A 99,790-nucleotide genomic window follows, 5' to 3' on the forward strand; every position below is an offset into this window, starting at 1 on the left:
CTCTAAACCATGAGAATGAATAGATTGAATTTTTCGACAGTATTTATGCAACACTAGTGATAAATTATGACTATATTATTATAGATTTCAGCAAGCAGATTATTACTATTCGCTTTCGAGTCACGCCGGTCAGTCGTCTTTTCTTATTTGGATATCATCTGTGATTTTATCATCGTGCTCGTTTTTCAAAGAAAGCACGGCGGCCTTTCCGTCACTCGGAGAACCATCAGAAAAATACATCGGAAACAAGGAAAAAAACAGAACATAAAACGAAAAGTATATAAATTGGTTCCACAAAACCGAATCCTCTAAACGACCAGAATAAATGAGCCAATTAACGATTACTATACTTGTAAAATTAAAAATTGAGCCGCCAAGATATATAATCATATTCGTTAGACGATTATCATATCTTAACGATTTAAATTCACATGCTCCATTCCAGAAATAATATTTCCTTACTTCAATTCTCCAAAACGAAAACAAGTGTTTTCCGCAGCCGATGACGAGTTTCTTTTCAGTCCCTCCAAAAATAGACACAAAAAAAATATGGCCACTCAAATGGATAAACGTTACAACCGGGAGAATTAAGAAAAACGAAACGAGAAATTTCAGGACCTCAAACATACTAAGCATGAAGAAACTCCCCCTTTAAACGCATGTAGATGTATTGGTAGTCGTGCTTCATTAAAGGACGCTATTTTGATACCCGGGATGAAGCTATAATAACTAGCAATATTTCTCAAGCCGCCATATCGATTTATTCGAAAATTTCGATGATTAGCAATAAGCCTTATTGGTTGAAGCGTATATTTCATTAGTGTTAAGGTTGTCTTGTTGCTTTTAATCCCAAGCTTACAGATTTGTCTGCTAGTTCCCCGCAATGAATCCATGTGCTTAGTTGTTCACAGTTGAACAAGGCTGCTAATTAAACATATTTAGATATAGAAGAAAGCCTTCTCTTAGGAATAAAAAATTCCACTATAACCAATCATTTAATAAATAACCCAGGTTAATTTTTAATCGATATATGAATACCGGGTAACTAGAAACGGAGGATATGAATGAAACCTAACGTAGAAGTAAGGGATGTTTCGAAGATTTTTGGGAAATCCCCAAAGGCTGCGATCGACCTTTTAAAGAAGGGGCTTTCTAAAAAGGAAATTTTACAAAAGACCGGTCAAACTGTCGGGGTAAACAAGGCTAACTTTGAGATTTATCCCGGTGAAATTTTTGTGATTATGGGATTGTCTGGTAGTGGGAAGTCCACATTAATCAGGATGTTTAACCGGCTGATCACGCCGACTTCCGGTGAAATTCTGATTGACGGCGAGGACATTCTGAAAATGAACGCCGAGAGATTAAGGGAGACAAGACGAGAGAAGATCAGTATGGTCTTTCAAAATTTTGCTCTTTTTCCTCACAAGACGATTCTCGAAAATGCCGAATACGGGCTGGAAATTCAAAAAGTACCAGCGGCAGAACGAGCGGAAAAAGCATTAAAATCTCTGGAAGTTGTCGGATTAAAAGGCTATGAGCATCAGTATCCCGCACAGCTTAGCGGCGGAATGCAACAGCGCGTTGGATTAGCAAGGGCTCTTGCCAATGATCCGGAGATCCTGCTCATGGACGAAGCCTTCAGTGCCCTTGACCCGTTAATTCGCCGTGATATGCAGGACGAGCTTTTAGAACTGCAGGAGAATCTGAATAAAACGATTATATTTATTACTCATGATTTAGACGAAGCGTTAAGAATCGGTGATCGAATTGCCTTAATGAAAGACGGAAGTATTATTCAACTGGGTACTCCGGAAGAGATTATGATGAATCCGGCCAATGAATATGTAGAACGATTTGTAGAAGATGTTGATTTATCGAATGTTCTGACTGCTTCACATGTAATGAAAAGAGCGGAAAGAATTTCAGTCGACAGAGGCCCCCGGGTTGCTCTGCAAATTATGAAGGAGCAAGGCTACTCAAGTATTTTCGTCGTTGATAGAAAGAAAAAATTGTTGGGGGCTATTACAGCTGAACAAGCTACACAGGCCATTAAAGAAAGCCTAACCATTCAGGATGTCATGACTAAGGATATCCCTTCAGTAGATGAAAATGTTATTATCTCTACAATATTGGATGAGATCGCAACCTCAAGTTCACCACTTGCGGTTGTAGACAACGAAAACAAATTAAAGGGAATCATCATTCGTGGCAGTGTCATTGGTGCGCTTGCCGGTAATAGAGATTTCTTAAATGATATAGGAAGTGATTAAATGAATATACCACGAATTCCTTTGGGATCATGGACTGATCGGCTTGTTGATTGGATAACAGCTACCTTCGGCGGGTTGTTTGACTTTTTAACAGCTCTCATTGAAGGGACACTGGCTATATTCGTTAATGTGCTGAACGCCGGTCCCTCAATTGTCTTAATACTAATTCTGACTTTATTGGCATTATACACAAGCAGATGGACACTTGGAGTTTTTACTTTGATCAGTCTGCTGCTCATTCAGAATCTCGGTTATTGGGACGCTACAGTTGATACTCTAGCACTTGTTCTTTCATCGGGACTCATAACGATTTTGATTGGGATACCAATTGGGATTTGGGTATCACAAAGTGATACAGCAAAACAGATCGTAACACCAATATTGGATTTTATGCAGACAATGCCAGCCTTCGTCTATTTGATTCCATCCATTTTGTTTTTTGGAATTGGCGTTGTGCCAGGTATTATAGCTTCGGTTATCTTTGCAGTTGCTCCCACGATCCGATTGACGAATTTAGGCATTCGTGAAGTTCCTCGGGACTTGATTGAAGCCACGGAAGCATTTGGTTCAACAACTAGCCAAAGACTGTTGAAAGTCCAGCTTCCATTGGCTGCACCAACAATTCTTGCCGGTGTAAACCAGAGTATTATGCTCTCCCTTTCAATGGTTGTAATCGCTTCTCTAGTTGGCGCACCAGGGCTCGGTGCAGAAGTATATCGGGCAGTGACTCAGATTAAAGTGGGTCAGGGTTTCGAAGCCGGATTATCGATCGTTATTATCGCGATTATTTTGGACCGCATTTCACAAAACCTTAGAAAACCCGCCTATTCCCACATCATAAACCCGAAGATCGTATTCGGAATCATCGGTGCTGCTTTTATAATCATGTTTGCTTACTTTGGATTTTTAGAAGGAAATCGTGATGAACAAGCCGCTAATGACCATGTCGGCGCTCAGGTCGATTATCAAATCACCGGCATTGATCCCGGATCCGGATTAATGAAAGCTACGGAAAAAGCCATGGAAGATTATGATTTAGAAGATTGGACGCTTCGGGAAGGTTCGTCTGCAGCAATGACGGCTGAGTTAAAGAAAGCGTATGAAAAGGAAGAACCGATTATCATCACAGGTTGGACGCCGCACTGGATGTATCAGAAGTATGATTTGAAGTATCTGGACGATCCGAAAGGCTCCTACGGTGAAGGTGAATCGATCCATACGGTTGTAAGAAAAGGACTTGAAGAAGAGGCACCTGGGGCTTACCAAATACTTGACCAGTTTTATTGGGAACCTAGTGATATGGAAGAAGTTATGGTGGAGATTCAAGAAGGTGCTGATCCTGAAACAACAGCTCAAAACTGGATTAATTCCCATAGCGAAGTAGTCCAAACATGGATAGAAGGCGCTCAGCAAGGCAATGGCCAAGAAATCGTTATTGTTTATGTTGCCTGGGAATCAGAAATTGCAAGTACCAATGTTATCAGTGAAGTTTTAGAACAGCAGGGATATAACGTCAACATGAAACAGGTTGAAGCAGGCCCAATGTTTGCCGGAATTGCCGATGGAAGTGCTGACGCAATGGTTGCAGCATGGTTGCCAACCACCCACGCTGATTATTTTACACGTTATGAAGATGCTTTGGTTGATCTCGGAGCGAACCTGGAAGGAACCAGGCTGGGGTTAACCGTTCCAGAATACATGGAAATAGATTCAATCGACGATTTAAAGTAATGATAGAGAAGGTATCCTTTTAAAGGATGCCTTTTTTATTTAAGTCCTCGCCTCGCATTAAATCTAGCACTGGATAAACCAAAAAGAATCGTTTTCTCCCCTCCATTTCCAAAAGAATGATTTAGAGCAATTTCACATCATTCCACTAGAATTACAAGTTATAACCTACACTAATGAGTTTAGTACTTTAGGTACTACAACTAACGGGATATCCCGCTAATACTTTATGTGTAAATTTCACTTTCGACAAAAAATCCCCTGGATTTGTATATAGTATTTGAAATATTATGATAAATATAAAAGTGAATGCGTGTTCATTCATTTTCGGTACAAAACCATACTTGGAGGTATTATGGATGAATGTTTTCAACTTACTTTCTGTTGAGTTTGCAAAGCTAGCAGCAAACAAGGCGCTTCTTTTTTCCATTATTGCCGCTTTACTTGTACCTGTTGCCTATGGAGGGATTCTCCTCTCTGCTGACTGGGGCCCTTATGACAATCTGTCAAACTTGCCGGTTGCCGTCGTCAATAATGATAAAGGAGCGATGTCGGAAGATGAACCGATCAACGTAGGAAGAGAATTGGTGGCGAATTTGAAAAAAGGAAAGCAGTTAGGCTGGAAATTCGTCGATTCGGCAAAAGCGATGAAAGGACTACAGAATAATGACTTCTATATCGTCATTGTGATACCCGAAGATTTTTCCCAGCGCGTGACAACCGTCCTTGATCCAAATCCCAAAAAGCTTGAACTAGAATACATCCAAAATGAAGGACTTAACTTCCTCGCCTCACAAGTTACCAGAACCGCTACTGAAAGAATTCGCGAGCAACTGGCAAATACAATCACCGAACAATACGTTACATCCGTCATGGGTGAGGTTGCCGATGGATTTGAGAAAGCAGCCGACGGATCGGCCCAGCTTGCTGACGGAACAACACAGCTTCATGACGGAACAACTGAATTACAGCAGTCCGTCACTGAAAAATCGCCAGACATCGCGAGGCTGGCCGATGGCGCGAATCAGCTTAAAGGAGGAACAGGACAGCTCGTAAATTCCCTTTCTTCCAAGCAAGCAGATATTACAAAGCTGGCAAATGGCACGAAAGAATTAAAAAATGGTACTTCCCGTCTGTTAAAAGGATTACACGATAAATCCGGTGATATTTCGCGGCTCGCTAATGGAGCAAAGGAGCTGCATAATGGTATGGTAAGCCTGAAAGGCGGAACCTCGCAAATATTAGCTGGATTGCAGCGGGCCGAGGCTGGCAGTACGAAGCTTAGAGCCGGCATCGAGGGCCGTTTAGTACCCGGCAGTGCGAAGGTAACAGATGGTGCTGTTAGGCTCGCAGATGGGGCCGTCCAATTGGAGGCAGGAATTAAGGAATATCAAAACTTTAATGTTACGACAAAACTGGATCCTAACTATCAAAAAATAGTAGAAGGGGCCGAAAAAATATTAGCAGGGGCAATTTCTGTAAGGGATGGCTCAACGCAAATCTCTAACGGACTCGCTTCTACGGCAGCTCCTGGAGCAGTAGATCTGAACGAAGGAATTAAAAAGCTGTTAGCCGGTCAAATACAGGTTGATGATGGAGCAGCGAAGCTGGAAGCAGGAGCAAAACAAATTGCTGACGGGAATGCCGCAGTTAACAATGGGTGGTCGGAACTGACAAATGGTGTGACTGCCCTGGACAAAGGGGCGGGCCAAATCTCCGATGGGAATGCTAAAGTAGACGAAGGTTGGAAAGCGCTTACAACTGGGGCGTCTAAAATCAATAACGGAATGGGCCAAGTAAGCAATGGTACCACCAGTGTGAATGAAGGCTGGGGAAAATTGGCTGATGGCACTACCAAGCTAAACGATGGAGCCGGAAAAGTGAATGATGGAACCCAGCAACTCGCTTCAGGGCTGAAGGATGGAGCAGAAAAAACGGGCAGACTGAAAACTGGAGAAGAAAATGCCGGCATGTTCGCCGCCCCGGTTGAACTGGTCAGCGATAAAATTAACGGATATGAATATTACCGTGATTCGACTGCTCCATATATACTGACACTTGGTTTGTTCTCCGGCATCTTGATCATGTCGATGTTTATTGATTTTAAAAGGCCGCCATTCGTATCTAGCGTCCGCTGGTTCGCAGTTAAATTTATGCACTTGGGCTCATTGGCCATCGTTCAAGCCATTTTACTTCTCAGTGTTGTTCTTTTAGGCCTGAAATTGCATGTGACCAACCCGATTGGATTGATTGTATTTGCGCTCATAGCCAGCGTGACGTTTTCAGCAATTGTGCTCTTCCTTGCCGCATTCGGAGGAAACATTGGCCGCTTTATCGCTTTAGTGTTCATTATCTTGCAGCTCTCCATTACCGGCGCAAACCTGCCGATCGATATGCTGCCTGAAACGTATAGAAATGTAAGCGCATACCTTCCGTTTACCTATTCAATTGCCGGGTTTAAATCAGTGATCTCTTTAAATAGTTTCGGCTCGGCACTTGTAAACGCCGGAATGCTGCTTATATTCCTTGTCATTTTTGGTTTGTTGTCATGGGTCGCAATTTTTATAAAAAAGAAATATCAACAACAAGATTCTGACATGGCAGCAGAAACGGTAGTCTAAAAATAGGGACGGACGCCAGACATGATGGCGCCGTCCCGTATATTTTTATAAATGGGCAAAACTTAAATATCAATTAATTTTGTTATTTCACATATAAACTACAGTGAGTGATGGAGGTTATCAAAAAATAATGTATTTGCAATGAATGCATTTACCAGGTTTTTTCAAAGGGATCCTGATAGAGCTTCAGTTTTTTCAATGTTCGGTGTACACTTTTAAAACTTTCTCGAGATCTTCCATGTGGGCGACTTGCAAGAGCTGGCGTTGCCGGTTCGTTTCAATCACCAAAATGCCGTCTTCTGACAGATTCATATTTTTCACGCGGTCATAATCAGAATAAAAATTTCCATAAAAATATCCCTGTTCTTTAAATCTTGCTTTTGGCGTTCGAAGCAATACGAAATAAAGAATAATCGCTGCATAACCTGCCAACAAATACGTAACCATATCATTGCCGCCGCTCACGATGTTGGAGACAACCAGAATGACCAGCAATATTGCAAAAATAAGCTGATCCGCCAAATTGCGTTTTTTTAAAGGAACAGTAAGAATCGTCTTTCCTTTTAACATCGGAATGACGAGGGAGTCATATACAATATACGCAAGCGATAGTGCAATCAAAGCCAATAATATTCCTTCTGTGATAGACATTAGGCCTTACCTCCTCACTTCACATTTTAACATATAGAACGAGAATCGCAGCGATGCCGATTCTCGTTCGTTACCGTTGCCAGCCATGATGGCGTGGCATTTTTGTCCATTCTATTTAGCCAGGAATCCGCCCCAGTATCCAACAATACCAAGTGCGAAAATACCGAGTATGATCCACAATGGATTGACTTTTTTCTTCAGTAGCCACATACATACAAAAGTTAAAAGCAACGGCAAAAGACCAGGCATTAACTGATCCAAAATACTTTGAATTGTTGTTGTTGTTACTTCACCCGTTTCAGGATTCTCAATCTCGGAAACAACTAATGGTATTTTCATGGATGTCCATTTGTTAACCAGCGCTCCCATAACGAATAGACCGAGAATCGATGCACCTTCTGTCAGCTTTTGAAGCAGGTTGCCTCCCATGTCGGAAACGACGTTGGAGCCTTTGTGGTAGCCGTAAGAGACACCCCACCATCTAACACCAAGACGAACAGCATTGAACAACACAAAGAACAAAAGCGGACCTAAAATATTGCCGGACATGGCAATCGATGCACCAAGCGCGGCAAATATCGGACGCACCGTACCCCAAAAGATCGGGTCGCCAACACCAGCAAGTGGCCCCATCAAACCTACTTTAATACCGTTGATGGCTGCATCTTCGATTTCTGCGCCATTTGCCCGCTGTTCCTCCATCGCAAGGGTCACGCCTAAAATCGGGGCTGATGCAAATGGCTGGGTATTAAAGAATTCATTATGCCTCTTCATTGCTTGCTTCCGTTCTTCGCTGCCTTCAGGATACAGGCGGCGGATCGCAGGCGCCATGGCGAAAGCGTATCCTAAAGCTTGCATCCGTTCAAAGTTCCAGGATCCTTGAAGTAAGTTGGAGCGAATGAAAACCGCACGCAAATCACGCTTTGTCAGTTTCTTTTCACCTGTATCAGGTGCCATCACATTCGTTTCAGTACTCATTTTGCGTTCCTTCCCTTCTTAGTCTAACTCATCGTCAAGATCGTCGTCATACCCTGAAGCTGCTCTGTCACTTGACGCGAATGCGACTTTATTGTATTTCGGGCTTAATTGAATATACACGATCGCCATGACTAAACCGAGTACGCCCAGGGCAACCAAGTTAAATTCGGTGTAAGCGGCAATAACAAATCCAACGAAGAAGAATGGCATCAAGTATGGTGCTTGCATCATATTGATTACCATCGCATAACCGACAACAACAATGATACCTCCGGCAACATTCAATCCGCCTGTTACAACATCCGGAATCGCATCCAACATGTTCCTGACAGCAGAAGTTCCGACCGTTACGACAACAAGGAGAGCAGGAATCGCAATACGCATCGCTTGCAAGAGCAACGCACTTATATGAAGCAAATCCATCCCTCGCAAATCTCCTTTTTCTGACATTCTATCAGCTCCATGCTGGAACCCAACAGTAATGGTACGGACCAGGATCGTCAGTACCTGACCAGCTGCAGCAAGTGGAATCGCCAGAGCGATACCTGCACCGATATCTTGCCCCCCTGCAATAACAAGGATAGTAGAAATAATCGATGCTAAAGCAGCGTCAGGCGCAACGGCTGCTCCAATGTTCATCCATCCGAGAGCAATCATTTCGAGAGTACCGCCAATGATAACGCCGGTTGTTACATCCCCTAATACCAGACCAATTAACGTACATGCAATCAGCGGACGGTGGGTCTGAAATTCATCAAGGATTGACCCCATCCCTGAAATACAAGATACGATGAAGACTAGGATAATTTGTATTACAGAAACATCCACGATTTTTCCCTCCTTAGAGTAAATAATGTGAAAAGAAGTGCAGATTTTTAACCATTCTTTAAGCAGTTGACTTATCTAATAGGCAGGTAAAACGGTTACAATATTTCAGTCGCTCGATATGCCGGCAACCACCTCCTTAATGAGTCTCAAGGTCATAAACCAAAGTACTCCAGAAGTCTATCGACTAACACCGTACTGGAAGCTCGTCTGTTGTCGCAAGGTAATCAGGAAACCATCAGTCACTTTGTCATCCGTATTAGCTTCATACCCGTACATGTATGCGTCCGCCCCAGGTTCTTATTTGCCAGCTTGCAGCTTGTCTAAAAGCTGAATAATTGCCACTTTATTGTCCGCGGCCACTTTGCGAATTTCCAATTCAATGTTGCGGGCGGCCAGTTCGCGAAATGCTTGAATGTCTTTTTCATCAACCGATACGGCATTGGTAATCATCGTTTTGCCTTCTTTGTAAGCAATCCCGCCGATGTTTACAGATTTAATGGGGACACCTGCATCAACCAGGCGCAGTACGTCGGCCGGGTTTGTGAACAGGAACATAACTCGGTCATTTTCATATTTCGGGTTGTTGTACACGCGAATTGCTTTGTCAATGTCCACGACACTGGCTTTTATCCCAGGAGGTGCCACTTGAGTGAGCAAGGTCTTACGGACCGTATCATTTGCCACCTCGTCACTGACTACAATAATCCGGCTAACGCGGGCCTCTTTCGTCCAAACAGTTGCCACTTGTCCGTGAATCAAACGGTCGTCAACACGTGCTAATGCGATAATCATTTTATAATTCCTCCTCTGATTCTTCAGTTATAACTAAGCTTTTTCTTAAGGACTTAACACCCATGCTACCTGCATTTAAAGCCGTGTCCACCAGCTCATCAAATCCCAGCGACGATCGCATCGCCAACGTTTCCAGAAGCATCGGAATGTTTACCCCTGCGATTACATCATAATCAGGTTTCGGCAAAGCAATTTGGCTTGCAGCATTATACGGGCTGCCACCGAATAAATCGACCATAAACAGGACGCCTTCAGCGGTATCAAGATTAGACAATTGTTCATTGAATTTTTTAATCAATGTATCTGTATTTTCACCAGGAACAAAATCGATAAAGGTAACATTTTCTTGCGGGCCGATGATCATTTCGGATGATCTTAATAATTGTTCTGCTGATGCTCCGTGTGTCCCAATGATAATGGCAGTTGTCATCGTTCGACCTCCTTTTTCATCTTTCAACAATAATACTTGCAAGTTTCATGCCAACTTTCTGTATCAAATTAATACTCCTATCATTCAAGCATTCTCTTTTTATTTTGAAAATATATTGATACACTATTAATAAATCTTTAATACTCAAAAAGTGTTTTTGATGTCAACAAAAGAACACTGTCTTAAATAAGATTGATCTGGTTGATTCATTTTAATTATTGCGCTCTATTCTTTTCTTTGAATAAGCTAAAACGCCGCCCTGATTTAACCACGATTGTTTGATGATTTATGTATATGCTTAAAGTTTATTCAAAAAGCCCCTGCTCCCATTAAAATCGCCATCATTATGTATATACACAAAATAAGACTGCCAAAAAGGTCGAAACAACCTTCTGGCAGCCTTACGCTGGATATATCAAATTGCCCGTTGTCCTTCGATTTGTTTATCTACTATATCAACCAGGTAATACAGTTCATCATCTGTCAACGAAAGATTAATCTTGTCCTTAAATACTTGTGCCACCGCTTTAAAAGCTTCTTTTTTTGTTTCCTGCTCATCTGTAACGTCCGAAGTATAACTGAGGCTGTCGTGTATTACCGCACGCTCAAGTGCACATCCAATATGCAGGCTCAGATTAATTTTTGTCGCGTTACTAAAGGAAAAAGCGATGAGTTTTTCTATATTTTCTACAAATTCGAGGATCGTCCCGATCACTTTTTTTGGATTCAAATATGTTAAAAACTCATTTAAGCTTTCTTTACTCATTTCACGTACCATCACTTCCGGCCGCGGATTTGAGGGAATTAAATGGCGATTTTGGATCAAGTTCATGAATTGCGCTTCCCCGTCGCCTACAAATAGTGATTCAATCGGAATAAACGGCACATGAATTTTCGGGTCCACAATTCCGACGGTCAAAAGCACATCATAACTTTCCAAGTAGTGATCAATGCTGTGTTCAACTTCATTTATTGGCAGAGGTATGACCTTAATTTCACTTTTACCAATGTTGCGAAGCAATTGCTCTATAAATTGTTTCAGTTTCTCCGCAGTTCCTTCCCCGGTCGAGCAGACAGATAATATAGCGAGCGGCTTGTTCAGCATCAGGGTTTCCGCCTGTTCTACCTGGTAAATTCCGTAACCTTTAAAATCTTTCAGAGAGTCATAAATCTCATCCAAATCCATGGCCATGATCGTTGCTTTCCGAACAGCTTCAATCACAAGCGGCGTCGAAACCATATCCAGTGTTCGAGTCTGAATACCTGTATCGTTCGTGATGACTTGGCCGAACCCTGTCAGCGAGCCCATATCGACTAGTAGCAAAACACCTTTCCCCATATCTATTTCTCTTACCCGCTCGCGCATTTCGTCCAGAATTTCTTTTGGACTAAGATCCAGCGGCATATCAATAAAGTCTATATTCGTTTCTCCAAGCAATTTTTTGACGACTGTGACCATGCTGCTTGCTGTACTGCTGCCATGCGCTGCGACAAGAATTGCTACATGCTCAGCCTTTTGATCCTTTAACAGCGAAGTAAGGATAATCGTCAAATACATAGCCTCCATCCCGGGGACAACGATATGGAATCGTTCCTCAATCAGGCTACAGATTTCCAGAGACAACTGATACTCCTTCGGCCTGTCATTGATGACATTTTCGATATTTGTATAACCCGCTAATTTTTGCGTTTTCGACCTTTTTAAAAACGAGGTGAGATGCAGACTGAAAGCAAGCAGGAAGCGCTCCGTTACCTTTTGTTTTAATCGCTTTTCAACCAGATCCTGTACTTCCTCGCTGAAAGTCAAAATGTTTTCGTCAACAATCTTTAAAATTTTCTCTCGATTGAGCGCATTGCTGGAAAATTTGTTGTAAAACTTGTTCAAGTGGATATCAATATCCAGCTTCAAAAATCGGTTGATGTCATCATCCGATACCGCTTGCTCCATCATAAATGCAACTTTATCTTCAATAATACTGTATAAATTAAAGTCCGGTTCATAAGGGTCTTCTTCAAACAGAGCTTTATTATTCCCTTCCGGATATATCATCAAATTCGGCTCCAGCATCTGGGACAACTCCTGCATTTCCTGCCGGCGCCTGCTCAGATAAAAAAGGCCATTTTTGATTTCCGGAGGCAGCCGTTTAAATTCGATTGTGATGACTTCTTCATTTAAACAACGAAGAAAGCCATTGGCGCAGACAAGCTGAATATTTGATTTCAGCTGTCCAACGTTTCCAAAAGTAGTGTTGCCAATCAATGCTTTCATAACTTCAGCATCAATTTTAATCGATTTTTGGACGCGGTTTGCCTCATTGGCCAATAAAAATTTTAAAATATCAATCTTGTCTATTGGCAGGCGTTCTTCAAAGGACGGGATGCTGATCAATATCGGGATGCGGCGGACAAAGGTTTTAAGCAAGGAAGATTCCGGGTCTTCGGTTGTCGCACCAATGATCATGACATTGGCTTTATGCTTCCGCTCCGTTTCTCCCAGGCTGCTGTATGTCCCGGTGTCCATAAAATAAAAAATCATTTCCTGGCCCTCAGGGGGAAGGCGGTGGATTTCATCGAGAAACAGGATACCTCCATCGGCCTTGGCGACCAGTCCTTCTTTATGGCTATCCGCTCCCGTGAATGCCCCTTTCACATGGCCGAACACATGGGACAGCAAAAGCTGAGGGTTATTATAATAATCTGCGCAGTTGAATACGACGAACGGGGTATCTTCCGTGTATGGGCCGGCATGTTTTGCATAGTTGAACATCATATTGGCAAATAGCGTTTTCCCAACCCCGGTCTGGCCGACAATCAATGTATGCAGGCCGTGAGGCGGATACAAAACGGCTGCTTTCGCTCTCTCCACCTGAATGCGCAAGCTCGTTTTTGCCCCGATCAAATCGTCAAATGGGCTCGGTTCCTCCTCTGTATCGATTTGCGATAATTTCGGTTCCCCAGGCCGAAAAGCTAAGATGTTTTCCATGCTTTCATACTCGTAAATATCATTCGGCAACTGAGACTGTATCAACTTTTCAATACAGTCCTTCACGAGGTAACGGACCGGGCGGCCTTTAATCTTGATAATCATGTTTTGGCGCAATAGTTTGTTTAATTCCGCGCTCACATTGTTTCTGAGAATATCTAAATGATCCGCGATATCTGAAGCAGTGAACCCCTCCATACGGATAAAATCATCGAGCTTTTTACCATCAGACTGTTCGACTAAATAAGCATAAATTTTATCGATACGCTTCATAGGAAATCCCCCCTTTTTTCGAATACACTACATAAATAGTATCATGAATGTATTCGCTATCAATATTAATTTCATGTCAAGCTTGCGAACTCTTCTCAGAAAATCCAAGGAAAGTGCGCAATTGGTCATCGAGTTATTTCGGCAAAATTCCCCGTAAAAACCGCTCACATCATATACATACACCAAGATATGGATAAATTATTAAATAAAGGGGCAAGTTAATGATAAATCTGGGAAAGTCCATTAAATTCAGGAGGGTTCTTAATATGATGGAGCTTCACGAAAACATGGAATTCGAAATGAAAAGCGGCTTTATGCCAAACCTCAGCAACTCAGACAGATTAAAGATTTTAGAAGTGACACAAGGAAGCATAGTAATAAAAATGGATAATTCGAATTACCGAGGAGTTTTTCCGAGGGATAGCTTTCAATACTGGATTAAAAAAGGTTCGTTAGTACATGTAGGTGACAATAAGAGACAAAGTTCGTAGGTTGATGGCGCTGGTTAATACCAGTGTTTTTTTCTATAAGATCATTTAGTACGTTCATCTCACAAAAGAACCAGCCCGCTCCGGTGTCTCTTTCACTCATAGAAAAGAGGATCCGGGTCAATGGAGTAGCTCCAGGACCAATTTGGATCCCATTAATTCCTTCCTCATTTTCAGCAGAAGACGTCAAAACGTTCGGCACCTGCACGCCAAAAGTGCCTATAAACTGGGCTGGCCAGCAGCCATGGCAGCTGGTTTAATTTTTATTTCCAGAATTACTCTACAACCTCAAGCGTGACATCGATATTCCCTCTCGTTGCTTTTGAGTATGGGCAGAAATCATGAGCTTTATGAACAAGCTCTTCTAATTTTGCCTTATCTATATCCGTTCCTTTTACCTGCAACGTTACCGCAAGTTTGAATCCGTCATCAGCTTCGTCTTTTAACAGGCTGACATTTGCCGTCACCTCGGATTCAAAGCTGACACGTTCCTTCTTGGCCATAAATTGTAACGCTCCGTCAAAGCAGGCAGCGTACCCAGCCGCAAAAAGCTGCTCCGGATTTGATGCATCAGGTAATTGCTTCGCTCTTGGAGTCCCTGGCATGGCAAGATCTTTTTTAATATTACCATCAGACGACTCAACTCTTCCTTCCCTTCCTCCAACAGCAGTTGCCGATGATGTAAACAATGGTTCAGACATGAAATTCCCTCTCCTTCACCAGAAATTTTTTTACAGAGCCTATATAAGTGTTCTCTCAAAGCCCGGGTGTTATTTACATTCTTTACTAAAGCATTAAATCCTTTGTAAATATATTCCCGCAGAAAAAAAGCGCAAACCACATCAACCAGTTTACACCTTGATTATGATTGGATTTAACAAGTCAAAAAAAAATATCGATCCAGATCTTAAATGCGGTTGCTGCTATTAGCACAGCTAAAATTACTTGCAGGATTTTCGTATTAATTTTTTTTCCGGCCATTGCTCCGAGTGGTGCCGCGATGATACTAGCGACAACCATAATGAACGCGGGATAAAAAGCCACTTGCCCGGTTATGATTTTTCCGGCCGTTGCCCCGATCGATGAAATAAACGTAATCGCCAACGAAGAAGCAATCGTCATTCGTGTTGGAATTTTCAAGACCACTAGCATAATGGGCACTAACAGGAACGCCCCTGCTGCACCGACAATACCTGATGCGATACCTACTATTAATGCCAAAACGGCTGCGAGTCCCTTGTTAAAATTGACGTGGTCAAGCGGAATACTATCAAGATCTTTTTTCGGTATAAACATCATAATGGCAGCTATTAGCGCCAGAATACCATAGACGATATTTATCCCGTCTTCCGGCATCATCCTGGATCCATAACCACCGACTAAACTTCCGATTAAAATGCTGGCACCCATATGCCCAATTAACGATTTATTTAAATATCCGCCTTTGCGATATGCCCAGACCCCGCCGATCGTGGCGAAAAATACTTGAATAGCACTAATTCCCGACACTTCATGAGCGCTAAATCCCGCCAGACCAAATAAAGGCGGAATGTATAAAAGCATTGGATATTTAATAATCGAACCGCCAATGCCAAGCATTCCGGAAATATAAGAACCAATGAAACCAATAAGAAAAATCGTCACTATAAAGGCAATTTCCACTCCTGATACCCCCTTCAAGAAAAGGGAACCAGCTCCTGGTTCCCTCTTTGCATTAACTCTTTTTAATCCAAAACTTGAACACTCCATTATCTTCTCTGGCCTCTAAAAGCTGATGCCCTCCTGCATTCGACCATGCAGTCAGGTCACTCTTTGCCCCTTTATCGGTCGCATGGATTTCCAATACCTGGCCAGCCGCCAACCCATCAAGAGCCTTTTTCGTTTTTACAATCGGCATTGGACAAGCCAATCCTGTTGCATCTAGAACTTTATCTGATTTCATAAGCGATCTCTCCTTAAAACTCATATCCGCGGAAAAGTGGGATTTATCCGCGGAAAAGTGGAATTTATCCGCGGAAACGTACGGTTTAACGTATCGCACAGCGGTTTGGGCCAATTTCCATTTCACGCTGCTTTTCTTCGTCCGGATGGATTTTCCCCATGTTCGTTTGGCGAATTTCTTGATAAGCATTTGGCTGAGGGGGCAGGTTTTCGGTAACGATTTTTCGAAACTCCGCTTCATCCTCAATGCTTAACCCGTGGTTTTTAGCAAACAATACTCCTAATTTTTCAGAAACACTTCCATCGGCATTCAATTCTTCGTTAACCATAAAGTGAGCTGGCAGGACAATTAATTCAGTAGATAATTCCTTATAACGCTTATAAAGTGATTCCCGTAGATCTTGCACCCAATCATCGGCCATTCCGGCGAGGTCCGGTCTCCCAATCGAATCAACGAACAAAATATCACCTGACAGCAAGAACTTTTCATCGACAATAAACGATGTCGAGCCAATGGTATGGCCTGGGGAGTACAATGCATGTATATTGATGGCCGAGTTTCCGATATTCACATGGTTGTCGCCTTCCAAAGGCTGGTATTCAAATGTGACTTCAGCTGCATCCTTTGGCGGTAACCAGTAGGTGGCATTCGTTGTTTCAGCAATGATTCTTCCGCCTGAAATATGATCCGCATGAAGATGCGTGTCAAATACATGCGTGATATGAACGCCGAGGTTTCGGGTAAAGTCTAAATACACATCTGTCATTCGGGTAGCATCAACAACGGCTGCTTCTCCGTTTGAAACAATCATATATGACAAACATCCCTTCCCGATTCGAACAAACTGATAGATCTCTCCTCCACCATTTAAATCGCCGACCTTAACGGGTTCTAAATGTTCACTCCATGCCTTCATACCACCCTTAAGGTAAAAAACTTCACGTCCAGCTTCTGATAGCATTTCAGCGATCATGATGGACGAACCTTCTTTGGAGCACACTACTAATACCTCTATGCCTGCAGGCAGCTGGTCAATTATTTCTTCAACCCCGTCGAGTAGTTCAAAGTAAGGAATATTTAGGTATGCAAAATTCTCACCTTCTATTTTCCAGTCTTTAAAATCGGTTTGATTTCGAACGTCCAGTATAAATAACTTTTCTTTCTTGATCACTTTTTGTGCCACTTCTTGCGCGGTCATAATATTTACAGTCATTTCACATACTCCCACCCGTATAATTTTTGTTAAGGACTTCAGAAATTTATGCTCTTTGTGTTGCCCGTCCATTTGCTCATGCCCGGTACAACATTGACAACTTTTTTAAAACCTTTTTCTGTTAGTTTTTGTGCGGCAAAATCGCTGCGGCTTCCTGTCCGGCATACAACATAAATTTCATCATCTTTGTTTAGCTCATCTAAACGACTTTCCAAGTCCCCTAAAGGAATGGAAATAGCCTCTGGAATATGATTAAAAGCATATTCAGCCGTTTCTCTCACATCAACTACGACAATCACCGCGTCTGCCTGCAGTTTTTTCATAAGTTCTTCATTATGGGCGACAATGGGATGTTTTGCTTCGTGTGACGTCTCTTCACCTGATGATTTTCGTAAGTAGTGCTTTAACATTTCTCCTTCTTCAATCGTCCCTAAATACTGATGGCCAGCGCTCTCTGCCCATGCTCTAAGATCCGCCTTCGAGCCTTTGTCAGTTGCTTGCACTTCGAGGACTAGACCGGCTTCAAGCTGATTGATAGCTTTTTTTGTTTTTACAATAGGCATTGGACAAGCCAGCCCTTTTGCATCTAACATCATATCGGCTTTAATCATTGTTACCTCCTGCATCGTTATACCCACCGCGGTATTTAATATCATAAAATTTTTTAACTCCGTTTTTGGGGTTATGTTTTCCATCAATTCGTCCACCTTGTGCGATAATTATAAACAGCGTATTCCACCTATTACATTTGTTGTCTTCTTAAATAAACAAGTTGACATTACCTTTCTCAGCATCTCCCAAGTATGCGGCTACACCTGCATATTCGATATCATCCAACAGTTCTTCTTGTTGAAGCCCCAATAAATCCATCGTCATTGTACAAGCAACTAATTTAACATCTTGTTCTTGCGCCATTTCAATTAATTGTGGCAGCGTAAGGGCATTATGCTTATTGATTACATCCTTAATCATTTTCGGTCCAAAACCGGCAAAATTCATTTTTGAAAGTCCCATCTTATCTGCGCCTCTCGGCATCATTTTTGCAAACATTTTTTCTATAAAACCTTTATTCACCTGAATATCTTCATCTTTACGTAAAGCATTCAATCCCCAAAACGTATGGAAAATCGTGACCTCATGGTCATATGCAGCAGCACCGTTTGCAATAATGTAAGCAGCCATTGTTTTATCGTAATCGCCACTGAACAGTACAATGGTTGTCTTTTTCTTTTCAGTCATTTTTATTCCTCCCGCAAATTCTGTTTTACCCCTATGGGTATGTTATGATCGAAAAAAATTTTTCGCTTTCAATGATATAATAATACCCCAGTGGGTATTATATTATTAAAAATAAAAGAGGGTGTCAACCCTTTTTATTCTATCTGCTCCTCACAAGTAAATTTACTGCTTCCTTCACTAATGCCTCAGTGTTTTCTCCGTTTTCATTAGCTTCCCGTACACATTCTACTAGATTGGAGCTAACTATTACACCTATTGTTCGGTCAATTGCCGATCTGGTAGCAGATAATTGCGTTATGACATCTTTACAATCTTTATTTTCTTCCATCATTTTTAAAATACCCCTTAACTGTCCTTCAATCCGCTTTACCCTATTTTTAGTCTGGTTATCAAACTCCATATTTTAACCTCCTATTTGCGTGTTATTGTTACAGCCACATTCTGCTAGCGCATACCCGATTACCTTGAATCCCTTTTTGCGCAAAATTCGCACTCCAATATTCTTCTCCAGCTTATCGGAAGCGAGCACATGGACTTCCCTACGGGGTACTTCCTGAAAAAATCTATTTAAATACGCAACGGGAATATTGAGAGCACCATTCACGGGATCTTTTGCAGCAACATTGTAGTCCCTTAAATCTAATATTACCTCCACCTTGTTACCGTGCTCAACCTTAATATCTTTGCAAGGTACGCCGAATACCGGAAAATAGCTTCTATAAATAAACAGAAATAGAATTGAAAGTAACACTATTAATACGTAAAGCATCATATCCACCTCTTGTTATGGAACAAACAGAATCACATTCCTCATATTATACCCCAACAGGTATATTGTCAAAATTAGTGCTTGCAAAAAAACAATTGTTTTCAAAAAAATTTTTCAATGTTCATTCAGAATATATCCCTTAACTGTCCCATTCAGAACGACTTAAGCCATATCGATTCCCAACTTACAGATTTCTATTGACAACGATGATAGCAATTGCCCTATTAGGACATAATTTTAAAAAGACTCTTAACAAATGAGGTGATCATTGAACCGAAAAGTCATCATTACCCTTAGTGTTATTTTCATAATATTTATGGCTTCATTATTCACTTTTTTCTCATAAAAGGAGATTCCTCCCGCTGGCAGGTAGCGCTCGGAGAGTTGTGGCGAGTGCATTGCCGCTTCTGCCTCTGTTGATGAAAAATAATCCTTTGAATATTCCGCTCATCGCGGGCTAAACGAAAAGTCTAATAAACGAGGTGTAATAATGAATCGAAAAATCGTCATGCTGCTTAGTTTACTCTATGTCCTGTTTATGGCTTCTTTATCTGTTTATTATTATAGTACCGGTGAGTCATATAAATCGATAGTCGCGATTGGCGGTATTATCTGCGGCGCCATCCCGCTCTTACTCAGCCTTTTTACCAAACTTCATTTCAATCTGCCGATTATCATTTCCTATTTACTCTTTCTCGTTGGCTCTCAATATTTAGGTTCGATTTTAGGATGGTACGAACTGGGCTGGTGGGACACATTTTTACATTTTATCAGTGGAGTTATTCTCGCTTTTACGGGTATTGCATTATATGAAAGGCTGGTACACAGAAGTGCCGGTAAGCATATCTCACCCTGGTTTATATTCCTGTTCACCCTGTCTTTTTCCGTATTCGGAGGTGTCGTCTGGGAAATTTATGAATTTAGCGGCGATCAATTGTTCGGAATGACGTTACAAGGCGGGGGCAATAAAGATACGATGATGGATTTAGTTTCTGATACCGCTGGAGGACTTCTTATTGCAGCATTGGCAGGTATTCGTACAAAAGTAAAAATCAATAAGGGGAAATAGATTGTATTAACAAACCGGGACACGGATTCGTCGATACCCTGCTTTTTAGTCATGTCCCCTCGGGTGGCCATCGAAAAAGGAGATCAGTAATGGAATCTATTTATACGACTTCGATGCGAACGCTATTAGGTTTTGCCGTTTTACTTTTTCTAACGCGGATTCTTGGAAAGAAACAATTAAGTCAAATGACTTTTTTTACATACATTACTGGAATAGCCCTTGGCAATATTGCAGGGGATATGGTTGTCCACAGGGATATTAAAGTCATCGATGGGGTAACCGGACTCGTTGTCTGGGCACTCTTAACCATTATAGTCGAGTACATAAGCTTAAAATCTTCCATAGCGAGAGTCATTTTGGACGGTGAACCGTCCATTATCATAAAAAAAGGGAAAATATTAGAAAAGGCGATGGCGTCAAATAAACTAAATATGGATGATTTAACTATGCTGCTTCGGGTTAAAAATATTTTTTCGACAAGCGAAGTGGACTATGCAATCCTGGAACCAAATGGCCAGCTAAGTGTTTTGAAAAAAGCAGAACACGAACCGGTGACCCGACAAGACTCAAAAATCATGATAAAACCACGGCTGTATTTGCCCACAGAATTAATTGTCGATGGACGCATCGTTAAGCGAAATCTAACAGAGTTAAATTTGACGGAGGAATGGCTGCGAAATCAATTAATCGCTAGTGGAATACAATCGGTTCAACAAGTTTTCTTTGCGGAATTACAGTCTGACGGAAGTATTTTTATTGATAAAAAGTTGTAAACGAAAACTGCAGGGTCGATGGCACTAGTTCATAACCAGCGGTTTGTGATGTTCCGTTCTCATCATGGCTGCTGTGCCCATCATAAGTATAACGGCATCATACTGAGGAAACATAAAGAAAAAAGGCTGGGAACAACATGGATCAAATTAATCAATTCATAAGTGACTTAGCACATAATTATATTCTGATTGTGGCAGCTGCCATTTTGTTTTTTGCGGGTAAAGCAGTTATCGGTTACTTCACTTACAAACATTATGACCGCAAATTTAGGGATATTGAAAACAAACTTGATCAATTAATGCGAGACAAGTGAGTTACTGAGTATTTTTGATCATTATCACAAGCATAAAAGAGCAACCAAAAGGCTGCTCTTATTTAACGCAGGAAGTTTTCACGGTTGACTGCCACTAGATCATGGGCCAAACCTACATGGTTTAAAAACTCATGCGCATCCATTCCCATTTGGAAACGGTCTAATTCCTCGTTGTTCAATGTTAAATCTCTCTCGAAGGATCTGCCCTCAATGGGTCTTAGTACACCATTTTCACCCGGCATGGTTTCTCACCTCCTAACTATAATGTGCGGAGTAAATCAGATAAAATCACAGGGAGAATTAGGGAATGACATCACTGTTACGTCGCATACCACATGTTAGCTGAACCACTAACGCTGTTCAAATGATGGCTCATAAATAATCCGCCTTATACAAAAACAGCTTTACGAAAAGTTTTTCTTGACTGTATGCATTAACAACTCGGTGACTACAAACTATAAACAGGGGCTTACGCACAGAAAGGAGGGAGACGGATGGCAAAGGACCTCGGGATTCATGAAACCCTTGAATTACATGAGTTGTTAGTATTTAAAAATACATGTTTGACCAAATCAGCAACACTTAGTGGTATGGCTCAAGATAACGAGCTAAAGCAAATTTTAGCGGCGGATGTAACTGCATCAAAATCAGAAATTCAGCAGTTGCAAGGCTTTCTATCTTAGAGAAGGAGGGAAAAGGTATGAGTGGACAAACGAACAAACCGACAGATCTTGCCGTCGCAACAGAATTTTTGGTTACTGCAAAATCTGGCATTAAAGCATATGCGCAGGCGATCACAGAAACTGCTACGCCTGAGGTAAAAAATGCGCTTCGCGACCAGCTGATGAGAGCAATCCAAACCCATGAACAAATCAGCAGTTACATGATATCTCATGGATACTATCATCCACATGATGTTCAGGAACAGATAAGACTCGATATAAGTGCATCACAAGCAGCGATCAACATGACACAATCGTAGTCAACCAGATGTTTTATTACGACCAGGAAACAATAATAATGGCGCATTCCGCAAAAGGAGTAGATTTCTTTGACCACATATATGGGAGTTCATGAAAGCTTGGAGCTTCATGAGTTATTGATGTTTAAAAATATATGTTTAACCAAATCGTCAACGATGTCTGGTTTAGTTCAGGACGAAAAGCTTAAAAACCTATTATCGAAGGATGTTTCAAAATCAAAAGAGCAGATCCAGCGCTTACAGGAATTTATAACAAATAGGAGTGAAAAGTCTTGAACGAATTCATGAAAAATATGACCGGGATGGAAGCGATGAATGAGCAAGTCATTGCAACAGATTTGTTGTTCGCAACCAAATCGGAAATCAAAATGATGGCAAGAGCAATTACGGAGTCCGCCACCCCGGAAGTAAGGGAAACGTTAACGCAATATTTAAATGACTCCATTGATAAACACCAGGGAATTACAGACTATATGGTTTCAAAAGGTTATTACCATCCTAATGATATGTCGAAGCAACTTAGCATCGATTTACAAGCTGCTCAAAAAGCTACCAACAATGCTCAATCAAACAAATAAAAGTTCTTTTGGATGTGAAAGCCCACGCAATATGCGTGGGTCATTCACTAATACTTTGGCTAGCTCTCTCTGCTTAAAGCTATTGACGAAAATCTTCCATGCAATGCGTAATACACTCCAATACCTAAGCTCACAAGAATTGAGCAATAGAAATATAAACGGCCTAGTTCCATTTTTGTAGCGATGAGCCCTACAAGGAAGGAACCAACACCAAAGCCCAGGTCAAATATCGACAAAAATGTCGCCGTGGCAAGGCCTCTATTTTTAACAGGTGCATTTTGAATCGCAATGGTTTGCAGGCTTGGGAAGACGGTTCCCCAGCCAAGGCCAATGAGCCCCGCTGACAATAGAAACATAAAGGCTGTCGTCGAAATACTTAATAAATACGTCCCAATCGCAAAGCATAATATCCCCGGATAGATAATCTTATTTCCCCCATATAAATCAAACCACTTTCCGGTAAAAGGTCTTGATAGTAGCAGAACAACCGCATAGACAACGAAGAAATAGCTTGATGCTTCAACTAAACCAATTTCCTTCGCATAAACAGAGACAAACGCAATAATGGTTGCATACACTAGCGCAAAAAAGGCTGAAACAAGCGCAATTGGCACCGCCGAAATCTCAAATAAACTCTTGAAGCCCTTGTTCTTGTTGCGCTCTATCAGTTGATCTGTTGCTGACCTCTCAGGAAGTTTTACGAATAACCCCGCAATAAGCGCGAACAGGGAGCCAAGCAAATTAATGGTGAACATCACATTTGCCCCTGCGTATTGCATGACAGTTAAACCGAGAAAGGGACCAATCACCATGGCGAGGTTTAGCGTTAGACCATAATACCCCATGCCTTCCCCCTTTCGGGAATCGGGGATGATGTCGGCAACAATTGCTCCCGCGGCTGTTGTTGCCATTCCAAAACCAATGCCATGCACAAAACGAAGCACCAGTAATGCTGTCATCGAGTGCGGAATAAAATACAACGCTGAAGACCCAAATAGAATGATTAGTGAACTTAAAAAGACAATCCTCTTCCCAGCTTTCCCAATCCATTTTCCAGCAAACGGGCGAGTAACAATCGCAGCGATCAGAAATATCGCAATAAGAAGACCAACTGCCGTTTCCTTACCATGTAAGTCTTGTAAAGCGTATAAAGGCAAAGTAACTAGTAAATAATAAAATGTTGCAAATGTGAAAAAATTAGCAGCTGCAACACTGATAAAACTTTTCGTCCATAAACGTTGATTCACAAACTGTTCCCCCATTTTATCCAAAGTATAAGAATCCTTCCGCGAAGTTTCTCCCGTGGTCATCATGTCTAAGATCCATACTTTTTTCCAACCTAAGTATCATAGCATAACTATAATTAGACGAGTATTTGCTTGCTCATTGCGCACGGAGAAATATCACGAGCAACGAAAAAATAACATCGTACAACACCCCATAAGCCAGCAGCCTCGCCATATGTACAAAGAGTTTGGTGTCATATTATTGTTGGACAATAGCCTCTACTAAATAAACTTATTTTGTTACTCCGTTTAATATTTCACATGCAGAATATGCTTATCATCTAGTCAATTATTTAACCAATCCCCCCTAAATATTAAACATTTACAAACTTTATTAAGTGTTTGTTGCTGTATGTAAAAATTGAGGAAAGCACATTGAATGCTGTCTTTTATACTTTTAGAATTGAGTTGAAATAATTTTTAATTGGAGGTAATAATCTATGAAAAAATGGCTGGTGTGTTTTATCCTTACTGTTATTATGATCCCTATTTCAGTAATTCCTGCCGCTGCTGAGGAGAATAACAGGCAGTCGCAAAAACCAGAGAGTGTTTTACCTCTTGCAAGAGCTCACGCTCATAACGATTACGAGCATACCCGTCCGCTATCTGATGCACTGCAGCATGGTTTTACCAGCGTTGAAGCTGACGTCTGGCTTGTTGACGGGGAACTTCTTGTTGCACATGATAAGGAAGGAATTCGTGCCGGTCGCACATTAAAATCACTTTATCTTGATCCATTGAAGGCGATAGTCAAGCAGAATAATGGAGCGGTTTATAAGGAATATAAGCATGAGTTTATTCTATGGATCGATATTAAATCAGAGGGTGAAGCAACTTATCGTGCTATCGACGAGCAGCTCCGCGCCTATAAAAGTATGCTTACGAAATTTGTCCCTTCAGAAGTAAAACCAGACGCCATCACTGTTTATATTTCTGGAAATCGTCCACGAGCTTTGATGGAAAACCAGAAAGTCCGCTATGCTGCATATGATGGTCGAATGAGCGACCTTGGTTCAGATACTTCAAGTGAATTTATTCCAGTGATCAGCGATAACTGGACAAAGCATTTTACTTGGCAGGGTGTTGGGGAGATGCCAAACGATGAACGCGAAAAATTATATTCGATCGTTTCAACAGCACACGCGAACGGGCAGAAAGTTCGCTTTTGGGCTACGCCAGATCTCTCAACACCTGCACGTGAGGCTGTTTGGAAGGAGCTATTAAAATCTCAGGTCGATTTCCTTAATACTGATGATTTGGCGGGTCTTGAGGAGTTCCTTAAGAAACATGATCCACAACCGTCTGAACCTCACATCACCTTTGAAAACAACAGTGATAAAGAAGAGCATGGAGACGATTAACGCCATAGGGTCTCTATTAAAAACAAGGCTTCCGGTATTCTAACTGGAAGCCTTTGTGTATTTCACCTATTCACTACGAAAGAATTATCTAACCTTAGATGAGAATAGAGGCGTAATCACGGAAAATGAAAAATGATGCTTGCAAAAACTAATAACGTTAGTTATTATAAAACTAATGATGTTAGTTTTTGTTGAAAATATCCATAGGAGAGGGTATATGATGCGGATGACTCGCGAAAAAACTGTTTTCCAATTGACGTTTCTGCCGGTTTTTTTTCCCGTTAATTGTTTTTTGGTAGAGGAAGATGAAGGTTTGACTTTAATTGATGCTGCACTGCCATACAGTGGGAAGGGAATTCTGAAGGCAGCCGATAAAATTGGAAAACCGATTATTCGAATTTTGCTTACACATGCACATGAAGACCATGTTGGTGCACTTGATGCTCTCAAAATAGAGCTTCCCGATGTGCCCGTGCATATTTCCAGCCGGGATGCCCGCTTGATGGCCGGAGACCGGACGATTGACCCGAACGAACCGAATGCCCCAATCCGTGGCGGAGTCCCAAAAAAACTAAGGACCCGGGCGGATATATTGCTCCATGATGGTGAACAGATCGGTTCGTTGCTTGCCGTAGCCGTGCCGGGACATACCCCGGGTTCAATGGCGTTCCTCGACACTCGAAATCATGCCTTAATTGCAGGAGATGCCTTTCAAACAAGGGGCGGTATTGCGGTATCGGGGCAGCTGCGGCCATTGTTCCCATTCCCTGCAATGGCAACATGGAATAAGCACGCAGCGCTGGAAAGTGCGCGCAAGCTGCAGGGCTACCGGCCGTCCTTATTAGCCGTAGGGCACGGACAGATGCTGTTGCAACCGGGAGCCGAAATCGACCGTGCAATTGCTGCAACCGAACAGAGTCTTGATTACCATCAACAGAAAAGGAGCAAATGACATGTCCCCAAGAATCGGACTCGATTTACAAATCATTTTACAAGCGGCAACACAGATAGCTGATACAGAGGGAATCGAAGCAGTAACACTGGCTTCCCTGGCAAAAAAACTAAAGATTCGCCCACCCTCATTGTACAACCATGTGGATGGATTGCACGGATTGAGGAAAAAACTTGCCATCTACGGTTTGGAGCAGCTTTACAACCGGCTGGTGCAGGAGGCAATCGGGAGGTCAGGAGATGACGCGGTGCGGGTGCTTGGCAAAGAATATGTAGCTTTTGCCCGCAGTCATCCCGGATTGTATGAAGCAACTCTTCTTGCCCCTGACCCGCGGGATCCGGAGGTTCAGCAGGCAGGAAGCAAAATTGTTGATCTAGCTGTTCGTTTAATGAATGCGTACGGTCTGGAAGATGAAGCGGCAATTCATGCCGTCCGCGGACTGAGGAGTATTTTACACGGATTCGCTTCCCTTGAGCAAAGAGGCGGATTTGGAATTCCGCTTGACCTGGATGTTAGCCTCAGTTTATTAATTGATACCTTTATTTCTGGTATTCATTCAATGAAACAGAATGGGAAACTTCATTAATCATTAGAGTGGGAGAGGACCAACATGAATTTTTTGGTGTTTTTAATTCTTTTTACCGCAGGCTGTGGCTGGTTGGATGCAAGGATTCGTTCTGCTAAAAGAAAGGGGATCAATTAAATGTTTGCAGGTCATTTTGGAGTTGCCGTTGCTGTTAAAGCGAAGTCGCCGGAGGTGCCGCTTTGGGCACTTATGCTCAGTACCCAATTACTTGATGTGATTTTTGTGCCCCTTTTCCTGTTCGGGGAAGAAACAATTGTCCCCGTAGCTGGAAATGGATACGGCGGAAGTATGATTCAGGCTGAATACTCCCATTCATTAATAGGATCATTGGTGATATCCTTATTTTCAGGCCTTTTGGCCGCTCGTTTTTTGGGAAGGCGCGGGGGCCTTGTGATTGGATCTGTCGTGTTTAGCCATTGGCTCCTTGATTTATTGGTACATCGCCCGGACTTGCCGATTTTTCCCGGGAATGTTGGAAATCTCCCATTGTTAGGTTTTGGATTATGGAATTTCCCTATCTTCAGTATCATTGCCGAATCGATCCTGATCTCATTGGGAATTATTTTCTATTTTCGATCCATCGTATCGGGTACGAAAGGAAAAAATAGGGTTTGGGCCATTTCGGCTGGAGCGATATTAAGTGTATTGCTGGTCCTGTCGCTTGTTACAGATGTGCTTGGTGCGGCATGAACATAAGAAAAAAATAGTGAAAAGGAATTATCAACAATCCAACCTTCCAGAACGAGATCGGCAAAAACAAGCCTTTACAGAAAGGCTGCAAACCTTAGGAAAAGTGAACACTAATCGCATCTGGCCTCAATGAGTCTCTCAGGGCTTATAAGCAGGTTATTAACTGTGATAGAACTGAATCTTTCCTCAAAATGACGGATCCTCTTCAAATGTATTTGAGGATATGGGTACTTTTATATTTTACGTGGGTAAAAGGATACAGACCGAGGGAAACTTAATACATGCTGTTGAAGAACTTTAAATAATACAGAAACCCAAGCTCAATCAAAGGTTTGAATTATTTATCTATACACTAATTGACCTGCAAAACAAAGGCATAAAAGGCATCACCATGAGATAAGTGCGCTTCTTTCTCATCCATCCACCAAACACTATAAGCATAATAATAGATTCCTTTTTCTGCAGGCGCAGGGAACCGACTATTTTTAACAATGACTTCGGTCTCCTCGTTCTCATGTATCTGTGTGACATGGACTTGCGTTGGCTGCGGTTTATAATTCATTACAAATTTCACTTCTTCACCAGCAGTTACATTTATAGGTTGTTTTCCTTTCAACAGTTCAATTGGCCCTGCTGTATCAACGCATATGCTTTTACCTTTTCCGTTCCAGCAATAACTCCCCAACGCCGTCTCATAAGTTTCCGTCCCAATTTCAATCATCGCTTTTGGCGGTTTGTCCCCGACCATTCCATCGTTTGAACAACCTGCCAAAGTAATTAAAGTAAAAAAGAATGACACTATCCATTTATTCATTTAAAGCACCTCCTTTTTATAAATAAGACGTTCTAAATTTATTTAAGTTGCTAAAACATTTTCGTTCTTGCCTGAGCAAGTGTATTAGGAATATTTTATCATTTTTTAGAAAAATAAGGTTTTTTTGCAGTTATCAGGTTTCTAAGTTGCTCGTAGTGGATATTTATATATGTCTGAATATTTTTATAATGGAGGTAATGTATGAAACAGATTCGTTTCCTTGCTATTTGTGTTCTTCTAACCGGATTAATCTTCTCGTCTTTATTTTCACAGCCAAAGGCATCACTCTCATTGACTGAAATTGACCCCACTCTTCAGGAACTTCTTGAGAATCCTAAAAGCTCTGCACCCATTGAAGCTATCATCACTTATAAAAAAATGCCAGCCTTAACTGACCTCCAGCTTTTACAAACACTGGGCTTTCAAACAAAGGTTTTTGACAATTTACCTATGGTCGCTGTGAAAGGGAATGCAAGTCTAGTCAACAAGCTAATTAACACAGCGGAAAACAGTATACTATCAATCTATGCAAATAAAACATTGCAATACTTATTACGCGACAGCCGGGCACTGATCGGTGCTGAAGCTGTTTGGAACGACTTGGGTTACACTGGAAAAGGGGTAACCGTAGCTGTCATTGATAGTGGAATCGACGCTACCCACCAAGACTTAAAGTTCGGCGACAAAGTTATCCAGAATGTAAAATTCGCCGTTGGTGACCTGTTTGGAAATAAACCGGTTTATAATGAGAATCTCAGCAATACAGATACTTCTTCCGGGCATGGAACTCACGTAGCTGGCACCATTGCCGGAAGCGGAACTGCCAGCGACGGTCTTTACAAAGGAGTCGCACCTGACGCGAAGCTGGTCGGCCTCGGAGTCGGTGACGTCCTCAATATCCTCTGGTCGTTGGAAGCATTTGATTACGCCATTGAAAACCAAGAAAAGTACGGCATCGACGTCATCAGCAACAGTTGGGGCACTACCGGTGAATACAGTGCAAATGATCCAATTAACGTCGCGACAAAAAAAGCGCATGACGCCGGGATGACTGTTGTTTTCGCCGCTGGTAATGAAGGCCCGGATGACAACACCCTTAATCCATATTCAGCAGCACCATGGGTTATCAGTGTCGCCGCCGGCACAAAAGACAAACAATTGGCTGACTTTTCTTCAAGAGGAATAGCCGGTGATCAAGTAATTCATCCAGATATCACTGCTCCTGGAGTCGACATTGTCGCCACCCGGACAAAGACAGGCATTGTCATGAATGCGTTAGGCACCGTGACAGATATCAATTATATAGATCAGCAGCATTTGCCATATTACACGACATCAAGCGGAACAAGTATGGCGACTCCTCATATTTCAGGAGTGATCGCATTGATGGAGGAAGCGCAGCCATCATTGACTCCAGACATGGCCCTCGACCTGTTGACGCAAACGGCTGATCCAATGCCGGGCTATCAGCTGCATGAGGTTGGTGCCGGTTATGTAAATGCCTATAAGGCGGTTGAAAAGGCTGCAGCTGCACGATAATCGTCCATGCCACAAGCGAAACCCCTCGGAAACCTTTGTGAATCCGGGGGGTTGTTCTATATTGAGACACTATTTCGCCGAATAGAAACTCACTTACTCGGTCAAAATACTTGTTGAATAAATCTTAGGAAGCGAGGAGAACCAATGAAGGAAGTTTTACAACAAGTTAGAGACGATCTGGAGAACACATTTGCCCATCCTGGCTCAGCAAGCTTAGACGATTCTATCAGGCAGCTCGAAGAAGCTAGACAGCAATATGGCGACAGAGGCACGATGATTGAAGATGTGATCCGCTCAGTCACCCATGCAAGGAACGCCAGGGAACAGCTGGAACACGCCGGAGACATCTCTTCAACTGCAGCTTTCGGAGAAGCATTTGTGGCGCTGGACCAGGCCATTGAGTCCTACACGAACCCGGACAACGACCCGGTGTAACCACAAAAAACATCAGTCGTCTGGCCTCTTTTAGCTAAAACTGTGAAATGATTTATAATAACAGGGAATCCCAATCGGATTCCCTGTTTTATCTTCCTCGAGTATCTGCACCGCCGAGACCTGCGGGGTCCATTGCTTTTGTATCGCGGTATTAGTTGCGTCCCGATCCCGTCTCGCATTAGGAGTTTTACTGTATTCGACATCTCTATCCATGTTCCTCGCGTTTTTTAAGAGCTCATCATTGCCATTGCTCATCGTGTTCACCTCCACTCCTATTGTGTCCGGTTAATCGCATCTTATTTGTCTGGATTTTGGTGAATAGAAAATGGAATGGTCCTCCCTCTCATGTTGAAAGATTCTAAAACCGGACCGGCGGTTTTCTACTAACTCGATGAAAGCCTCCGTATAAAGGATTCCGTCTTGTCAGTTAGGTTATCGATGTGAGTATCGCCGCGCTGGCTTTGAGGAGGTTTTTTTAAATAGGATATATTCCATATAGTGGTATCGCTTAAATGAAACTGATTTTCGCGCAATTATTAATTTTTTCGCTTAAATCATGCCACTTTTCGCTTAATTCCTCTGAGTTTTCGCTTAAATACTCTGCATAGACCTGCTGATCAGTATAATTATGTATATATATGGATTAAAATGTAAATTTTCAGAGTTTTATAACAGCTATACGCCATAACTGATTATATTTCGCTTCCAAATTGATCAAAAAAGTGAGGTTTTTGAACAAAAATACAAAATTTTCGTGGATCTTGCGTATTTAAGAGGGTTTTTAGCTATCTTTTGATGAATGAGCTTATTTATTTTTTGCCCACTTTATGTTTATACCCCCATAATCACGGGTATAGAATAAATGTACGCTCATTCTAAACCAAAGGAGATGGTTTTCTTGAAAAAGAAACGTAACCAATGGAATCAAGAGAATGATGCAACCATCAATAGTCCGGGTGACGAGGTTGAGAGAAATCCCGAGATAAGTTTAACAGGAACAGTTATTAATCCAACATAAGCAATGAAAAAGTTTTTCCAATAGACAATCCCCTATTCCAGCTAGAGCAATAGGGGATTTCTTCGTATTCAGTCAACTTGGGGAAAATAATACGATGATAAAAGCGAAAAGAACTCTTGCATTTTATTGGAGGTTATATTATTAGTTATATCACCCGTCGTGTTAAGGACTACTTATTTCGGTTCTAATATAGGAAGTACGTTATTTTTAGTCTATATCTGCTTGGAGAGTTATGGAAGAACACTGAGAAAAAGACTATTCAGACTAGCAACATAACAACAAAAAGGGCAGTCTCTTCAACACCGAGACTGCCTTTTTATTACTTTATGCAAACAGGTTTGTTAACACAGGAACAACTTGTTTCTTGCGTGAGACAACTCCTTTTAAAAGAGCCGTATTGCTTTCTAATGTTACGTCAAAAGCTTCTTCCACTTTTGCAGCTGCAGAACCCAATGCGATTGCTGTTGAATCACTTTTTAAAATGTCTGTAACCACTAATAGGAATAAATCCAAGCCTTTTTCTTCAATGGTTTTAGACATTAGTTCTTCAATTTCAGTTTTCCGGGCAAGAACATCATCCACATCAATTGCATTTACCTGCGCAATTTCGACTTTGCTTTCACCCATATTAAATACTTTGGCATCAAGAGAGATGAGTTGGCTCGCTGTTTTATCACTTAAATCTGCTCCAGCCTTCAACATTGCCAAACCATACTCTTCAATATTAACACCAGCAATCTCTGCTAGTTCACGAGCTGCAGAAACGTCCTGATCGGTGCATGTTGGAGATTTGAATAGCAATGAATCAGAGATAATAGCGGACAACATAAGGCCGGCAATGTTCGCTTCTACTTCTACTCCGTTTTCTTTGTAAAGCTTATTTAAAATAGTGGTTGTGCAGCCGACTGGCTCAGCGCGATAGTACAAAGGATCTGCTGTTTCAAAATTAGCAATGCGGTGATGATCAATTACTTCTAATACGCGCACTTGATCAATATCGTCTGCACTTTGTTGGCGCTCGTTGTGGTCGACTAAAATAACTTCTTTTGCTTCACTGGACACGTTATCAACCAGGCGTGGTGATTCAGCGTTAAATTTTTCAAGAGCAAAGTTGGTTTCGCCACTAATATCACCTAAGCGAACAGCTTCAGCATTTACACCAAGCTTATTTTTTAAATGGGCATATGCAATCGCAGAACAAATTGTGTCTGTATCCGGATTTTTATGACCAAAGATTAGAATCTTTTCCATGATAAAATTCTCCTTTACTTTTCGATTTCCTAAATAGAATTGTAAATTATCCTGATTGAAAATCATAGTGAAAACCAAAGAACGGATATTAAATATTGCATTATTTGAGTTTAGCGTTCCAATATTCGTATATCCGTGAATGACTGGTTAAATAACTCACTTCTAAGCAAGAGGTTTCCCAACACATCTCTCTCATCCTCAGCTGTTATGATTACTTCAAGGACAGTCGCATTTCTATCCTTTACAACCACTTTATATTCGTTCATAATACCCACCACCTAATCGTCAATAATTGTATTATAATCCATTCTTGGTCTAAATGAATCAACACAACTTATAACATATGAACCACAATGATCGCGTTGCAAAAGAAAAAGATTAACCTCACCAAATGTTCTGTAAAAATGAAACTACCCACATGATTGCAAAAACGATACTCCCTATGAAGTATCGTCACTCGTTATTAATAAGCACTTATTTCTTTGAAGAAAACGCAGCCGGGTTTGGCACAAAGATGGGTAATACGTACATTATGGTCTCGGTCATGCAGTACAGTCATAGCTTACAGTTGCGTGAAGAAATTTATTTACTCAGAAGTAATTCTTAGGAAATAACCATCAGGATCTGCTATTTTAAATCCTCTCATGTCCCAAGGGTATTTTTCGATTTCCTCCTCAATCTGATAATTTTGTTCGCGACAACGTCTAAATACTTCTTCCAAACTATCTACGACAATAATTAACTCAAAATCATTCCCTTTTACAACACTTTTCGCCCGGTTATTAAAATAGTGATTTTCTCCTAACACAGCATCAGTGGTAAGCAATAAAGAGAAACAATCGTAATTAAAACGCCCACTTCTTTCACTTCTGCCGTAAAGCTCTAACCCGATTAAGTTTTGATAGAAATCCAATGATTTTTCAATATCTTTTACATATAACTCCACTCTAAAGAGAATGTTCATTATAATCACCTCCCCTTTTTATGTGGTTAAATTCGATTTAATTTCCGATATCCCTTCTCAATTATTTTATGATTATAGATTTGTCTTAATGATTTTTTTAGCCCAATGCGGAGTGTTCAATTGTTAGCTTTTCAATTATTTTGAATAAACAATTTTTTTGATCGTTTCTATTGAAAGGAAATATTCCTCGGCTAATTGATCAATCGACCGGCCATTTTTAAACGAATTTTTAATAGAGGCATTTCTCTCATCAATCAACTTTCTTCCTCCAGAACGTGTACCCCATCTTTGTAATTACTTTCTTCTACAGCCGACTGTATGGAGGATAACTCGAATTTTATAGTAAATTATTTTGACGCCCTAAGTCTGACTAGGCGTCTTTATTTGTTTGGCTTTGAAGTATATGTTGTTTCCCCTATTCTAAAGTATTAACACCTCCAATTGAACATCGTTTTTTCCCATAGCTACATTTATATATAATGCAATGTAAAAATGATACTCATGTACAGGCACCAACCGTTACGTTTTTGGATAAGCTGAATACAATGTGTTATAAAAAGGAGGTGGAAATCTTATGGCACAACAAATTATTGTCGCGCCTGGCCAGTCGATACAAGCAGCCATCAATGCGGCGAACCCCTTTGACACCATTCGTGTATTGCCAGGTACGTACACCGAAACTATTAATATTAATAAAACGATTCAATTATTGGGTGCCCAAGCTGGTGTTGATGCCAGAACACGCACGGGTGCACCGGGAACAGAGTCAATTATCACTGGTTCAACCGCTTCGGGCGGAACGGTTCAGTTGACTGCTGACAATGCTGTTTTTGATGGTTTTACAGTACAGGGCAATACCCTGACAGCCGGTGTGGCTACATCCAGTGCTGCATCAGGTTATTGGGTACTGAATAATATCAGTCAGGATAATGTTATTGGCATGTTTATTGGTTCCAATGGAGCAACAGAAACACAAATAAGGCAAAATGTAATCTTTAATAATAATCGCCCAGGAGCTTCCACGGGGACCGGTATCTATTCTGATACTGGAGCCTCAAATGTTTTGATAGAAAGCAATCGCTTTGCCGGTCCCCATCAAACTTCTTCTATCACTTTTATAAACGCCTCAGATTTAGTAATAACGCGAAATGAACTGCTTACTGATAACTCATTAAGTTTATTTGGAACGACGAATGTGGAAGTAGCGTGTAATACAATCACCAACTCTACTGAATCCGGGATTTTCTTTGGGGGTGGAACGAACCTGACCGATGTTTACAACAATATCGTCCAGAATAGCGGCTCGAGCGGGATAAACGTTTTCGATGTAGGATTTGGTACCAACACGAATATTCGCGCAAAAAATAATAATATACAGAATAATGCGGGCGCAGGTCTGAATATTCAACCGGGCGCGTACGACGATGTATCGGGCAGAAGGCTGGATGCAACGAATAACTGGTGGGGTAGTCCGACCGGGCCTACAAGTCCCGCCAATCCTGGAGGAACAGGAGATGAGGTAAATGATCCGGACAATGTAGCTGAAATTACACCTTTCTTACAAGCGCCACCCAACCCATGCTCTGCAGATTTAGCTTGCCTGCAGCAACTTGCGGCTACACAGCAGGCTTTGACTGCTACTCAACAAGCGTTTGCTGCTTTACAGCAGGCATTTATTTCTTTACAGCAGACACTCGCGCTTGTCAGACAACAACTGGCCGTTTGCATGGGCCAATTCAGGAACAAACCTGACTGTCCTAAGCGCAAAAAAAATAGCTGTAAGAGCTGCCAGCACTAAAGCACTAATGCAAATTGCATTTCTATATGTAGCTGCGAATATATCCAATATTACTTTTCCTCTTTAAATTGCCCAATTGATGATAGTACAGCGCCAGTTGCTTGTATCCAACTACCACTGACTTTTAATAATTGACCGTTCTCATGTTCTTTAAGATGTTTATACATCTTATTTTTCTGTTCCAGGTCTTTTATGCCTCCTAAAGCCTGCATTGAGTTTCCTATAGATTGCAGCAAGTTACCGATAATGTTATATGATTGACCTGGAGCGATATTATCTTCGAGCTCGTCTGAAAGCGCGACTGCTCCTCCCAGCGCTTGTATCCAGTTCCCTGTAATGATTAATTTTTGTTCTGTCACTTTTTCAAAATCAATAGCCATACCAGCAATAACGATAACATTCCCAATTGCCTGAATTTCATTTCCTACCTTTTCAAAGGATATTTCTTCTTGCCCGTCAGCTTGTAAGGCAGTTCCCACTGCCTGCAAGACATTGCCGATTAAATCTAAATCGTTTTGCAAATCACTTTTTATAAAGTTCGATGGTGTACTTGCTATCGCGGAAATAATTGTTCCCACGGCTGCTATCACTGAACCAAAAATTTCTTTCGTTTGATTATCCATATTATTCTACCCACCAATAAGTGCTTATGAAATTATATTCATGTTGGTGTTCTAACGTCATTGACATATGGCTTCGATCAAACGAACATGTGAAAGCATTGTTCGCAAGGAAAGACCCGGTTCTATAACACCTAATGTGGAGGGAAAGTAGAAATTTTGCAACAGAGAAATTAAAATTCGGCTTAATGGCAATTCAGTTTAGCCAAGTAAAAAAGACTTTATTGCATAAGACAATAAAGTCACTTAAACAACGCTGTCACTCATGAATAAACAATCTAAATATGATGACCTTTTGATATAACAAAGGTCTGCTTTCATGCATTATTCACCAAAATCGACATTGTGGTACACTTGTTGAACATCTTCTAAATCTTCTAATGCATCAATCATTTTTTCAAACTTTTCCTGTGCATCTTCTGGAAGTGTTAAATCATTTTGTGCGAGCATTGTCAATTCCGCCACTGTAAAGTCAGTTATACCAACATTCTTGAATGCTTCTTGCACTGCATGGAACTGGTCCGGATCAGCATAAACGATAACCGCTTCGTCTTCCTCCAAAATGTCACGCACATCTACATCTGCTTCCATTAATAACTCAAGCACTTCATCGGCTGTTTTATCTTCGACGCCGATGACAGCCGTTGCATCAAACATATAAGCCACAGACCCACTGACTCCCATGTTACCACCGTTCTTGCCAAATGCAGCACGCACATCTGATGCGGTACGGTTCACGTTATTTGTCAAAGCATCAACAATGACCATGGATCCATTTGGCCCGAAGCCTTCATAACGAAGTTCGTCATAGCTTTCTTCTGAGCCGCCTTTCGCTTTTTCAATCGCGCGGTCAATTATCGTTTTTGGCACACTGTACGTTTTTGCACGCTCAAGTACAATTTTTAATGCCTGATTTGATTCCGGATCAGGCTCACCTTGCTTTGCTGCTACATATATTTCGCGCCCAAACTTTGCATATACACGACTCGTATTTGCATCTTTTGACGCTTTTTTTTCCTTAATATTGTTCCACTTACGGCCCATACCGAACACTCGCTTTCAACTTTGAATCTTCACAATAATATAAGCTTCTTCCATGCAACTCTTCGAATAACTATAAGATGATATGTCACTGAAAAATAAAAACTGTATACCACTGCATTGCAACTATATTATACCTTAACTACATGTTTTTTTTCGAGCATAAAATACAATAACACAATCAGGCTTCATGTTGAGTAGCAAGGAATAAAGCTGTTTCACTTTACAACATTTTCACTGGTTTCGTCAGCTACAACAAAAGCAATCCTGCTTAATGGGAGCTATAATAATCAACAAAATGTTGCTAGCTAATCGAGAATCCAAATCATCCCCAGTTTCTTCCTCTATCCAGTCCTTATTGAACTTCCCTGTATCGGTCACCAGTCAAGCAGCTTAATAACGCATCTGTAGTTAAACAATGTCAATGATTAATATGCTTTAGCCCAACCACTTATCAACTATAGGTCCCGTTAGCTTAGTAAAATCAGTATTAATAACCAGTCGCCATTTCAAGTGGAATAACACTAATTTGACTAGGAAATATAGCAAAATCACTCCAAAGAATTAACGTATTGGGCAAAGAAGGCTTTGATAATAGGTATCATTACGTTTTATTTTTTATGTATATAGAATATTGTAGAGTTTATAATGGTAGAGTTTGCAATAGTCCTGCCAACCTCTTGACAGTTTACAGTTTGAAATTTTGTTGCATCAACTGATTCATACAATAATTGATGTATACCATCTACTGAACGAATCGCCACTAGGGCATCTGGATTTGTATCATATACTCTTTTTAGAACCTTCTCTTTATTTGGAACGAGACTAGCAATCCAAACAAGATCATGGTGATCATAATCATATGAGGCTCCATCCCTTAAAATATAGCTTGACTCCCTACCAGGATATAAATTTTGTACGATCCCCTTTCCTAATTTATATGCTTGTCTGTCAATATCTATACAAGTCATTTCTGCGTCCAACTCTTTTTCTAATAGTATCGGACTTAAAGGTAGAGGACCAGTTCCTACGAATGCGAACGAGTTAAACTCGGTTTTGATCTTTTTTAACTGTCTTATTTCAGTTTTAATGAGTTCTACATAGTTACTCCAATAAATGAATGAACTAAAATCAAGGACAGATTCTACCTTTCCACTAAATCTATTAGCATAATAATTTTCCATTAAGGTTTCAGCAATCATCAATTTTTCCAGCATTTGATTTCTAATGGATTTAATATCATCATGATTAAGGATTTCTTCTGCTACAAATTGTTGTAAAGGTTGAGAAACAGTAGCGACTAATTCACATAAGGTCCGGTTAATTGTTTTATTATAGGGTGATAAATCTTGTTCCGTTATTAAAATACTAAATGCCTCTTTATACTGACTAATTATCTTTTCCTGTAGCTTAGCTAATTCTAATGTTTTCAACCTATGCACTCCTTTTTGAAAAAATTGTTTGATTTAGCTTTGGAATATACATTGCTAAACATAATGAACGGGCTAGACTGAATAATATAAAGGCGAACCATAAACCATGATTTAAAAGACTGGGTACCAGAACATATAAACTCAACAAAAAAACAATTAGTGAGTAAATCATTGAATTTCGAATTGGTGCTGCATTTGCTGCCCCAGTAAAGACACCATAAAGAATTAAACCAAGACCCGCGGTAAGTGGAAATAACATAACCCATAATTCATAGGATTTAGTTACCTCGAGGACGCTATCAATTTGAGTAAATAAGGGAAAAATGTAACCCTTCAATAACCAATACGTCCCCGAAATTAATATTGAAGAGATCGCGGCCCACTGGCAAGAAAGTGAAAATGCTTTCTTATACAAAGACTCATTTTTTGAACCTACTGCTTGTCCTACAAAGATACTTGACGCATTTGCGAAGCCATCAAAGACATAAGCCAAAATATAATGCACTTGAATAAGAATTGCATTTGCTGCTAGCACCTCTGTTCCAAATGAAGCACTCTTAGCTGTAAATACATTAAAGACAATAAGCAGGCATACGGTTCGTATGAGCAAATCTCTATTCATCAACAGCATTTTCCTTAAAGGCACAGGGTCAATGATATCTTTTAGGGATGGAAAGGATATCTTATAAGGTGATGCTCTTAAAACAAGCAATATACCCAGACTAAAAGTTGATATTTCAGCAATCAATGTGGCTACGGCTACTCCAGATACCCCCCAATGAAAAACTTTTACAAAAACCACATCAAGCACTATATTTACCAGATTTAAAAAAATTTGAAGGTACAAAGACACTTTTATTCGGGACAAGCCCATTAACCATCCTAAAATAACAAAATTCATTAAAGTAAAAGGGGCACCCCAGATTCTGATCGAAAAGTAATCGGATGCAAAGCTTCTTACATCTGCTGAAGGATTAATAAATGATAATGCCAATAACTCAATTGGCTGCTGTAATAACACAAACATTATTCCAACAATTAAAGCGACTACAACTGGCCTTGTTAAAACGAGTACACCTTCTCTTACATTATTCGCCCCAAATGCTTGAGCAGCGAATGCTGAAGTGCTTACGCGTAAAAAACCAAATAACCAATACATTGTATTAAATATGATTGTCCCTACAGCGACTCCACCTATATAAGCAGGATCTGGTAACTGTCCAACAACAGCCATGTCCACCAAACCCAATATCGGTGTCGTAATAGTCGAAATGACTAGCGGAATGGCTAATGCTAGATAAGAACGGTGATTCACTAAACTTCCTCCTTATGAATCAAAGATGTTAAGTAATTCTTTCGTATAGAAATGTCTTTCATTTAAAAACAATTCCTCCCTCCGGCATTGATCGATAATGTTTCCTTGTTTCATTACCATAATATGTTGGCTCATAAAATTAACAGCAGCAAGATCGTGGGAAATGAACAAATAAGAAAGACCTAGTTTTTTTTGTAAATCTTTTAATAAATTTAAAATGTGTGCTTGTATTGATACATCTAAACTAGCTGTTGGCTCATCTAAAATAATAAGGGAAGGTTCTATACTTATAGCCCTTGCGATAATAACCCTCTGTTTTTGGCCTCCGCTTAACTCATGTGGGTAGTAAGATAAGTAATTGGATGGAATATTAACCATGTTCAAGAGGTACTCCGCAACTTTCCTTCTGTTATTACGTATTCCTGTTAAAAAAGAAGGTTGAACTTCTCTTTGAAAATCCAAAGGTTCCATCAATGAGTCGATAATCTTTAATTTGGGATTTAAAGAGGCGGTAGGATTTTGAAAAACTGCCTGCATGTCTTTTCTAACTATTCTCATATGTTCTTTTTTTAATAGATGTAATGGTTTATCATTAAACCAAATCTCACCTTGATCTATATTTTCCAGAATTAGCAGGCACCTAGCTAATGTACTTTTGCCGCTTCCGCTTTCCCCCACCAACCCGATGCATTCCCCTCTGTTTATCTGTAAAGACACCTTATTCACTGCAGTAATACCACTTGCAAATTGTTTAGTAATGTTTCGAGCTTTCAAAACCGTTTTCCCAGCTAAACCCATAACACCACCGCCCATTAATAAGTTGCCTCCTGTTTCACAGTATTAGGTAAAAGACGGACTGGCGTTTCCCTTAATTTAGGTACAGCGGAAAAAAGCTGTTTTGTATACAAATGTTGCGGTTGTTTTATAATTGTCTTTTTATCTCCAAATTCAACAATTTCTCCTCGGAGGATAATCGCCAGATTACTGGCATATTTACGTACATGCCGTAGATCATGTGTTATAAACAAAACAGCACTTTTTGTTTGTTTTGTTAATTCAGCAATGAGTTCAAGTACCTTTGCTGCAGTCAAACTATCCAGAGCAGTGGTTGGTTCATCTGCAATCAATAATTTTGGTTTTAATATAGTTGCCATCGCAATGGCTGCTCGTTGGAGCTGTCCCCCACTTAGTTGAAAAGGATAGCTTTTGTATACCCGTTTTTCGGAAAGATGTACGTTCTTAAGTGATAATAAGGCACATTCTTTTCTTTCATTCTTTGACATACCGGTGTGTGTCTTCAGCATTTCGTCAAATTGTTTGCCAATTGTCATAAAAGGTGTAAAAGCCCCTTGATAATCCTGAAAGATGTACGCAATCTCCTTCCCCCGTATCTTTTGAAATTCTTTCTCTGAAAATCTGGTTATCTCTTGATCATCCAAAAAAATCTTTCCCGATAAAACCATTAATTCAGATGGTAAAAGACCGCCAATGGCGGACGCCATTACACTTTTCCCGCTTCCGCTCTCTCCCACTAAGGCCAGCCACTCTCCCTCTTGAACCGTAAGATTAACTTGGTCTAAAATCGTGCTATCCCGATGTTTTACCGTTAGGTCTTTTATCGTCAAGATATTCATGAAACCTCTCCTTTTTGATATTTAACATCAAAATGGTCTCTTATATAATCTCCGATCAAATTTGCAATTAGGACTACAAACATAATGAACAGTCCCGGGATGATCATTAGATGAGGCGCATTATAAAAAAATGCTTTCCCTTCGTTCAGCATAGCCCCCCATTCAGGAGTCGGTGGTTGTGCGCCTAGACCAATATAAGAAAGCGATGCAATCATAAGAATGATTTTACCAATGTCCAGGGTGGCCAAAACCATCACATTTCCTATTATGTGTGGAATCATGTGTCTTCGAAAGATGTCAATAGAGCCGAGTCCATTAATTTTTCCCATCGTAATATAATCTCTATGTTTTAGGGACAGGACTGTACTTCTAGCTAATCTAGCATAACCAACCCATTTTACAACTATAATTGCGAATACTAGATTTAACGTTCCCGGTCCTAACAACCCACTTAATACTATAGCTGCAATATAGTCCGGAAAGGCCATAAAAGCATCCACCATTTTCATAAAGAACCGGTCAATTTTCCCACCAACATAACCAGACAGAATCCCAATCGGTACTCCAATAGATAATGAGATTGAACAAACAAACAAACTTGTTCCCACAGTTGTATGTACCCCTACTAAAATGCGAGAAAAGACATCTCTCCCCAGATGGTCCGTCCCTAATATATGTTCTGAACTAATTGGCTTCAATCTCTCGCCCATATCGACATTTATCGGGTCGTAGGGGGCAAAAAACGGTGCCAGAAGTAAGAACGTTATAAACAGAGTCAATAATATAATTCCAAATTTAAATTTAGGAAGGATAAAGGTTGTTATTTGTTTCAACTGTGGTCTGCCTCCTTAAATCTAATTTCCGGATTAAGATATCGATAAGAAAGATCTACTATTATGTTAATTATGACAACAAACATACCCATAAACAGAATGTAGCCCTGTATAATGGGATAATCTCTTCGAACAATGGCCTCCACTACTAACTCTCCAATTCCCGGGTAAGCGAACAAAACTTCAATAATTACTGTTCCTCCCAGCAAACTTCCCAGACTTACACCAAAAATCGTGATTACTGGAGTAAGACTGTGACGAAGTGCATGAAAAAAAAGTATCCTTTTTCTGCTAAGCCCCCGAGCTTTCGCTGATCGTATGAAGTCTTGTCCTAGAGTCTCCAATAAACTTGAGCGTAATAATCTAACATACACCGCAGACATCCCAAGTCCTAATGTTAGGGAAGGAAGAATCAAGTGACTAAATGTCTCTTTCCCCATTGATGGGAAAATCCCGAACTTAACAGAAAATAGTTGGATAAAGAGCAGTCCTAACCAAAAGCTGGGTAGGGAAGCACCTAATAAAGCCAGTAATCTGCTGAAATGATCTATCCATTTATTTTTGTGTAGTGCTGCTAAAATCCCTATCGGACCAGCGATTAGTACCATTACTATAAGAGAAGTGAAGGTGAGAATTAGAGTTGCTGGAAATCTTTCCGCCAGTTCAACTAATACAGGCTGATTGGTCATATAGGAATAACCTAGATCGAATGCAAAGAAATTCTGCAGCCACCTCCAATATTGTATATATATTGGGTCATTAAATCCGAATTCATTTCGCAGTTCCTCTATTTGTTCTTCCGATATTGCAATATCATCTATGTTAAGTACGTACCTGACAGGATCACCCGGGGCCATTTTCATAAAAACGAAGCTTATGAAAGAAAGCAACAATAGGAACAAGACGAGTTCAAACAGCCGTTTGGCTAAATGTTTCACTTTTCCCTCACGCCTAGTTCGTTAGTCAAGGCATAATATTCACTTTTACTTGTTATCCAGCCGTCCACATAATCTTTGTATGCTACAAAATTATTAGGATGAACGAGAAATGAATGGAGTGTTTCCTTATCAATAGTGATAATCGCTTGCTTGGCTATTTCGTTTCTTTTCTCTTCTTCCACTGCAAGATTTAATTCACTTATAACGTTGATAAGCTTATCATTCTGAATTTGACCGGGATTAATGGCACCACCGGGCATATACGTCGAATTAAGGAAGAAACTTGCATCCCCTCTAGGAGAAGTAATCATACTGTAGGTAGCCAGATCCCAATGTTCGTTTTTCGCTAAATATTCATCAATGTTATCTACTTGTTGAATATTGATGGTGATACCAAGTTTCTTTGCATTAGATTGCAGGAGTTGCGCTATTAAAGGAAGTTCTGGTCGGTATGAGTAAGTTAGTAAGTTAAGCGAAAGAGGTTTACCATCCTTGTTTGCCTTTCCATTTTCAATTTCGTATCCTGCCGCTTCTAGATGCTTTTTTGCGATATGTAAGCCAAATGGCTCTTCTTCAGAGGCAGGGGCAAAAGGAAAATCTGACAAGAATGGTCCTGATGCGATTGTCGCTTGACCTGCCATTATGCTTTCCACCACTTCTTTTCGATCAATCAAAGCGTCGAAAGCTTTTCTTACATTCTGATCAGCTAATGATTCTTTGGAAGTGTTGTACATTAGGAGATGAGTTCGTAAGCTAGGAACCACATTCGTAACGATTGTTTTATCGCTTTTTAAAGATTCAATGCTTTCAATGGCTGGACGATAAACAATATCTGCATCCCCTGATTGCAGAGCCAATGTGCGGGCATTTGCATCTTCGTTAAAAGTTAAAATTGCACGATCAAGCCTTGCTCGCCCATCCCAATATGCGTCATATCTCTCTAATTCCAATTTGCTATTTGCATCAAATGAAACAACCTGAAACGGCCCCGTTCCAATCGGTCTTTGATCAAAATTAGATTCACTTACGTCAATGATAGCTGTATTGGGATGGACCAGTTCAGAAGGCAAATGTGGCAAAGGCTGTTCGGTTTTTATAGTTAAGATTTGTCCCTCGGCAGTTAACGATTGGATTTTCAGAGAATTCTTAATAGCTTCGCTAACTTTTATATTTCTCTCTAACGAGGATTTAACAGCTTTTGCATTAACCTTTTTTCCATTTTGAAATGTCACATTGTCTCTAATTCTAAACACCCATGACTGTCCGTTATCCTCAGTTTTCCATTCTTCTGCAAGCCAAGGTTCCAATTCTAATTCCTCGTTTATCTTAACAAGGGTTTCTGCTACCCCTGCCCTCACTGGAGTGTAATTTAAATGCGGATCCAATGTTTCACTCGGGAAGTTGGAGAGAAACGTTAACTCTTGCTTGTTTTTGTTAACTTTCCTTCCTTCCATCACACTTGCAGATGAACATGCAGATAGAACTAGGAGAAAAATAGTGACCAATAATGTCATTCGTATTTTCTTTTTTGACATAGTGCGCTCCTCCGTAATCGAAATTATTACGATTTAAATTGTATAACACGAGAATGATAATAAACATGTGTTTGATAATTGGATATAATAAAAAATTGTTTTAAGGCAGTCCCTTCTAGTTCAACTCCTTCCATTACTTTTTATAAATCGTTATAATTACGATTTATAACTATCACTTAAACAATGGTAAATCATTATAATTTAAATTTAAATGGGAAAAAAATATCATTTTTGATCGGTTCACTACTCCTCTTTCATTTTTATCATTTGTTTTGATAATGTAATTAAGGAGAATTTTAATTTGAAGGTGTCATAAATAATTTATTTTTACGAACAACATCATTATAGGTAGACGAAATCAAAAAAATTTTGCCGCTATTTTTTAAATCATTTACTTATTGGTTACATTACCCTTAGGAGGTGAAAAAAGTGGATCAAGAAAAAGATGACGTCCAGGAAAAAATAAATGTTGAATTGGGTAACATGGGCTTGTACGGAACTACTTCCAATACAGAAATTGCCGGCTACGAAGCTTCGGGTGATATTGAAAATGCCGGGAGGCTGGATAAAGGTTTCAGAAAAGAAGAAGGACATAGGGGTGCAACAGCTTCACTTAAAGGAAAACATCAGCGAGATTGATCAATAAGCATATACTTGACATCGTATTGAATCAATTTGAATTATTACTGGATCGAAAGGTTTGGATGGCCAACGTTATATCGGGAAACGCGCAACTCACCTGATCCAGTTATGGACAGGTGTTTTTTTATTCATAAAAACTTACCAATAAGAGGAGCCATCCCATAGATAGCGGGAGATTAACTCTTGATTGATGTTGACACCTATGCCAATTCCGCTCGGGATTTGAACGATCCCATTGCTGGGTTGTATATTGATCAGTTCGGAAAATGCATTTTCCATGACATCCCACTCTACTGGTTCAATGTCTGTTTCATCCATTTTACTCGACGGAGACAAGCATGATTGGCTGAATATCGTGTACAACCTTGATAAGGCTCCATCATACGCATGCGGCGACACCCTTGTTCCAAAATGACGCGCGAGCTGTAAAGTATCCCGGAAATCATCGATTCCATTTGCATGCATTAGATCCGGTTGAATAATGTCTAAAGCATTTTCACATAAAAACGGCACAAATTGCTTCGCACCCTTCATATTTTCTCCACCGCCAATCGGCACCGAAAGGACTGTGCGCAGCAGTTTCAGCTCCTCCATGTTATCCAAAGGCAGTGGCTCTTCAAACCAAAGCACATTTGACCATTTGGAAAAATGACGCTCCCACTTACGCGCAGTTGCCACATCATAACTTTGGTTTGCATCCATGATGATCGGCAATTTTCCCTCAATCATGTCCTGCAGTGAATGAATATGAGATTCGTCTTCTTGCAGCGTCCTTCCGCCTATTTTTACTTTTATTTTATTAAAACCTTGTGTAATTGTTTGTTCAATAGATTTCAGTGAGTGATGCATCCAATCCTTCCTGTCGGCATACGATTGGAAAGAGGCATAAACTGGTACACTGTCTCGATAGCTTCCTCCCCACAGCTCACACACAGATAGGTTTGCGCTTTTAGCTGCTATTTCCGTTAAAGCCATACTCACTGCTGTAGCTGCCCTTTGATGCCACTTCTTTATCGTATTGACTAGCTGCAAACGATGATAAACAGACTTTCCGATTAAATAAGGAGTGATCCGCTCTTTAAATCCGAGATGCAATGCAGGCAACCAATCAATGCATTCTCCCCAACCATCTACACCGGAGTCTGTAATGATATGGATCAAATAGCAGGTTCTGTAATTCTTATATCCGTTTGCATCACCATAAGGTTGCGAAATTTTGTAAAGCAACGGAAAAGTTTCGATTTTTTTAATTTGCATTGATGATCCACCTGCTTTGATTTTATTACATCTTTTTAGATGATAACATTATGCCTTGTTGGCATATTCACGGTTTCAGATGTTTCCTTAATTTCGTACTAACTTTCTTAATATTTGTCGCCCATACCGGTTTCATTCTTTCAAAAAAACAAAATCCCAAAGTTATATCATTCAGGCCATACATGGTTTTACTAATTATAATCAGTCCATACCTTTGTATACAAACAACTTTAAAGAAAAAGAGGGTGCTCCAACAGCCAGGTTTTGGGATACCCTCTTTTGATATAATTGTCGACCAATTAATTAAAAAACAAGCTCTAAAAATGGTGGAGTTAGTCCCGCATTTAAATAAGAACCGGCTGATAAATACCAGTCAGTTTTCACTCAATCTCTTAAGTCGCAGAAACATCAAGGGAAGAATGCTTTTTCTTAATAGTCTTTGTTGAAAAGTACAATATAATAAAACTAACAACGACCGCCGCTGTTACAGCAGAAATTACAAGGGCGCTCACTTGGGTCCATACTCCGATTAAAGACAAAAATGCCGGAATAGTGGCAGTTAACCATGATTGAATCATAGTCACCCATCCTGTAAACCGACCAATGTCTTTATTCAAAGCAAGCAATCGGAAAAATAAAAACCAAAGGAATGACCACATTAGCCAGATGATTCCAAACTTGTAGTCATTAAAATGGATGAAGGTTACTATTGAATATCCGACAGCCATGATTGAAACCCATAGCGAGTACCACCCGAAACCCGTTGCATCTAAATCGCATAAATTGTTAATACCGACGTATAGATATGTGAAGCCAAATAAAAAAGTTCCAGACGCTTGCAAGATTGTCCATGAATCGTGAGGATTGGAAATAATGACATAGATCGGAGTAATCACCTGCAACGAGCCCACAAATAAGTTGAACACACCTGCACTTTTTCCTTCGACTTTCCCAAGCAACATCAAGCCATTAACAAAAAGTACCGCGCCGACATACAGCAAGCCAACATTGGACATACTTCACACCTCTTTTTTATATATGAAAGAAAAAAAGAGCGGAGCGACATAAAATTAATCGTGCGTCTGCATTTTGTCGAGATAATATGCACTGCCTGTTACATAAATTTTTTTCATTTGCATCGCTCCACCGCTATTTTACCTCAGTTGTATCTTTAGCTAGTTAAACCCTTCATCAGCCATGTTTTTCTATTGTGAGCTGATCTGCTGATTTTCTAACAATAAATTCAACGTCATTTTCTCCTAACGTTAGTGAATGCAACTCCCTCGCTAATTGAATTTCTACTTGTTTTCTAAAGACACGTTTTAATTCTCTAGCTCCATATTGGCGGCTAAATCCTTTTTTGATTAACCAATCCTTGGCTCCTTCCTCTAATCCAACCCGACATCGGTGTTTTTGAAGCCGCTTATTTAAATCACTTATTAGCAGATCAATCATTTTATCCAATGCGTCCTCATCTAACCATTGGTAAACAACAGTTTCATCAATTCTGTTCAAGAATTCCGGGGCAAAATGTTTTTCCAATTGACGATTGACAACTTCCTTTAATGAATTGGTCCCGTACTTCATCGAATAAAATAATCGCGTGACCTTAGCTTTAAAATTAGGTTCCCCAAATTCAAAAACAGTCCTTGAACCAATATTGCTAGTCATGAAAATGATCGAATTGCGAAAATTAATTTCGGCCTCACCCGATGTTAAACGTAAAATCCCGTTGTCAAAAACGTTTAACAAGGCTTGAACAACTGCCTGGTCAGCTTTTTCCACTTCATCAAATAAAACTATCCCGGGCTTTCCAAAAGTCCCCTCAACCTTACCTTTATTAAAGATTGTGGATCCCTCTTTACTGCCGGCATAGCCAGGTGGAGCGCCTGAAAATGCAGCGGCGTAATGTTCTTGCGCCAAAGTATTCATATCAATCCTGTTGTATTGGTCTTTGTCGCCGTGCATAACTTCAGCCAATAGTTCAACAATTGCTGTTTTACCAACACCTGTAGGGCCAACCAACAACGAAATAAAACGAGGGCGGTTTTGTTCAGAAATGTCGGACCAAGTAATACGCAATATATTTTCCACAAGAGCTAGGGCCTCATCTTGCCCGAATATTCTTTCCCGCAAGGCACTTACAATCTCATCTACATCAAAACGAAATCTGGTTTGAAGTTTTCGCTCGGGTGATACGGACAGATTATGAAGGGAATCTTCTTTCTTACTGCCCTCGGCACCGTTTAAAGATTGCAATCGATCAGTAATGTAAGGCATTCGTTGCACCTCCTAAGATCACTTTCAGTAGAGCCAGATAGGAAAAGTCCCATCTGACTCGGTAGTAAAGTGGATGCCCTTTAACGAATGCCTGCTTCCTTTTCCTTTCCTTCATGCGGGATTCCCTCGATTGGGCATTGGGCTGTCCCAATTGTTTTCCTTGTCATTTGTTCGACGTTTTCCTGTGCTTTCTTTGCATCCAAAACCCATGTACGGTAGAAGTCAAATGGGCAATCAGCAATACCTTTGTCGCCTTCACCTGATTGCAGGATTCCGGTATATCCTCTGTGGAGCAACTTAAACAGATGGTTTTGTGATTGCCAGTTGGCTCTTGCATCACGAATTTGTGAGACGGACAGTTCCGCATATTGAATCCCATTTTCTTCAGTTCCACAGGCTCCCAGAGTGCCACCGTCAAACCCAATAATCGAAGAGTGGCCAAAGTAGGAGTACACACCATCAAAACCGGTAGCATTTGCAACAGCTACATAAGATGTATTCATCCAAGCCATCGTTTTCGCTACCATCACTTGTTGTTCCTTCGATGGATACATATAGCCTTGACAACGAACAATCAATTCGGCACCCTTCATCGCACAGTCTCGCCAAATTTCAGGGTAATTGCCGTCATCACAAATAATTAAACTGATTTTTAATCCTTTAGGACCTTCTACAACATGTGTTGAATTACCGGGGTACCATGGTTCGATTGGATTCCAAGGTAGAATTTTACGGTACTTTTGAACGATTTCACCTTTGTTATTCATAAGTATTAATGTGTTATATGGAGTTTTATTTGGATGGTCTTCATGTTGTTCACCTGTTAAGGAAAAAACGCCCCATACGTTAGACTTTCGACACGCTTGAGCAAAAATCTCTGTTTCTTCTCCGGGGATAGTAGTTGCTGTTGCATACATTTCTTCCTGATCATACATGATGCCCATGGTACTGTACTCAGGAAAAACCACTAGATCCATACCCGGAAGCCCCTTTTTCATTCCGGCAATCATATCGGCAATGTTGTGGCAGTTTTCCAAAACCTCCGCCTTCGTGTGCAGCCGAGGCATTTTGTAGTTCACAACAGCCACACCTGCAGTATCATTCGTACTTGTAATATCACCGTGTCTCATAAAAGATTCCCCTCTTCATCATTTTTTTGTGTATATTCACTACACAATAATGTTTATTGCAAGTTCCATGCCAACTTCATATCCCCTTAAAATCGGCTTTTTTCAGACAGATTTGAAAGACTTGTTTGAATTTGTTACAATGTATTCAGAAAATTCGGAGATTTATACAATCCATAACGAGTCTAAACGTCGTTTGAGTTTACTTGTTTCAATTTAAAACAGTGAGTCATTTTGAAACAAAACGGGGGAGGTAAATCGGTGATTGTACAAATTGGATTATTATTTTCTTTAACTGGCACCACTTCCATAACGGAAAAAGGCCAATACCAGATAGCAAAATTTGCTTTAGAAGGATTTGAAAAGGAGTGTGACAGCCAGGTTGAATTTAAGTTTATAACGAAAGACATCAAGTCCGATCCAAATGTTGCTGTCTATCAAATTAAGAAGTTGATTGCCACTGGTATCCGTATATTTGCAGGATGTTATTCATCTGCCTGCCGGAAAGCGATTCTGCCCTTGTTAAAACAACATGATTGTTTGTTAATGTACCCTGCACTTTATGAAGGAAAGGAAATCGATAAAAATGTACTTTATACCGGCGAAGTTCCGAATCAGCAAATCGAAACGATGCTGGACTATATTACCCGTCACTTTGGAAAAAATATTTTTTTAATTGGAAGCGATTATATTTATCCTCACTATACAAATCAGCAGGTTCATTATCTTCTAGGCAATAAGAATGGTTCCGTCGTCGGAGAGCATCACCTTCCATTGGGTCATACAAATTTTTCATCCATTATCGATGAACTGAAGATAACCGCACCCGATGTAGTGTTATCCACGGTAGTCGGTGAAAGTCAGATTCCTTTTTATCGAGCATTATATGAGGCAGGCTTTTCAGCTGAAAAAATACCGGTTTTCAGTCCTATTACAAAAGAATCAGAAATCGAAGCAATTGGAGCTACCTATATGGCAGGCCATTATGCTTGTGGCGGTTACTTTCAATCCATCGATTCAGAGGATAACATTCGATTTGTTAAAGAGTTCAACAAATTTATTGGGTGCGACACTGTCATTTCCTCTGTTATGCTCAACACGTACATCGGCGTAAGGCTTTTGCTAGAATCGATCACCGAAACGCAAAGCACATATTATCAAACACTTCTTGATTATTTATCAGGAAAAACTTATGAAACACCGGAGGGTACCATCTCTATAGATAACAATCATCATTTAAGCAGAAAAATCCGAATTGGCCGGGTTTGTCTAAATGGACAGTTTACAATTGTGTGGGACTCGAAAGACACGATCAAAGCCAGTCCATTTTTTTTAGAGGAAACAAACGGATTGCACAAACAACCAACAAAAGTCGATTGGCAAGCAATGATTCTGGAGTGGGGGAAAATTTCAGACGAGCCGGTTCTGCTTATATCAAATATTGGACAAATAGTCTATGCTAACCAAAAAGCTTGTGACATTCTTGAGATCACAGCTGGACAAGTGATAAGTAATAATAGATTAAACGAACTGAGGCATACTTTCACAATCATTAGGGAATTTATTGAGTCGTTTTTTGAATTGATTGTACTTCGAAAAAAAATATACAATGAGCGTCACGTTCAAGGTGCAAAAGTGATATTCTCGCCCATTGTGACGAAAAATGCAGCGTTTCAAAAACAATTAAAGATAGCAGAGGTGGCCACACGTTCTAATGCAAATGTGCTTATTCTTGGTGAAACAGGTGTCGGAAAGGAAGTCCTGGCCTGTGCGATACACGAGCAAAGTTTGCGTGCCCAAAAACCGTTTATTGCTGTAAACACAGCGGCGTTACCGGAAAATCTGATTGCAAGCGAATTGTTTGGCTATGTAGATGGAGCTTTTACAGGGGCAAGAAAAGGGGGGAAAATTGGAAAGTTTGAAATGGCACAAGGGGGCACGTTATTCCTGGATGAGATTGGTGATATGCCAATTGAACAACAGGCTGCTTTGCTGCGGACGATTGAACAGCGTAAGATTACCAGAATCGGGGATACGAAAGAGCGCGCAATTGATGTCCGGATCATCGCTGCTACCAACAAAAGCTTGAAAGAAGAAATTGCTTTTAACGGATCGTTCCGTTCTGACTTATATTTTCGGCTGAATGTACTATCCATTCATATACCAGCACTCCGTGACAGAAGGGAGGACATTTTGGAATTAGTGCAAAAATTTCTTGCTCAATTTCAGAAGGAATATCAGGACGGGCCAAATCGGATCAGCAATAAAGCCTTGGAAATCCTTTTGTCCTATCCGTGGCCGGGAAATGTCCGGGAGATTCGTAACATTTTGGAGCGTAGCTTTTTATTAGCTATTCCTGAAGATATGATTCAACCGTACCATCTCCCAGACGATCTGTTCGTGAAAAATAATTCTCATACCTCCTTAACAGAGTTATCACTTAATGAGTCGACGAAACAGTCGATTATCACAGCTGTTAACCAGACAGCTACCTTAACAGAAGCCTCCAAAATTCTCGGAATTTCAAGAAGCACACTCTACCGAAAACTGAAAGAGTTTGATATTAAAATTAAATCTTCATGATTAACTTGCAAATCAGCATTGATAAAAGCAGAGCCATATCTTAAAGCTGATTTCAAAACCAAAGTAACGCTAAGTTCGTTCCAACTTTTTCCCCCTGCTATTAATGGATTCAAATGAAACTGTTGTAAAATTATTGATCTTCAGCTTTCTAAGTGTAAGAGTGCACCTAAAAAACATTTATCATTTTAACAACTAAAAAGTAAGGCTGCTCTTCTGTTTTTTCTAGGGGTTATTGCAGTTTATACAATTTTAATTTCAATCCATCTCACCGCTATTGGAGATAAGGTGTATGATTTCACCGGCGTAATTTCTGTCTTAACTGAGAGATAAGTAGATTCTAGCAATAGCTATGATTCAATCAGAGGCTTAGCTAAAAAAAACAATTTAGCTCGGTGAACTTGTGTTTTGTAAATCCCATCCCTCTTCCCACTTGTATAAAAGATCTTTCTTAGACTCTCCATTATCACAAAATTCGTCATCTCTGTCTCTATACGGCTCTTCTCCGTCTGTCGTTAAAAAATCAACCCATCTTAATCTCATATTGCCGCTCAAATGTTTTATAATGATTGCGATGTTATTCGATTCTTCACTTGGTTTCCTGTGTAATTGTACTTCTGATAGCTGACTAAATGCCTTTTCCGCTCGCTCCTTAAAATGTTTAAATTGGTTTATTGTTATCGAGAGATATTCTTGTTCGAAATTATTCACAAACCTTCCCCCTTTTTCCTGCCTATTCCGGCCTGGCAGTGCAACATGATTAAATAAATTTTTCCGGGTTTCTTACTCTAAGAAATAAGACAAAACCACAATTCACACAAAAATGAGCATCTACTGGCGAGTGTGTTATTACGGTGTTTTTCTTAAACAGGGCCCCATAACCTTTAAAATCGCCAGTTTTGGTTTTGGTCGATCCGCATTCTGGACAAATACTATCTTTTTTCAAAAAGACCCTCCTCCATATTTACATGAGGAATTTCCATAATGTAATAAGCTAAACCGAACAACGAATTAAATTGTCTTAATAAACCAGAAGGATTCAGTACATTGTTCGTTTTTCAGTTAAAGAAATGCTTTATGAAATTTATTTATATATCATTTACATGTGTTTGGTATGCCCTATACGCACGAAATATAGAAGCAAACAATGTACATAGAAGTATCGTGAAGAAACCAATCAACATCAGAGCCCCAGGGAGAAACACGGAAAATAACATAAGAGTACCTCCGACAAACAAAGGAAAAGAAAATGGGCGTACTACAACATTCCATACGTGGCTAGTTGATTTTGTTAATGGTGAGGAATTTCCATCTAATTCAAGTTGGAATCTAGGAAGTGTGTTGGCAGTGGTGATGAGTACAATTCCCACGCTTATAGGAATTAGTAGAAGCAAGTTAACTTCTGTTCCTGTTGAGACAAGAAGCAAGCCAGAATGAAGCATAAATAGGATCATTGACAGTGACAAAAAAATGTTTTCAAGGCCATTTATAAAACGAGAGTATGACCCTTGTTGTTTAATCAATTTTGGAAGGATAAAGAGGTTGCTGTTTACCATAACCATCGTGAACGGAATAACATATAATATGACTTCACTTGGACCATACCTTGCTTCATCAAAGGTAAAATTCGCGGCATAGAAATATATACTTACAATGAAAGATAAAATGGTTAAAACACATATGCTAATTTTTTTAATCATGATTTTCCTCCTTAGAGTTTGAATTAAATTGGATAATCCATTTCATAACATCCTGGAAAACAGTTGAATTTAAAGAATAATAAACATACTGTCCTTTTTTTACGGCATACACTAAATCAGCATTTTTTAGAACCGACAAATGTTGTGATATTCCAGGCTTACTCATATCAAAATGTTTCGCAATATCTCCAGCAGTCATATCTCCTTTTCGCAGTAGGTCTAATATTTTCCTTCTATTTTCATCAGATAAAGCTCTAAATAACTCATTTATGGACAATCAATACTTACCTCCCTCTTAAATATTTAAGTAATTACTTAACTACTTAAATTATAGTCGACGGAATTAGAATGTCAATAACATTATTCAGTTAGTCACTTTCACCGGAAAGGTGAGATGCTGATAAAAAGAAACCCTTGAAAGGCATGTAGCCAATCAAGGGAAAATTGCTGTTATTCCAATAGTTTTCTATCTAGGGAAGTCCAATAAGTAATCTGTTCAGTTGCGCTTCCATTTCATCATTTCCTAAAGTTCTGTCGAAATTTTTTAAGATTAACTGTTTTTGCTGTCTCTGTGACAAGGAAGTTACTTCCAAACATCTTGAGCAATCTCCACAACATGGCGGAGTTTTGCCCATTGTTGTTCTTCTGTCAGTAAATTACCCTCTTCTGTAGAGGCAAAACCGCATTGCGGACTCAGGCACAGCTGATGTAAATCGACAAAACGGGAGGCTTCTTCAATACGGCGTTTAACTTCTTCCGCATTCTCCAATTCTCCGAACTTAGATGTTATCAATCCCAATACGATCTTCAAATCAGGTCTTTTCACAAAACGTAATGGTTCAAAGCCACCTGCGCGGTCAGTGTCATATTCCAAAAAGAAGCCGTCAATATTAAGCCTGTCAAATAGTAGTTCAGCTACAGGCTCATATCCACCAGAAGAAATCCAAGTCGAACGAAAATTACCCCGGCAAATATGCATTGTAATTTTCATATCTGCAGGCCTGGCTGATACCGCATCATTAATTGTTTTTAAATACATACCAGCAAGATAGTCGGGATCCAAACCTCTTGCCCGAATATGCTCTTTTTGTTCTTCAGAACAAAGATACGCCCACGAAGTGTCATCCAACTGTAAGTATCTGCAGCCGGCATCATAGAATGACTGGATCGCTTTCTTATACGTTAAGGCTAGATCATGGAAAAACTCTTCATCATCGCTGTAAGCATCTTTTTCTATTTCACCGCGGAAGTGGAGCATACTCGGACTTGGGATCGTCATTTTAGTGGTATGCATTTCGGCTATGCTCTGTAGAAATCTGTAATCTTCGAGCATCGGATGCTGCCCAAAATCCAATTTTCCGGTCACTTTGATCGCGTGTGATTTTGTTTGAGTTTGATGAAATTGTATACCACTGTCTGTATCGTGACCTTCCACACCAATCAAATTTTCAAGGAAGTCAAAATGCCACCATGCCCGGCGGAACTCTCCATCTGTCACTGCTTGAAGTCCTATCTCTTTTTGCTTATTGACAATCCTCACAATTTCCTCATTTTCTACTTCTCTTAGCCGCTCCAATGTAATTTCTCCAGCCGCTCTTTGCAAACGGGCATTTTTAATTTTGTCTGGCCTTAATAAACTTCCAACATGATCAGCCCTGAACGGTGCCTCTTCTGATAAAACTGTTTGATTAGAATTACGCAAATTTGTGCTGTCGTTTAGCATCCTAGAAAAACTCCTCTCTATATAAATAAAAAAAATCTTCCTGATAAAAGGAAGAGTTTGAATACTCAATCTCCTCCTCATCTTTAAGAACAACTTGTTCTTTAGGACTTAGCACCATTCTGTTTGAAAAAACAGCGGTTGCCGGGTTTCATAGGGCCATTCCCTCCACCTCTCTTGATAAGGAAAAAAATCTATTAAATTTTAATAATTGTCACTATTATCATATAAAGAGATAACTTAAAGCAATAGATTTCAGAAAATTTTATCAGAAAATTGGTTGTACAGTTCACAAACACGGTTTAATATGTTAATCTGCTTTCCGGCCAGTACAAGAGTTTTGATCCGAATACCCGACAAGCATACTGCATACAAATCCGTAGCTTTAGAACAGTTTGCTGAAAAAATGAAAGGCGACTCGTATCAACTTTACTTTTTTATAGATAAGTACCCATTTATAAAAAAGAGAGTGTGTCAATGTAGTCCTCTTCCAATTAGATTAGCAGAAACAGGTTTCAAACCTAACTCTCTTGACCAAATTGACAACTGACCAATATGGTGAATTTCATGAGCGATTACGTGCCGAATCACATCAGCATATGTAAATCCGTCTAATTTAAGAGTTTCATTATCCTCTGACCAATTCCCAACATACTCCTCAACTTCGGGTACACAATTGTTGGATAAATCTTCTATCAATTTAAGTGAGGATTAATCTTCATAAATAAAATGAAATTTAGGCTTTCCTTGTAATCCTCTAATCCACGCTTGTTCCACGTCCACTATATGAAAAAGTGTTTGCAAAATACCTCCTTTTCCACCGACTCTTGGACGTTGTAGCTCCTTTTTCAGACAGTTGCTCACACCATTCGAACCATTCTTCTCTTACCTGCCAATTGTATCGGAATAATAACAACATTTGAGTACCCTCCGTTCCAGATATTTTTCCGAAAAACCCCTAATACCCTCCCCATTATCGACTATAAGCACTCGAATATCTTTCATAGTGTCCCCTAATTTTTAATATATTGTTATGGCGTAATTCATATATCCTCTATTGCGTTTACATAGTTTTTCTGACCAGGTTAATATAATCCTGATTTTTAAACAAACGTTTGATTAACACCCACGGGGTTAACGAATAAATCTCATTTTCGGTTTCTTATTGTTTTTAGTTCGTACATAAGTTCGAATGTGTCCATTCCTTAAGCATAACTTTGGAGTTAACTCAAACACCCCCCATTGAATGAACAAAAAATGTAAGACCTACTTCACAGGCATACCACTGTATGGATAAATGGCATGTCTTAATCCATACTCCAACGCGTCGATATCTGGCATGCTTCTCTTTTGTGCTATCTTTATGACCTTCTCAATGTCATAAGACACCCTTCTTAATTGAACAGCTAAATTTGTTTGATCGATATCAATAATTGCATAACTGGCACGATTATCACCAGCAAATGAAAAGCCTGCACTCCCCGCATGTACTATTGTTCTTCCATTCGCTTGTCTGGTAAAGCATGATGAACATGGCCAAACAAAACTAAATTTGTCTTTTCATTCGTATGTAGTTTATCTAGCTCCTCCAAGCTAGCCCACGGATACACCACCTCTCCCAGCGATTCAGGCGTGGCATGAAAAATTTCTGCATTTGTGTTATCAATTGATATGGAATCTAATAAGCTCCCGATGCGGTTATTTGTCTAGGTGACATTGTTTTCAGAGGTCCACAACCGAGTGAATGTATTGAGTTGATTCAGTCAATCAATCCCATAATTACAGTCAGAGGTAATGTAGAAGACTTGTTTAACTCGTTTCCAAAACCTGATTGGAAACCAGCAAACGAACGTCAATTGTTGTTATACGTATTTCTTACTCCCGTCTATTGGATTAATATGACTTTCTGAACGTGTTATTTTAATGTCAAGGTAGTCCAGCATTTTTGAACAAATGATTGATCAAACCCAAAGAATCACCTAACAACCGCTTAGAAAAAATCACCTCATCAGGAAGCGTTATCCTTGGAGGTGATTCTTTAGCATGGCAATCATATCAGCAGTTTGAGTACGAAATATCAAAGTCTTAAGTCAACTCTTCTCTACAACGTCTTAATTGCGCGGGTTCGGATACATATCATTCAAAAACGCTACAGATTGGTTGATTAACGCCTTCAATACATCCACATCGATATCTGATATTTTGTTGATATACACACACGCTTTGCCTGTCGTATGTTTTCCAAAGTCCTTCAGCAAGTCCGCTCGTGTTGTGTCATCCGTAGCAAAATACAAACTGATTTTGGCTTTTCGCGGCGAAAAGCCAACTAGCGGCGCATCGCCTTCGTGACCGGATTCATATTTATAATGATACGAACCAAATCCAATAATACTCGGTCCCCACATCTTCGCTTTGTAACCCGTCGTTTCAGTAAAAATATCCAGTAGTTTGTATGCATCTTCACGTTTTTTCGGGTTTTCGACACTCTCAATAAACTCAATGACACTGTTTTCGGTTTCTTTTGTTTTTAATTGGTACATAAATTAGGATTGCTCCTCCTTTTTATTTGTCATGGGAGTTGAATAGCCAAGCTTAATAATTATGATCCTATTTTTCTGCTTAAGTAAAGCCTTTAAATCCTTTTCTCCTGTTATGCAGGTACTTCGTTTTCATGATCTAAGCCTAAAGAATGCCCTACTTTATGACGGTAATAAGATTCTCTCACAAAATTTTGACGCTTTCGGTTGCCCTGTTATTTTTTGACAAAGTGCAATTTAAAGAAATGCAGGAATTCATTCAAGAGTAATAAAACCAAACGAAGGGTGTGTATTGTTGGTTTGTAATGATTATCTATATAGTCAAAAGTCGCAATTTATCATACATAAAAATATCATTCAACCTATTTTCTCTTCGTATATTTAAATGCGCCATAATCGATGACAATGATTTTACCATCATTCGATAATCTTAAGTTTCGAATCCTCATATCATTAGCCTTTATCCCTGATTTTAAAAATTTATTTTGCAATCCAGATACCTTGTGCTGATACTCTTCGTTATCTGGCACGATGTTAAGGGCCTTCTCCATAATAATCCACCCATTGCCCAACTCTTCTACTGGGCAAAGATGTACTCGCAAGATTAAGGGACAGTTTTGGTAGGTATTAAATTCGGTTTCATTGGATTGTATCCCCGACTCAGAGATTGCTACTTTCAACACAAATCCATTGTTAAGGTCATAAACAATGCGATTGTTTCCAAATCCGATCCGTTTATAATTAAGTGCTAGAGTATTTTCCGCTTCACTGATGGTTTTCATTTTTGTATCACTATCGACAATTTTCTTTTGTTCCATTTTGGATATCCACAGATTGATAGACTCTATTTCACTCTCAGTTAAGAAGGAACTGTCCACCTAAATATCTCTCCTTCCCAGATACTACGAAATAACTAGTCCACATTACATGAGTAAGAAATTTTCATTTCTTACCAAACCGTTTTGTAACGGCCGATTCAAAATTTTTAGTCGTTTCAACTACTTCGCAGTTTTTCATATATTCCTCTGGAGGAAGTTGATAAGTATGGCTTGTTAAATCTGCCCTTCTTAGACACACATAGTTATACCGGCTTGTAGAATACATCTTAACGTTATTCTCTTTACATTGGTTTCTAAAATGACTATCTGAACCGGCTTTCTGTGACGGGAACTTTATTTTTGGAAATAAACTCTTTTTAAACATCAAAGTCCCCCCTTTTAGAAATTTCGAACCGTCTTTATTTTCAAGGCCTTGTCTATATAACGTTAGCAGATCATTTTGTTCAAAATAAAGAAAACTTGTCCCTTTTCCAATTACTTCTGCTCCAGTCTTTTTAAAAGCTGTCATTGCTTCAGTTAAGTAATAAGGGGAATAATAATCATCATCATCAAACTTTGCGATAATGTCATATCGAGCTTTTGAAATACCAAAGTTTAAACAATCGCCCAATGTTTTTTCCTCTGGCAGCTGATAGATTGAGATGTTAGAATATTTCTTGGCTCTGTTGCTCCAATTATTTAGATCCATTCGATCATTATTCAAAATGATTATAAGTTCTTTGGTTTCCCATTTTTGTCTGGCATAGTTGGCAAATACATTGTCCATCATCTGATCTCGCATCGTACAAGCAATTATTGAAACCATCTGTTCACCCCGTTAAATATATAAAATCTTTATTATATTTATGAAGATCACGAACAAAAAGTGATTGTGACGGACTAAATATACCTTCATCATAATCATGTTGGACAGACAACCAAATTGTCCAAAATAGGATATAAACCAAATACAATTATAAATAATTTACATATCATACATTACTGAGGTTGATTGAATTGGAATGGTGATTTAATGAAAATCGTGCAAATATCTAGTCCAACATTCGTAACACCGCCTATTGACTATGGTGGAATCCAGAGAGAGGTTTATTATCTTACAAATCAATTAGTTGAAATGGGTCATGAAGTGATCCTCTATGGCAAGAAAGGCTCTGCATGCAAAGGGAAAGTAATTGAGTACCCTGAAGACTGTGAATCGTTACTATCATTTGTATTAGAAACGTTGCCTGAGGGGGTAGATATCATCCATGATCATAAGGGGTTTGTCGCGGAAGCACAGTTAAATATACCAACTATCTGTACTAGCCATACAACAAAAGCGAGGAAAATCCCTTCACCTGTATACGTAAGTAAAGCCGTTTTACTGGAGAAAGCTAAAGGCAAGGGGGAATTTGTTCATAACGGCCTTAATCTAGATGATTACCCTTTTTGCAGAAAAAAGGATAACTACTTGTTGTTCTTAGGAAGAATTAATGAAAATAAGGGTACTCACTTTGCGATTGAAGTGTCAAAAGAGACCGGAATACCCCTCATTATTGCAGGTCCTGTTCAGCAGGACGGAGTGGAATACTTCAAGGAAAAAGTTCAGCCATTTATTGATAACAAACTAATTAGATATGTCGGCCCAGTTGGTGGAGAACAGAAACTTAACCTAATAAAAAAGGCAAAATTCGTGCTTTTTCCTATAACATGGTTTGAACCTTTTGGATTAGTCCCAATTGAGGCAATGGCATGCGGAACACCAGCCATTTGTTTTCGAAAAGGTGGCGTAGTGGAAACGATGCAAGGTTTTCCCGAACTACTCTGTGATACAAAGAAAGAAATGATCAAAATCATTAGAAAGAACAAGAGTCCGGATCCCCAAAAAATGAGACAGTATGTCGAAAAACATTTTTCTATTAATATGATTACTAGAAAATATCTGAAATTATATAAAAGAACGATCCAGACATATGAAAAATGGGATAAAAGTTGAAAGGAATCATTATGGCAGCGGGTTATGGGTCAAGACTTAGCCCAATAGCTCAAGTAAGATCAAAATTTCATTGCCGGTGCAGAATAGGTTGTTTCTTCTGAAAAAATGGAGCTCCCTTTCAGACTATTCCAACGTTTACTGCCTGAGAACTGGCAGTCAGAAGACGTCGGCACAAGCTTATTAGCGTGTGTCTTTTACTTTGGAGATCATTATTTTCTAATAATTGATTTCACTCTTCCGACCTGTTCGTCAGCCAGGCGGACTTTGATTCCATGCGGATGGACGCTCGAATTCGTAAGCAGGTCTTTGACAATTCCCCGTGTCAACATCCCGGTCCGCTGATCCTTTTTCAAAACGATCTCAACCTCCAGGCCAGGTTCAATATTTTTTCGGTAATTTCCTTCAGTTGTCATATATCATCGTGTCCTTTCTTTTTCTGCAGCTGTACTGGCTTTGTGATATGCACTTCTAATGATATAATGAACCGAATTGAAAATCCACTTAACTGGAGGCAGCATGTTAACTTTTGAACAGAAATTGGCGATTATCGAGTCTTTTCCTGAACTCGAGCGAAAAAATGTATCGCTTGGCCGCGTGAACTTTCAATATGAAGAAAGTGCATTTGACAAAAAAAATGTCGTTTACCACCTTCATCCTAACGGTAACGGTTTTGTGTATGCCGAGCTGGCAGAAGGCTATCAAACCGATGATAAAGGTCTTGTCAACATCCGCGATTTTGATGAGAGTGAACTCCGGACCATTATTGCAGATGCCATTAAATCGCTCGCACCGCGTTCCAACGAGGAAGCCGCTATTATTGGTGATGCTCCGCAAGAACTCTGGATTAATTCTGAAAACCAAACCCTTATCCTGATAGAAGAAGACGATTTGTGGAATACATATGCAGGGCTTAACTTAGATGGAACTTTTCCGTCCTATAATGAAGCTGTACAGTACTTAGAAGAAGAAGGCTTTAAGCGCCGCTAAACAAAAGAAGGCTAGATCCAGCGCCTGGTGGATCTCAGCCTTCTTTTTTCGTCTATCGTATGATCGCGGCCAATTAAACCAATTTGCCAAATCTCATAAAGTGGTTCATTTGTAACACAGCCGGTGAAAGCATATTTGCTGACGCTTATTAAATGCCCTGATGCCCGCCTGCATGAAAAAGGGACACTTATCTATGAAAGCGGAACGGCCCTTTAGCGCAGATTAAAAATATTGCGGAGTTTTTCTAACGGTTTTTCAGGGCGGGTTTGCCTGTTTTGTGCTGATTGAAGGGCATTGTTTACATCGATTAGCCCGTTGCCAAAGTTTTCGTCTTTTCCTTTATACCCCAAATCGATCGCCGATGTTTTGATAATTTGCATGACCTCAAGATTGGAAAGCTCCGGATTGGCAGACAGAATCAAACCTGCCAGTCCAGTCACATGCGGGGCGGCCATGGAGGTACCCGAGAGGGCTGCATACTGGTTATGAACATACGTGCTTGGAATATAGACACCCGGTGCGGCAATATCAACAAAGTCGCCATAATTTGAAAATTCTGCCCGATTCCCATTATAATCCACAGCCGAAACACTCAGAACTTGCGGATAGGCGGCAGGGAATGAAGGCTGTTCGGAATTGTCATTTCCCGCAGCCGCAACAATTACAACATTATGGTTATAGGCATACTCTACAGCTTCCTCCATCACGCCGGATCGCTGGTAATTACCAAGACTGAGGTTAATGACATCCGCTCCATGATCGACTGCCCAAAAAATACCCTTCGCAATATCAAGGGTAGTGCCATAACCTTCAGCGCCCAGTGCTTTGATTGGCATGACTTTATTGAACCAGGTGACACCGGCGGTCCCTTCCCGGTTATTGGTTTCAGAAGCGATGATCCCGGCCACATGTGTCCCATGACCATTGTCATCATCCGGGTTATTGTTATTCGCGAGTACATTATAACCTTCGCTGAGCCGGTTTTTTAAGTCGGGATGATCCAGATCCACCCCTGTGTCAACGATCGCGATTTTAATCCGTTTATTACCGCGGGAAATGTTCCATCCTTGCTCTGTCTCAATGACAGGAAGGTTCCATTGGTACCGCTCCCTGTAAATCAGGTCATTCGGTATATTCAGCCCATTTTGCAAGAGGATATAATGCGGCTCCGCAAATTCGATGTTTTCCCGTGTGTTAAAGTAGTCAAGCAGCTGGGCTGTATCTCGGCTATCTGAGCGGAACACATATGTAGAATTAAAGTGTCTGACCATGCTTCCTTCGATATCGCTGGCAATCCGGCTGATCTCTTCTTCTGAAGGCTCTGAGATGAAGTCCACAGCTGCCTGATGGTCATAATAATGGCTTGTGTCCTGGTTGTTGTGATAGATAACCTTTATTTCCGGATCATGATTCAGCCTCGCTGTAATATCTTCTCCATTTTGGACGTTGTTGATATTTATGGCATTAAGCGGGTTGCTGCGTTTATTCTGCAGCACCCTCAGTTGGCCGCTTGTGTTGATTCGAGGCGTTGTCCGGCTCTGCTGCTCGGTTTCATCCTCCTGCAAAAGCTGAACAGCTGTAAAAATGAGCAGGAAAACAACCGAACCTGCTGCAAGTAACCATTTTGTTCTTCTCATATTCACACCCCTGTTTAGTATCCTCTTTCTATTATCTTGTAAAAAGAGGGCAAAAAATAAACTGAGGAAATCACTGGAATGTCTTATATATAAAGTTTTTTTGTGGAGGGGGGAGAAGATTTGAGACAGAGTGGTTAATTCTTCAGCGATGGAACATGTAGAAAGCTTAAAAGAACAGTTAAGCTTTTTCGTTGTTATATAATTGACAAGGCTGATGATTTGATGTTGCTACAGATAGAAAGATATATACTTATAAGCAGTAGTTGGATTATCAATGTCATTTGGGCTATCTAGCTGGTTAGCCAGTAAATATCCAACCGAGTAACACATAGAAACGAGAAAACCCCATTTCAATCGACAAATTGAGATGGGGTTTACCGTCAGTTTGTGAAGGAACGAAATCAAGGTTCCTTTTTGTTTATATTTTGAACCTGTTTACCAGATCTTTTAATTCTTCCGCCATATAGGCAAGTGATTGTGCAGAAGAGTTGATTTCCTCCATCGAAGCTAGCTGCTCTTGAGTTGAGGCTGCTACTTCTTCAGAGTTAGAAGAATTTACTTTTGCCAGCTGAGTAATATTCGTGGCTGACGTTGACAGTTCTTCCACACTTGCTGAAATTTGCTGAACAGTTGCTGAAATTTCTTCAATCTGTGGTGTAATAGCTTTTGTACTCTGAATGATTTTCGCAAATTTTTGCGAGGTTTCTACAGAGACTTTAACACCCTGTTCGGCATTGACTGTAACTTCTTCCATGATCTTAACCGATTGCTCGGTATCTCTCTGAATTGTACTAATTAGTTCAGAAATCAATTTAGTCGAGCTTTGTGATTGCTCAGCCAATTTGCGCACTTCATCTGCGACAACCGCAAATCCCTTACCGTGTTCACCGGCTCTTGCCGCTTCAATTGCAGCATTTAAAGCAAGAAGGTTGGTTTGTTCGGCAATACCATTAATAACCTCAACAATTTTACCGATTTCCTGTGAACGCACCGCCAAGGATTGAATCACTTTATTTGATTCACCTACAGATGCATGGATTGATTCCATTTGGACCAAGTTACTGTCTACTGACTTGCCGCCATCTTCAGCTTCCGCAGATGTTTCTCTGGATAAATCTGATACGTTTGTCGAACTCTCAGCAATTCGCAACACTCCTTGAAGAACTTCATCAATGGAAGTGGAATTTTTTTCGAGTAATTCACTGGACGTTTCAGAACCGCCTGCGATTTCTTGAATAGCAGATGCCACATGCTCTGTTGCCGAAGTGGTTTGATCTGCACTTGCCTTTAATTGTTCAGAAGAAGAAGCAACCTGTTCAATGGATGTACTTAAGCTGGAAAGTATCGACCGTAAGGAATCCACCATTTTGTCAAAGCTTTCTCCTAATTTGCCCAGTTCATCTTTTGTCTTCAGTTCGACCTTTTCCGTTAGATCACCTGCACCAATCTTCTCGGATATATTCACTAGTCGTCCAAGCGGTTTTATTATAGACCTGATAATTAGAAATACGATAATTGCTCCCAATACTATGGCAACGGCAAGCACTTCAACTGTGCCAATTAAAATAGGTTGTGCTTCATCATCTATTTCCTGTTGATTAAGCGAACCGCCAATTTTCCAACCGGTAAATTGATTTGTCGCATAAAACATTTTTTTATCTTCTTTATCAAAAGTATAATTAAAACTGCCGGTATCACTTTTGAACATATTGCCTGCCCAATCCGCAGTTTGTTCCTCATTTGACTTCAAGCTAGGGTGAGCAACTATTTTTTTATCTTGATCTAAAATAAATGTATAACCCTTGTTTCCAATACTTACTTCGTTGGTAATTTTCTCAATTGTCTCCAATTTAAGCTCACAAGCTAAAACTGCTGTTCCGTCTTTTACTATCTTTGCTATCCCCACTACGAAATCTCCAGTAGTTGCAGAAACAAATGGACTTGTAATGATAACCTTTCCTTTTTCGCTCATAGCACTTTTATACCATGGCCGCTCACGCGGGTCATACCCAGCAGGCATCTCCTGGGCTGGTGCATTGATAAAGGTTCCATCCGCAGTACCAACATAGATAGTTGATATCTCTGGATGAGTCTCAATAAAAGCTGTTAATGTATTAGTACGGAAATTGTCTGCGTTTTGGTATGTATCAGCTGTTATGCCTTCTGACAAATAGTCAATATTTTTCATTTCAGGCTCGATAAATTGGTCAATTGTAGCAGTTAATAATGATACAGATTCTTTTGCAGAAATCGAAATTTGCTCTTCAACTTTGTTTTTTGAGTTACTGAATGATGTCCATCCGATTATTACACTTGGAAGGAGTAAAACAGCAATAAATGAGATAATTAATTTTGACCTGATCGTGATGTTTGATAACATGATGACCACCCTATTCTGGTATTATTTTATAGATTAATCATAAACTACCTTTTTTCCTTGTGTTTAATATAGCACTGCGTTTTTCCTATGTATATAGTAAAATTCCCTGTTTACTAGGTATTTCGAACTAAAATGCCTTATGCTATTTTTTAGAAAAGCCTGGAAGTCATAAGACCGCCAGGCTTAATATATGCTTACTTTTCCGCTGCAGGTTTTGTCCATGCGTCCTTGTAATTTAAAAGTTCTTCAAGAGAAACAAATGTTGGAATTGAGCTTCCTTTATATTCTTTGATAATGAAGTCTTCCACTTCTTTTGAATGGTAGATTTCAACCAATTTTTGAAGCTCTGGACGGTCAGCATTCCCTTTTTTAACGGCAATAATGTTAATGTATGGTTTGGCAGTTGCACTCTCATGGAACAATGCATCTTCCAATGTAAGTCCTGCTTCAACAGCAAAGTTGTTGTTAATGATCGATGCATCTACGTCTTCAAGGAAACGCGGGGTGTTACCGGCCGCAACAAGCTCAAATTTCAAATTATTTGGATTCGTTGCAACTTTATCCAAAGAACCGATTCCGTCAAAGTTTTCTTTTAAGGTGATTAAGCCAGCTTCTTGCAGAAGCAATAGGGCCCGGCCAAAATTCGTGCCTTCATTCGGCATTGCAATTGAAGCACCTTCGCCCAAATCTTCAAGCTTGTCATGCTTATTTGAGTAAATGCCCATAGGCGCAATTACAGTCGATCCGATCGCTTCTAAATCTAAATTTCGATCGGCAATAAATTCGTCAAAGTAAGAGATCGTTTGGAATGCGTTAGCATCAATCTCTCCCTCAGCAAGGGACATATTCGGCATAATATAGTCGTTGAACTTCACAAGCTCGATGTTTAAACCCTCTTCTTTGGCAATCTCAACAATGAAATCCCATGTTTTTGTATCTCCGCTGCTGACGCCGACCTTAACTGTTTTTGTTTCTTCTGATCCGCTTTCTTTTGACTCCTTGCTTTCATTGCCATTTCCACACGCTGCTGCAAATACCGCAAGCGCTAAAACAAGTATAGTAAGTAATAATTTCTTCATTCTGTTTTCCTCCTGGTTGATTATCTTCTTCTTATTTTTCGTGAAAGAACATTCCCGCTAGATTGCAATAGTTGAACAATGACGACGAGAGCCGCTACTGTGACTACCATTGTCATCGTATCAAACCGCTGATACCCGTATGTTAAGGCCAGATCCCCTACTCCGCCTGCCCCGACAGCACCGGCCATAGCTGTAGCTCCAACGAGTCCGATCGTCGCAGTTGTAAAAGTGAGAACTAATGAGCTTAGCCCTTCAGGAATCAAAAAGCGATATATAATTTGCCAGGTTGTTGCCCCCATTGCCTGAGCTGCTTCAATAATTCCTTTGTCAACCTCGAGCAGCGAGTTTTCAACCAGTCTGGCTATATATGGGCCCGCATAAAAGACGAGCGGAACAATTGCTGCATTTGTTCCAATCGCTGTTCCCACGATCAATCTGGTAAGCGGGATGATGGCGACCAGCAAAATAATGAATGGCACGGATCTTAAAATATTGATGATCGGATTGAGGATATTAAAAATCCATTTATTTTCCAAAATATGGCCCTTCCTAGTAATAACAAGCAGGATTCCGAGTGGAAGCCCAATTAATCCGGAAAATAACAGCGAAAGTGCCACCATATAAAGGGTATCACTGAAACCCGTTATCAACTGTTCAGCGGTGATCTCCATGCCCCAAAATGTATTAACCATTTACTTTCACCTCCTGAATCATAATCTCTTGTGCCTCAATATATTGGAACGCTTTCTCAATCTCTTGTTTGTCGCCGGTTACTTCTATGATCAAGTTTCCGAAAGGAGTTTCCTGAACTTCAGAAATATTCGCCGAAAGGACGTTTAAATCAACATCAAATTTTTTTGCAATTGTTGATAACAATGGTTTGCCCGAGGTAGCGCCAACAAAATTGATCTTCCAAATAATTGGCTGTTCATCCTTGAGAGTGTTCAGAAAACTTTGCGGAACCTCATCATGGATAACTGTGCGCACAAATTTCCGTGCGGTTTCTGTTTGCGGATTAGAAAAGACATCCAGGACAGATCCTTGCTCTACGACCAACCCGTTTTCCATTACCGCGACCTTGTTGCATATCTCCCTAATGACAGCCATTTCATGGGTAATCAATAGAATCGTAATGTTATATTCTTTATTAATCTTTTTTAAAAGCTGCAGCACATCACTAGTGGTCTGCGGATCCAATGCAGATGTTGCTTCGTCACACAAGAGAATGGATGGGTTTGTAGCCAGCGCTCTCGCAATCCCAATACGCTGTTTTTGCCCGCCAGATAATTGGTCAGGATAATTTTTCGCTTTGCCCGCTAAACCAACGAACTCCAACAGCTCTTCTACTCTCTGTTTAATTTCCTTTTTAGGAAATCCCGACAAAACCAGAGGCATCGCAACATTATCGAACACGTTTTTTGAATTGAGCAGATTAAAATGCTGAAAGATCATGCCAATCTTTTTCTTTTCGGCCCGCAATTCCTTTGGTTTTAAATCGGTTAACGCCTTCCCCCCAACCAAAACCTGTCCCCCGGTCGGGCGCTCAAGCAGATTGACCAGACGGATCAATGTACTTTTTCCCGCTCCGCTGTATCCAACAACTCCGAAAATGTCGCCTTTGTCAACGGTTAAGCTAATTCCCTTCAAAGCTTCAACAGTTTGCTTCTTCGATTCATAAACCTTTTTCACTGTCTGAAATTCAATCATAACTATCTCCTCCCCGCTTTATGTAAAAGCCTGCGAACCAACAGCCCTGTAAATCAAAAATGCCTCTTCCGTCATTAGACAGAAGAGGCATGCATTATTAAAAATAAAAGTGTAAACTCTTAAGTTTAGTTAATCGCAGAAGCTTCTTCTTATCTTTCAAAACTTACGTTTGTTGGAATTAGCACAGTATTTTTACAAATGTAAAAACCCGCTGCCGAGGTATCATAGGGCCAAGTCCCTCCACATCTCTAGATAAGAAATAACGTATTATTTAATTATGTTCTTCACTATATATTTTAATTTTACCAATGTCAACTCAAGTGCTAAAAGTCGAAATAATCACTTATTTGCAAGGGCTTTACCGTATAATAGACGTTGTCCTGTTCATCTTCATCTTAAATGTATCATTTCACGGTTTAGCTGTTGTTTGTCTGTCTCCTACAAACGTAATTTTAAATATTTACGAATCTGTGCATAGTGACATACTTAATTAATTCTAATTGACTAAAAAATATTATGGATTGATCAGTATAGATTGTTCCATCACCTTACCTGGTTTAGTAGCATGAGGGTTAGCTGACGTCTCAAACGGCACTAAATAGTATTTCTCTGATTGTAAGTCGATTGATGTATATCGGTTATAAGATTCTTCAGGATCAATAGCCATACTGTTTGGTAGTATTTCAGCCCCAGATTCACTTACAATTTTAAATGCGATGTGGTTTGCTTGTTCTGGCCAGTCATAATAAAGTATCGTTGAAATTGGTGTCACAATCATTTTCTCTAGACGAATGGATTGTCCATTTCCAAGTTGTATTTCTTGATTGAATGCAATCGTTTCACTTGATGCGGCTAACTGTTCAGTTGGAACATCGATATCAAAAATCCAAGGATTATCGATCGGCATCTCTAAGTCTAAGCGATCGTACTCAATATGGAAGCGAATAGTTTCACCAATAGGAATGTCTGTGATTTCAACATCGTTGTAAATCGTATACATCGAATCATTTATTTCCACAGATTGCCCGCCTGTAAGTGAAGTGAGATTCTCTCCATTTATCAGTACTTTTGGCATTGGATTCATTTTATAATCAAAATCAATCCCCTCTGCTGGTTCAAAAGTGGAGCTGATTAATAATCGGCCACCATCAATCAACACTTCATTCAATGTCAATTTACCGTATTCATTTTCAGCAGTAGTACCAATTGCAGTTTTATATGTGGCATAATCCACTTGCTCATTACTTCCAATATATTCTTCAATCATACCACCAACAAATGGCATATTTGCAACAGACACCATACCGGTACTAATTGAAATCACTGTTGCTAATATAACGGCTGCTGTAACACCTAAATACTTCTTCTTATGGGTTGGCTTTTGCTTTCTCATTTTTTTTAATATACGCTTTTCCCATTTCTTTTTCTCGTAGTTCGTAAGGTATTGTTCTTCATACTGTTCCAAATCGATGTTTATTTCGTTTAAATCTTTATACATCAACATTTTCTCACTCCTCATACTTCATTTTTTTGGATTAAAAATTTTTTAAGCTTTTTACGTCCTCTGGAAAGCTTGTTATAAACCCAAGACTCTTTCGCATTAAATCCTTTCGCTATTTCACTTGACGGAGTTCCGTCTAAATAGTATTTTTCGAAGATTTTCCGTTCACTGGCTGACAACTGCTCAAGTAGTTCCTCCACACTTTTTGTTTCTATTGATTGCTTTGTTTTTAACATGGATTCATTTATGTCTGCCACTGAGAATTGCTGGTTTTGTATGATGATTTGTCTTCTTTGATAATCAATCGCTTTATATTTAGCGATCGCTGCAATCCATTGTTTAAATGAATTTTTCTCAGGATCGAATGAATGAATATTATTCCATATGGATAACAAAACATCATCAAGACATTCTTCATAATCTTGCTGATGGTAGTTTAAATGATGTTTAATGATCGCCGTAAGTAAACCGCCATACTGATTAATAATGAAAGGAATTGCTTTTTCATTTTTATTCTGTATCTGTTGTACAACATTGTTCTCTGTGATTTTCAATTGTCCACCCCTCCTAACAATTAATATTGGTACCTACTATGTAATACGAAATGAAAAAGAAAAATCTATCACCAAAGAAAAAAAGATTAACGAGAATGTTAATCTTTTTAGAAAATGCCTTTATATAGTTTGAAAACATGTACTAAGTTTAAATGTCTAGCCGCAAGGCACTGTTTTCTTCTTTTGGTCCTCCGTAACGGCTAAGTCATTTTTTACTATCTTTCTGTCATTGAAATTTCACAAAATATCAATGCTTCAATAACTATCAATTAATATTTCTTTAGTAAAGTGAATAAGACGAATTAACAAGTGGGACAACTAAAACAACTTTCACAATTGGTTTATTTTATCCTGGTTTTTTTGTGTATGGGCACACCAGCTGCAGGGTACAAAACCTTTGACTTAGTGGAAATATTGGGTCATCCCAAAACTTTTTGTTATTGTCTGAGTTGCATAACGCTTTTATCCTTAATCAAATAAGACGAGGAGGATGGATAATGAAAAAGGTGATTTTTACACTAGCTGCCACTCTAACTATTGGAACTACAGCTTTTGCCAACCCTGCACCACATGAATCCGTCAATGAAGGAAAACAATTAGTGGAGAAATTCCAAAATCTTACCCGCAATAATATTTGGGAACAGAAAGAAAAAGTTGATCTGCAATTTAATACATTTCATCCACAAGGAATGACAAAAGTTGGAGATCTGTATTACATGTCTTCTGTTGAAATTATTGAGAAAACGGTAAAATACGCTCAGCCCCAGAATGGTTACGATCGCACGGCCGGTAAGGGAGTGGGGCACCTGTTTGTATTTAACAAAGATGGAAAACTGCTGAAGGATTTAAAGCTCGGTGAAGGTACTATATACCATCCTGGAGGAATTGATTATGATGGTAAATCAATTTGGGTACCGGTTGCTGAGTATCGCCCAAACAGCAAGTCAATCATTTATAAAGTAAATCCAGAAACGATGAAGGTCCAGGAAGTATTTCGTCCAAATGACCACATTGGAGGAATAGAGAGGGATAGAAAACAAGGAACTTTAAAGGCTGTAAGCTGGGGGTCAAGAACGTTCTATGAGTTCAATGAAAAAGGAGAAGTGCTACGCAAATCAAATAATCCTAGCCACTTTATCGATTATCAGGACTGTGAGAATGCAGGAAAAGATAATATGATATGTAGTGGTATTGCTGAATTGCCACAGCCAGGTTCTGCCACTGCAAAGTATGAATTGGGCGGGGTTGCCTTACTTAATATGAAAACAATGAATATTGTTCACGAACTCCCAATAACTTTGTTTTCCCCTCAGGGACATGTTGTTACACGCAATCCAGTATTTCTTGAAAATACAGTACAAGGAATAAAAATGTATGCAGTACCGGATGATGATAAATCCTCTATGCTCGTGTATGAAACAAGCGTTAGTAAAAAATAAATTTTATGGGACATTTCGCTATAATGCATCACCGTGTCTTCACTTATGAAAATTTTAAGATTCGGCTACCAAACCAGGCAGCCTTTTTTTGTTGAACCAGGGTAGTTTAGGTTTAAAAATATGAAGAACAAGGGATTCATCAAAAGCTATATACTTGGCGTGACGCAGATTATCACTCCATCGACTAAATCTGGTTTCCGCCTTGCAGCATTTTTGCTAAATGCTTAACAGTAGGGGTCAGATTTACAAAGAAATACGATTCGCGAAGTCTTCGGGATGGATCGCTTTTATGTAAATAACCGGCACTGCCTTGGTGAAGCATACAGGCATGGACTGCTTTCGAAGTTAGATGGACGGCATTAAGGCGCAACTGCAATAATTCCTTCCAATGCCTGGTCAAGTCCTCGGCATGCACCAATTGGTACAATTGCTCCCTGAGAGGTGCGAGTTCCTCAATCAGCTCTTCATTTTGAATGCCAAGAAATTGATTGCAGCCACCCTGTTTGTTGCAAACTTTTTCAATCGACACAATCGATGCAGCCGTAACACCGATTCCCAATGGAATTTGATAGAAGACAAACGCAGGACGGATCTTTTCCACGTATTCGTCTGCATTGTCCGTAATAACGAAATGATCCGGAATGAACACATCATTAAAGCCGCAGGCAAAAGTGGCGCTGCCGTTCAAGCCCAAATATTCCTGCTTTTCCTTTAGCTTTAACCCTTCGGTATTGCACGGAACAAAAGCCATAATCCGCTGCTGCTCCCCAACCGAGGCAATCACACCGAACCAGTGGGACTCACCCAAATTCGACACAGAAGGCAATTGCCCGGAAATAATATACCCCCCTTCAGCCCGTTCCGCACTTAAGTGCAGGGGTTCAAGCCCGGCATAGTATTTCATCGGATTGGAAAGACCCGTTCCACCAAGAAGCTTACCGTTTTCCAGTAATGGAAGCAGTTCCTGTTTCAAATAAGAATTATCACTTTTTCTGATGTAAGTTAAGGCGGCAAGATGGCACCATAAATTAAAAGCGGTTGTCATGCATACTTTGGCAATCTGTTCGACCAGATTGACTTCGCGGGCCAGGACTTCTTGCTCAGATAAACCGTTTGAGGACAAGAAACCTTTTGTGCCCAATTTTACTAAAAAATCACGGGGATAGAAAGCATCTGCATCAATTTTTCTGACAAGCGGTTTTAACTCATTCTGCAGTAGATCATCCAGAACTTCCGTCATCTCCAAGTCCTCCTTTCTGTATGTCCAATGTGAGAAAAAGCCTCCAAATAAATGGAGGCTTCTCCTAAAGCAACTATGATCTAGGTAAAATTTGTGTGATTGTATCAATTGGAGCGGAAACCGCTTCACGGGCTTTCTTGACCGTTGATTCGTCCGGAGCATCATAGAAACACAAACATTTTGTCATGTCTTCACATACATACGTCCTTGAGAAAGCAACCTCTGGCACTTCTGCATAATGAACAGAGTTTTTCGATTTTCTGTCCAGATATGCATCCATTGTGAGGTTCTCCGGAAGATTCCACTCAACAAGGTAATTCACAACATCTGCTTGTTTTTTGACGTCTTCAAGATCCTTGCCGACAAGTCGCACAGGCTTGATAAGAGTGATCGGAACCCCTAATTCTCTTAAGCTATTATTGACGGTGTTGCGCTCTTCACTTTCAAATATGAAAAAAGCCCGGGAAAGATCGCTTGAAACCTGGATCTCAATTAGACTGGCACTCTTTCCGCTTAAATCTGCTTGAATTTCCGCAACCTTCTTTTCAAAAGCGTCTTTATCCTCGATTGCTCCATTTAAAATTGATTCTACCAAGTACAGTCCCATTATAATTCCTCCTGTAATAATATTTAATTCCGATAGGTTTAATCGCATTTATTTCTTGTTAATAATTTTATTATACTAAGTTCAAAAAAACAACCTACAAAAGAAATATTTTCATGTTATCATAAAAGCAACAGACATTGGAGGTTTATGTATGAAAGACAGATATAACTTACCCTGTAATATTGCCCAGACCCTTAACATTATCGGTGATCGCTGGACCTTGTTGATTGTCCATGAGATCTTAATAGGCAATACGACATTCAATGAAATAAAAAAATCATTAACAGGCATTTCTTCCAATCTTTTATCGGACAGGCTTAAGCACCTGGAACAGACTGGTTTGATTGAATCGAGCCTGTATTCCGACCATCCTCCCCGCTACAGCTACACGCTGACCGAGAGCGGGAAAGACCTTGAGCATGTATTTAATTCCATGATTCTTTGGGGCCGGAATCATTTAAAAAAGTGCTATAAAAAATTGATCCATGAAGCTTGCCGCCATGAGGTTGAAATCGCTTATTATTGCTCGCACTGTGAAAAAAATGTCGATGATGTGATTGTTGTGGAAGTGGATGCCGATGATGTAAAGCCATTATCGTCGTAGATAAAGTGAAGGCAGAGAAGAAAATCTTTGCCTTTTTACTTTTACGGATTCACCCGTCCCCACTGCCGGTTTACCCAATTCTCAAATAGACCTACAACTTTATCAAGCAACAATCCCGACACGCCAATAAAAATGATGCCTGCCATGACAAAGTCAAGATTCATTGAATTCCTGGCATCAACAATTAAATACCCCAGCCCTGATTGTGCACCTACCATTTCACCGGCAACAAGGAAAACCCAGGCTGTTCCAACCGCAATATGAAGTCCATTCGCAATGAACGGAAATGCGGCCGGAAGGATAATTTTCCTCATTAATTGAGGTTGTTTGATTTCAAAGTTCTGGGCTACTTTCAAATACGTTTTATCAACCTTTATGACTGCGGAAACGGTCGGCAGCAAAACTGGGAAGAATGCAGCGATAAAGATAATCACAATTGCGGGAATATCACCAATCCCAAACCACAATACGATAAACGGTGACCAGGCAATCGGTGACACTGGTCTTAACACCTGGACTATAGGATCAAGGATCGCCCAAAGCCGCCTCATCCTGCCAAGGATTAGTCCCAAAATCACGGCGGATACCACAGCCAGCAGGTATCCGATCAAGAAGCGTGTTAAGCTGACTCGAAGATGTACAAAGAGCGTTCCGTCCAGAATAAGTGACTGGACTGCTTCCCACACGGTTAATGGCGAAGGGAACAAGGCTTCGTTATGCCCACCAATGACTATTAACGCCTGCCATACGGCAACCAGCAGGACAAATCCGATTAACACATTCGATAATTTTTTCAGGCTGCTCACAAGATCACTTCGCTTTATCAATTAATGAGTTATCTACAAAAGCCTCATAGCTCGGCGGATTTTCAAATAACCCCATCTCTATCAGGTTCTTCCGCAATTCTTCATAGGCTCTTTCATTGAGGCGCAGATCTTCATATGTAATCCACTCCAATGATAGATCCATCACTTCTTTTTCTACATTCATATATTTAGAGGAAATTTCATGAGTTTGTTCATCTTTTAGTTCAGCCATTTCACCGGCTTTCACATATTCTTTCATAAACTCTTGGGCCGCCTGTTTCTCTTGCTCAATAAAATCATTTCTGAGCACAAGTGCACAGTCCACGGAATCCTTCCATAACTCTTCCGACTGAAAAAGCACCTTTCCTTTTCCGATCGCTACGGACAGAGCACCGAAAGGCTCTGCAACAACATATCCGTCAATTCTTCCTTCAGAGAGGGCAGCTGGCATTTCCGCCGGAGGAAGTTCAATCGCATTCACATCTTTATATTCCATCCCATTTTGTTTCAGCATTTGGTAAAGCAGGACATTATGAGTTGAGAACTTGTGGGGGATGGCAAAATTCTTCCGCTTCAAATCTTCAACACTATTGACATCATTTGCCGACACTAATACATTGCCGTCGCGATGCCCCAATGCAACTGCCTTAAGATCTATCCCTTGCTCTTTTGCTCTCATCGCCAGTGTAATCAGGACTGATGCTCCGTCGATTCTGCCGGTATTTAGAGCGTCCATCAGCTCCGGCCACGAGCCAAACTTGACTAACTCAAGGTCGAAATTCTTAAAATTCTCTTTTTGCTCATTTTCAATGTATAAAGGAATTGCATGGGTAATCGGCAAATAACCGATTTTGATCGTTCTTTTCTCACCGTTCGAGCCACCGCTGGCTTCCTGTCCTGTATTTCCGCACGCTGACAAAATTAACATAATGGATAGAAGCCAGATTAGCATTACCAGTTTTCCGGACTTTTTCTTCATAAAATAGTTCCTCCTTAAACTAGTTTAATAGATTAAATGTTATACTCAATCGACTGATTTTCCCGATTGAAATGAAACTCGTCGAAAATAATTTTTCGGAAATGTTGAAATTCGCTATGGCTTCTGTCGCGTGGTCTGGATGACTCAATTCTCAGTTCTTTTTTTATTTGGCCCGGCTTTGAACTCATCATCAAAATTCGGTCCGATAAGTATATAGCTTCATCGATATCATGTGTGACAAGAATAATCGTCGTTTTTTCTTTTTTATGCAACCTCAACAGTTCATCTTGCAGATAATAGCGATTAAATGTATCGAGCGCAGCAAATGGTTCATCCATTAAAATGAGTTCGGGCTGAATAACAAGAGCTCTGGCAATTGCCACTCTTTGCTGCATCCCTCCCGAAAGCTCATGGGGGAACAGGTTCATCTTGTCATCCAGGCCGACGAGCTTTAAGTATTCCAGCGCGCGTTCTCTTCTCTCTGTTGTTGAAATGGACGCTTCTTCAAGTCCTAACTCTACATTTTTCAGTACTGACCGCCAAGGCAGCAACCCGTAATTTTGAAATAACATGACACCTCGCCGGCTCGGCCGTTCCACGACACTTCCATCAAGTACAACCTTTCCGTTGCCTGCTTTCTCAAAGCCACCGATCACATTTAAGAGCGTGCTTTTTCCGCAGCCGCTTTCACCGAGAATGGAAATAATCTCTCCCTTTTTCACATCAAAGGATATTTCCTCCAGCACTTTTACAACTTGTTCTCTGTTCATAAAACTTTTACATACGCGATCAACTTTTATAAACGCAGAATTATCCAAATTTTTATAACCTGCCTTTCTTTCGCTCGGTTTCCTACTGTGTTTTATATGGATGGATTATAATCCTCTTAATTCCTATAAAAATACTACGATTAATATGTAAGTTATTTTATTATACTATGTTCAATAAATCAACCTAACAAAAGACTTATTTCAGATATTTTTGAGGGATGTCCATTCCGAACGGAGTGTACGAAATTTAAATATGGCCGGACGACGCAATGGCACGCGACTTACCATAACTGAAAAAAAGAAGCCCATGACGCCTTTGGACAGACGATGGAAACAACTCTGTGCGAAACGGAAAACAGACATAGAGAGTGTTTTCGGTCAGTTCAAGGGCAAACGGCCGTTCCGTCGATTCCCCTTACGGCGTTTGACAAGGTGAATATTGAAATAGGCCTGATCAGTTTGGCCCATAATCTACTGAAAAAGGCGGCCAAACAGGCCGCCTAAATCAAAAAATGATGTTACATCTCAAAAAACAAAACTTAAAAAACCAAATGACAGGGACTGAAACTTAATAGCTTTTTACTTTTGACGCAGCCCCTTATTTTTGTGAACCTTTTTATATGTTTGTTTTTGATAAAGCAAGTTGGTCCTCAGGCAATGCCTTGGTTCTGCCATTTTCATTTAGAACAGTACGCCATGTATAACGTGGTTCATAACCAAGGATCTGCCGGGCCTTATCTATTGCCATGAGAGTCTCGTGGCCTTGTATGTCCCTCTTTAATGGTACATTTGGGAAAAATCTATTTACTAAATCCTGGCTGAGGTCGGGCATAATCGTATCTGGGGCCGTTATATGAAATATTTCATTACCTAAATTATCCTTTTCTAGCGCAAGAAGACAGGCCCTTGAAGCGTCCCTGACATCGCAATAAGCCCACGCATTTTTCTTTTGAATCTCCTTTTGTTCATCATTCCAATGGATTATAGGAATTTTTTCATATTCATCAGGCTCATACATATTTGCAAAACGCAGCGTAACTATCTGTGTGTTAGTAACTTTGTGATACATTTCTGCGAGGATTTCAGTCAATCGCTTTGCCATAGCATATGATGACTTAACTATGGTCGGATGCTCTTCGTCTACAGGCAGGTAACTAAGCTCGTCCGGAACAAAAGGATAGCCCAAAACAGTTTCACTTGATGCCCAGACAAGCTTTGGAATTTTTAAATCTTTACAAGCTTCAAGGATATTAAAATTAACGAGCATGTTATTTTCAAAAATAGCCTGGGATGTATTCCTGACATCGGTAGGAATGTTCCCGAGATGGACCACTGCATCACTTCCACACAAAAGCTGACAGACCTGACCATAATCACGTAATTCAGCTTGAATGAATTTTTTCGATGCAGATTCTTCCCTCAATTTTCTATCTGAAGCTGTAACATCATGACCGGCTTCCAAGATTGTTCTTACGGTCCATCGGCCAATTTTACCTGCTGCTCCTGTTACCACTACTTTCACTATTTCCCGCTCCTTTTGTCGTATTTTCCATATTAGGGTAACCTTTTATTTTATAAATGATTAGTCAATTTCTTGGCACGGCATTATTGCCCTATTCCTGCTAATACTTTTCCTAGCCGTTTTAAATTTAGTCATCGACTGAAAAACGAGCAACAATATCACTGCAAAAAAATTACCGAAAAGCCCATGTCTTCTCAGTAAGTCACACCTAATATCGTTGTTAGAATTCCCCTTTGTTAATGTTTTATAGCAGGGGGTCCAAAGGTAAATAATGGTGAATAGGAACGTTATAAGTTCCGGAATAATAAAAATGAGAGACAGAGAGAGGTAACTATTAACAAACTTGAAATATCAGATCTGTTATTAATGGTAGAGTATTTTAAAATAACTAAGAGTAGGAACTAAATTATTACTTTTATATATGTGTTCAAGTTCTGAAATGGTTCCAGTCCCGTTCTTCTTCAAACTGACCATTAGTAGGAAATAGGACACCTAGTGGAACCTTGGTAACCCCTTGCTTAAAACTTGTTTATCATGAATTACAAGCGTAATCCAAATACCCAAAGGGAAAATGGAATTAGAGGTCAAGCAAATGAATCCGCCCCCAAAGGTCAGAAAAAGGCACTACTCCGTACAGAAGTACTGCCCCTATTTTATTCATTATCCAATAAAATAACAGATAATATCTATATTTTTATATCATCAAAATTTCACGAATATCCTCTTCAGTTAAAGTTGCTGATGCTTTTTCTTCTGAATCGATAATGTCTGCAATGAGATCTCTCTTTTTATCTTGGAGCTCATTGATCTTTTCTTCAATTGTTCCCCGGGCAACGAGCTTGATAACCTGTACAACTTTTTTCTGACCAAATCGATGAGCGCGGTCTGCCGCTTGCTGCTCAACCGCAGGATTCCACCAAAGATCATATAAGATAACTGTATCCGCACCTGTCAGGTTCAGTCCTATCCCTCCCGCTTTCAAGGAAATCAAAAACAAATCCCGCTCACCATCATTAAACCGATTGCAGATTTCCACTCGTTCCTCTGAAGGAGTTTGTCCATCGAGGTAGAAATACGTTTGACCCCGCATGGTTATCTCTCTGCCTATCAGCTCAAGCATTTTCGTGAATTGGGAGAATATCAGCACTCTTCTTCCTGAAAGTCTTGCTTCCTCTACTATTTGCAGCAGCTGCTCGTATTTTGCCGAGCTCCCCTTATAGCCGTCTACAAACAGGGCAGGGTGACAACAAATTTGCCGCAATCGCGTCAATCCCGCTAAAATTCTAATCCGATTTTTTCGAATCGTATCCTTGTCGAGGTTTTTTAAAGTATCATGTCGCAGCTTCGCCAAATATGCTGCATAGAGCTTCTTTTGTTCAGGCAGCAGCTCTGCTGATTCAAGCGACTCAATTTTTTCAGGTAACTCGGCAAGCACATCCTCTTTTATTCTGCGAAGCAAAAAGGGACGAACCCTTCGAGCAATTGTTTTCCTTGGAAGATGGCTGTATTCTCTTAATCCTTGGAATAGCTGTGGGAAGACAACATGATAAATCGACCAAAGCTCTTCAAGTGAATTTTCCACCGGCGTTCCTGTTAGGCCGAAACGATTATCTGCCTGTATCCTTTTAACAGCTCGAGCCGTTTGGGTCACTGGATTTTTAAACGCTTGTGCCTCATCAAAGAAAACAGTATGAAACGTTTGTTTCTCATACCACTTGATATCACGACGTAGTAACGGGTAGGACGTAATAATGACATCTAAATCTTTGATATGCTTTTGTAGCTCTTCTCGATCCGCTTTATTCCCGTCTATGATAATCGCTTGAAGATCAGGAGCAAATTTCATGATTTCATGTAACCAGTTATACGTTAAGGATGACGGGCAAACAATGAGAACCGGGAGCCTCCTATCTCGAATGCTTGAAAGCTCAGAAACAATAAACGCAATGCTTTGCACCGTTTTACCAAGTCCCATGTCATCGGCTAGAACGCCACCAAATCCGTAGCTGGCTAGTGTCTTCATCCATTTATATCCGCGTTTTTGATAGTCTCTTAACACGTTATCTAATTTTTGTGGTATCTCGAAATCCAAGTTACCTGGGTTACGAATATTATCAAGAAACTGACGGAATGATTCCTCCACCATGAAGACCTGGCTATTATCAACAGAATCAAGGTGTTTAAGACTTTGAATAATAGGCATATTTAGACTAGCTTCAAAGTCTTCATCCTGAACCGGAACTGCCTTCAGAAAACGGCGGATTTCTTCCATTTCCTTCGTCTCGAGAGATAGAAGTGATCCATTTCGAAGGCGGTAATATTTCCGCTTTTCTTCTAGTGCCGCTAAAATCTCCCGAATCTGTTTGTCAGCAATACCATCCATCTCAAATTTGAATTCCAGCCAATTGGTGCGTTCTTTTTTGACCTTCACTCTAATTTTTGGATGAGCATTCTTTCTCACGATGCGATTTCGAACAGCAGTTGTCGCATAGACTTGGACGAGTTGCTGAAGCTGTGGAACGACATAATATAAAAATTCATATTCAAGTGCTTCATTTTGCATAGTGTAACCGCCATCTGTTTTGGAAAACCCGCTCTCCTCCATGAGCTGAAGGATTTCCTCTTCCTTTTCCAGATCCCTTATAATCATTGGTCCTGTTGGGATGTCTCGGCTTTCCAAAGGTTGGATAACGACATCTTCATATTGAAACTCTAGTCCTGCAAGCAGTCGATTTTTCAGACGATCCAAGTAAAGCTTGGCAACAAGTGGTTTTTTCATAATCTTCTGAGATAACGCATTAGCCAGTTGGACATCGCCAATTTTTTTCAGACCTGGAACGATTTTTTTTAGAAAAAAATCGATTTGTTCATGTGGAATCGGAATGTGATTCGTACCCGGAGATACTAGCATTTGCTTTAGTTCGGATAATCGTTCACAGTCCTGTTCTTCTAAACAAAAGACTTGTCCGTCACATAACACAGAACTATAGGAATTCAAAACAACCATCCGGTCAAAGCCTTTGATCACTAATCGGTAATCATCGCCTTCGATTTCTTCAAATGTAAACTGTATAGGAGGTGGTCCATCCACAATTCGTAAGCTCTCAAAAGAATGACCATCATGCTCAAGCGTAACCAATGGGATCTTTGTGAGTAAAGGGACGAGCCCCACCCAAGAGGATGGTGGAATAAGTAATGTTTGATTACTAGCTGTATAGTCAGAAAGGTTCGGTAAAGCTTCTATAAATGCCTTTTCATCCTGGACGACCCAGATGAGCTGATGAATAACCGCATCTGATTCGTTTAAAAAGCAATGAAGGCTTGGGTCATACGTAAATTTAGGGGATAATGCACTGTGTTGCCCTTGTTTTACGTCCTGTAGAAAGTCTCGAATATTTTGCAGCTTCGTATGACCGACCTCAGCTTCCATTCCAAACAAGTACTGACCATTCCCTATCGAGACCGGCTTACAAGTGAACATGACATCAAGTACTTCTCTTTTTTCAAAATGAAGTTGCTGTCCACTTGTTCGAGTTGGTCTGTCATTGAAGATTGTCATGAAGCCTTCTGTCAGCTCTCCATAATTGGATTGTTGGCCTTGTACACTGATAGGAAACGTTCCTTGTCGTTGATGTTCATAAATGGCTAATAAAACGGCCGCAATGTGTTGGCAATACTTTTGAAAATTTGCTAGCGTAGGACAGCTACATTTCGTCTGAATGTCCCCTGTCGGATCTTTTTCAATTGTGACCTGAAAGTCTTCAGTTCCATTAACGATGGCTTCACAGAAATCAAGGCTATACTGGCTAAATGTTACTTTATTCGCACGATAAAAAGAGTCTCCTCTTTTGAAGGAGACGGTACCGCACATTTCTTTTATCATCTTGTGATTTACTTTTATATCCATGTACGCCCGCTCCTTCCTTTCTATTTGTCGAGGGGTATCTATATATTCAAAGTCTGCACTATTTTCTCTTTACTCGTTTTTCTTCCCCATTTTATCATATATTCTATAGTGAATCGAACCATTCACGCATTCAACTAACCTGCTCCGTTCGTGGAACAATAAGAAAAACCGGGCAAAAACCGCTCGGTCCTTTTTTGTTTAGCGAATATCGGATATCTTGTATTCGATCCCTTGGATTCTTTGCAAGTGTACAAGAATTTTATTTCTTAATGGTCGCGCAATAAACGAAATCTTTATATCGGAAGAACGTGACTGGATCTGCTTGTTCAAGGCCAGGTTCCTCAGGATTAAAAATGCTTCCGCCAACGACCGAAATTTCAAGAAGACCGCATATCGGTTGACAACTATTATGGCAAACCATAAAATCTCCCTTAGCCGTAACACGATAAACGGCATTTGTTTCGTCTTTTCCAGTTCCGATGGCACCAGGAATATTCCTTTCAATTCTCGTACAAGTATGAGGTTTCAAAACATGCGCGCCTAAATTAATTTCTTTTTCAGGGATGTTTGCGAATACACGAGTTTGATTTGTCGTGCTTTTTTCAAGCTCCGGCTGCAGACATACACCAAGTGTAACGCATGCTTTTAATTTCATATCAGTGGGATTTTTAAGAGTAATGATCACTCTGTCATTGTCCCGACCTACTTGTATTTCAGAATCAGCCTCTAAAGGTAAATGAAACGGACCGGTCGTTATTGCTACCAAATCATCGTCATGTTCACAACACTTGTACATCTCTTTTTTTCCCATTTTGTAGACTCCTTTGCATTTAGTAATTTTTTTTTTAAAACATTTATTCTTTGACCCCCATTCTGTTTCGGAGGGAGAACTTATGATACCGCTTGAGAATTCGAAACCCTTCTTCAGATATGTCTTGTCCTTATATTAAATGAGTATCAGTCAAAAAATGAATGGGCGAATATAGTAGTTTAATGAACCATTTTCGTTTTATGGACATCCGTAAAAATTCAGCGGATAAGAGCCGTTCCCCACTTTTGATAGAATGAATAACCTGAATAAGATTTAAATCCACTGAATAGCTCGAAGGGATTTGGTCTGATACTTTTGGGGAACCGGGCAAGGAAAATTGGATGAAGGAGGAAACAGATGAGAATCGGAGTAAATCTCCTGAATCTTTCACAGGACAGATTTGGTGGAATCGAACAGTACGTGGAAAATTTAATTTGGCATTTAGTGAACATGGGGGAGGAATTGAAGTTATTCCTCTTTCTCACCCGGCCGAACAGAGATATTTTTCCTGATCATCTTACGCAACTCAAGAGAGTTATGTTTAGGGATTTAGGAAAACTCTCAAAAATTCATAAAACGATACACGATTGTCAATTAGACCTATGGTTTTCCCTTTGCATAGGTCACATCTTCCGAATATTCCGGTTCCATCTATAGTGACGATCCACGATGTGCTTCTCATATCAATCTTCTCAAAGCGAGTTTCTCTTCGGGACAAATATAAAAAGTTTGATTTGTCTTGTTCTTACTGGTTTATACGTATAAAGGGAATATGGTTTATCAGTCTGTTTTAAAGCTCTTGAAAGATCACTCGTTAGTAAAGCAAGTGCGGATATTGGGATATATCCCGCAGAAGAAATGCCATATCTTTATTTAAATTCCAGCTTTTAGTTTCCCCTTCCCTTTATGATGTTTCGGCATCCCCTTAGTGGAAGCGATGAAAATACAAAGTCCAATTGTTTGCTCCGACAGTGGAAGTATTCTGAGTCGGGGCGGATGCTGCTCCGCAGTTTGATCCCGATAACCCTGAAGATATAGCCTTGAAAATGCTACAGCTATTGAATCCACAGACAAGGACAGATTTAATCGAAAAAGGCAAAGAACGGGCAAAAGCATTCTCTTGGAAAAAGAGCGCCCAGGAAACGTTAATTGTTTTTCGCAGCGTTTTTGCCGGAATAGACCTTAGGAGAGTAAGATGATGAAAAAAATACTTGTCCTTAATCATTTTCCCACCGTTTATCCCCCAACAAGCGGAGGTACCTTAAGATATTTCCATATTTACAATGAACTTAGTCAGTATTATGACATTACTCTCTTATCCCAAACTCACGGACGTAAAGGGGGGCTTTTTCAATTTTCTTCCACATTCAGGGAATATAAAGTAGAGAAAGACCCCCGGCACCAACAGATTATGCAAGTTCTGCAAAATGGCGAAGCCACTTATGAATTTTCATTGATCATAAATGTTGAACTCTCAAATCACCTCACCTTATACAAAAAATATTTTGATGACTTATATAGAACAAGCGATATTATTATTCATGAATCTCCTTATATGCTTGGGTATGATCAGAATTTAGGTTTGGATGATAAACCCAGAATTTATAACAGTCAAAATCACGAATACGCATTGGCGCATCAAATTTGGGAAAACCAAAAGGCAAGAAAATATCTTCCGTCGATCTATGAATTGGAGAAGAAATTAACGGAAGATGCTGATTTAGTATTTGCGACATCTGAAATAGAAAAAGATAACTTTGTTTCCATGTATAACTTGGATCCTAAAAAAGTAAAGGTAGCGCCAAATGGAATTCATCCAGACGAATGGCTTCAAAATAAAAAGAAATCGAATATAAATCCAAAGGCTTTCTTCATTGGAGCGGAATATCCTCCCAACATCGAAGCGGTTGGTTATATCATTCACCATCTCGCTGATAAATGTCCGGATATAGAATTTATGATTGCAGGTGGATGCTGTAACCCTTTTTCAAAGCTAAAAAAATCGAACGTTCATTTATTTGGCCGAGTTCATCATAAACAAAAATTAAAACTTTTCGCCGATGTCGATATAGCGATCAACCCCATGTTTACTGGAGCAGGTGTTAATCTGAAAACTCTTGAATTTTTATCGGCCGGAATTCCTTTGTTCTCTACTCACTGTGGTGCCAGAGGGTTAAATCTTATCGAAGAACAACACTACATCCATGCTGAAAAAGAAGATTTCGCAGAGAAGATCAATCAGTTTTGCCATGATAAAAAATATTTACAAGAAATTTCTTCAAGTGGACAAAAATACATTAATGACAATTATTCATGGGGTAATATAGCTAAAAGCATACAGGAGGAATTAGAGGAAATTATACCTTTTTAACCAATTACCTTATCTACAGTTTGTTTCAATGAGACTCCCGCTGTATCCCATGTAAGTGTAAGCATATCCTTTCTGCCACGCTCTCCTTTCTGTTTACAATAATTGTTAAGCAAACTCCTAATCTTGGACAAATGGTTTATAGTCGTCCGTCTTGCATACGATAGAAGATTTTTTCAAAAGGATTCCATTATTAGTGTCCCAGGTATGATGACCCGCTTTCGATGTTCTCAAGCAAACATAATTATTTTTATCTGTGGAATAAACTTTAAATTTGTTTTTAATACACTCTCTTATAAAAAAGGTATCTTCACCTAGATTTAATTTCGGAAACAATACTTTTTTACTAATCTCTTTTTTAAATATCAGTGTAGCTCCCTTTAATCCTTGTTTTACGAATTTATTTTCTTTACCTGGCTTGTGAATCGCAAGTATTTGCTCAGCTTCAAAGTACATGTAGATTGTTCTTTTGCCTACTAGATCTGCATTCGTTTTGTTAATAGCTTCCATCGATTTGGCAAGATAATTGGGTGCATAGTAATCATCATCATCAAATTTTGAAATAAAATCATACCTCGCTTTTTCGATGCCAAAATTCAGGCATTCACCCAAAGTCCACTTTTCCTGTAATTGATAAACGGATACGTCTTGTGAAAACTTTGCTCTTATTTTCCACTTACCTATATCTATATCATCCCGGTTTAGAATAATAATCAGCTCTTTTCCCTTCCAAACTTGATTTTCGTAGTTTTGAAACACATTTTCCATAAAGTGCTGTCTTATCGTACAACAAATGATTGAGACCATTGCAATTCCTCCTTATTTACACCCTCTAATCGCATCTTCCCATGAAAAGGTCAGCCGAAGGATATCCCCCTCTTTAATTCTGGCCCCCAGTTGTACCTTGATTTATCTGAGAGCAGTAAGGACTTTAACTCCGTGTTTGGCGCCAAGAGGAACTTGAAGGATATCACCAGCTTTGATGGAAAAAAGCTGATCGTTTAAAATAAACTTTCCTGTACCTGAACCATGGGTCCAGATCTCTTGTCTGCAATAATGCTGATGGTAACTTATATTTTTACCTGTAACATGTTAATCATTTTTGTTCCAGTTTCTATTCCTTCATCCGTCATGGAACGATCTAAAACTCTGTAGGCTTCCCCATACTTTTCTTCGCACATCGGTTGATCTTTTTTTTATCATCTGCTTGATTTTTTGAGCATTTTTGTTTATCTGCGACAAGAATTCCATCCGTCCCGCTACGATCATAACCATTTCTGATTATGTCCGTCTGACCTTGACAGGCAATGATATGAGTAGATGGAAGAAGACCTATACCATCTAATTGTCTGCAACTCTCTGTATCATGGATCATACTTTCCATCGACCGTTTTGAATATTTTCAGAAATTGCTTTGGTCTCAGTGATTTGATAAAGGCCAGACTTTTTCCTGCCTCCGGATAATTAAAGGCTTCATGATTTCAATTCCATATTTAGTAAATCAAAAATTCAAACCAGCTTGGCGTTTATCCATATACACAGTTTATTTATTTTCAATTTCGTTTATCCGTTCTTTAGCAATCTTTTTCCTTTTCTGCCCCGCCTTCCAGCAAAACAACGCGACTTCAACGACGTCTCAACTGCAGATCATTCACTTGGGATTATTTTTCGTCTTAAGCATGGTGCCTCCACAGAAGGACATTCAACCTTAACTTTCTTCGTGTTTCTTTTTGTCTAACTGAAAATCGGATACGACAAAATCAGAAACATAGTCTTCTTTCCGACAATTCTTACATTTAAATAAAATCGTTTTTATTCTTTTAATTTATCGGAAAAAGAGAATATGGGATTAACATTAGATATCCCCTTTTCTCATCATTTATGAGAGGTATTATGTACTTAAACTAACGCACCCGTTTAAGTACAATCCTTCACAATCTGCATTTTAATTCTTAAAAAACAAATATTCCTAGTTAAAGTATCTTCCGAAAGAGTTATCCTCCTTCTTGCTCACTAAATTGAAGGAGGTTTTTCATAGGTGATGACTATAGATTCCTCTCTAACAAAATCCCCACTTGTTCTGCCATCACATGAGGCGGATAAGGCATTCCATTCGTGATCCACCATTCTACTATCCCTACGTAAGACGTCACAATAAATTGAAGAATAACATCTTCATTTAATCCGTGATTCTTTCCTTCTGTTACGTCTACTTCATCCTTGAATTCTTCGATGAGAAATTCAACAAACTGGTTGCGAAAAGAAGGGGCTCCTTTACTCGCTAGTATCGTCGAAAAGAATAAATAATTATTTTCAAGGTATTCGAACCAAGGCACATTCGCACTTCTAAAATCCTCATCAGATGCCGATTCGCAAATTTCCCGCAGTTTGTAAATATGTTCTTCAATGAGTTTATCCAGTAGATCAAATTTATCCAAATAATGCAGATAGATGGTCAACAGCGATGAACCCCAATAAATACGGTTATCTATGGTGGTTGCGTGAAGAGGACGGAGTTTTTGCATACTTAGCACTAGGCGATGGCGGTAATGTCATTTGTTGCATTCCAGAAAAAGACCTAGTCGTAGCAATTGCATCAGAATTCATCATGAATCCTCGTGATAGGTGGAAACTGATTAAGGAACGTATTATCCCGGCTATAATAGACTAAACTTATTACCACCAAGTCTGGCGAATACAAACCGATTCCCATACCTCTACCATCCTTAAGATTCGTATCAACAGAGCTAGTGCTACTACGCTTTGTCAAAGTGATTCACCTCCTAAAATATCTGAAAAATAAAAAAATGACCTCTTGAAGACATAATATCTCAAGAGGTCATTCTTACCAAATTTTTTTATAAATTATCGAACTTTTATAATTTATCAAACTTTATTTTAAGTCCACAACACATGTCTTCGGACAACTTAGTCATGAACTAAAAATACTTAGAACACCAATAAACAAATTTTCAAATAATTCTTTTTAACAACTTAGTCGTGAACTAACCTTTCACGATGGTGAACTTTTCAAGACAACTCAGTCGTGACTAAATGAATGTAAGGTATTATTTATCTTATCAAAAAAAAGTTCATGTTTTTTGATATACTGTGCGGTCTAAGAGAAGAAGTTTGGCTTTAGATGATACTTTATATAAACTTAAACCTTTATTATAGACCAAGTCGATCATTGTTGAAGAAGGAAAGTAGGTATAAAAGGAGGGTTTTTGAAATGAGGATAAAGAGAAAAAGATTTTTTGTAGCGTTCTTTACCATTTTATCGTTTCTTGTAGTAGCTATTATTTTAAACTATAAATCGCTTGAATACGCCAAAAATGCTTGTATTGATAACAATAAGACACCAAAAATCGAGCAAGGTTTTTTAGCATTCAATTGGTCTGTTTCTTGTGAATAACACTTATTGTCTTGTTTCGTTAACGGGTTGCTTGAGTTGAAGATCCAGCTGTCATCTCCAGGCAGCTTTTCTTATTGAACTAAACTGCCCATAGTTGAATAAGGAATTTAATTTCAAAAAAATGATTATAATCCGTTAATGCTTTAGAAGAGCATAGAGAAAATTTTCTCTGTGCTTTTTTGATAAAAAGTAAGAGCTTCTTAATTTTGAATTAGTTCAATTCACAATCTTTAGGGGCAAAAATATAAATGATACATAAAATGTTATAGAATTTTTAAAAGTGGGTGAATGTATTGAACTATTATTATCCCTACCGGCAAGACTGGTCTTCAATATTGGAGTATTTAAACTACAGTCTGAAAGGCGAACAAATGGTTTGTTCAATGACGACGCAATTATTTCATATTCCTGTCACTAAAAATCTAAAAGGAAATGCAGAAATGCATAATCATCTTGTTCCAGCCTCCTATCACCGGGTTACAGCATTAGGCTGCGCCAAACGATTGCAGGGTGGTGAATACCATGAATCCATTATTAAAGCTCTGGTTGCTTGTGTTAATAATGGGTTAAAGCAAGACAAGGAAGTAACGAAATGGTTAAGGGTTATGAGGGAAAATGCTCCAAGTGAATATAAAGGTTTTATGGATTCTGTTATCAGCTGGCAGCAGCAAACAGAGCAAAGTTTAGCTTATACCCAGCAGCTGCTAAGGGGTATGGGATTTGATACTGAAACTGAAAATGGAGAGACAGCTTACTAAATTAAATATTCTTATTGAGCTAAAAATGGTGCTTTAGATAAAGGTCGTTCAAGCAAATCACTGGGCAAGAAATCAAATTTCAATTGAAAGCAAAAAAGCCGCCATAATTAATGGCGGCTTTCTCTATTAAAAATGCTATATAAGAACTTTAATTCCTATAATAATAACTTTAATTCCTATATAACAACTTTAATTTCAGTGAACAAACGTGTTGCTTTTGAATAATGTTTGATCAAATTGATACTAATAACCTTGATAAACGAACAAAAAGAAAGAGCGTGTTTGAAAAAAAGATTGATCAAAACACGCTTTTAATATAATTAATTAGATCATTCTTTGAAAAAAAGTTTAATCATTTCTGTGATCCTTCCTCAATTAAAGCGCCCTATTGCGGAAGACTTCTTTATTTATTATTTAGCTAATTCCTTTTCAGGCAACCCCAATATGTCTGTATTTTTAGGTATATGGCCAAGTAGACGTAACATAGCTACAATTTGCCCTTTATGATGCGACTCATGAGTAATTGAATGGATTAGTAATTGGTGTGGCGTTTTTCTTACAAACCCACTGCCTGCTTTCAAGAAAGCTCTTTTTCGATAAACTCATCAAATTTGTTTGTGAATTGTTCAAATTATTAAGTTACAAATATTAAATTATTACAAATTTTCTATATTTTTTAACAAAAAATATAAATTAACCCAAATGTTGTGTTATTATGGAAATTGTTAGAAATAATACAATTTGGGAGGAATAGTAATTTATGAATCTAGTTAAACCACTTATCATTTCAGGATTAGTCTCAGCAATGGTCTTAGGAGTAGGGACCCCAAATGCAGGGCAAAGTACAATTGCGTATGCAGCTGAAAAAATTGAACAAAAACAAGTACAAAAAACAGGATTGGTTTTAAATCAAGAAGAATTAAAAAATGTAGAAACTGAATTGCAAAAATATAATGTGGATGAAAAAACTATTAATAAATTAGTGAAAAAATTAGAGAAACAAGTGCCTCTTGATTCAATGATTTTAGATGACAGTGATGCGGTTAGTGTAACAAAAATAGAAAATGCTACTGGTTATGAAGCTGTTCATACTTTTGCAGATGGTTCTATTAGTGTAGTAGGTGTTGAAGAGTTAGAAAAAATCGCTGACGGTGGCTTTACTACAATGGGCACAGGAATTTCTGGTGGAAGTTGCTCAGGTGGTACTGGATATCTGAACTGTTCTAATAAAAAAGTTTATTACAGTAATCCAGGCGTTTGGGAAATTAGTTTTAGAGCAAATTATACTTATGTGTATGGCGGTTACGATAAGATTACATGGGCAAATAACGAAAGCATTTGGATGGTAGGAGGAACTAATGGAGATCCTTCAATGAGAATAATTAGAGGAACAGAAACAGCTTTTAAAAAAGCAGAAGCTAGATTTTCAACTTATCTTTATTTAGGTGGAGCATATGGAACACAGACAAGAAGTGTCTCATTAATTTTAGGTGGCGACTCAGCTTCAGCTCGTGGAAACACGTATTATTAATATTTTATAAAAAAACTCAACAACTTCTTTGTTGTTGAGTTTTTTCCTTTATAATAAATATGAACATATAAAAAAGGGGAGAAAAATTATGAACACAGGAGATTTCTTATTTCAATTAATGGTTTATGGAGTTCCGATATTATTATTAGTCTTGATTTTTTTATTTGTAAGAAAATCAAAAAAAAATAATTAACATTGCACATGTTACTTTGAAATAAAGTTTAATCAAAAGCATGCTACAAACATTGATTTTCTAATAGAAGAAACCCACGCATTTTGAACAAAGATTAATCAAAATGTTTGGGTTTAGTTTTACTGTCGGGTGAGATTTTATAAAAAAAATTGATCATTTAATTTTTCTTGAGAGTAGAATATTCTTAAAGTCACCTACATACATACACGAGTGCCTAAAGTATAATTACCGATTAATTGTATCTACTATTTCTTTAAAATCATCTTCATACATTTCTTTAAATGATCTTCCTACTTTATCACTCAACAACTTGATGAAATCATCCATTGAAGGTATTACAGAATTTAACTTTCGCATATCTACAGCTAGATTGACCATTAAGTCTGGAGAAAGCCCTGCTTCATTAATACTTCGCTCTAATTCTTCTTTTTTATTTCTCCAATAAGTAACATATCCTAATCTATCTATAGCATCATAAAGTTTCACTTCAAAGCCATCACATCTATTTTTTTCATTATAATAAGCTACATCATCCCTACTAACAATAATAAAAATTAACTTTTCTTGGTAATTTTTATCTTTCATTAAGTGCATAACTTCATACATGCAATTAAGTGACTTGATATATGCATTACTCACTACTGAAATAACAAAATCATGATCCCTAATAGTCTTCATAAATTCGTCCAAACTATCTCTGTATGCTGTAACTTTTATATCACGAGTTATTTTTATATTTTCATATTTTTTTAATTCTTCTTCTAGAATATTCACTAGATCACTTTCTTTATGTGCATATGAAATAAAGACCTTTTTTATCGTCATTTCTTCTATATAAGTTGAATTAAAGATTTTCCTGAATTGCATTTGACTCCATCCTTACACAAAGGCGGTCAATGACTTTCATAGGATTTATATTTTCCATAAAGGTATGGACGTTTTTCCGAATTTCAGCTGCCGTACGTATAGTAGAAAACATTGTTGATGACGTCGGATTTCAGCCATTTCCAAAGCCCCTCCACAATATTCAGTTGAGGGCTGTAGGGTGGCAAAAATACAAGTTTCAGTCTTCCTTCCATTTCCTTGAGGAAGGGTTCAAGCATTTTTGCCATGGTGAATCCTCGCATTGTCCAGGATCATGACAATGTTCCCGGTCGGATAGGCTTCTGTTACTTTGTTAAGGAAGGCAAGGAATTCTTCTGCCGTGTATTGATCTTCCTCCTGCCATACGATTTCACCAGTGACGTAATCAACGGTTGCCAATAGTTTTACGCCACGATGTTTGCCGGTAGTTTTAATGAATCTTTGCTTTCCTTTCTCAAACCATGTGTACTGTAGCGCCTGGTAATCACGGATCATGCTTTCATCTTCGAACAAAATGTGATCAATTTCGCCATTATCGTATTTTTTTTACCTCAGGGAAGGTGGTTTCGACAAATTCTTTTTGCTTTTCTTCGTCAGCTGCAGCTAGGGTGTAGGTGGGCTTTGTGTAACTCATACCCATTCGCGCCATCAATTTCGACACACCCCGGATGGAGTATTCATATCCGAACTCACGGAGAATGTACGACCTGATGATATTTAGCGTCCAGTTAACTTGGCAGGAAAACCGCACTCATGAGGGAGTCGGGCAACAATGGTCTGTCTCAATTGTTCCTGCTGCTCAACCGTTAACCGTGGCGGCTTTCCACTTGAAAACTTCATAGAAAGACCTTCCAATCCGTTTTTTTATAGGCTCGGATATAGGTTCCAACGGTTCTATCTGTGCGGTTAAGAATGGTTGCAATTTTGTTATTGGTATTTCCCAAAAGATGCAGGCGAATTGCCTGGTAACGTTCATACATGCGACGATCTTTTTCTGATTTCAGTCTCTTCTCAACTTCCTGCAATTCGTCAATAGTGGATGTCATTATACATCACCGCCCATTCATGATAAATCTCTATTCGACGTGTGATGTACAAAAATCCTTCCCAAATCAGGAAAAAAAACTTAAGTTCATTCTATATATCTTGAACTATTCTTGCAGGTCTGTATTTTAATCGGCTCGATGATTTACCTCCATAATAAAAAAAAGCGCGGTGGATTTTCGGTTCAAGTAATTATTTTCTTTTTACTTTTGGAACTATTGATTATTAGCTTATTCAGCGAACTCTTTTCATTAAAGGGTCTGACTTATTCGTTACTCGGTGTATTTTCATTAATTCTCTACTATAGGGAGGTGTTCAACAAATGATGAGATCTTTTATCACACCCGCTGTAATCCTGCTTGCTGTTATCATTATCATCATTAACATTTCAAAACCGATTCTAACAATTACAAATAAAGGATCAGATAGTCTAGCTTCTAATGATGAGGGAAAAACATCTCATCTCTCGAGAAAGGGTTTCCTCCTCCTGATTTCAAGTTGCAGACATTAGCCGGTGAAACAGTAAAACTGTCAGATTATAAGGGACAAAGATCATTTTGAACTTCTGGACCAGCTGGTGTCTCCCTTGTAAAGCGGAGATGCCACACATGCAGAATTTTTACGAAGAAAACAAAAAGGATGGAGTGACTATACTTGCTGTCAACTTGACAGATAGGGATAGTGGGCAAAAGGCCATAGAAGACTTTGTTAAAGATTACAATCTTACTTTTCCTATCCTCCTTGATGAAAATGGAGAAGTTGGGTCTGATTATCAAGCCGTCACCATTCCTACCTTCTATTTCATTGATTCAAATGGTTTAATTAGTGAAAAGGTTATTGGAGCGATGGACGAAGGAACGATGAATACTATAGTCAATAAATTAAAGTAAGAAGGTGTCCTATTTTGAGACACCTTCTTATACGGTCCCATTTTCCAATGCTTAGACCCATACTTATTTCAAATTAGTATGAACTTTACTAAATTTGGAAGTACTTAATACCAAGAGACCCCCGGGGGATTTTCCCTCGCTTAACTAACCTCACCCGGTAGTACAATAAGAAAAAGTCGCCTGGTTTGGCAGCTGTATCTTCAACTAAAGCACTCGTTAGTTTAAGTGAAATCCTTCACAATTTTCATAGCACTATACTTTAGCATAAATCTCCAGTTGCATTGAAAACTTCCTCAACATTTTGGTCCCCAAATGGAAATAAGCGCTGATAACAGAATAGGATACTTTTTGAAATATATTGTTTACCATTATCCACCTCTTATTGTCTTATTCCACAGAACATAATAGAAATTTATCTTTTTAAATATAAAGAAAAAGTTTCCTGCCAATTAAAGCAGGAGACTTCTTAAAATACTATTATCATCATATAACCGTTCTGAACTCAAATAAATTAAACTTTTACTTTACGATAAGAACTGGACAATTTACTCTTTTAACTACTTTATGACTTACACTTCCCAATACCATTTCTTGTAATGAATTTAGACCACGGCTACCTATCACAACCAAATCACATTTTCCTTTGTTTGCATAATCAACAATTGTTGGCCCCGGTTCACCGTGCAATATCTTTACTTGGTAAGACAATGAATTGGATTTAAGCTGTTCTTCAATAGGTAAGAGCTTCTTTCGCCTTGAGAGATCAAGTTCTTCTCTTCCCTGAGAATGCAGAATATCACTCTTTGTTTTCGAAAAGTCCGCTACGAAAACCACTTCAATAAAGCATTCGTTACATAAAGAAGCAATTTTCACAGATTCTCTTGTCGCTCTAATTGAATGCACAGATCCATCCACAGCTAACAATATCTTTTTGTACATATTCCTCACTCCTATTTAAAATTAATGTCCGGACAGCTTTGCATTTGAATCGTTGTATATGGCTAACTTATCGACAAGTTTTTGGCTGGCTGAATCCAGATTTTTTATGGTCACCTCGTTTTTATTCTCACGATATTTAATCACCATTTTATCTATTGCTCCCACTGCTGAGTCATCCCAAATACGAGCATCAGAAAAATCAATGATGATATTTTCATTTTGTACAGAGAAATCAAATGCTTCTAAAAACCCTTCAACAGACGCAAAGAATATCTGGCCTTCCACATGAAAAACAGTACTTTCTTTCCCCTGCCTTTTAGTCGCCTTTGTCGTTGAAATCTTAGCTACGAAGAATATAGCACTTAAAATGACACCTGCGATAACTCCTTTGGATAGATCGTGAGTGGCAACTACAATAGCCACCGTTGCGAGCATAACTACAGCATCACTTTTAGGGGCTTTTCTTAAATAAGAAAATGAGGCCCAATCGAAGGTACCGATGGATACCATAATCATAATTCCTACAAGTACAGGCATCGGAATTTGTACAACTAAATCACCTAAAACAATAATTAAAAACATTAAAAAGAGACCGGCAACAAGAGTGGACAGCCTTCCTCGTCCTCCCGATTTCACATTAATCACCGACTGGCCAATCATCGCACAACCTGCCATACCACCAAAGAAACCAGAAACGATATTCGCAATTCCCTGTCCTCTTGACTCTTTGTTTTTGTTACTTTCTGTTCCGGTCATATCATCAACAATGGATGCAGTTAGTAAGGTCTCAAGCAAACCGACAATTGCTAAAGCTAACGAATAAGGAAAAATAATTTGTAATGTTTCGAAAGTAAATGGAACATCTGGGATGAAAAATGAAGGTAAAGATTGTGTGATTGCTCCCAAGTCTCCAACTGTTCGCAACTCAACATTAGAAAAAATTGCCACAGCAGTTAATGCAACAATAGCGATTAACGGGGCTGGTATTGTCTTAATAAACCTCGGCAAAACATAGACAATCACTAATGTTATAGCTACAAAAAAATATGTCAGAGTAGAAATACCAATAAAATGAGGAACCTGAGCCATAAAAATCAATATTGCCAAGGCGTTCACAAAGCCGATCATCACGGCACGCGGGATAAATTTCATCACCCTTGCTACTTTAAACACACCAAAACTCACTTGGATTACACCCGTCAAAATGGTGGCTGCTAATAAATAATTCAGCCCATATTCCCTAACCAAAGGTACCATTAGTAATGCCATAGCACCGGTGGCAGCTGAAATCATTCCCGGCCTTCCACCAACAAATGCAATAATGACTGCAATACAAAAAGAAGCATATAATCCAACCATAGGATCCACACCTGCTATAATGGAAAAGGCAATAGCCTCTGGAATTAACGCTAATGCAACTACAATACCAGCAAGGACATCTGCCCTCACATTGAAAAACCATTCTTTCATTATCTTTTCTACCATTATGTTTACACCTCAGTTTATTATCTTTTGACTTTTAACTCTCATAAAAGTCGGGTTCGATAGCCAATAAAAGAGTTTACCATTATTCATCCCAAAAATGAACTTTTTTGGTCCTTTTTTTAGATGTAATCTTTATGGTATGATAAGGAAAAGCACGAACAGTTAGGAGAATATATAATGTTAATTGGTTATATGAGACCCAATCCGCAAGACCTTAACTGTGAAATTCAATTAAGCAACTTAACAAAAATGAATTGTGAAGTAATCATTGCAGAGGAACATTCCTCTCCAAAACAACGTACACAACTTAAAAATATAGTTAGTCATCTGAAGAATAATGACAAAGTAGTTGTAACAAAACTTTTTACATTGGCTGATTCAACGCGACATCTAGTTGAGTTATTAGAAGAAATTGATTCCAAAGGTGCCTATATTCTTTGTCTTACCGAAGGTATTGATACTAGTAACAAATCTGGATATGCTTTCAATGATATTGTGAAACACCTTGTTGAATTTCAAAGTGATGTGATAAGCGAAAAAACAAAAAAAGGGTTATCGGAAGCAAAAGAAAATGGTGTAATTGCAGGTAGACCGAGAAAACCCGATAAAAATGTACAACGCGCAATTGAAATGTATCAAAGTAAAAACTATAGCCTGACACAAATAAAAGAAGAGACGGGAATTAGTAAATCTACCTTATATCGATATTTGGAAAATTAGATAAAAGGAAGCTCTCTTAAAAAAAAACAAAAAAACCGATCATGATAAGAAACTTACCTTACATGGTAGGTTTTTTTTTATACATATACCTTATTCTAAGAATTCGTGTGATCTCTAAACAAAACTAAAATTGGCCACATGCTCAACAAATTGTGCTTTGACTTGTATATTTAACGCCATATTGTTCATTTAGAATTCTGACATCCCAACAATCTTTTTCCCATTCTTCACGTGTATCTGTTAATTGTAATAAAGTATTGTGCATAAGTCTTAGAAATGTTGCTGAGTGGGATTTATATGTCAAATTTCCATAAAGTATATCTTTCCTTGTTGTTCGCGTCTTAAAGCCTTTTTGTTTCAACCAAATGAACCATTCATGTTCCATTTTATCAATATCTATTTCTAGTAAGGAATAAAGATTTAAATACTTTTCATTTAAGAAAGCCATCAACTAAACAAGGTGCCTGTCCAACAAAGAAGCTTTTCAAATTTCGTTCATCACGAAATAATTTGTTATACCATACAAATTTCAATTCAAGATTGACAGAAGGACTATAGACATTAAAACTCAAATTTTTGGTTAAATAATTATATTTTTTGATATTGATCTTGGAAGTTAGGAATAGTACTAATAAATTTGATACTCCAAGTGTCATTTACCAAAAAATAAGGATTATGAATTTCCTGTTCTGTAATTGAACCATTTTCGTTTATAAATTTTTCTGTATAGGTTGCCAACTGCCTCTGCAATCGTTCAAGATAGCCTATTTGTGTTATGTTACTGTGATCAATCACCTTCATTTAACTGACTCCTTCTCATTGTTCACTTTTTCCAAAATGGAATGCATGTTGTGCTTTTTCCCAATTCTCACGAATTTCTTCATCGGAAGGATGAAGGTACATATTCATGGTTGTTTGTATTTGGGAATGCCCCAACCGTTCTTGTCTTGTTTTATATCCTTTGTCTGTCGATAGAACATTGATGCGTGTGTATGGCGAAATAAATGCGGATGCACATGTATCCCTGTTTTCTCCCGTAAACGTTTGAAGAGTGCACGAACATCCCAATCTGTCATTGGCAGCCCTTTGTTTTGACATGTAATTTCACAAACAGAAAGTTTGTATCAATCTCCATCTCATCAATGACCTCGTAGGGGTAATCATCAAACAAGTCGATTAACTCCTGTGAAATATGTATTTCTCGTTCTCCTGTTTTCAACTTAGCACCGTTAGGCAATTCTCCTCTATCTTTCAACTGAATACGAACTAAAATTTTTAGTATAGTTTATAATTCTAATATGTATTAAAAAAGAGGATATTAGCTCATATATTGAACTAATTATCCTCTAATAATCATAGTATAGTTAAATTCACTAGCGTTGCATTAAATAAAAGCGAATTTGTCAAGCTCAAATCAAATAAATTTATTTTG

General features: G+C 39.3%; 98 protein-coding genes, 9 pseudogenes and 2 riboswitches. Of the genes and pseudogenes, 34 read left to right on the forward strand and 73 right to left on the reverse strand.

Annotated features, from left to right (window positions below):
* Positions 1–129 precede the first annotated feature (129 nt).
* On the reverse strand, positions 130–636 hold the full coding sequence (locus tag CVD23_RS07370) for a hypothetical protein (RefSeq protein ID WP_101575485.1): 507 nt from the start codon (positions 634–636) through the stop codon (positions 130–132).
* Positions 637–1,064: 428 nt separating this feature from the next.
* Here CVD23_RS07370 and CVD23_RS07375 point away from each other — a divergent pair, with 428 nt between their 5' ends.
* From CVD23_RS07375 to CVD23_RS07385, 3 genes are all read left to right on the forward strand, one after another.
* Entirely contained in the window at positions 1,065–2,270 is a 1,206-nt protein-coding gene (locus tag CVD23_RS07375; protein ID WP_101575486.1) for a quaternary amine ABC transporter ATP-binding protein, read from the forward strand.
* Positions 2,271–4,001 (forward strand): glycine betaine ABC transporter substrate-binding protein, encoded by a 1,731-nt coding sequence (locus tag CVD23_RS22705; RefSeq protein ID WP_101665620.1) that lies wholly within the window; start codon positions 2,271–2,273, stop codon positions 3,999–4,001.
* Positions 4,002–4,357: 356 nt separating this feature from the next.
* Positions 4,358–6,619: a YhgE/Pip domain-containing protein gene (locus tag CVD23_RS07385; protein ID WP_180955590.1), complete on the forward strand. Its 2,262-nt coding sequence runs from the start codon at positions 4,358–4,360 to the stop codon at positions 6,617–6,619.
* 195 nt (positions 6,620–6,814) lie between these two features.
* Here CVD23_RS07385 and CVD23_RS07390 read toward each other — a convergent pair whose 3' ends face one another.
* The 6 genes from CVD23_RS07390 to CVD23_RS07415 form a co-directional block, all read right to left on the reverse strand.
* Positions 6,815–7,270, reverse strand: a complete 456-nt coding sequence (locus CVD23_RS07390; protein ID WP_101665622.1) for a DUF986 family protein — start codon at positions 7,268–7,270, stop codon at positions 6,815–6,817.
* A gap of 111 nt (positions 7,271–7,381) precedes the next feature.
* A complete protein-coding gene (locus CVD23_RS07395; protein WP_245917273.1) occupies positions 7,382–8,227 on the reverse strand; it encodes a PTS mannose transporter subunit IID in 846 nt (281 codons plus the stop codon).
* A gap of 39 nt (positions 8,228–8,266) precedes the next feature.
* The gene (locus CVD23_RS07400) at positions 8,267–9,076 is read right to left on the reverse strand and encodes a PTS mannose/fructose/sorbose transporter subunit IIC (RefSeq protein ID WP_101575491.1); all 810 of its coding nucleotides are present in this window, start codon (positions 9,074–9,076) and stop codon (positions 8,267–8,269) included.
* 297 nt (positions 9,077–9,373) lie between these two features.
* The gene (locus CVD23_RS07405) at positions 9,374–9,868 is read right to left on the reverse strand and encodes a mannose/fructose/sorbose PTS transporter subunit IIB (RefSeq protein ID WP_101575492.1); all 495 of its coding nucleotides are present in this window, start codon (positions 9,866–9,868) and stop codon (positions 9,374–9,376) included.
* A 1-nt stretch (position 9,869) separates the two neighbouring features.
* On the reverse strand, positions 9,870–10,298 hold the full coding sequence (locus tag CVD23_RS07410) for a mannose/fructose/sorbose PTS transporter subunit IIA (protein WP_101575493.1): 429 nt from the start codon (positions 10,296–10,298) through the stop codon (positions 9,870–9,872).
* A gap of 415 nt (positions 10,299–10,713) precedes the next feature.
* Positions 10,714–13,554: a sigma 54-interacting transcriptional regulator gene (locus tag CVD23_RS07415; RefSeq protein WP_101665623.1), complete on the reverse strand. Its 2,841-nt coding sequence runs from the start codon at positions 13,552–13,554 to the stop codon at positions 10,714–10,716.
* A 266-nt stretch (positions 13,555–13,820) separates the two neighbouring features.
* Here CVD23_RS07415 and CVD23_RS07420 point away from each other — a divergent pair, with 266 nt between their 5' ends.
* Both CVD23_RS07420 and CVD23_RS22820 read left to right on the forward strand, forming a co-directional pair.
* Entirely contained in the window at positions 13,821–14,045 is a 225-nt protein-coding gene (locus CVD23_RS07420; protein ID WP_245917267.1) for a hypothetical protein, read from the forward strand.
* Positions 14,046–14,137: 92 nt separating this feature from the next.
* A pseudogene (locus CVD23_RS22820) lies at positions 14,138–14,296 on the forward strand (NAD(P)-dependent oxidoreductase); the annotation flags it as partial.
* Between the two features lie 21 nt (positions 14,297–14,317).
* On the opposite strand, the gene CVD23_RS07430 reads toward CVD23_RS22820, so the two are convergent.
* The 8 genes from CVD23_RS07430 to CVD23_RS07465 all read right to left on the reverse strand — a co-directional run bounded on the left by CVD23_RS07430 (position 14,318) and on the right by CVD23_RS07465 (position 19,208).
* Positions 14,318–14,743, reverse strand: a complete 426-nt coding sequence (locus CVD23_RS07430) for an organic hydroperoxide resistance protein (RefSeq protein WP_101575495.1) — start codon at positions 14,741–14,743, stop codon at positions 14,318–14,320.
* A 181-nt stretch (positions 14,744–14,924) separates the two neighbouring features.
* Positions 14,925–15,704, reverse strand: a complete 780-nt coding sequence (locus CVD23_RS07435; RefSeq protein ID WP_101665624.1) for a sulfite exporter TauE/SafE family protein — start codon at positions 15,702–15,704, stop codon at positions 14,925–14,927.
* Between the two features lie 52 nt (positions 15,705–15,756).
* Entirely contained in the window at positions 15,757–15,984 is a 228-nt protein-coding gene (locus CVD23_RS07440) for a sulfurtransferase TusA family protein (protein ID WP_101575497.1), read from the reverse strand.
* A gap of 85 nt (positions 15,985–16,069) precedes the next feature.
* Positions 16,070–17,197, reverse strand: coding sequence for an MBL fold metallo-hydrolase (locus tag CVD23_RS07445; RefSeq protein WP_101665625.1), 1,128 nt, complete (start codon positions 17,195–17,197; stop codon positions 16,070–16,072).
* Positions 17,198–17,235: 38 nt separating this feature from the next.
* Positions 17,236–17,808 (reverse strand): sulfurtransferase TusA family protein, encoded by a 573-nt coding sequence (locus tag CVD23_RS07450; protein ID WP_257988115.1) that lies wholly within the window; start codon positions 17,806–17,808, stop codon positions 17,236–17,238.
* 148 nt (positions 17,809–17,956) lie between these two features.
* Positions 17,957–18,436, reverse strand: coding sequence for a DsrE/DsrF/DrsH-like family protein (locus CVD23_RS07455; RefSeq protein ID WP_101665626.1), 480 nt, complete (start codon positions 18,434–18,436; stop codon positions 17,957–17,959).
* Between the two features lie 139 nt (positions 18,437–18,575).
* Positions 18,576–18,836, reverse strand: a complete 261-nt coding sequence (locus CVD23_RS07460; protein WP_101578837.1) for a metal-sensitive transcriptional regulator — start codon at positions 18,834–18,836, stop codon at positions 18,576–18,578.
* A 3-nt stretch (positions 18,837–18,839) separates the two neighbouring features.
* Positions 18,840–19,208, reverse strand: coding sequence for a sulfurtransferase (locus tag CVD23_RS07465; protein WP_257988117.1), 369 nt, complete (start codon positions 19,206–19,208; stop codon positions 18,840–18,842).
* 487 nt (positions 19,209–19,695) lie between these two features.
* On the opposite strand from CVD23_RS07465, the gene CVD23_RS07470 reads away from it, so the two are divergent.
* The 3 genes from CVD23_RS07470 (at position 19,696) to CVD23_RS21885 (ending at position 21,361) form a co-directional block, all read left to right on the forward strand.
* Complete coding sequence (locus CVD23_RS07470; protein WP_101578839.1) at positions 19,696–20,274, forward strand: hypothetical protein; 579 nt, start codon at positions 19,696–19,698, stop codon at positions 20,272–20,274.
* An 89-nt stretch (positions 20,275–20,363) separates the two neighbouring features.
* Positions 20,364–21,047, forward strand: coding sequence for a DUF421 domain-containing protein (locus tag CVD23_RS07475; RefSeq protein WP_101665627.1), 684 nt, complete (start codon positions 20,364–20,366; stop codon positions 21,045–21,047).
* 137 nt (positions 21,048–21,184) lie between these two features.
* A complete protein-coding gene (locus CVD23_RS21885) occupies positions 21,185–21,361 on the forward strand; it encodes a hypothetical protein (protein ID WP_180955591.1) in 177 nt (58 codons plus the stop codon).
* Positions 21,362–21,423: 62 nt separating this feature from the next.
* Here the strand turns inward: CVD23_RS21885 and CVD23_RS07480 are convergent, their stop codons facing one another.
* Positions 21,424–21,603, reverse strand: coding sequence for a hypothetical protein (locus CVD23_RS07480; RefSeq protein ID WP_101578840.1), 180 nt, complete (start codon positions 21,601–21,603; stop codon positions 21,424–21,426).
* Positions 21,604–21,855: 252 nt separating this feature from the next.
* Between CVD23_RS07480 and CVD23_RS07485 the strand changes: the two genes are divergently transcribed.
* The 4 genes from CVD23_RS07485 (at position 21,856) to CVD23_RS07500 (ending at position 22,921) form a co-directional block, all read left to right on the forward strand.
* Positions 21,856–22,044, forward strand: a complete 189-nt coding sequence (locus CVD23_RS07485) for a hypothetical protein (protein ID WP_101665628.1) — start codon at positions 21,856–21,858, stop codon at positions 22,042–22,044.
* Positions 22,045–22,061: 17 nt separating this feature from the next.
* Positions 22,062–22,343, forward strand: a complete 282-nt coding sequence (locus CVD23_RS07490; RefSeq protein WP_101665629.1) for a spore coat protein — start codon at positions 22,062–22,064, stop codon at positions 22,341–22,343.
* A gap of 81 nt (positions 22,344–22,424) precedes the next feature.
* On the forward strand, positions 22,425–22,619 hold the full coding sequence (locus CVD23_RS22375) for a hypothetical protein (RefSeq protein WP_101578906.1): 195 nt from the start codon (positions 22,425–22,427) through the stop codon (positions 22,617–22,619).
* Positions 22,616–22,921, forward strand: a complete 306-nt coding sequence (locus tag CVD23_RS07500; RefSeq protein ID WP_101578843.1) for a spore coat protein — start codon at positions 22,616–22,618, stop codon at positions 22,919–22,921. The genes CVD23_RS22375 and CVD23_RS07500 overlap by 4 nt, the downstream gene beginning before the upstream one ends.
* A gap of 59 nt (positions 22,922–22,980) precedes the next feature.
* Here the strand turns inward: CVD23_RS07500 and CVD23_RS07505 are convergent, their stop codons facing one another.
* A complete protein-coding gene (locus tag CVD23_RS07505) occupies positions 22,981–24,183 on the reverse strand; it encodes an MFS transporter (RefSeq protein WP_101578907.1) in 1,203 nt (400 codons plus the stop codon).
* Positions 24,184–24,647: 464 nt separating this feature from the next.
* Here CVD23_RS07505 and CVD23_RS07510 point away from each other — a divergent pair, with 464 nt between their 5' ends.
* The 4 genes from CVD23_RS07510 to CVD23_RS07525 all read left to right on the forward strand — a co-directional run bounded on the left by CVD23_RS07510 (position 24,648) and on the right by CVD23_RS07525 (position 27,796).
* A complete protein-coding gene (locus CVD23_RS07510; RefSeq protein WP_219619919.1) occupies positions 24,648–25,568 on the forward strand; it encodes a phosphatidylinositol-specific phospholipase C/glycerophosphodiester phosphodiesterase family protein in 921 nt (306 codons plus the stop codon).
* A 220-nt stretch (positions 25,569–25,788) separates the two neighbouring features.
* Positions 25,789–26,520, forward strand: coding sequence for an MBL fold metallo-hydrolase (locus tag CVD23_RS07515; RefSeq protein ID WP_101665671.1), 732 nt, complete (start codon positions 25,789–25,791; stop codon positions 26,518–26,520).
* Between the two features lies 1 nt (position 26,521).
* Positions 26,522–27,106 carry a TetR/AcrR family transcriptional regulator gene (locus CVD23_RS07520; RefSeq protein ID WP_101665630.1) on the forward strand — a complete coding sequence of 195 codons (585 nt, stop codon included), beginning with the start codon at positions 26,522–26,524 and terminating at the stop codon, positions 27,104–27,106.
* A 117-nt stretch (positions 27,107–27,223) separates the two neighbouring features.
* The gene (locus CVD23_RS07525) at positions 27,224–27,796 is read left to right on the forward strand and encodes a permease (protein WP_101665631.1); all 573 of its coding nucleotides are present in this window, start codon (positions 27,224–27,226) and stop codon (positions 27,794–27,796) included.
* A 352-nt stretch (positions 27,797–28,148) separates the two neighbouring features.
* Here the strand turns inward: CVD23_RS07525 and CVD23_RS07530 are convergent, their stop codons facing one another.
* On the reverse strand, positions 28,149–28,610 hold the full coding sequence (locus tag CVD23_RS07530; RefSeq protein ID WP_101578846.1) for a hypothetical protein: 462 nt from the start codon (positions 28,608–28,610) through the stop codon (positions 28,149–28,151).
* Between the two features lie 201 nt (positions 28,611–28,811).
* Here CVD23_RS07530 and CVD23_RS07535 point away from each other — a divergent pair, with 201 nt between their 5' ends.
* Positions 28,812–30,149 carry a S8 family serine peptidase gene (locus CVD23_RS07535; RefSeq protein ID WP_101665632.1) on the forward strand — a complete coding sequence of 446 codons (1,338 nt, stop codon included), beginning with the start codon at positions 28,812–28,814 and terminating at the stop codon, positions 30,147–30,149.
* A gap of 144 nt (positions 30,150–30,293) precedes the next feature.
* Positions 30,294–30,584 (forward strand): hypothetical protein, encoded by a 291-nt coding sequence (locus CVD23_RS07540; protein ID WP_101578848.1) that lies wholly within the window; start codon positions 30,294–30,296, stop codon positions 30,582–30,584.
* A 30-nt stretch (positions 30,585–30,614) separates the two neighbouring features.
* Here the strand turns inward: CVD23_RS07540 and CVD23_RS07545 are convergent, their stop codons facing one another.
* The 5 genes and pseudogenes from CVD23_RS07545 to CVD23_RS22380 form a co-directional block, all read right to left on the reverse strand.
* Positions 30,615–30,839: a hypothetical protein gene (locus CVD23_RS07545; RefSeq protein WP_101665633.1), complete on the reverse strand. Its 225-nt coding sequence runs from the start codon at positions 30,837–30,839 to the stop codon at positions 30,615–30,617.
* Between the two features lie 1,087 nt (positions 30,840–31,926).
* Positions 31,927–32,853, reverse strand: a complete 927-nt coding sequence (locus tag CVD23_RS07550; RefSeq protein ID WP_101665634.1) for a manganese-dependent inorganic pyrophosphatase — start codon at positions 32,851–32,853, stop codon at positions 31,927–31,929.
* Positions 32,854–32,963: 110 nt separating this feature from the next.
* Complete coding sequence (locus CVD23_RS21890) at positions 32,964–33,119, reverse strand: hypothetical protein (protein WP_180955592.1); 156 nt, start codon at positions 33,117–33,119, stop codon at positions 32,964–32,966.
* A gap of 320 nt (positions 33,120–33,439) precedes the next feature.
* Positions 33,440–33,817, reverse strand: coding sequence for a VOC family protein (locus CVD23_RS07555; RefSeq protein WP_101665635.1), 378 nt, complete (start codon positions 33,815–33,817; stop codon positions 33,440–33,442).
* 135 nt (positions 33,818–33,952) lie between these two features.
* A pseudogene (locus CVD23_RS22380) lies at positions 33,953–34,105 on the reverse strand (hypothetical protein); the annotation flags it as partial.
* Positions 34,106–34,391: 286 nt separating this feature from the next.
* Between CVD23_RS22380 and CVD23_RS07560 the strand changes: the two are divergent.
* On the forward strand, positions 34,392–35,615 hold the full coding sequence (locus tag CVD23_RS07560; protein WP_101665636.1) for a right-handed parallel beta-helix repeat-containing protein: 1,224 nt from the start codon (positions 34,392–34,394) through the stop codon (positions 35,613–35,615).
* A gap of 50 nt (positions 35,616–35,665) precedes the next feature.
* Here the strand turns inward: CVD23_RS07560 and CVD23_RS07565 are convergent, their stop codons facing one another.
* The 9 genes from CVD23_RS07565 to nikA all read right to left on the reverse strand — a co-directional run bounded on the left by CVD23_RS07565 (position 35,666) and on the right by nikA (position 44,964).
* On the reverse strand, positions 35,666–36,238 hold the full coding sequence (locus CVD23_RS07565; protein WP_101665637.1) for a DUF6944 family repetitive protein: 573 nt from the start codon (positions 36,236–36,238) through the stop codon (positions 35,666–35,668).
* A 321-nt stretch (positions 36,239–36,559) separates the two neighbouring features.
* Positions 36,560–37,279: a YebC/PmpR family DNA-binding transcriptional regulator gene (locus CVD23_RS07570; RefSeq protein WP_101578853.1), complete on the reverse strand. Its 720-nt coding sequence runs from the start codon at positions 37,277–37,279 to the stop codon at positions 36,560–36,562.
* A gap of 608 nt (positions 37,280–37,887) precedes the next feature.
* Entirely contained in the window at positions 37,888–38,709 is an 822-nt protein-coding gene (locus tag CVD23_RS07575; RefSeq protein ID WP_101665638.1) for a nicotianamine synthase family protein, read from the reverse strand.
* 1 nt (position 38,710) lies between these two features.
* Entirely contained in the window at positions 38,711–40,024 is a 1,314-nt protein-coding gene (locus tag CVD23_RS07580; protein ID WP_101665639.1) for an MATE family efflux transporter, read from the reverse strand.
* A 12-nt stretch (positions 40,025–40,036) separates the two neighbouring features.
* Positions 40,037–40,837, reverse strand: a complete 801-nt coding sequence (locus tag CVD23_RS07585) for an ABC transporter ATP-binding protein (RefSeq protein WP_257988122.1) — start codon at positions 40,835–40,837, stop codon at positions 40,037–40,039.
* A complete protein-coding gene (locus CVD23_RS07590) occupies positions 40,837–41,658 on the reverse strand; it encodes an ABC transporter ATP-binding protein (RefSeq protein ID WP_101665640.1) in 822 nt (273 codons plus the stop codon). Before CVD23_RS07590 ends, CVD23_RS07585 begins: the two co-directional genes overlap by 1 nt.
* Positions 41,655–42,491, reverse strand: a complete 837-nt coding sequence (nikC, locus tag CVD23_RS07595; protein ID WP_374702620.1) for a nickel transporter permease — start codon at positions 42,489–42,491, stop codon at positions 41,655–41,657. The genes CVD23_RS07590 and nikC overlap by 4 nt, the downstream gene beginning before the upstream one ends.
* Entirely contained in the window at positions 42,488–43,429 is a 942-nt protein-coding gene (gene nikB, locus CVD23_RS07600; protein WP_101665641.1) for a nickel ABC transporter permease, read from the reverse strand. Before nikB ends, nikC begins: the two co-directional genes overlap by 4 nt.
* Complete coding sequence (gene nikA, locus CVD23_RS07605) at positions 43,426–44,964, reverse strand: nickel ABC transporter substrate-binding protein (RefSeq protein ID WP_101665642.1); 1,539 nt, start codon at positions 44,962–44,964, stop codon at positions 43,426–43,428. The genes nikB and nikA overlap by 4 nt, the downstream gene beginning before the upstream one ends.
* 429 nt (positions 44,965–45,393) lie before the next feature.
* Between nikA and CVD23_RS07610 the strand changes: the two genes are divergently transcribed.
* Positions 45,394–45,603, forward strand: a complete 210-nt coding sequence (locus tag CVD23_RS07610; RefSeq protein WP_101578860.1) for a hypothetical protein — start codon at positions 45,394–45,396, stop codon at positions 45,601–45,603.
* 141 nt (positions 45,604–45,744) lie between these two features.
* On the opposite strand, the gene CVD23_RS07615 is transcribed toward CVD23_RS07610, so the two are convergent.
* The 4 genes from CVD23_RS07615 to CVD23_RS07630 all read right to left on the reverse strand — a co-directional run bounded on the left by CVD23_RS07615 (position 45,745) and on the right by CVD23_RS07630 (position 50,273).
* Positions 45,745–46,863 carry a mandelate racemase/muconate lactonizing enzyme family protein gene (locus CVD23_RS07615; protein WP_101665643.1) on the reverse strand — a complete coding sequence of 373 codons (1,119 nt, stop codon included), beginning with the start codon at positions 46,861–46,863 and terminating at the stop codon, positions 45,745–45,747.
* 392 nt (positions 46,864–47,255) lie between these two features.
* On the reverse strand, positions 47,256–47,879 hold the full coding sequence (locus tag CVD23_RS07620) for an AmiS/UreI family transporter (protein ID WP_101578862.1): 624 nt from the start codon (positions 47,877–47,879) through the stop codon (positions 47,256–47,258).
* 175 nt (positions 47,880–48,054) lie between these two features.
* Entirely contained in the window at positions 48,055–49,143 is a 1,089-nt protein-coding gene (locus CVD23_RS07625; RefSeq protein WP_101578863.1) for an AAA family ATPase, read from the reverse strand.
* Between the two features lie 80 nt (positions 49,144–49,223).
* Positions 49,224–50,273, reverse strand: coding sequence for an aliphatic amidase (locus tag CVD23_RS07630; protein ID WP_101578864.1), 1,050 nt, complete (start codon positions 50,271–50,273; stop codon positions 49,224–49,226).
* 258 nt (positions 50,274–50,531) lie between these two features.
* Between CVD23_RS07630 and CVD23_RS07635 the strand changes: the two genes are divergently transcribed.
* Complete coding sequence (locus tag CVD23_RS07635; RefSeq protein ID WP_101665644.1) at positions 50,532–52,853, forward strand: transporter substrate-binding protein; 2,322 nt, start codon at positions 50,532–50,534, stop codon at positions 52,851–52,853.
* Positions 52,854–53,237: 384 nt separating this feature from the next.
* On the opposite strand, the gene CVD23_RS07640 is transcribed toward CVD23_RS07635, so the two are convergent.
* From CVD23_RS07640 to CVD23_RS22830, 7 genes and pseudogenes are all read right to left on the reverse strand, one after another.
* Positions 53,238–53,561, reverse strand: coding sequence for a DUF1572 family protein (locus CVD23_RS07640; RefSeq protein WP_101665645.1), 324 nt, complete (start codon positions 53,559–53,561; stop codon positions 53,238–53,240).
* Between the two features lie 49 nt (positions 53,562–53,610).
* Entirely contained in the window at positions 53,611–53,796 is a 186-nt protein-coding gene (locus CVD23_RS07645) for a hypothetical protein (protein WP_101665646.1), read from the reverse strand.
* 142 nt (positions 53,797–53,938) lie between these two features.
* Positions 53,939–54,550 (reverse strand): hypothetical protein, encoded by a 612-nt coding sequence (locus tag CVD23_RS07650; RefSeq protein WP_101665647.1) that lies wholly within the window; start codon positions 54,548–54,550, stop codon positions 53,939–53,941.
* Complete coding sequence (locus CVD23_RS07655) at positions 54,543–54,821, reverse strand: autorepressor SdpR family transcription factor (RefSeq protein WP_180955595.1); 279 nt, start codon at positions 54,819–54,821, stop codon at positions 54,543–54,545. The genes CVD23_RS07650 and CVD23_RS07655 overlap by 8 nt, the downstream gene beginning before the upstream one ends.
* 312 nt (positions 54,822–55,133) lie before the next feature.
* Positions 55,134–56,273: a 5-methyltetrahydropteroyltriglutamate--homocysteine S-methyltransferase gene (locus tag CVD23_RS07660; RefSeq protein WP_101665649.1), complete on the reverse strand. Its 1,140-nt coding sequence runs from the start codon at positions 56,271–56,273 to the stop codon at positions 55,134–55,136.
* Between the two features lie 74 nt (positions 56,274–56,347).
* Positions 56,348–56,457: riboswitch (SAM riboswitch) on the reverse strand.
* 287 nt (positions 56,458–56,744) lie between these two features.
* The gene (locus CVD23_RS22825) at positions 56,745–56,969 is read right to left on the reverse strand and encodes a DinB family protein (RefSeq protein WP_374702621.1); all 225 of its coding nucleotides are present in this window, start codon (positions 56,967–56,969) and stop codon (positions 56,745–56,747) included.
* Positions 56,970–57,007: 38 nt separating this feature from the next.
* A pseudogene (locus CVD23_RS22830) lies at positions 57,008–57,189 on the reverse strand (DinB family protein); the annotation flags it as partial.
* 781 nt (positions 57,190–57,970) lie between these two features.
* Between CVD23_RS22830 and CVD23_RS22835 the strand changes: the two are divergent.
* Complete coding sequence (locus CVD23_RS22835) at positions 57,971–58,180, forward strand: hypothetical protein (RefSeq protein ID WP_125928970.1); 210 nt, start codon at positions 57,971–57,973, stop codon at positions 58,178–58,180.
* 201 nt (positions 58,181–58,381) lie between these two features.
* Here CVD23_RS22835 and CVD23_RS07670 read toward each other — a convergent pair whose 3' ends face one another.
* The 3 genes from CVD23_RS07670 to CVD23_RS07680 all read right to left on the reverse strand — a co-directional run bounded on the left by CVD23_RS07670 (position 58,382) and on the right by CVD23_RS07680 (position 60,451).
* On the reverse strand, positions 58,382–58,810 hold the full coding sequence (locus CVD23_RS07670) for a DUF1801 domain-containing protein (RefSeq protein WP_101578868.1): 429 nt from the start codon (positions 58,808–58,810) through the stop codon (positions 58,382–58,384).
* Positions 58,811–59,169: 359 nt separating this feature from the next.
* On the reverse strand, positions 59,170–59,625 hold the full coding sequence (locus tag CVD23_RS07675) for a hypothetical protein (protein ID WP_142382826.1): 456 nt from the start codon (positions 59,623–59,625) through the stop codon (positions 59,170–59,172).
* Between the two features lie 124 nt (positions 59,626–59,749).
* Positions 59,750–60,451: a glycosyltransferase gene (locus CVD23_RS07680; protein WP_101578870.1), complete on the reverse strand. Its 702-nt coding sequence runs from the start codon at positions 60,449–60,451 to the stop codon at positions 59,750–59,752.
* A gap of 207 nt (positions 60,452–60,658) precedes the next feature.
* On the opposite strand from CVD23_RS07680, the gene CVD23_RS07685 reads away from it, so the two are divergent.
* Entirely contained in the window at positions 60,659–61,621 is a 963-nt protein-coding gene (locus CVD23_RS07685; protein ID WP_101578871.1) for a glycosyltransferase family 4 protein, read from the forward strand.
* A gap of 209 nt (positions 61,622–61,830) precedes the next feature.
* Here CVD23_RS07685 and CVD23_RS07690 read toward each other — a convergent pair whose 3' ends face one another.
* Complete coding sequence (locus tag CVD23_RS07690; protein ID WP_101665650.1) at positions 61,831–62,034, reverse strand: YwbE family protein; 204 nt, start codon at positions 62,032–62,034, stop codon at positions 61,831–61,833.
* Positions 62,035–62,137: 103 nt separating this feature from the next.
* Here CVD23_RS07690 and CVD23_RS07695 point away from each other — a divergent pair, with 103 nt between their 5' ends.
* Positions 62,138–62,608 carry a hypothetical protein gene (locus CVD23_RS07695; protein ID WP_101578873.1) on the forward strand — a complete coding sequence of 157 codons (471 nt, stop codon included), beginning with the start codon at positions 62,138–62,140 and terminating at the stop codon, positions 62,606–62,608.
* Between the two features lie 212 nt (positions 62,609–62,820).
* On the opposite strand, the gene CVD23_RS07700 is transcribed toward CVD23_RS07695, so the two are convergent.
* The 9 genes and pseudogenes from CVD23_RS07700 to CVD23_RS07730 all read right to left on the reverse strand — a co-directional run bounded on the left by CVD23_RS07700 (position 62,821) and on the right by CVD23_RS07730 (position 71,466).
* Entirely contained in the window at positions 62,821–64,245 is a 1,425-nt protein-coding gene (locus CVD23_RS07700) for a S8 family peptidase (RefSeq protein ID WP_101578874.1), read from the reverse strand.
* Positions 64,246–64,663: 418 nt separating this feature from the next.
* The gene (locus CVD23_RS22840; RefSeq protein ID WP_374702622.1) at positions 64,664–65,611 is read right to left on the reverse strand and encodes a methyl-accepting chemotaxis protein; all 948 of its coding nucleotides are present in this window, start codon (positions 65,609–65,611) and stop codon (positions 64,664–64,666) included.
* Positions 65,606–66,625, reverse strand: a pseudogene (locus tag CVD23_RS22845) (HAMP domain-containing protein); the annotation flags it as partial. The gene CVD23_RS22840 and the pseudogene CVD23_RS22845, both read right to left, overlap by 6 nt.
* Positions 66,626–66,819: 194 nt before the next feature.
* Complete coding sequence (locus tag CVD23_RS07710; protein ID WP_101578876.1) at positions 66,820–67,704, reverse strand: MetQ/NlpA family ABC transporter substrate-binding protein; 885 nt, start codon at positions 67,702–67,704, stop codon at positions 66,820–66,822.
* A gap of 20 nt (positions 67,705–67,724) precedes the next feature.
* A complete protein-coding gene (locus CVD23_RS07715) occupies positions 67,725–68,375 on the reverse strand; it encodes a methionine ABC transporter permease (RefSeq protein ID WP_101578911.1) in 651 nt (216 codons plus the stop codon).
* Between the two features lie 13 nt (positions 68,376–68,388).
* Positions 68,389–68,811, reverse strand: a complete 423-nt coding sequence (locus CVD23_RS22960) for an NIL domain-containing protein (protein WP_376739730.1) — start codon at positions 68,809–68,811, stop codon at positions 68,389–68,391.
* A gap of 77 nt (positions 68,812–68,888) precedes the next feature.
* A pseudogene (locus CVD23_RS22965) lies at positions 68,889–69,411 on the reverse strand (methionine ABC transporter ATP-binding protein); the annotation flags it as partial.
* A 146-nt stretch (positions 69,412–69,557) separates the two neighbouring features.
* Positions 69,558–69,670, reverse strand: a riboswitch (SAM riboswitch).
* Between the two features lie 255 nt (positions 69,671–69,925).
* Entirely contained in the window at positions 69,926–70,915 is a 990-nt protein-coding gene (locus CVD23_RS07725) for a DUF4179 domain-containing protein (protein WP_180955593.1), read from the reverse strand.
* 11 nt (positions 70,916–70,926) lie between these two features.
* Positions 70,927–71,466 carry a sigma-70 family RNA polymerase sigma factor gene (locus CVD23_RS07730; protein WP_101578879.1) on the reverse strand — a complete coding sequence of 180 codons (540 nt, stop codon included), beginning with the start codon at positions 71,464–71,466 and terminating at the stop codon, positions 70,927–70,929.
* Positions 71,467–71,963: 497 nt separating this feature from the next.
* Here CVD23_RS07730 and CVD23_RS07735 point away from each other — a divergent pair, with 497 nt between their 5' ends.
* On the forward strand, positions 71,964–72,905 hold the full coding sequence (locus CVD23_RS07735) for a DUF6454 family protein (protein ID WP_101665653.1): 942 nt from the start codon (positions 71,964–71,966) through the stop codon (positions 72,903–72,905).
* A 184-nt stretch (positions 72,906–73,089) separates the two neighbouring features.
* On the opposite strand, the gene CVD23_RS07740 is transcribed toward CVD23_RS07735, so the two are convergent.
* Positions 73,090–74,145 carry an acyl-CoA dehydrogenase gene (locus CVD23_RS07740; protein ID WP_101665654.1) on the reverse strand — a complete coding sequence of 352 codons (1,056 nt, stop codon included), beginning with the start codon at positions 74,143–74,145 and terminating at the stop codon, positions 73,090–73,092.
* A gap of 73 nt (positions 74,146–74,218) precedes the next feature.
* Positions 74,219–74,752, reverse strand: coding sequence for a DUF4242 domain-containing protein (locus tag CVD23_RS07745; RefSeq protein ID WP_101578882.1), 534 nt, complete (start codon positions 74,750–74,752; stop codon positions 74,219–74,221).
* 151 nt (positions 74,753–74,903) lie between these two features.
* Between CVD23_RS07745 and CVD23_RS07750 the strand changes: the two genes are divergently transcribed.
* Positions 74,904–75,356, forward strand: coding sequence for a winged helix-turn-helix transcriptional regulator (locus CVD23_RS07750; RefSeq protein WP_101578883.1), 453 nt, complete (start codon positions 74,904–74,906; stop codon positions 75,354–75,356).
* Positions 75,357–75,397: 41 nt separating this feature from the next.
* Here the strand turns inward: CVD23_RS07750 and CVD23_RS07755 are convergent, their stop codons facing one another.
* From CVD23_RS07755 to CVD23_RS07780, 6 genes are all read right to left on the reverse strand, one after another.
* A complete protein-coding gene (locus CVD23_RS07755) occupies positions 75,398–76,162 on the reverse strand; it encodes an ABC transporter permease (RefSeq protein ID WP_101578912.1) in 765 nt (254 codons plus the stop codon).
* A 4-nt stretch (positions 76,163–76,166) separates the two neighbouring features.
* On the reverse strand, positions 76,167–77,141 hold the full coding sequence (locus tag CVD23_RS07760) for an ABC transporter substrate-binding protein (protein ID WP_101665655.1): 975 nt from the start codon (positions 77,139–77,141) through the stop codon (positions 76,167–76,169).
* 32 nt (positions 77,142–77,173) lie between these two features.
* Entirely contained in the window at positions 77,174–77,959 is a 786-nt protein-coding gene (locus CVD23_RS07765) for an ABC transporter ATP-binding protein (protein ID WP_101578885.1), read from the reverse strand.
* Between the two features lie 568 nt (positions 77,960–78,527).
* On the reverse strand, positions 78,528–79,433 hold the full coding sequence (locus tag CVD23_RS07770) for an NAD-dependent epimerase/dehydratase family protein (protein ID WP_101665656.1): 906 nt from the start codon (positions 79,431–79,433) through the stop codon (positions 78,528–78,530).
* 694 nt (positions 79,434–80,127) lie between these two features.
* Positions 80,128–83,340, reverse strand: a complete 3,213-nt coding sequence (locus CVD23_RS07775) for a DEAD/DEAH box helicase (RefSeq protein WP_101665657.1) — start codon at positions 83,338–83,340, stop codon at positions 80,128–80,130.
* 259 nt (positions 83,341–83,599) lie between these two features.
* On the reverse strand, positions 83,600–84,151 hold the full coding sequence (locus CVD23_RS07780) for a hypothetical protein (RefSeq protein WP_101665658.1): 552 nt from the start codon (positions 84,149–84,151) through the stop codon (positions 83,600–83,602).
* Between the two features lie 1,040 nt (positions 84,152–85,191).
* Here CVD23_RS07780 and CVD23_RS21630 point away from each other — a divergent pair.
* Together CVD23_RS21630 and CVD23_RS07790 are read left to right on the forward strand one after the other, a co-directional pair.
* Entirely contained in the window at positions 85,192–85,350 is a 159-nt protein-coding gene (locus CVD23_RS21630) for a glycosyltransferase family 4 protein (RefSeq protein ID WP_142382825.1), read from the forward strand.
* Positions 85,350–86,522, forward strand: coding sequence for a glycosyltransferase family 4 protein (locus tag CVD23_RS07790; protein WP_180955594.1), 1,173 nt, complete (start codon positions 85,350–85,352; stop codon positions 86,520–86,522). Before CVD23_RS21630 ends, CVD23_RS07790 begins: the two co-directional genes overlap by 1 nt.
* A gap of 117 nt (positions 86,523–86,639) precedes the next feature.
* On the opposite strand, the gene CVD23_RS07795 is transcribed toward CVD23_RS07790, so the two are convergent.
* Together CVD23_RS07795 and CVD23_RS07805 are read right to left on the reverse strand one after the other, a co-directional pair.
* Positions 86,640–87,326 (reverse strand): glycosyltransferase family 2 protein, encoded by a 687-nt coding sequence (locus CVD23_RS07795; RefSeq protein ID WP_101578894.1) that lies wholly within the window; start codon positions 87,324–87,326, stop codon positions 86,640–86,642.
* Positions 87,327–88,564: 1,238 nt separating this feature from the next.
* Positions 88,565–88,975, reverse strand: a pseudogene (locus tag CVD23_RS07805) (TetR-like C-terminal domain-containing protein); the annotation flags it as partial.
* On the opposite strand from CVD23_RS07805, the pseudogene CVD23_RS22385 reads away from it, so the two are divergent.
* The 3 genes and pseudogenes from CVD23_RS22385 to CVD23_RS07820 form a co-directional block, all read left to right on the forward strand.
* Positions 88,975–89,190 (forward strand): annotated as a pseudogene (locus tag CVD23_RS22385) (serine hydrolase domain-containing protein); the annotation flags it as partial. The pseudogenes CVD23_RS07805 and CVD23_RS22385 sit on opposite strands and share 1 nt — an antisense overlap.
* 561 nt (positions 89,191–89,751) lie before the next feature.
* The gene (locus CVD23_RS07815; protein WP_101578905.1) at positions 89,752–89,934 is read left to right on the forward strand and encodes a hypothetical protein; all 183 of its coding nucleotides are present in this window, start codon (positions 89,752–89,754) and stop codon (positions 89,932–89,934) included.
* Between the two features lie 293 nt (positions 89,935–90,227).
* Positions 90,228–90,692 carry a hypothetical protein gene (locus CVD23_RS07820; protein WP_101665662.1) on the forward strand — a complete coding sequence of 155 codons (465 nt, stop codon included), beginning with the start codon at positions 90,228–90,230 and terminating at the stop codon, positions 90,690–90,692.
* A 410-nt stretch (positions 90,693–91,102) separates the two neighbouring features.
* On the opposite strand, the gene CVD23_RS07825 is transcribed toward CVD23_RS07820, so the two are convergent.
* The gene (locus tag CVD23_RS07825) at positions 91,103–91,273 is read right to left on the reverse strand and encodes a DinB family protein (protein WP_257988128.1); all 171 of its coding nucleotides are present in this window, start codon (positions 91,271–91,273) and stop codon (positions 91,103–91,105) included.
* Between the two features lie 179 nt (positions 91,274–91,452).
* Here CVD23_RS07825 and CVD23_RS07830 point away from each other — a divergent pair, with 179 nt between their 5' ends.
* Positions 91,453–92,223 (forward strand): hypothetical protein, encoded by a 771-nt coding sequence (locus tag CVD23_RS07830; protein WP_101665663.1) that lies wholly within the window; start codon positions 91,453–91,455, stop codon positions 92,221–92,223.
* A 418-nt stretch (positions 92,224–92,641) separates the two neighbouring features.
* On the opposite strand, the gene CVD23_RS07835 is transcribed toward CVD23_RS07830, so the two are convergent.
* Together CVD23_RS07835 and CVD23_RS07840 are read right to left on the reverse strand one after the other, a co-directional pair.
* Positions 92,642–93,283 carry a toll/interleukin-1 receptor domain-containing protein gene (locus CVD23_RS07835; RefSeq protein WP_257988130.1) on the reverse strand — a complete coding sequence of 214 codons (642 nt, stop codon included), beginning with the start codon at positions 93,281–93,283 and terminating at the stop codon, positions 92,642–92,644.
* Positions 93,261–94,329 (reverse strand): annotated as a pseudogene (locus CVD23_RS07840) (IS630 family transposase). The gene CVD23_RS07835 and the pseudogene CVD23_RS07840 overlap by 23 nt, the downstream one beginning before the upstream one ends.
* A gap of 594 nt (positions 94,330–94,923) precedes the next feature.
* On the opposite strand from CVD23_RS07840, the gene CVD23_RS22390 reads away from it, so the two are divergent.
* Positions 94,924–95,214, forward strand: a complete 291-nt coding sequence (locus CVD23_RS22390) for a TlpA disulfide reductase family protein (RefSeq protein WP_308314929.1) — start codon at positions 94,924–94,926, stop codon at positions 95,212–95,214.
* 519 nt (positions 95,215–95,733) lie between these two features.
* Here the strand turns inward: CVD23_RS22390 and CVD23_RS07850 are convergent.
* Positions 95,734–96,153, reverse strand: a complete 420-nt coding sequence (locus tag CVD23_RS07850; RefSeq protein WP_101665664.1) for a universal stress protein — start codon at positions 96,151–96,153, stop codon at positions 95,734–95,736.
* A gap of 21 nt (positions 96,154–96,174) precedes the next feature.
* Positions 96,175–97,638, reverse strand: a complete 1,464-nt coding sequence (locus CVD23_RS07855; RefSeq protein WP_101665665.1) for a SulP family inorganic anion transporter — start codon at positions 97,636–97,638, stop codon at positions 96,175–96,177.
* Between the two features lie 177 nt (positions 97,639–97,815).
* Here CVD23_RS07855 and CVD23_RS07860 point away from each other — a divergent pair, with 177 nt between their 5' ends.
* Positions 97,816–98,358, forward strand: coding sequence for a recombinase family protein (locus CVD23_RS07860; RefSeq protein WP_101665666.1), 543 nt, complete (start codon positions 97,816–97,818; stop codon positions 98,356–98,358).
* Between the two features lie 588 nt (positions 98,359–98,946).
* On the opposite strand, the gene CVD23_RS07870 is transcribed toward CVD23_RS07860, so the two are convergent.
* A complete protein-coding gene (locus tag CVD23_RS07870) occupies positions 98,947–99,159 on the reverse strand; it encodes a hypothetical protein (RefSeq protein WP_101665668.1) in 213 nt (70 codons plus the stop codon).
* A 15-nt stretch (positions 99,160–99,174) separates the two neighbouring features.
* Positions 99,175–99,622 (reverse strand): annotated as a pseudogene (locus CVD23_RS07875) (tyrosine-type recombinase/integrase); the annotation flags it as partial.
* Positions 99,623–99,790: the final 168 nt, after the last annotated feature.

The sequence above is a fragment of the Bacillus sp. V33-4 genome, from assembly GCF_002860225.1.
GTDB classification, from domain to species: Bacteria; Bacillota; Bacilli; order Bacillales; family Cytobacillaceae; genus Bacillus_BJ; species Bacillus_BJ canaveralius.

Bases quoted from the DNA above. Each gene is read 5' to 3' on its own strand.
- CVD23_RS07615 (WP_101665643.1), bottom strand. From the start codon at position 46,863: ATGCAAATTAAAAAAATCGAAACTTTTCCGTTGCTTTACAAAATTTCG.
- CVD23_RS07460 (WP_101578837.1), bottom strand. From the start codon at position 18,836: ATGGAGTTTGATAACCAGACTAAAAATAGGGTAAAGCGGATTGAAGGA.
- CVD23_RS07385 (WP_180955590.1), top strand. From the start codon at position 4,358: ATGAATGTTTTCAACTTACTTTCTGTTGAGTTTGCAAAGCTAGCAGCA.
- CVD23_RS07480 (WP_101578840.1), bottom strand. From the start codon at position 21,603: ATGCCGGGTGAAAATGGTGTACTAAGACCCATTGAGGGCAGATCCTTC.
- CVD23_RS07545 (WP_101665633.1), bottom strand. From the start codon at position 30,839: ATGAGCAATGGCAATGATGAGCTCTTAAAAAACGCGAGGAACATGGAT.
- CVD23_RS07710 (WP_101578876.1), bottom strand. From the start codon at position 67,704: ATGAAGAAATTATTACTTACTATACTTGTTTTAGCGCTTGCGGTATTT.
- CVD23_RS07410 (WP_101575493.1), bottom strand. From the start codon at position 10,298: ATGACAACTGCCATTATCATTGGGACACACGGAGCATCAGCAGAACAA.
- CVD23_RS07370 (WP_101575485.1), bottom strand. From the start codon at position 636: ATGCTTAGTATGTTTGAGGTCCTGAAATTTCTCGTTTCGTTTTTCTTA.
- CVD23_RS07505 (WP_101578907.1), bottom strand. From the start codon at position 24,183: ATGGGGGAACAGTTTGTGAATCAACGTTTATGGACGAAAAGTTTTATC.
- nikA (WP_101665642.1), bottom strand. From the start codon at position 44,964: ATGTCAAAAAAGAAAATACGAATGACATTATTGGTCACTATTTTTCTC.
- CVD23_RS07650 (WP_101665647.1), bottom strand. From the start codon at position 54,550: ATGATTAAAAAAATTAGCATATGTGTTTTAACCATTTTATCTTTCATT.
- CVD23_RS07660 (WP_101665649.1), bottom strand. From the start codon at position 56,273: ATGCTAAACGACAGCACAAATTTGCGTAATTCTAATCAAACAGTTTTA.
- CVD23_RS07725 (WP_180955593.1), bottom strand. From the start codon at position 70,915: ATGTTGATGTATAAAGATTTAAACGAAATAAACATCGATTTGGAACAG.
- CVD23_RS07440 (WP_101575497.1), bottom strand. From the start codon at position 15,984: ATGAAATCAGATAAAGTTCTAGATGCAACAGGATTGGCTTGTCCAATG.
- CVD23_RS07675 (WP_142382826.1), bottom strand. From the start codon at position 59,625: ATGGAACAAAAGAAAATTGTCGATAGTGATACAAAAATGAAAACCATC.
- CVD23_RS07390 (WP_101665622.1), bottom strand. From the start codon at position 7,270: ATGTCTATCACAGAAGGAATATTATTGGCTTTGATTGCACTATCGCTT.
- CVD23_RS07715 (WP_101578911.1), bottom strand. From the start codon at position 68,375: ATGGAGATCACCGCTGAACAGTTGATAACGGGTTTCAGTGATACCCTT.
- CVD23_RS07475 (WP_101665627.1), top strand. From the start codon at position 20,364: ATGGAATCTATTTATACGACTTCGATGCGAACGCTATTAGGTTTTGCC.
- CVD23_RS07740 (WP_101665654.1), bottom strand. From the start codon at position 74,145: ATGACGGAAGTTCTGGATGATCTACTGCAGAATGAGTTAAAACCGCTT.
- CVD23_RS07375 (WP_101575486.1), top strand. From the start codon at position 1,065: ATGAAACCTAACGTAGAAGTAAGGGATGTTTCGAAGATTTTTGGGAAA.
- CVD23_RS07830 (WP_101665663.1), top strand. From the start codon at position 91,453: ATGAATCTAGTTAAACCACTTATCATTTCAGGATTAGTCTCAGCAATG.
- CVD23_RS07695 (WP_101578873.1), top strand. From the start codon at position 62,138: ATGTTAACTTTTGAACAGAAATTGGCGATTATCGAGTCTTTTCCTGAA.
- CVD23_RS07455 (WP_101665626.1), bottom strand. From the start codon at position 18,436: ATGACTGAAAAGAAAAAGACAACCATTGTACTGTTCAGTGGCGATTAC.
- CVD23_RS07690 (WP_101665650.1), bottom strand. From the start codon at position 62,034: ATGACAACTGAAGGAAATTACCGAAAAAATATTGAACCTGGCCTGGAG.
- CVD23_RS07510 (WP_219619919.1), top strand. From the start codon at position 24,648: ATGAAAAAATGGCTGGTGTGTTTTATCCTTACTGTTATTATGATCCCT.
- CVD23_RS07560 (WP_101665636.1), top strand. From the start codon at position 34,392: ATGGCACAACAAATTATTGTCGCGCCTGGCCAGTCGATACAAGCAGCC.
- CVD23_RS22705 (WP_101665620.1), top strand. From the start codon at position 2,271: ATGAATATACCACGAATTCCTTTGGGATCATGGACTGATCGGCTTGTT.
- CVD23_RS07590 (WP_101665640.1), bottom strand. From the start codon at position 41,658: ATGAATATCTTGACGATAAAAGACCTAACGGTAAAACATCGGGATAGC.
- CVD23_RS07450 (WP_257988115.1), bottom strand. From the start codon at position 17,808: ATGATTAAAGCCGATATGATGTTAGATGCAAAAGGGCTGGCTTGTCCA.
- CVD23_RS07775 (WP_101665657.1), bottom strand. From the start codon at position 83,340: ATGGATATAAAAGTAAATCACAAGATGATAAAAGAAATGTGCGGTACC.
- CVD23_RS07465 (WP_257988117.1), bottom strand. From the start codon at position 19,208: ATGATGCTTTACGTATTAATAGTGTTACTTTCAATTCTATTTCTGTTT.
- CVD23_RS07555 (WP_101665635.1), bottom strand. From the start codon at position 33,817: ATGAACATTCTCTTTAGAGTGGAGTTATATGTAAAAGATATTGAAAAA.
- CVD23_RS07405 (WP_101575492.1), bottom strand. From the start codon at position 9,868: ATGATTATCGCATTAGCACGTGTTGACGACCGTTTGATTCACGGACAA.
- CVD23_RS07670 (WP_101578868.1), bottom strand. From the start codon at position 58,810: ATGTACCAATTAAAAACAAAAGAAACCGAAAACAGTGTCATTGAGTTT.
- CVD23_RS07685 (WP_101578871.1), top strand. From the start codon at position 60,659: ATGAAAATCGTGCAAATATCTAGTCCAACATTCGTAACACCGCCTATT.
- CVD23_RS07735 (WP_101665653.1), top strand. From the start codon at position 71,964: ATGAAAAAGGTGATTTTTACACTAGCTGCCACTCTAACTATTGGAACT.
- CVD23_RS07550 (WP_101665634.1), bottom strand. From the start codon at position 32,853: ATGGAAAAGATTCTAATCTTTGGTCATAAAAATCCGGATACAGACACA.
- CVD23_RS07530 (WP_101578846.1), bottom strand. From the start codon at position 28,610: ATGAATAAATGGATAGTGTCATTCTTTTTTACTTTAATTACTTTGGCA.
- CVD23_RS07415 (WP_101665623.1), bottom strand. From the start codon at position 13,554: ATGAAGCGTATCGATAAAATTTATGCTTATTTAGTCGAACAGTCTGAT.
- CVD23_RS07835 (WP_257988130.1), bottom strand. From the start codon at position 93,283: ATGCAATTCAGGAAAATCTTTAATTCAACTTATATAGAAGAAATGACG.
- CVD23_RS21890 (WP_180955592.1), bottom strand. From the start codon at position 33,119: ATGAACGAATATAAAGTGGTTGTAAAGGATAGAAATGCGACTGTCCTT.
- CVD23_RS07745 (WP_101578882.1), bottom strand. From the start codon at position 74,752: ATGGGACTGTACTTGGTAGAATCAATTTTAAATGGAGCAATCGAGGAT.
- CVD23_RS07760 (WP_101665655.1), bottom strand. From the start codon at position 77,141: ATGAAGAAAAAGTCCGGAAAACTGGTAATGCTAATCTGGCTTCTATCC.
- CVD23_RS07525 (WP_101665631.1), top strand. From the start codon at position 27,224: ATGTTTGCAGGTCATTTTGGAGTTGCCGTTGCTGTTAAAGCGAAGTCG.
- CVD23_RS22840 (WP_374702622.1), bottom strand. From the start codon at position 65,611: ATGGTGGATTCCTTACGGTCGATACTTTCCAGCTTAAGTACATCCATT.
- CVD23_RS07680 (WP_101578870.1), bottom strand. From the start codon at position 60,451: ATGGTTTCAATAATTGCTTGTACGATGCGAGATCAGATGATGGACAAT.
- CVD23_RS07485 (WP_101665628.1), top strand. From the start codon at position 21,856: ATGGCAAAGGACCTCGGGATTCATGAAACCCTTGAATTACATGAGTTG.
- CVD23_RS07620 (WP_101578862.1), bottom strand. From the start codon at position 47,879: ATGTCCAATGTTGGCTTGCTGTATGTCGGCGCGGTACTTTTTGTTAAT.
- CVD23_RS07750 (WP_101578883.1), top strand. From the start codon at position 74,904: ATGAAAGACAGATATAACTTACCCTGTAATATTGCCCAGACCCTTAAC.
- CVD23_RS07535 (WP_101665632.1), top strand. From the start codon at position 28,812: ATGAAACAGATTCGTTTCCTTGCTATTTGTGTTCTTCTAACCGGATTA.
- CVD23_RS07795 (WP_101578894.1), bottom strand. From the start codon at position 87,326: ATGGTCTCAATCATTTGTTGTACGATAAGACAGCACTTTATGGAAAAT.
- CVD23_RS07790 (WP_180955594.1), top strand. From the start codon at position 85,350: ATGAAAAAAATACTTGTCCTTAATCATTTTCCCACCGTTTATCCCCCA.
- CVD23_RS07395 (WP_245917273.1), bottom strand. From the start codon at position 8,227: ATGGCACCTGATACAGGTGAAAAGAAACTGACAAAGCGTGATTTGCGT.
- CVD23_RS22960 (WP_376739730.1), bottom strand. From the start codon at position 68,811: ATGGCTGTCATTAGGGAGATATGCAACAAGGTCGCGGTAATGGAAAAC.
- CVD23_RS22390 (WP_308314929.1), top strand. From the start codon at position 94,924: ATGCCACACATGCAGAATTTTTACGAAGAAAACAAAAAGGATGGAGTG.
- CVD23_RS07780 (WP_101665658.1), bottom strand. From the start codon at position 84,151: ATGGGAAAAAAAGAGATGTACAAGTGTTGTGAACATGACGATGATTTG.
- CVD23_RS07855 (WP_101665665.1), bottom strand. From the start codon at position 97,638: ATGGTAGAAAAGATAATGAAAGAATGGTTTTTCAATGTGAGGGCAGAT.
- CVD23_RS07860 (WP_101665666.1), top strand. From the start codon at position 97,816: ATGTTAATTGGTTATATGAGACCCAATCCGCAAGACCTTAACTGTGAA.
- CVD23_RS07700 (WP_101578874.1), bottom strand. From the start codon at position 64,245: ATGAGAAGAACAAAATGGTTACTTGCAGCAGGTTCGGTTGTTTTCCTG.
- CVD23_RS07540 (WP_101578848.1), top strand. From the start codon at position 30,294: ATGAAGGAAGTTTTACAACAAGTTAGAGACGATCTGGAGAACACATTT.
- CVD23_RS07815 (WP_101578905.1), top strand. From the start codon at position 89,752: ATGAGGATAAAGAGAAAAAGATTTTTTGTAGCGTTCTTTACCATTTTA.
- CVD23_RS07430 (WP_101575495.1), bottom strand. From the start codon at position 14,743: ATGTCTGAACCATTGTTTACATCATCGGCAACTGCTGTTGGAGGAAGG.
- CVD23_RS21885 (WP_180955591.1), top strand. From the start codon at position 21,185: ATGGATCAAATTAATCAATTCATAAGTGACTTAGCACATAATTATATT.
- CVD23_RS07870 (WP_101665668.1), bottom strand. From the start codon at position 99,159: ATGAAGGTGATTGATCACAGTAACATAACACAAATAGGCTATCTTGAA.
- CVD23_RS07490 (WP_101665629.1), top strand. From the start codon at position 22,062: ATGAGTGGACAAACGAACAAACCGACAGATCTTGCCGTCGCAACAGAA.
- CVD23_RS07565 (WP_101665637.1), bottom strand. From the start codon at position 36,238: ATGGATAATCAAACGAAAGAAATTTTTGGTTCAGTGATAGCAGCCGTG.
- CVD23_RS07515 (WP_101665671.1), top strand. From the start codon at position 25,789: ATGCGGATGACTCGCGAAAAAACTGTTTTCCAATTGACGTTTCTGCCG.
- CVD23_RS07850 (WP_101665664.1), bottom strand. From the start codon at position 96,153: ATGTACAAAAAGATATTGTTAGCTGTGGATGGATCTGTGCATTCAATT.
- CVD23_RS22375 (WP_101578906.1), top strand. From the start codon at position 22,425: ATGGGAGTTCATGAAAGCTTGGAGCTTCATGAGTTATTGATGTTTAAA.
- CVD23_RS07630 (WP_101578864.1), bottom strand. From the start codon at position 50,273: ATGAGACACGGTGATATTACAAGTACGAATGATACTGCAGGTGTGGCT.
- CVD23_RS07585 (WP_257988122.1), bottom strand. From the start codon at position 40,837: ATGGGCGGTGGTGTTATGGGTTTAGCTGGGAAAACGGTTTTGAAAGCT.
- CVD23_RS07470 (WP_101578839.1), top strand. From the start codon at position 19,696: ATGAATCGAAAAATCGTCATGCTGCTTAGTTTACTCTATGTCCTGTTT.
- CVD23_RS07570 (WP_101578853.1), bottom strand. From the start codon at position 37,279: ATGGGCCGTAAGTGGAACAATATTAAGGAAAAAAAAGCGTCAAAAGAT.
- CVD23_RS07445 (WP_101665625.1), bottom strand. From the start codon at position 17,197: ATGACTGTAAATATTATGACCGCGCAAGAAGTGGCACAAAAAGTGATC.
- CVD23_RS07520 (WP_101665630.1), top strand. From the start codon at position 26,522: ATGTCCCCAAGAATCGGACTCGATTTACAAATCATTTTACAAGCGGCA.
- CVD23_RS07420 (WP_245917267.1), top strand. From the start codon at position 13,821: ATGATGGAGCTTCACGAAAACATGGAATTCGAAATGAAAAGCGGCTTT.
- CVD23_RS07625 (WP_101578863.1), bottom strand. From the start codon at position 49,143: ATGCCTTACATTACTGATCGATTGCAATCTTTAAACGGTGCCGAGGGC.